The organism is Streptomyces sp. NPDC049970, assembly GCF_040660235.1.
In the GTDB taxonomy this organism is placed as follows: Bacteria; Actinomycetota; Actinomycetes; order Streptomycetales; family Streptomycetaceae; genus Streptomyces.
In genome coordinates this window covers 1-115,343 of record NZ_JBFALP010000017.1, presented here as the reverse complement: position 1 = coordinate 115,343, position 115,343 = coordinate 1, and the positions used below count along the sequence as shown (strand labels likewise).

The following is a 115,343-nucleotide window of genomic DNA, read 5'->3' as shown; positions in this document are numbered from 1 at the left end:
GAGGAGGCCGCGCTCCGCGAGCTGGCGGAGGAGACCGGGATCACCGACGTCGCACTCGGCCCGCTGCTGTGGACGCGGGTCTGCTCGTTCCCCTTCGACGGGAGGCGCTGGGAACAGGACGAGTGGTACTTCCTCGCCCGTACCTCGCAGACCTCGACGGACCAGAGCGGACTCACCGAACTGGAGCTGCGCAGCGTCGCCGGTCTGAGGTGGTGGACTTCCGCCGAACTTCTGGCCACGCGTGAGACGGTGTATCCGACCAGGCTCGCCGGGCTGCTGCGCACGCTGCTCGACGAGGGTCCCCCTGGTGTTCCGCTGGTTCTCGCCCCCGAAATCGTCTAATCGGCCAGGGGTGCGTGGGGCTGACGCACAATAGGGGGACGCACGGCTGAAGGGGAACATGCCATGAGTGCCGAGGACCTCGAGAAGTACGAGACCGAGATGGAGCTGAAGCTCTACCGGGAGTACCGCGATGTCGTCGGTCTGTTCAAATATGTGATCGAGACCGAGCGGCGCTTCTACCTCACCAACGACTACGAGATGCAGGTGCACTCGGTCCAGGGTGAGGTCTTCTTCGAGGTTTCGATGGCGGACGCGTGGGTCTGGGACATGTACAGGCCCGCCCGGTTCGTCAAGCAGGTTCGTGTCCTGACGTTCAAGGACGTGAATATCGAGGAGCTCAACAAGAGCGACCTGGAGCTTCCGGGCGGCTGATCGAACCCGCGCGCCCCCGGCGCCCGGTTCACTCTGAGGAGTGGCCGGGTTTTCCACAATCACCCGGTTATCCACCAAGATCCAATGGATCCGGCGGGGCGCGGCACAGTCGGTACCGGAGGTGGTGCCGATATGAACGCACGGGGGGCACTCGGGCGGTACGGCGAGGACCTGGCGGCGCGGCTGCTGGCCGACGCCGGGATGGCCGTTCTGGAGCGCAACTGGAGGTGTCGGGCCGGCGAGCTCGACATCGTGGCCAGGGACGGCGACGCGGTGGTTGTCTGCGAGGTGAAGACCCGCACGGCGGGCTGCTTCGAGCATCCGATGCAGGCCGTCACACCGGCCAAGGCCGACCGGCTGCGCAGGCTCGCCGAGATCTGGCTCGACCGGCACGGCGGGCCACCGCCCGGCGGGGCCCGGATCGATCTGGTCGGGGTGCTCGTGCCACGGCGCGGCGCTCCGGTCGTCGAGCATGTGCGGGGCGTGGCCTGATGGGGTTCGCACGCGCGTGCTCGGTGGCGCTGGTCGGCGTCGAGGGTGTGGTGGTGGAGGTCCAGGCGGACCTGGAGCCCGGAGTGGCGGCGTTCACGCTCGTCGGACTGCCGGACAAGAGCCTGGTGGAGAGCCGCGACCGGGTCAGGGCCGCAGTCGTCAATTCCGGGGCCGAGTGGCCGCAGAAGAAGCTCACGGTGGGGCTGTCCCCGGCCTCCGTGCCCAAGAGCGGTTCGGGTTTCGATCTCGCCGTCGCGTGCGCGGTGCTCGGTGCGGCGGAGCGGATCGATCCGGCGGCCATCGCCGACGTGGTGATGATCGGGGAGCTCGGCCTCGACGGCAGGGTGCGCCCGGTGCGCGGGGTCCTGCCCGCGGTGCTCGCGGCGGCGGAGGCGGGGTACCGCCAGGTGGTGGTGCCCGAGCAGACGGCGGGTGAGGCCGCTCTGGTGCCCGGGGTGTCCGTCCTCGGTGTGCGGAGTCTGCGCCAGTTGCTCGCCGTACTCGGGGACGAGCCCGTGCCTGACGAGCCGGCCGCGGAGCTCGGCCGCCCCGACACGATGCTCGCCGGGCTGATGGTGCCGGGAGCGGGGCTCGGCACGGGGCTGACCCCGCACTCGGCCGACGGCACGGGCCACAGGCCCGATCTGGCGGACGTCGCGGGTCAGGCGAGGGCGCGCACGGCCTTGGAGGTGGCCGCGGCCGGCGGACACCATCTGCTGCTCTCCGGGCCGCCCGGTGCGGGGAAGACCATGCTGGCCGAGCGGCTCTCCGCGATCCTGCCTCCGCTGAGCCGCCAGGAGTCCCTCGAGGTGACGGCGGTGCACTCGGTCGCGGGCATCCTTCCGCCCGGCGAGCCGCTGATCGGCAGAGCGCCGTACTGCGCACCGCATCATTCGGCGACGATGCAGTCGCTGGTGGGCGGGGGCAACGGCCTGCCGAGGCCCGGTGCGGTCTCCCTGGCGCACCGCGGTGTCCTGTTCCTCGACGAGGCCCCGGAGTTCTCGGGACGGGCCCTGGACGCTCTGCGCCAGCCCCTGGAATCTGGGCACGTGGTGGTGGCACGGGCGGCGGGAGTGGTGCGGCTGCCTGCCCGCTTCCTGATGATCCTCGCGGCGAACCCCTGCCCGTGCGGCAGGCACACCCTGGCCGGTGCGGGCTGCGAATGCCCGCCCTCCGCCGTCCGCCGCTACCAGGCGCGGCTGTCGGGTCCTCTGCTCGACCGGGTGGACCTGCGGGTCGAGGTCGAGCCGGTCAGCAGGGCGGACCTGATGGGCCGTTGCGGCCGGGGCGAGTCCTCGGCGGACGTGGCCGCCCGGGTACGGGAGGCGAGGGCGCGGGCCGCCGACCGCCTCGCGGGCACGCCATGGACGACCAACAGCGAAGTACCGGGCCATGAGCTGCGTACAAGACTCGTCGCGGCACCAGGGGCGCTGATGGCGGCCGAGCGGGACATGGAGCGGGGCGTCCTCACGGCCCGCGGCCTCGACCGGGTCCTGCGCGTGGCCTGGACCGTGGCGGACCTGAGGGCGGCCGACCGGCCCGATGCCTCGGACGTGGCGGTGGCGCTCGAGCTGCGGACGGGTATCCAGCGGGGGGTCCCGATGCGGGCGGGTGCCTCGTGAACGGCCCGCGCAGGGAGGGGGAGTGCCCGCCACCTGGCGCGGACCACCCGCTGCCCGAGGCGGTGGTGCAGCAGTCCGAGGCGAACGGCCCGCCTGCCGCCGGACACCGCGAGAGGCTGGCGCGGGCCGCCCTCACCCGGGTGTTCGAGCCCGGGGACGAGCGTGGTGGCCGTTGGATCCGAGAGGTCGGTCCCGTCGAGCTGATACGACGTCTCACCAGCGGTGACGGATCGGCGCAGCTGCTCAAGGGGATGACCGCCACGAAGCTCGGCGGCTGTCGTCTACGGGCGTCGGGCGCCGATCCCGGGCGGGACCTGGCGGACGTGGCCGCGATCGGCGGACGGTTCGTGTGCCCCGGTGACCCGGAGTGGCCGACCCAGCTCGACGACCTGGGCGACGCGCGGCCCGTCGGGCTGTGGGTGAGGGGCATCCCCGACCTCCGCCTGTGGGCGCTGCGCTCGGTCGCGGTGGTCGGCGCCCGCGCTTGTACGCCGTACGGAGCCCACATGGCGGCCGCCCTCGGTGCGGGACTGGCGGAACGCGGGTGGGTGGTGGTGTCGGGCGCCGCGTTCGGCGTGGACGCCGCGGCTCACCGCGGCGCGCTGGCCGCCGGCGGGGCGACCGTGGCGGTGCTGGCCTGCGGGGTGGACGTCGCCTACCCGAGGGGGCACACGGAGCTGATCGGGCGGATCGTGGAACAGGGGCTGGTGGTGGGCGAGTTGGCACCGTCGGAGCATCCGACCCGCAGCAGGTTCGTCATGAGGAACCGGGTCATCGCCGCGCTCACCCGTGGAACGGTGGTGGTGGAGGCCGAATACCGCAGCGGCTCGTTGGTCACGGCTCGGGGTGCTCAGCGGCTGGGGCGCCACACGATGGGTGTGCCGGGCCCCGCCACCAGTGGACTGTCATCAGGGGTCCATGAACTCCTGCGCGGTGAGGGCACCCTGGTCACCGACGCCTCGGAAGTGGCCGAACTGGTGGGGAGTATGGGGGACCTCGCTCCGGTCCGGCGTGGCCCGGTGCTCCCGAGGGACCGGCTGTCCGCTGTCACCGCGCGCGTCCTGGACGCGCTGCCCTACAAGGGGGGCATGAGCGTTCCCGATGTGGCGCGCGCCGCCGGGACGGGCGCGGACGAGACGCGCGGACGGTTGTACGAACTGCACTCACTGGGATTCGTGGAACGCGACGGTGCCGCGTGGAGGTTGGCAGTCCGTCCCGCGCCGCGAGCCGGGGACGGGCTCCCTTAGCCTCGCAAGCTCCGCAGGCCGAGGGTCTTCGCGTCGAGGGCCCTCGCATCGAGGGGACGTGCGTCCGGCGGAGGGTGCTGGTGTCGCGGAATCTCGGTCGGGGGGAACTTCTACGCGGTATATCCGCCCCCCTCGGGTCGCGGTCCGGGTCGCGGTCCCGGCCCCCACGTCACCGGTCCAGGCAGCGGGCCGGGTGGCGGGCCGGGGCCGGGGGCGGGCCGCAGGTGGGGCCGGTGCGGGCCGGTGCGGGCCGGGGGTTGGGGGCCGGGACCCGGTCGGGTCCGTGGCCCTCGGACTCCGCTCCTGGTCCCCGGACTCTGCTCGCGATCCCAGGGCCTGACGCCCTGTGGTGAGCTGTGAGGCCTTCCGAACCCCGCGGGGATGACAGGAGTGGCGTCCGGCCGCGGTCCGCTTAATTCCCAACGGCGATTCCACCGATCTCCTATCATGGGAATGTCAGTTCGATTTACTGTTCCGGGGGGATCACCATGCGTTTCACGCGCCGTCACGCCTTCGCCACGCTCGCAGCAGCCGCCGCCTTCACGGTCGCTTCCGTGGGACCCGCGAGTGCCGGTTCCAACTCCAGCCACTCCTACGGCATAGCGCGCGGGGGCTGCGCCCATGTCTCCGACGGCTGGTTCACCCATGACGGTGAGATCTTCCACCTCGACGACACCTGTGCGGATGGTTTCGCCGCAGTGATCAAGGTCGACATCGAGCCCTTCCAGAGCGGGGGAGGGTACGACTACGCCCTCTGGAGCCACCTGAGCGCCGATGGGGGAGTGGAGACATGGAACAAGAGCTATGCCGAGGGCACCGGGGTCTGCCTGCAGGCGGGATTCGGTCACGAGGGCGGCGAGTGGGCGGGCTGGGGCACCTGGAGGTGCGGCACGGCCTGAGCTCCGGCTCTTCGACTCCGACCGTGACGTGACCGGCCCGGAGCCATCGGCGGAGCGTGGGTCCGGGCGGCCGGGAGCTCCGGTCGCCCGCACCAGGTGAGGCCGGAGCGGTGCGATATCGCGGTACGCGCCGCGTATCAGGGCTGTCCCGTGATGCCTGGTGGGCACACGCGCTGATCCACCAGGCATCACGGGGCGGCCGGCCCTCAGCTGAACATGCGGGACGACGACAGGGAGATGTACAGGTGCGGATTTCACGACTGAGGCTCGCCGGGACGTTTGTCGCGGCTGCGAGCTTCGTGGCCATGGCCTCCGGCCCGGCCAGCGCCGGCTCCAACTCGGCGCACACCTACGGCATGGCCGCCAACGGATCGTGTACGCACGGTTCCGACGGTTGGTTCACCCACGACGGCGAGATCTTCCATCTCGACGACGTCTGCAAGGACGGCTGGTCGGCCGTGATGAAGGTCGACGTGGAGCCTTACCAGACCGGTGGAGGCTACGACTGGAGCATGAGGAACAACCTCGGCGCCGCGGGCGGGGTGCTGACCGTCAACAAGAGCTACCCCGAGGGCACCGGTGTGTGTATCCAGGCAGGCGCATCGCCGTCCGGAGACGCCGAGTGGGGTGGGTTCGGTACCTGGCGTTGCGGCACGGCCTGAGTTCCGGGCCGGCCGGACGGCCACACCCCCGGTGCGCTGCCTCCGGGTGAAGGCGTTCTCGGAGCGGCCGCAGAGCCCACGTGACGTCGGATGACGCGCGGCCGTCGCATCGGGCAGCAATGCCCGCCGCGACGGCCGCGCGGTGCGTCACGCACCCCTGCTGATCGTGTCGAAGAACCGTGAGGCGGCCCGCCCCGACCTCCGGAATGAGGGCCTCTCCCGTTCCCACTCGCCCTGGACTCCCTGCCGTCCCGAAGGCGTCCCAGGGCTCTCCCGTCCCGAGGGGGGCGTGCTCCGGTGGAGTGCCTCCGGGCTGAGTCGTGGGCGCCCTGAAGGCCGGACTGTTGGTACGCCCCTCAACGAGGTGAAGCCCCCGGGCGGTTGTACGAACCGCACTTACCGAGGTTCGTCGAACGCAAGCGCGAGCGCCGGTCGTTGACGCCGGTACGGATACGCGATGGGGACGCGCGGCGAGGCGGTAGTTGCCCCGGAGCATTCGGGTGAAAAGGTGTGCCGACGACCTCAGCGGCACCCGGGCCGGAACCCGGTGCGGGTGTGCGCGGTGGTGTACCTCGCTCGAAGGCCTGTCCGGCGTCGGGTGAAATGGCATGCAATCGCATCACAGGGACCCCTTGTCCTGCGCGCACCGCAACAGCTCAGTCACGCTACGCTCACAAGGAATCCGCCCCAGAGACACGTCCCCAGCACTCCACAGCAGAACGGCTCAAGGCACCACATGCCCCAGCACACCTCCGGGTCTGACCGCGCGGCAGTACCACCGGCTGCGCGTGGCACTGTGCGCCCCCCCGCCCCCTCCTCGCTCGACGAGTTGTGGCGTTCGTACAAGACCACCGGCGACGAGCGGCTGCGCGAGCAGCTGATCCTGCACTACTCGCCCCTGGTGAAGTACGTCGCCGGCCGGGTCAGTGTGGGGCTGCCGTCCAACGTGGAGCAGGCCGACTTCGTCTCGTCAGGCGTGTTCGGGCTGATCGACGCCATCGAGAAGTTCGACATCGAGCGCGCGATCAAGTTCGAGACGTACGCGATCACCAGGATCCGCGGCGCGATGATCGACGAACTGCGGGCACTGGACTGGATCCCCAGGTCGGTACGGCAGAAGGCGCGCAACGTCGAGCGCGCCTACGCCACGCTGGAGGCGCAGCTGCGGCGTACGCCGTCGGAGGCCGAGGTCGCCGCCGAGATGGGTATCGCCCTGGAGGAACTGCACGCCGTCTTCAGCCAGTTGTCGCTCGCCAACGTGGTGGCCCTGGAGGAGTTGCTGCACGTCGGGGGTGAGGGCGGTGGCCGGCTGAGCCTGATGGACACCCTCGAGGACACCGCCGCCGACAACCCGGTCGAGGTCGCCGAGGACCGCGAGCTCAGACGGTTGCTCGCCCGCGCCATCAACACGCTCCCCGAGCGGGAGAAGACCGTGGTCACCCTCTACTACTACGAGGGCCTCACCCTCGCCGAGATCGGAAACGTCCTCGGGGTCACCGAGAGCAGAGTCAGCCAGATCCACACGAAGTCCGTACTGCAGCTCCGAGCGAAGCTGGCCGACGCCGGACGTTGACCCAGGGTCGGCTTCGGCCACCAGGCCGGAGCGGCCGAGGCCATGGACGAGCCGGAGCGACCAAGGCCATGGGGCGAGCCGGAGCCACCAGGCCATGGGACGAGCCACCTCCCTTCGAGCGGATGCCGCCGTAGAGTGGACGCGTGCCCAGGATTCGAGCGGCCTCCGTGGCCGAGCACCGGACCATGCAGCGCGGCGCCCTCCTGGACGCCGCTCGCTCCCTGCTGTCCGAGGGCGGTACGGAGGCGCTGACCTTCCCCGCCCTCGCCGAGCGAACCGGCCTCGCCAGGTCCTCCGTCTACGAGTACTTCCGCTCCCGCGCCGCCGTCGTCGAGGAGCTCTGCGCCGTCGACTTCCCCGTCTGGGCCGCCGAGGTCGAGAACGCCATGGAGCGGGCGGGTACGCCGGAGGCCAAGATCGAGGCCTATGTGCGGCGGCAACTCGACCTCGTCGGGGATCGCCGGCACCGCGCGGTCGTCGCCATCTCCGCGAGCGAACTGGACGCCGGCGCCCGGGAGAAGATCCGTGCCGCGCACGGCGGTCTCATCGCCATGATCGTCGAAGCGTTGGCGGATCTGGGCCACACCGAGCCGAGACTCGCGGCCATGCTGCTCCAGGGCTCCGTCGACGCCGCCGTGCGCAGGATCGAACTGGGTGCGGCCGAGGAGCCTGGCGTCGTGGCCGACACGGCCGTGGCCATGATCCTGCGCGGAGTGCGGGGCTGACCGCGACGCGCTGAGCTGAGGTGCGGAGACCGCCCAGCGGCGAGCTGTGGAGCCGGCCACTCGGCGGCGAGCTGTGGTGCGGACCGTTCCGCGAAGAAGTGGACCGAAGCGACGGGCCGGTCCGCCTCCGGCATCGGTACGCCGAGCACCGGCAGCAGCCTTGATGGCCCGCGCCGCAGCATCGAGGCCGGCAGCAGGGTCAGTGGATCCAGGTACACCCCGCCCCGTCGCAGTCCCCAGTGGAGGCAACCGGTCGCGCAGTGGGACGGCTCAGGTCCGGCCACTCCGACCACCTGCCCGGCGGTCACCTCGTCGCCCTCCGCCACCCGCGCCCGCACCGGCTCGTAGGTGAACCGCAGCGGTGGCTCCCCCGTCCCGGTCACATCTACCGAGACCACCCCGCGCCCCGCCACCGGCCCCGCGAACGCGACCCGGCCCGGGGCCGCGGCCCGCACCGGGATGCCCGGCGGGGCGGCGAGATCGACACCGCGGTGGCCCGGCCCGTAGGGACCGGCGGGCGGTTCCCATCCCCGTACGACGAGGGGCCGGCCCGGGAGCGGCCATGCCCTGTCGCCTTCGGGCCCGGCCGCCGCCGCCCAGGCGGTGGACGGCGGCAGCAGGACCTCCGGCAGCACGCACAGGAACGCGCTCAGCAGGAGGAGAGCCGCCGGCAGGCACGAGCCCGTGGGGCCGGCGGCCGGTAGGCGGAATCGCGTGGTGACAGGCGTACGGCGCATGAGGGAACGATCTCCCGGTGGCCCGTTCCGCGGGGATCATGGACCGGATCTGTGGACGGCCGAGCCCTTGTGGACATCGCCGTCACCCGGCACCCGGCGGGTCCCGTACACTTCTTCTGGCGATCCGGGTCACCGGGTCGACTTCGCACGCCCCTCCACCTCCCTCTCTGCGGACGGTGGCCGCGCTTCTCGGTCCCTTGTGGCACGGCGCGTGGGGGCGTCAGGCGCGACCGCAATCCTGCGATCGCGACAACCGAGTACATCAAGGAGTACGGCCATGGCCGTCGTCACGATGCGGGAGCTGCTGGAAAGCGGCGTCCACTTCGGTCACCAGACCCGTCGCTGGAACCCGAAGATGAAGCGCTTCATCTTCACCGAGCGCAACGGCATCTACATCATCGACCTGCTCCAGTCGCTGTCGTACATCGACCGCGCCTACGAGTTCGTCAAGGAGACCGTCGCCCACGGCGGCTCCGTCATGTTCGTGGGTACGAAGAAGCAGGCGCAGGAGGCCATCGCCGAGCAGGCGACGCGCGTCGGCATGCCGTACGTCAACCAGCGTTGGCTCGGTGGCATGCTCACCAACTTCTCCACCGTCTACAAGCGCCTTCAGCGTCTGAAGGAGCTCGAGGTCATCGACTTCGACGACGTGGCGGCCTCCGGCCTCACCAAGAAGGAGCTTCTGGTCCTCTCCCGCGAGAAGGCCAAGCTGGAGAAGACCCTCGGTGGTATCCGCGAGATGCAGAAGGTGCCGAGCGCCGTCTGGATCGTCGACACCAAGAAGGAGCACATCGCCGTCGGTGAGGCGCGCAAGCTCCACATCCCGGTCGTCGCGATCCTCGACACCAACTGCGACCCCGACGAGGTCGACTACAAGATTCCGGGCAACGACGACGCGATCCGCTCCGTCACCCTGCTCACCCGTGTGATCGCCGACGCCGTCGCCGAGGGCCTCATCGCCCGTTCCGGTGCCGCGACCGGTGACTCGAAGCCGGGCGAGAAGGCCGCCGGCGAGCCCCTCGCCGAGTGGGAGCGCGACCTGCTCACGGGCGACAAGAAGGCTGACGCCGAGGGCACGGCCGAGGTCCAGTCCTCCGCCGAGACCGAGAAGGCCGCCGACGCCGAGCCGGCCGCTGCCGCTGCCGAAGAGGCCGAGACCGCCGCCGAGGCTCCCGCCGCGGACGCCGAGAAGGCCGAGAAGGCCGAGCCCGCCGAGGCCGCTGCCGAGGCTCCGGCCGCCGACGCCGAGCAGGCCTGACACCCGTCAGTCACGGCTGAATGACGGCGGGGGCCGGTGCGATCGCACCGCCCCCGCCGTTCACCCGTAGATCTTTCAGACTTCGAGAGAGAAACAGACTCATGGCGAACTACACCGCCGCTGACGTCAAGAAGCTCCGCGAGCTCACCGGCGCCGGCATGATGGACTGCAAGAAGGCGCTCGACGAGGCCGACGGCAACGTCGACGGCGCTGTCGAGGCGCTCCGTATCAAGGGTCAGAAGGGCGTCGCCAAGCGCGAGGGCCGTTCTGCCGAGAACGGCGCCGTCGTCTCCCTCATCTCCGAGGACAAGACGTCCGGCGTCCTGCTCGAGCTGAAGTGCGAGACGGACTTCGTCGCCAAGGGTGACAAGTTCCAGGCCGTCGCCAACGCGCTGGCCGCGCACGTCGCCGCCACCTCGCCGGCCGACATCCAGGCGCTCCTCGCCTCGGAGATCGAGCCCGGCAAGACCGTCCAGGCGTACGTGGACGAGGCCAACGCCAACCTCGGCGAGAAGATCGTCCTGGACCGCTTCGCGCAGTTCACCGGCGGTTACGTGGCCGCGTACATGCACCGCACCATGCCCGACCTCCCGCCGCAGGTCGGTGTCCTCGTCCAGCTGGACAAGGAGGACGCCGAGGTCGCCAAGGACGTCGCGCAGCACATCGCCGCCTTCGCCCCGAAGTACCTCAGCCGCGACGAGGTCCCGGCCGAGACGGTCGAGAACGAGCGCCGCGTCGCCGAGGCCACCTCGCGCGAGGAGGGCAAGCCCGAGGCCGCCCTCCCGAAGATCGTCGAGGGTCGCGTGAACGGCTTCTTCAAGGACGTCGTCGTCGTCGAGCAGGCCTTCGCCAAGGACAACAAGAAGTCGGTCCAGAAGGTCCTGGACGGCGCAGGTGTCAGCCTGACGCGCTTCGCGCGCATCAAGGTCGGCATCTGAGTCCGTCCGCGAACAACGGTGGACCCGATAGGGTCTGGTGCAGTCGTCGGCCGCACTCAGCCGTACGACCGCAGATCTGACGAGGAGGCCATTGCCGCTGAGGGACAACAGACCCACCGGCAATGGCCTCCTTCGTATGTGCACGAGGAGAATTCCCATGAACAAGGGCGCGGACGCCACACAGGGTGACCACAAGCGCGACGACGGCACGATTTCCGGGCGCTTCATGCTGAAGCTGTCCGGCGAGGCCTTCGCCGGCGGCGGAGGCCTCGGCGTCGACCCCGACGTCGTGCACACCATCGCCCGCGAGATCGCCGCGGTCGTACGGGACGGCGCGGAGATCGCGGTCGTCATCGGCGGCGGCAACTTCTTCCGTGGCGCCGAGCTCCAGCAGCGCGGCATGGACCGGGCGCGGTCCGACTACATGGGCATGCTCGGCACCGTCATGAACTGCCTGGCGCTGCAGGACTTCCTGGAGAAGGAAGGCATCGACTCACGCGTCCAGACGGCCATCACCATGGGCCAGGTCGCGGAGCCGTACATCCCGCTCCGTGCCGTGAGGCACCTGGAGAAGGGGCGCGTCGTGATCTTCGGCGCCGGCATGGGAATGCCGTACTTCTCCACCGACACGACCGCGGCCCAGCGTGCCCTGGAGATCGACGCCGAGGCGTTGCTGATGGGGAAGAACGGCGTGGACGGGGTCTACGACTCCGACCCGAAGGCCAACCCCGACGCGGTGAAGTTCGACGCTCTGGAGTACGGCGAGGTGATCGCCCGCGACCTGAAGGTCGCCGACGCCACCGCCATCACGCTGTGCCGTGACAATCAGCTTCCGATTCTCGTCTTCGAGCTGACCGCGGAGGGCAATATCGCCCGCGCGGTCAAGGGTGAGAAGATCGGCACGCTGGTGAGCGACCGGAGCACCCGGGCCTGACGGCCCGAACGATGGACAACGGCCTGCCGGTCGGACACCGTGCAGGTGAGGACGCGACGCAGCATCCGCAGGGCCCGGCCGTGCCGGGTCCGCTCAAGACACGCAGGAGCACGTGGTGATCGAAGAAATCCTCCTCGAGGCCGAGGAGAAGATGGAGAAGGCCGTCGTGGTCGCGAAAGAGGACTTCGCCGCGATTCGGACCGGCCGCGCGCACCCGGCGATGTTCAACAAGATCGTCGCCGACTACTACGGCGCGCTGACCCCGATCAACCAGCTCGCCTCGTTCTCGGTTCCCGAGCCGCGGATGGCCGTGGTGACCCCGTTCGACAAGACGGCACTGCGCAACATCGAGCAGGCGATCCGTGACTCGGACCTCGGCGTCAACCCGAGCAACGACGGCAACATCATCCGTGTGACGTTCCCCGAGCTCACGCAGGACCGTCGCAAGGAGTACATCAAGGTCGCCAAGACCAAGGCCGAGGACTCCAAGATCTCGATCCGCTCCATCCGCCGCAAGGCCAAGGAGTCGCTCGACAAGCTCGTCAAGGACAAGGAGTCCGGCGAGGACGAGGTCCGCCGCGCCGAGAAGGAGCTCGACGACACCACCGCGAAGTACGTCGCGCAGGTGGACGAGCTGCTCAAGCACAAGGAAGCCGAGCTGCTCGAAGTCTGATGAACGACTCTTCCTGGGGCGCCCCGCCGGGAGCCGGCCACTGGGGCACTCCCGAGATGGGGGCCGCCCCGGCGGGTCCTGCATACGATGTGCACGCCGCCCAGCAGACTCGGCCCATGCCCATCGTGCCGGACGTTCCCGACGCAGGTAGAGACGCTGACGACCGCGACGACCGGAGCGGGGACGCCGCGCGCGTCAGCGGCCCCCTGTTCCGTGACGAGAAGCCGCAGGAGCCCATGTCCACCCCGCTGCCTCCCCAGCCGCACAAGAAGCGTGCGGGGCGTGATCTGCGCGCCGCCATAGGCGTCGGTGTCGGTCTCGGTGCCCTCGTCGTCGGCTCGCTCTTCATCGTGAAGGCCGTCTTCGTCGGCGTCGTCGTGCTGGCCGTGGTGGTCGGACTGTGGGAGCTCACCTCCCGCCTCAAGGAGCGCAAGGGCATCAACGCGCCCCTGGTACCGCTCGCGGTGGGCGGCGCCGCGATGGTCGTCGCCGGCTACGTACGTGAGGCGGAGGGCGCCTGGGTCGCCATGGCGCTCACGGCGCTCGCGGTGCTCGTGTGGAGGATGACGGAGCCGCCCGAGGGCTACCTGAAGGACGTCACGGCGGGTGTGTTCGCCGTCTTCTACGTGCCGTTCCTGGCCACGTTCGTCGCGATGATGCTCACCGCGGACGACGGCGCGTGGCGGGTGCTCACCTTCCTCCTGCTGACCGTGGTCAGCGACACCGGTGCGTACGCCGTCGGCTGGCGCTTCGGCACGCACAAGCTGGCGCCGCGCATCAGCCCCGGGAAGACCCGGGAGGGTCTGTTCGGCGCGGTCGGCTTCGCCATGGTGGCCGGCGCCCTGTGCATGGAGTTCCTGATCGACGGCGGGAGCTGGTGGCAGGGCCTGCTGATGGGCCTTGCGGTCGCTGCCAGCGCCACGCTGGGGGACCTGGGCGAGTCCATGATCAAGCGGGACCTCGGAATCAAGGACATGGGCACGCTCCTGCCGGGCCACGGCGGCATCATGGACCGGCTCGACTCGCTGCTGCCGAGCGCCCCGGTCGTGTGGCTGCTGCTGGTGCTGTTCGTGGGATCCGGCTGAGTCCTGCCGCGTCCCGGTTCCGATGAGGGGGCCCGTCGTCCGGCCGGACGACGGGCCCCCTCATCGTGCGCCGGAGGTGTAACCGCCTCCACGGGGTGCGCGCGGAACGACAGCGCGTAATCAGTCGTTCTCAGGGGGACACCGACCATGCGCGAGTTCAAGGTCTGACTCGACCGCAGTCTCACCGCCCAAGCGCTGCTGGTCTTCGCACTCGCTGTGGGCGTCACCGCCTGCGGGGTCGCCGGCGTCGCCGTACGACGACGCAGAGCCGGCCACGCGGCGGGGACTGCCCACGCGGGATCGCGTTCACCGGCCTGTCGCACCCGTCGAGCGCCCGGTCGCCGTCGCCGCGCACGCCTCGTGCGATCGGTCACCGTACCCACCCGCACCAGGGCCGTCCGCGGGCCGTGGGATGCCCGCCGACCTGCGCCGGAGCCCGACGCGTGGCTTCCGCCCGTGCTGCCCGGTCCCTCGGCGGGCCGGGGCACCACGGCGTGTCTGCGACACTGGATGAACCATGCCTAAGCCCGGAGAACTCACTTTCGTCGCGCCCCGCGGAACCAAGCTGCCGCCGCGCCACCTCGCCGACCTCACACCCGACGAGCGCAAGGAAGCAGTCGCCGCGACCGGCGAGAAGCCCTTCCGAGCCAAGCAGCTGTCGCAGCACTACTTCGCGCGGTACGCGCACGACCCGGCGGAGTGGACCAACATCCCGGCCGCCTCGCGGGGCAAGCTCGCCGAGGCGATGTTCCCGGACCTGATGTCCGTCGTCCGCCACATCAGCTGCGACGACGACACCACCCGCAAGACGCTCTGGAAGATGCACGACGGGACGCTCGTCGAGTCCGTCCTCATGCGCTATCCGGACCGGGTGACCATGTGCATCTCGTCCCAGGCCGGCTGCGGCATGAACTGCCCGTTCTGCGCGACCGGCCAGGCGGGACTCGACCGCAACCTGTCGACCGCCGAGATCGTGCACCAGATCGTGGACGGCATGCGCGCCCTGCGCGACGGCGAGGTTCCGGGCGGTCCTGCGCGGCTGTCCAACATCGTCTTCATGGGCATGGGCGAACCCCTGGCCAACTACAAGCGTGTCGTGGGCGCGATCCGCCGGCTGACGGATCCGGAGCCGGACGGTCTCGGGCTCTCGCAGCGCGGGATCACCGTGTCCACGGTCGGTCTGGTCCCCGCCATGCTCCGCTTCGCCGACGAGGGCTTCAAGTGCCGCCTCGCGGTCTCGCTGCACGCCCCGGACGACGAGCTGCGCGACACGCTCGTGCCGGTGAACACCCGCTGGAAGGTCCGCGAGGTGCTGGACGCCGCATGGGAGTACGCCGAGAAGTCGGGCCGCCGCATCTCCATCGAGTACGCGCTGATCCGCGACATCAACGACCAGGCGTGGCGCGGCGACCGGCTCGGCCGGCTGCTCAAGGGCAAGCGGGTCCACGTCAACCTCATTCCGCTGAACCCGACACCGGGCTCCAAGTGGACCGCCTCGCGGCCCGAGGACGAGAAGGCTTTCGTGGAGGCCATCGCGGCCCACGGTGTGCCGGTCACCGTCCGGGACACCCGTGGCCAGGAGATCGACGGGGCCTGCGGGCAGCTGGCGGCCTCCGAGCGCTGAGAGGGGAGCCGGTCCGGCGGGGCCCACGTGGTCCGGCCGGTGTAGCCTGACCCCGAAATCAACTTCATATTCCGACAGGGGAGCGCCACAGCGCTGAGAGTGCGGCACCGATGACAGGTCGGCCGCAGACCCTCTGAACCTCGCCCGGGTCATTCCGGGTAGGAAGTTCGGACCTTACTCAAGCTGTTGCGCCCTGCCCGCTCGCCGAGCGGGCAGGGCCGCGTCTCTTCCTGGTCACCTCCAGGAGGAATCACATGGACACCACCAAGAAGTGCGCGGTGACGGTGCTCGCCGCCGCGCTCGGCATATCCGCGCTCGCGGGCTGCGGGGCCGCCGACGACAAGGACGGCGGCACGGGTGCCGGGGGCTCCAGGACCGTCACCCTGGTCAGCCATGACTCCTTCAACGCCTCGGACGCCGTCCTGAAGGCGTTCACGAAGGAGACCGGCTACAAGATCAAGGTACTCAAGAGCGGTGACGCCGGAGCCGCCCTCAACCAGGAGATCCTGACCAAGGGCTCCCCGCGCGGCGACGTGTTCTTCGGCGCCGACAACACGCTGCTCTCCCGCGCCCTGGACAACGGCCTGTTCACCCCGTACAAGGCCAAGGGCCTCGACCGCGTCGCGGCCGACACGCAGCTCGACGCCGACCAGCACCGGGTCACGCCCGTCGACACCGGCGACATCTGCGTCAACTACGACAAGAAGTACTTCGCCGACAAGAAGCTGGATCCGCCGAAGACCTTCGACGACCTGCTGAAGCCCGCGTACAAGAACCTCCTGGTCACCGAGAACGCCGCGACCTCCTCGCCCGGCCTCGGCTTCCTGCTCGGCACCGTCGCCGCCCACGGCGAGACGGGCTACCAGGACTACTGGAAGAAGCTGAAGAGCAACGGCGTGAAGGTCGTCGACGGCTGGGAGCAGGCGTACAACGAGGAGTTCTCCGGCTCCGCGGGCGGGAAGAAGACCAAGGCGGACCGGCCGCTCGTCGTCTCCTACGCCTCCAGCCCGCCGGTCGAGGTGCTGTACGCCGATCCGCAGCCCACCGAGGCCCCGACGGGAGTCGCCACCGGCACCTGCTTCCGCCAGATCGAGTTCGCCGGTCTGCTGGACGGTGCGAAGAACGAGGCGGGCGGCAAGGCCCTGCTGGACTTCCTGATCAGCAAGCGGTTCCAGGAGGACATGCCGCTCAACATGTTCGTGAACCCGGTGGCGAAGGACGCCGAACTCCCGGAGATCTTCACGAAGTTCGGCGCCACCGTCGACGAGCCGGCGACCGTGGCCCCGGAGAGGATCGCCAAGAACCGTGAGCAGTGGGTCCAGTCGTGGTCCTCGCTCGTCGTGAAGTAGCCACGCCTCCCGCGTGGCGGGGGAACGCGGTGCGGTTCGGGCTGATGGCCCTGCCCGCCGCGTTCTTCGCCCTGTTCTTCGCCTACCCGGTCGCCGCGATCGTCGGCCGGGGGCTGAAGGCCGACGGGGTCTGGCAGTTCGGCAGGATCGGCACGGTCCTGAGCCGGCCGGACATCCTGGACGTCCTCCGGTTCACCACCTGGCAGGCGCTCGCCTCGACCGTTCTCACCCTGCTCGTCGCGCTGCCCGGTGCCTACGTCTTCGCGCGCTTCGACTTCCCCGGCAAGCAACTGCTGCGCGCCGTGGTGACCGTGCCGTTCGTCCTGCCGACCGTCGTGGTGGGCACGGCGTTCCTGGCGCTGCTGGGACGCGGCGGGTTCCTCGACGAGCTCTGGGGCGTACGCCTCGACACCACCGTCTGGGCGATCCTGCTCGCCCACGTCTTCTTCAACTACGCGGTCGTCGTACGCACCGTGGGCGGGCTCTGGTCGCAGCTCGACCCCCGCCAGGAGGAGGCCGCCCGGGTGCTCGGGGCCGGACGCCTCGCCGCCTGGCGGCGGGTGACCCTGCCCGCGCTGGCGCCCGCGGTCGCGGCCGCGGCGCTCATGGTCTTCCTCTTCACGTTCACCTCCTTCGGCGTCGTCCAGATCCTCGGTGGTCCGGCCTACTCCACCCTGGAGGTGGAGATATACCGGCAGACCGCGCAACTGCTCGACCTGCCGACCGCCGCCGTGCTGACCCTGGTGCAGTTCGCCGCGGTCGCCGGGATCCTCGCCGTGCACGCCTGGACCGTACGGCGCAGGGAGACCGCGCTGAAGCTCGTCGACCCGGCACAGACCTCCCGGCCCCCACGCGGCGCGGGGCAGCGGGCGCTGCTCGGCGGCGTCCTGCTCAGCGTCCTGCTGCTCATCCTGCTGCCGCTCGGCGTGCTGGTGGAACGTTCGCTGGACACCTCCGGCGGCTACGGGTTCGCCTTCTACCGCGCGCTGCAGTCCGCCGACGCGAGCGGGTCCACCTTCCTGGTGCCGCCGCTCGACGCCATCGGCAACTCCCTGCGCTACGCCTTGGTGGCGACCCTCATCGCGCTGGTGATCGGCGGGCTCGCCGCCGCCGCGCTGACCAGGCGACGTGCGGGACGGCTTGTGCGGGGCTTCGACGCCCTGCTGATGCTGCCGCTCGGGGTGTCGGCGGTCACCGTCGGCTTCGGCTTCCTGATCACCCTCGACGAGCCACCGCTGGACCTGCGCACGACCTGGATCCTCGTCCCGCTCGCGCAGGCACTGGTGGGCGTCCCCTTCGTCGTACGGACCATGCTGCCCGTCCTGCGCGCGGTGGACGACCGGCTGCGTGAGGCCGCCGCGGTGCTCGGCGCCTCGCCGCTGCGGGCCTGGCGCGAGGTCGACCTGCCGCTGGTGCGCCGGGCCGTACTGGTGGCCGCGGGCTTCGCGTTCGCCGTCTCGCTCGGCGAGTTCGGCGCGACCGTGTTCATCGCGCGCCCGGACAACCCCACGCTGCCCGTCGCGGTGGCCAGGCTGCTCGGGCGTTCCGGGGAGCTCAACTACGGCCAGGCGATGGCCCTCAGCACGATTCTGATGCTCGTCTGCGCGGTGTCGCTGCTCGTGCTCGAACGTATCCGCACCGACCGATCCGGGGAGTTCTAGAGATGCTGGCAGTGGAGTCGGCCACGGTCCGGTTCGGGAGGCGGACCGCGCTGGACGCGGTGGACCTGGAGGTCGCGGACCACGAGATCGTCTGCGTGCTGGGGCCGAGCGGCAGCGGGAAGTCGACGCTGCTGCGGGCCGTGGCCGGGCTGCGGCCCCTGGACGGCGGGCGCGTGCTGCTGGACGGCACCGACCAGGCGCCGCTGCCCGTGCACCGGCGCGGCCTCGGCCTGATGTTCCAGGACCACCAGCTGTTCCCGCACCGGGACGTCGGCGCGAACGTCGCCTTCGGGCTGCGGATGCACGGCGTCCCCCGCGCCGAGCGCGAGCGCAGGGCCGAGGAGCTCCTGGACCTGGTCGGCCTGCCCGGTGCGGGCCGGCGGGCCGTCGCCGCCCTGTCCGGCGGTGAGCAGCAGCGGGTCGCGCTCGCCCGGGCGCTGGCCCCCCGCCCCAGGCTGCTGATGCTGGACGAACCGCTGGGCCAGCTGGACCGCAGCCTGCGCGAACGCCTCGTCGTCGAACTGCGCACCCTCTTCGGCCGGCTGGGCACCACGGTGCTCGCCGTCACCCACGACCAGGGCGAGGCCTTCGCGCTGGCCGACCGGGTGGTGGTCATGCGCGACGGCCGCATCGCCCAGGCGGGCACCCCGCTGGAGGTCTGGCAGCAGCCCGCGTCCGCCTTCGTCGCCCGCTTCCTCGGGTTCGACAACCTGGTGGACGCCACGGTCACGGGCACGGCCGCCGACACCGTCTGGGGCAAGGTGCCGGTGCCCGAGGGCTCACCGCAGGGCCGGTGCGAACTGCTCGTCCGGCCGGGCGGGGTCAGGATCGGTACCGCGCGGGACGGCCTGCGCTGCACGGCGGGCGTACGCACCTTCCGGGGCCACCACGTCACCGTCGTCCTGCACCCCGGGGACGGACCGGCCATGGAGGCGGAGTGCGGCCTGCGGGACACCCCGGAGGAAGGGGCCGTGGTGGGGGTGACGTTCGACCCCGGGGAGACGGTCGTCCTCCCCTCCGCCGGGCACGCCCCGCGGCCGATGGGCTGACGAGACGTCAGCCGGTCAGCTCGGCGAGTGCCCCGGCCGCCTCCTCCACCGTGTCGACGAGCGCGATACGGGACTCCATGGCCCGGTCCGCCGCCAGGGCGCGCAGCAGCGGCCAGGCGGGCAGCTTCTCCGTCCAGTGCGCGCGGTTCACCAGCACCATCGGTGTGGGCGCGGAACGCGACTCGTAGTAGTTCGGCGTCGTGTTGTCGAAGATCTCCTGCACCGTCCCGGCGGCGCCGGGCAGGAAGATCACGCCGGCGGTCGAGCGGGCCAGCAGCCCGTCCTCGCGAAGGGCGTTGGCGAAGTACTTGGCGATGTGGTCGGCGAAGGCGTTCGGCGGCTCGTGGCCGTAGAACCACGTGGGGACCGCGATGGACGAGCCGCCGTCCGGCCAGCGCTCGCGCACGGCGAAGGCCGCCATCGCCCAGTCGGTGAGCGAGGGGCTGAACGACGGTGTCCCGGCGAGGATTTCGCATGCCTTCAGCAGCATCGCGTCGGAGTGCGGGGCGGCGTACGCTCCGAGGTTGGCCGCCTCCATGGCGCCCGGGCCGCCGCCGGTCGCGACTGTCAGACCGCTGCGCGCCAGCTCCCTGCCGAGGGCGGCGGCGCCGAGGTACTCCTCGGATCCGCGCGCCATCGCGTGGCCGCCCATGACGCCCACCACCCGCGCCCCGACGAGGTGTTCGTCCAGCGCGTCGGAGACCGCGTCGTCGTGGAGCGCCCGCAGCATCGACGCGAAGACGTCGCCGTTCGACTTGGTCAGCTGGAACCAGGCGTAGGCCCGTGCGTCGGGCGTCGATTCGTAACCGCCCTCGGCGAGACCCTCGTAGAGCGCGTCCGGGGTGTAGAGCAGCCCGCGGTACGGGTCGAAGGGCAGCCCTGGTACCGGAGGGAAGACGAAGGCGCCGTCCGCCCGTATCTTCGCCTCCGCTCGGGGCTCCATGCGGCAGCCGAGGAAGACCGCGCCGCGTGTACCGGTGGTGAGGAGCGCGTCGCCCCGGTCCGTCAGGTCGACGGACTGGACACGGTGACCGGCCAGGGTTCCGGCCGCGACCGCCTGGTCGAATGCGGTGAGCGTCTCGATCTCGACGCCGGGTTCGTATGTACTCTCGTCCGATTTCTCCACGCCGCCATGCTACGGACCGCCCATGCCGCGGATGTCACCCCGTCAGAGGCAGTGCGGCCAGCTCGGCGATCGCCCAGGTCAGCGGAGCGAAGACGGCCAGCAGTACCGCGGCCCGCAGGATGGCGGCGCTGCGGAGGGCGGAGGCCGGGGCCCCCATCCGCAGCAGCGTCCCGGCCGTGCGGGCGCGTGCCTGCTTGGCCTCCAGCGCGGAGGTCAGCAGCGTCGCCGTGGTGCAGCCGAGCACGAGGACGGCACCGAGCGCGGTGAGCGGGCCGAAGGGACTCGGCCCGCCGGTGTACAGCACGGAGGCCGCGATCACCCCGGACACCACCGCGCAGAGGATCCCCAGCGGCCGGCCGATCCGGGTCGCCTCGTCCATCAGGACCCGTCCCGCCAGCAGTCGTACGGCCCCGGGGCGCACGGCCTGGAGCAGCCGCCCGCACAGATGGGTGAGGCCGGGCCCCGCCATGGCCAGACCGATCGCGGTGAGGACCCAGCCGGCCAGTACGGCGGCCGGGGTGGAGTCCAGCCGACCCGGCAGCGGGAAGGGGTTGCCCGCCGAGCCGCGGCTCGCGTAGGCCTCGACCGCGAGACCGGCGGCCGTCAGCGCCACGCCCCAGGGCAGGCCCGTCGGTGACGCCGCGGGGGCGAGTTCGTCCTCGGCCTCCTGGGCCTCGGACGGCGCGACCGGCCTGGCGCGCACCGCGAGCCCGCCGGCCGCGGACGAGGCCAGCGGCACCAGGGCCAGCAGCATGACGGCCGCGGCGAGCGGCAGCGGGGTGCCCGCGCCCAGGAACTCGGCGGCGCCGCCGTCGAACGGCAGTCCCGTCAGGTCGCCGCGCAGGTGAAGGAAGAAGAGCAGGGCCACCGCCGACCCCAGCGTGGTGGACACCGCGGTGGAGACAGCCGCCAGCGCTGCCAGCCGGACCGGTCCGAGGCCGGCGGCGAAGAGTCCGGGTCGCGGGCGGGTGCTCGGGTCGGTGCGCGCCACCGCGACGGCGTACTGCACGGTCGCGGCGAGCGGTACGGCGCACCACAGCAGCCGCAGGACGGAACCCGAGGTGTGTGCCGGGTGCCCGGAGGCGTACCCCAGGGTGCACAGGAGCAGGAAGCCGACTCCCGCGGACGCGGCGGCCAGCAGCAGACGCCGCATCAGGACCAGGGGATGCGAACCACGGGTCAGACGGAGAGCGAGCACGCCGAGCGGCCCTCCGTATCGGACGCGGCGGGGAGGGAGACGGTGGTGACGCGGCGTCCGTCGAGCAGGCTGACCACGCGGTCGGCGAGTGCGGCCACCTCGGTGTCGTGGGTGGCGAGTACGACGGTGATCCCGTGGGAGCGGGCCGCGGTGGCGAGGGTGCGCAGCAGCTGTGCGCGCTCGTCGCGGTGCAGCGTCGCGGTCGGCTCGTCCGCGAAGATCACGGACGGCGAGGCGGCCAACGCGCGGGCCACCGAGATGCGCTGGCGCTGCGACTGGAGCAGGGTGTGCGGGCGCTTCCTGGCGAGCGTGCCGATGTCCAGCCGCTCCAGCCACTCGACCGCGGCCTTCTTCGCCGCGCGGTGCGAGACGCCCCGCAGCAGGAGCGGGAGGGCCGCGTTCTCCCAGGTGGTCAGCTCCGGGACGAGCTGCGGTTCGGCGCCGATCCAGCCGAAGCGTTCGCGGCGCAGCCGCTCGCGTAGCCGAGGGCTCATGGTGTGCACGGGGGCGCTGTTGAACCAGACTTCGCCCTGCTCGGGCACCGACTGGCCGGACAGGCAGTGCAGCAGGGTGGTCTTCCCGCTCCCGCGCGGGCCGGTGACAGCGAGGATCTCCCCGTCACGGACGCCCAGGGACACACCCGCGAGCGCCGGTGACCCGTTGTGGGAGTGGTGCAGGGAACGTGCCCAGACCACGTCGTTGTCGGGCGGGACCACCATGGCGTACACCTCGGTTCGGATCAGATTTCCCATTCCCCCGTACGGGGGAACGAAGGCAAGGCCGATCGGTCACTCGGCACGCTAGGCAGCCGGACCGGGGTGTCGGGACAGCACACGGCCCGGATGCGCCCCTTCTCACTCGAACGGGTGCATCCGGGCCGTGTGGACCGTATGAGATGACTACCGAGGCGGTGTTCCCACGGTGGCCGTGGTGCCGGTCAGAGCTTCGTCCAGGCCTCCGTCAGGACGTGCCGCATGATGCCCTCGATCTCGTCGAAGGTCGACTGGTCGGAGATCAGCGGCGGGGCGAGCTGGACGACCGGGTCGCCCCGGTCGTCGGCCCGGCAGTAGAGGCCGTTCTCGTACAGCGCCTTCGAGAGGAAGCCGTACAGGACGCGCTCGGTCTCCTCGTCGGTGAACGTCTCCTTGGTGGCCTTGTCCTTCACCAGCTCGATGCCGTAGAAGAAGCCGTTGCCGCGGACGTCACCGACGATCGGCAGGTCGTGCAGCTTCTGAAGCGTCGTCAGGAACGCGTTCTCGTTGTCCAGGACGTGCTGGTTGAGGCCCTCGCGCTCGAAGATGTCGAGGTTGGCGAGGCCGACCGCGGCGGAGACGGGGTGGCCGCCGAAGGTGTAGCCGTGCAGGAAGGTGTTGTCACCCTCGTAGAACGGCTCGGCCAGGCGGTCGGAGATGATGCAGGCGCCGATGGGGGAGTAGCCCGAGGTCATGCCCTTGGCACAGGTGATCATGTCCGGGACGTAGTCGAACTTGTCGCAGGCGAACATCGTGCCCAGGCGGCCGAAGGCGCAGATGACCTCGTCCGACACGAGCAGCACGTCGTGCCGGTCGCAGATCTCCCGTACCCGCTGGAAGTAGCCGGGCGGCGGTGGGAAGCAGCCGCCGGCGTTCTGCACGGGCTCCAGGAAGACCGCGGCGACGGTGTCGGGGCCCTCGAAGAGGATCTCCTGCTCGATCTGGTCGGCGGCCCAGCGGCCGAAGGCCTCCGGGTCGTCGCCGAAGAGCGGCGCGCGGTAGATGTTGGTGTTCGGCACCTTGTGCGCACCGGGCACCAGCGGCTCGAACGGTGCCTTGAGCGCGGGCAGTCCGGTGATCGACAGGGCTCCCTGCGGGGTGCCGTGATAGGCGACGGCGCGTGAGATGACCTTGTACTTGGTCGGCTTGCCCTTGAGCTTGAAGTACTGCTTGGCCAGCTTCCAGGCGGTCTCGACCGCCTCGCCGCCGCCGGTGGTGAAGAAGACCTTGTTGAGGTCGCCCGGGGCGTGGTGGGCGAGCCGCTCGGCCAGCTCGACGGCCTTGGGGTGGGCGTAGGACCACACCGGGAAGAAGGCCAGCTCCTGGCCCTGCTTGTACGCCGCCTCGGCGAGTTCGTGGCGGCCGTGTCCGGCGTTGACCACGAAGAGGCCCGAGAGACCGTCGAGGTAGCGCTTGCCCTTGTCGTCGAAGATATGGGTGCCCTCGCCACGCACGATGGTGGGAACGGGCGCGTTCTCGTAGTCCGACATGCGGGTGAAGTGCATCCACAGGTGGTCGTACGCGGTTCGGCTGAGGTCCTTGCTCACGGCTATCGGGTTCCCCACATGTAGGTCTGCTTCTTTAGCTTGAGGTAGACGAAGCTCTCGGTGGAGCGCACCCCGGGTATGGCCCGGATGCGTTTGTTGATCGTCTCCAGCAGGTGGTCGTCGTCCTCGCAGACGATCTCCACCATCAGGTCGAAGGAGCCCGCGGTCATCACCACGTACTCGCACTCGGCCATGGCCGACAGGGCCTCGGCCACCGGGTCGAGGTCGCCCGCGACGTTGATGCCCACCATCGCCTGGCGCCGCAGCCCCACGGTGAGCGGGTCCGTGACGGCGACGATCTGCATCACGCCCTGGTCCAGCAGCTTCTGGACGCGCTGGCGCACGGCGGCCTCCGAGAGGCCCACCGCCTTGCCGATCGCGGCGTAGGGACGGCGGCCGTCCTCCTGGAGCTGCTCGATGATTGCGAGGGACACGGCATCGACCGCTGGTGACGATCCGCTCCCGGTCCTGGAGTCTGCGCTGCGACTTGCCACGCCTCCACTCTGCACCGCTACTCGTCTGTCTGGCAAGCCCGAATCGATGAAATTCGTTGTCTGAGACCTTCAATCTCACCGAATCCGAAGTTCACGGCGGTTGGGTATGTCGAAAGCGACACCGAACGGTTTAGGGTGGAAGTCTCACCCATCGGACAGCCGAACAGGAGGGGTGGTTGTGACCACCGAGGTGCGCCGTCTGCGCAACTACATCAACGGAGAGTTCCGGGACGCCGCGGACGGGCGGACCATCGACGTGGTCAACCCGGTGACGGAAGAGGTCTACGCGACCTCCCCCCTCTCGGGACAGGCCGACGTCGATGCCGCCATGGACGCGGCCGCGGCCGCGTTCCCCGCGTGGCGCGACATCACGCCCGCCGAGCGCCAGAAGGCACTGCTGAAGATCGCGGACGCCTTCGAGGAACGCGCGGAGGACCTCGTCGCGGCCGAGTCGGAGAACACCGGCAAGCCGCTGGGGCTCACCCGTACCGAAGAGGTCCCGCCGATGGTGGACCAGATCCGCTTCTTCGCGGGTGCCGCCCGGCTGCTCGAAGGCCGTTCGGCCGGCGAGTACATGGAGGGCCTCACCTCCATCGTCCGCCGCGAACCCGTGGGCGTGTGCGCCCAGGTCGCCCCGTGGAACTACCCGATGATGATGGCCGTCTGGAAGTTCGCCCCGGCCCTCGCCGCGGGCAACACCGTCGTGATCAAGCCGTCCGACACGACTCCGGCCTCCACCGTGCTGATCGCCGAGATCATCGGGCAGATCCTGCCCAAGGGTGTCTTCAACGTCCTCTGCGGCGACCGTGACACCGGTCGTGCGATGGTCGAGCACCGGACCCCGGCGATGGCCTCCATCACCGGCTCGGTGCGGGCCGGCATGCAGGTCGCGGAGTCCGCGGCCAAGGACGTCAAGCGGGTCCACCTGGAGCTCGGCGGCAAGGCCCCGGTCGTCGTCTTCGAGGACGCCGACATCGCCAAGGCCGTCGAGGGCATCTCCGTCGCGGGCTACTTCAACGCCGGCCAGGACTGTACGGCCGCGACCCGCGTCCTGGTCCACGAGTCGGTCCACGACGAGTTCGTCACCGCCCTCGCCAAGGCGGCGGCCGACACGAAGACCGGCATGCCGGACGACGAGGACGTGCTGTACGGACCGCTCAACAACGCCAACCAGCTCGCGCAGGTCAGCGGCTTCATCGAGCGGCTCCCGGCGCACGCCAAGGTCGAGGCCGGCGGTCACCGGGTGGGCGACAAGGGCTACTTCTACGCCCCGACCGTCGTGTCCGGGCTCCAGCAGGACGACGAGATCATCCAGCACGAGGTCTTCGGCCCCGTCATCACCGTGCAGTCCTTCACCGACGAGAAGCAGGCGGTCGAGCACGCCAACGGCGTCGAGTACGCACTGGCCTCCTCGGTGTGGACCAAGGACCACTCCCGCGCCATGCGGATGTCCAAGCAGCTCGACTTCGGCTGCGTGTGGATCAACACCCACATCCCGCTCGTGGCCGAGATGCCGCACGGCGGATTCAAGAAGTCCGGCTACGGCAAGGACCTCTCCGCGTACGGCTTCGAGGACTACACCCGGATCAAGCACGTCATGACGTCGCTCGACGGCTGACCGGCGGCGCGAACCCGATGGCCCCGGGCTCCGGCCCGGGGCCTTTCGCGTTCCCGGGGCTGTCGGGCCGCCGGGGGCGTCCAGGGCGCCGCCCCGTACCGTCCCGGTCGGAGCGGGCCCGTGATCCCGGGCCGCGGGACGAGCGCCCGTGGTCCGCGCGCCGGCCGCGGGCCTTCAGTGCAACGTCAGCAAGCCGTTCTGCTCGACCACGTCCAGGGAGAGCGTGCGGTAGCCGGCCGTCTCGAACAGCACGGTCAGCCGACGGCCGTCCTGGCTCATCACCGAGCCGTCCCCCCACTGACCGTGCCGGACCCGGGCGCCGAGCTGGAAGGGGTGCGGGGCGTCGTCGGCGCGGCTCGCCTTCTGCGGGGCCACCGGTCCGCCGGTGCCGGCCAGCACCCCCGCGACCGCCTTCGGGCCGTCCGGGGAGAGTGCGGCGGCCTCGCAGCGGTCGCAGGAGCCGCAGGACCCCCCGGCTTCCGGTTCCTGCCCGAAGTAGCCGAGCAGGAACCGCCGCCGGCAGCCCGTGTTCTCCGCGTAGCCCCGCATCATGTCGACCCGCGATCGCTCCAGCTGCTGGTGCGCGTCACCGAGTTCCACGGCCTTGCGGGCGGCCTCCGCCGGATCGGTGGCGCCGGTGGTCTCCAGGTCTCCCGATTCGGTGGTGCGTACCGCTTCGACCTGTTCCAGCAGATTGACGACGGCCGTCAGCCGACTGGCAGTCAGGCCCGTCTCGCTGCGCAGGTCGCTCGGCCGGACCGGGCCGGCGTGTTCCTCCAGTGCGCCGGCTACCTGGGAGACGGTGTCCGGGTCGGGGCGTCCGGCGGCGAAGAACCGCTGCATGCCGAGGTCCTGCGACCGGTAGGCGAGGATCGCCCGGGCCGGCTTCCCGTCCCGTCCGGCGCGGCCTATCTCCTGGTAGTAGGCGTCCAGGGACCCGGGCACCGAGGCGTGCAGCACGAACCGGACGTCCGGCTTGTCGATGCCCATCCCGAAGGCGGAGGTGGCCACCACCACGTCGAGCTCCCCCGCGAGGAATCGGTCGTGCACCGCGCCGCGTTCCTTGGCGGGCAGGCCGGCGTGGTACGCCGCCACGCCCAGCCCCAGGTCGCCCAGCTCGCGGGCGTACTCCTCGGACTCCTTGCGGGTCGCCGCGTAGACCAGCCCGGGCTTGGGTTCGGCGGCGGCGCGTTCGACCACCGCCCGGCGCTTGTCGGCTGCGCTCCGGAAGGGGATGACCTCCAGGTGGATGTTGGGCCGGTCGAAGCCGGTGACGACCTCCCGCACGTCGCGCATGCCGAGCCGCTGGACGATGTCCGCCCGCACCGGGGCGGCGGCGCTCGCCGTGAGGGCGAGCACCGGCGGGCGGCCGATCCGGTCGATCACCTGGCCCAGTCGCAGGTACTCGGGCCGGAAGTCGTGCCCCCAGGTCGACACGCACTGTGCCTCGTCCACGACGAACAGCGCGGGCCGTGCCGCCGCGAGCTGCTCGACCACCTCGTCCTTGGCCAGCTGCTCCGGGGCGAGGAAGACGAAGTCGACGTCTCCTTCGCTGATCCGGTCCCACACCGCGTCGTTCTCGCCGCGGCTCTGGGTGGAGTTCACGGCCGCGGCGTCCGCACCGGCCCGTCCCAGCAGGCCGCTCACCTGGTCCCGTTGCAGGGCGATCAGAGGGGAGACGACGACGGTGGGGCCGGGCAGAAGTACCCCGGGCACCTGGTAGACGGCGGACTTCCCCGCACCGGTCGGCATCACCACGAGAGTGTCGCGCTGCTCCATGACCGACTTCATCGCCCGCAACTGCTCCGGGCGCAGCCGCTCCCATCCGAACACCTTGCGCGCACTGCGCTGCAGTCGCCGGGACAACGCGCTGAAGGTGAACATGGTGCTCCTCGGGGGCTGTGGGATCGGGCCGGGCGGCAAAAGCGCCGTCCGGGTGATCTCCGACTACCCCGCGTCCGCCACCTCAGGGCACCGGATGCGGCCGATCCGGGCCGAGCCGCCGCCCGGACGCGGTCGCAGCCGCTCTCGCCCCGGGACACGGGCCCGGCATGATCCGAACGAGAGGCCGTAGGTCATGGACAGGGTGTGCGTAACAGGGTCCACCCGCTGGACGGTTGGTCCATTGCCCGGTACGGCGGCGGGCCGCCATGCTGCGCGGGTGCGCTCGATTCCGGACCACCCCATGTCCCGCCGTTCCCTGCTGCGTGCCCTCGGCGCCGGAGCTGCCGGTGCCGCCCTGGCCGGCTGCGGTGTGCCCGCCGCCTACGTGGAGCCGGGTGACCGCTCCGGCCACGACAGGTCGGACAGCGACCGCTCGCTGCACTTCGCCAACTGGCCCCTCTACATCGACACCGACGACGACGACGAGTCGAAGCGCCCCACGCTCCAATCGTTCTCGCGTCGGACGGGGATCTCCGTCACCTACACCGAGGAGATCAACGACAACGACGAGTTCTTCGGGAAGATCAGTCCCGCGCTGATGAACCACCAGCCGACGGGCCGCGACCTCATCGTCGTCAGCGACTGGATGGCCGCCCGGTTCGTGCGGCTCGGATGGGTGCAGGAGATGGACCGGTCGCGGCAGCCCAACGTCGCCGAGTACCTGGACCCGCAGCTTCGTTCGCCCGCGTTCGACCGCGGACGGCTGCACAGCGTGCCCTGGCAGTCCGGGATCACCGGCATCGCGTACAACCGGGCGAAGCTCGGCCGGGAGATCCGGCACACCGGTGAGCTCTGGGCGGACGACCTGCGCGGCCGGGTGACCCTGCTGTCCGGCCTCGACGAGGCGTTCGCGCTGCTGATGCAGGGGAACGGGGCCGACGTCACCCGCTGGACCGCCGACGACTTCCACGAGATGTGCGAGCAGGTCGAGCGGCGTGTGAGGTCCCGTCACATCCGGCGGTTCACCGGCAACGACTACATCAAGGACCTGGCCAACGGCGACGTGCTCGCCTGCCAGGCCTACTCCGGGGACGTCGTCCAGCTCCAGGCCGACAACCCGGACATCGAGTTCGTGGTGCCCGAGGAGGGTGCCGAACTCTGGTCGGAGTCCCTCATGATCCCGGACCTCGCGGGCCACAAGCGGAACGCGGAGGAGCTCGTCGACCACTACTACGACCCGGAGGTGGCCGCGGAGCTGGCCGGCTGGGTCAACTACGTCTGCCCGGTGCCGGCCGCCCGCGAGATCCTGGCGTCGTCCAAGGACGAGGAGACCGCCGCGCTCGCCGAGGACCCGCTGATCTTCCCCGACGGCGCGATGCGTGAACGCCTCGCCATCGCCCGGGACATCACCTCCGAGGAGCGCACCGGGTTCGCCAAGAGGTGGAACTCGATCGTCGGCCTCTGAGCGGACCGGGCGGGACGGACCCCCACTTTTGAACGTGTTCATGATGGGCGTACGCTGCGGAGCATGAGCGAGCGGGCCCTCTTGCGGCGCATACGCGTGTGGTTGGTCGTCTTCGTCGTCTGCCTGGTGCTTAGCGGGCTGACCGCCTTCCCACTGGTGCACGAACTCCGTTGGGCCGAGGGCCTCCTGACGTCCTCGGCCTCTCCCTTCCCCGAGCACCTCCCGGCTCTCACCGAGTGGATCACCAGGGTCCGCGCCGGCCTCGACGAGGCAGATGCGAAATACCCCTTCGTCCTCTACGGCACCGACTGGCTGGCCTTCGCCCACCTGGTCATCGCCGTCGCCTTCCTCGGTCCCTACCGCGACCCGGTCCGCAACATCTGGGTCATCGAGTTCGGCATGATCGCCTGCGCCGGGATCGTGCCGCTGGCCCTGATCTGCGGGCCCGTCCGGGACATCCCCTTCTGGTGGACGGTCATCGACATGTCCTTCGGGATCATCGGCGTCATCCCGCTGCTCGTCGTCCGGCGGATGATCAAGCGGCTGGAGGCGACGGGCGCCGCGCCCGTCGCCGCGCCCGCCTGAGCGGCCGGCACCGCTTCACGGCTCACGTGCCGATGTCTACGGTTTGCGGCCCACCGCGCCGAACTGCGCCACCTCCGGGTTCCGCGCGGCGGAGCCGGACCGCCACCTGGAACAGGACACGATGCCCGGCTCCAGGACGTCCAGGCCCGCCAGGAAGGACGCGAACTCGGTGCGGCCGCGGGCGGTGATCGGCGGGGTCGCGTTCTCGTTCCAGAAGCGCATCGCGGCCTCGTTGCCCCCGCCGCCCAGCTCCAGCGTCGGGTGCGTGAGCACCAGATGGCTCCCGGAGGGCAGACCCTCCATGAGGGTGGCCACGATGCCCCGCGCCTCGTCCGTGTCCAGGACGAAGTTGAGGATGCCCAGCATCATCACCGCGACCGGGCGGTCCAGATCCAGGGTCCGTCCGGCGAGGCGCAGGACCAGCTCCGGATCGCGGGCGTCCGCCTCGATGTACTCGGTGGCGCCCTCGGGCGAGCTGGTGAGCAGGGACCGCGCGTGCGCCAGGACGATCGGATCGTTGTCGAGGTAGACGACGCGCGCGTCGGGCGCCGTGTGCTGGGCGACCTCGTGGGTGTTGTCCGCGGTGGGCAGGCCGGTGCCGATGTCCAGGAACTGGCCGACGCCCGCGTCCCCCGCCAGATGACGTACCACCCGGCCCAGGAACGCCCGGTCCGCGCGGGCCACTTCGCCGATGCTCGGGTACATGCCGGTGACCCGGTCGCCGATCGCGCGGTCCACGGCGAAGTTGTCCGTGCCTCCCAGCCAGTGGTTCCACACACGGGCGTTGTGGGCGACGTCGGAACGGACACGGGCTGGGGCCGTGCGGGGGCTGGACTCGGTCACGGCTGCTCCTGGGATCACGGACGGTGCGACACGGCCCATGATGCCGGACCGATCAAGAGGCCTCGCGCGAGGGAGAGTTGGACAGTTCCGCCCGCAGAGCGTCGATCCGGTTGGTCGTGATCGAGTCGACGCCGTAGCCGATCAGCCGGCGCATGGTGCGCCTGGTGTCCGCCGTCCAGGCGGACACCAGCAACCCGTCGGAGTGGACACGGTCGGCGATCTCGCGGCTCAGCAGGCCGAACCGGTAGTTCAGCCACCGCGGTCGCACCGCGTCCAGCAGTACGGCGCGCGGAGGGGCGAGAGTCGTCCAGGTCAGCGCGATCTCGGCGGACGGATCGGCCGCCCGTACCCGGAGCATCGCGTGTGTGTCCGCGCAGTAGTACACGCGGTCCCCCGCCCCGGACTCCCGCACCACACCGACGATCTCCCGCACGGACGCGTCGGTCGAGCCGGGCAGGTCGATCATGATCCGGCGGTGGCCGGCGGCGGACAGTGCCTCACGGAGGGTCGGCACCCCGCCGCCGGTCCTCTCCAGCAGCTCCCGGTGATCCAGTCGGTCGAGACGGACGTCGTGGCCCCACAGACGTTCCGGCGTGGCGTCGTGCAGCAGCACGGGCACCCTGTCCCGGGTGACGCGGACGTCGATCTCGACCGCGTCCGCCCCCCGTTCCACGGCGGACCGGATCGAGGGGAGGGTGTTCTCGCGGGCACGGTAGGGATCGCCGCGGTGAGCCACGGCGGTGACGGTGGTGGTCATGGGGCCATTGTGACCGCGGGGCTCACCGGCCGGGAGCCTCCAGCCAGTTCGTCGTGTACGTGTCGATCTCGGCGGCCAGCGCCCGCTTGCCCGCGGGGTCGAGGTACGAGGCCTGTACCGCGTTCTTCGCCAGCTCGGCCAGTCCGCGCTCGTCCAGGCCGAGTAGCCGGGCCGCCACCCCGTACTCGTTGTTGAGGTCGGTGCCGAACATGGGCGGGTCGTCGCTGTTGACCGTCACGAGGACCCCCGCCTCGACCATCTCCCTGATCGGGTGCTGATCGAGGTCGGCCACCGCGCGGGTGGCGATGTTGGACGTCGGGCAGACCTCCAGGGCGATACGGTGCTCGGCGAGATGGGCCAGCAGCTTCGGGTCCTGGGTGGAACTGGTGCCGTGGCCGATGCGCTCGGCGCGCAGCGCGGTCAGCGCGTCCCAGACGGTCTGCGGCCCCGTGGTCTCCCCGGCGTGCGGCACGGAGTGCAGACCCGAGGCGATCGCCCGGTCGAAGTACGGCTTGAACTGCGGGCGTTCCACGCCCACCTCGGGTCCGCCCAGACCGAAGGAGACGAGTCCCTCGGGGCGCAGGTCCAGGGCCAGCCGGGTCGTCTCCTCGGCGGCCTCCAGGCCGGCCTCACCGGGAATGTCGAAGCACCAGCGCAGCACGACGCCCAGCTCCGCCTCGGCGGATTTGCGCGCGTCCTCGATGGCCTCCATGAAGCCCTGCTCCGGGATGCCCCGGCGGGTAGAGCTGAACGGGGTGACGGTCAGCTCCGCGTACCGGATGTTCTGCCGGGCCATGTCGCGGGCGACCTCGAAGGTCAGCAGCCGGACGTCCTCCGGGGTGCGGATCAGGTCCACCACCGAGAGGTACACGTCGATGAAGTGCCCGAAGTCGGTGAAGGTGAAGAAGTCCGACAGCGCCTCCGGGTCCGTGGGCACCTTGGAATCGGGGTGGTGGGCCGCCAGTTCGGCCACGATGCGGGGCGAGGCCGACCCGACGTGGTGGACGTGCAGCTCGGCCTTGGGCAGCCCTGCGACGAAGGGACGCAGATCGTTCATCGGAATCTCCCGGGTCTCGGATTTCTGCCGGGCGCGCCGGCTGCACCGATCATCGTAGGCGGGGCCGTGGGGCGCGGTGCCGGGTCGTAGCATGGGGCGGGATCACGATGGGGGAGGCCCATGTCAGACAACACACAGCAGCCCGGTGGCGGGGGTGCGCCGCGCGATCCGTGGGCTCCGCCGGACAGCAGGGTCGATCTGGGGAAGCCCGCCGACGCCCGGCCGCCGACCGTGCACGACCAGCCCACGGTCACATCCATGCCGAACGCCGACTCGGGAACCGGGCCGATACCCGGACCCCCTGCCGGAGCCTTCGGCCCGCACCAGCCCGGCGTGCCCGCGCCGCCGATCGCGCCCACCGGACCGGGGCAGCCCGCGCAGTACGGCTACCCGGCCGCGCCCGCCGCGCCCTCGGCGGCGTACGGCTACCCCGCCGCGCCCGCCCCGCCCCCGGCGGCGTACGGATACCCGGGATACCCCGGCTACACGGCCCAGCAGTCCTGGGGCCCCGCGCCCGCGAACGGGCTGGGTACCGCCGCGATGGTGCTCGGCATCATCGCCGTGGTCGGCTTCTGTATGTGGGGACTCGGAATCATCCTGGGCATCCTCGCCCTGATCTTCGGCATCATCGGCCGGGGCCGCGCCAGGCGGGGAGAGGCGACCAACGGGGGGATGGCGCTCGCCGGGATCATCCTCGGATCGATCTCGATCGTCGTCAGCGCGATCTTCCTCGGCTTCCTCATCTGGACCGTCGCCAACGAGGGAAACGGCAGCGACTACGAGTACGACGACCCGTACTCCACGTCGCTGGTCGTCGGCGCCCTGCGCTGACCCCGCGCGAAGGATCCGTCGCGGCCCGGCCGGGGAGGCCTTCTCCCGGCCGGGCCGCTCCGCGTCACCCCGCGCGCAGCCGGGTCCGCGCCTCCATGAGCGCGAAGCCCAGCAGGTTCAGGCCCCGCCAGGACGCCGGCTCCGGCGTGCGCGGATCGTCCACGGCGAGTCCGATGCCCCATATCCGGTCCAGCGGGCTCGCCTCGACGAGCACACGGTCCCCGGTGCCGAGCAAGTACGCCCGCAGCGCGGGGTCCTGGCCGAACTTGTGGACGCTGCCCTCCACCACCAGGGCGAACCGCTCCCGGGTCCACACCTCGTCGTCGAAGCCCTCGACCAGCCGGCCCGCCTTCTTCGCCGCCGCGGGGCTGCCGGCCGCCACGGCGCTCCGCTCCGCCGCCGCGTCCCCGAACAGCCGCGCCTTGCCGGCCATCATCCAGTGCTCCGCCGACGCATAGGTCACGGAACCGACGGTGAACGGCGAGGGCCACCACTGGCTGAGGCAGCTCTTCCCGAGCCTGCCGTCCGCACGGGGCCGGTGCCCCCAGAAGGGCAGGTACTTCACGTGTTCACCGCGTGCCGTCCGCTCCAGGAGGCCGTCCATGTGTTCCTGTCCCATGGCAGCCGAGTCTGACATCCGCCACTGACAGTCGGTATGGGGATTTCCGTGTCCACGCGACACATCGTCGACAGATTCCGTCGCGTAACCAAAAGGAAACAACGGAATCACTTGTTGGTAGAGGTCTCCTCTGTCAGGATCGGCACTCAATTCGAGAAATAGCTACGCCGCCCCTGGTCAGGTGGGTGGCGGAGGAGAGCGTCATGGGCAACGGTTTCCAGGTGCAGGACCGCTTCGCCGAGGGTGCGCAGTACATCGGCGGACGGCTGCGGGCCGGGACGTCGGGGCGCCACCAGGAGGTGGTGAACCCCGCGACGGGCGAGGCGGTGTACCGCTACGAACTGGCGGGCACGGACGACGTCGACGCCGCGGTCGCCGCCGCCCGCGCGGCCTTCCCCGGCTGGTCGGGCGCCACCCCCGCCGAGCGCTCGGACGCCCTGCACCGGTTCGCCGCCGTACTCGCGGCGCGGGCCGACGACTTCGCGTACGCCGAGACCCTGCAGTGCGGCAAGCCGGTCAAGCTCTCCACCGAGTTCGACGTCCCCGGCACCGTCGACAACGCCTCGTTCTTCGCGGGCGCCGCCCGCCACCTGGAGGGGAGGTCGGCCGCCGAGTACAGCGGCGACCACACCTCCTACGTGCGCCGGGAGGCCATCGGGGTCGTCGGCTCGATCGCGCCGTGGAACTACCCGCTCCAGATGGCCGCCTGGAAGGTCCTCCCCGCCGTCGCCGCAGGCAACACGATCGTGCTCAAGCCCGCCGAGATCACTCCGCTGACCTCGCTGATGTTCGCCCAGGCGGCCACGGAGGCGGGCATTCCAGACGGCGTGATCAACATCGTGTCCGGCGCGGGCCGGGACGCCGGCGAGCACCTCGTCGGCCACCCCGACGTCGTCATGACCTCCTTCACCGGATCCACCGCGGTCGGCAAGCGGGTCGCCGAGATCGCCACCTCCACCGTCAAGCGCCTCCACCTGGAGCTCGGCGGCAAGGCCCCCTTCCTCGTGTTCGACGACGCCGACCTGGAGGCCGCGGTGAACGGAGCGGTCGCCGCCTCCCTGATCAACACCGGCCAGGACTGCACGGCCGCCACCCGCGCCTACGTCCAGCGCCCGCTGTACGACGCGTTCGTGGCAGGCGTCGCCGCCCTGATGGAGAGCGTGCGGCTCGGCGACCCCTTCGACCCCTCGACCGACCTCGGCCCGCTGATCAGCCACCAGCAGCGCGACCGGGTAGCCGGTTTCGTCGAGCGTGCCCGTGCCTACGCCACCGTCGTCACCGGCGGCGAGGCCCCCGGCGGCGAACTCGCCGACGGCGCCTACTACCGGCCCACCCTGATCACGGACGCGGCCCAGGACAGCGAGGTCGTGGGTTCCGAGATCTTCGGACCGGTCCTGGTGGTGCTGCCCTTCGACACCGACGACGAGGGAATCCGCCTCGCCAACGACACCCCGTACGGCCTCGCAGCCTCCGCCTGGAGCCGCGACCTGTACCGGGCGAACCGCGCGACCCGCGAGATCGCGGCGGGCTGCGTGTGGATCAACGACCACATCCCGATCATCAGCGAGATGCCGCACGGCGGATACAAGGCCAGCGGCTTCGGCAAGGACATGTCGTCGTACTCCTTCGAGGAGTACACACAGGTCAAGCACGTCATGTACGACAACACCGCGGTGGCCCGGAAGGACTGGCACCGCACCGTCTTCGGGGACCGATAGCAGCGGCCGCCACCCGGCGGCCCGACCCACCCGGAAGGGCAACGCGTATGGAGCAGTACGAGCCCGAGCGCCTCTCCGCGCCCCAGCTTGCCGCCATGAGGCGCAGCCTCAGAGACGGCAGGGGCGCCCTCACCCGCCGTTCGCTTCTCCGGGCATCCGGTACGGGCGCCCTCGCACTCGGCGGCCTCGGCACGCTGAGCGCGTGCGGCATCCCGCCCGCCAGGAGGGAGGGGGACGCGGCAGCGGCGTCCGACGACCACTCCGCGGCGGAGAAGCAGGTCAACTTCTCCAACTGGACCGAGTACATGGACGTCAGCGAGGACGAGAAGAGCCGTCCGACCCTCGACGCCTTCACGAAACGTACCGGGATCAAGGTCAAGTACACCGAGGACATCAACGACAACGTCGAGTTCTTCGGGAAGATCAAACCGCAGCTCGCCGCGGGCCAGGACACCGGACGCGACCTCGTCATCGTGACGGACTGGCTCGCCGCCCGCATCATCAGGCTCGGCTGGGCGCAGAAGCTCGACCCGTCCAACCTGCCCCACGCTTTCGCGAACCTCTCGCCCCAGTTCCGTACACCCGACTGGGACCCGGGACGCGCCTACTCCTACCCCTGGACCGGCATCCCGACCGTCATCGCCTACAACCGGAAGGCGACCGGCGGACGCAGGGTCGACTCCATCAGCCAACTGCTCGACGACCCCGGGCTCAAGGGGAAGGTCTCCTTCCTCTCGGAGATGCGCGACTCGGTCGGCATGACGCTCCTCGACATGGGCAAGGACCCGGAGTCCTTCACCGACGCCGACTACGACGCCGCCATCGGCCGGATGCAGAAGGGCGTCGACAGGAAGCAGATACGCCGCTTCACCGGCAACGACTACACCGCGGACCTCAGCAAGGGCGACATCGCGGCCTGCGTGGCCTGGGCGGGCGACATCATCCAGCTCCAGGCCGACAACCCGGACATCGAGTTCGCGATACCGGCCGCCGGTTACATCACCTCCAGCGACAACATGCTGGTACCGGCCAGGGCGCGGCACAAGACCAACGCCGAGAAGCTCATGGACTACTACTACGAGCCCCCGGTGGCCGCCCAGCTCGCCGCGTACATCAACTACGTCTGCCCGGTGGACGGGGTCGCGACGGAGCTGGCGAAGATCGACAAGGCGATGGCGTCCAACACGCTGATCCTGCCCGACAAGGCGATGGCCGCGAAGTCGCGGTCCTTCCGCTCCCTCAGCTCCGACGAAGAGACGGCGTACGAGGAGAAGTTCGCCAAGCTCATCGGCGCCTGACCGGCCCGTCCCCTTCCGATCTCCCCCGACACCACTGGGACCGCGACCCATGACACAGCAGCAGACGGCGGGCGGCGACGTCCGTCTCACCGGGATCAGCAAGACGTACGGCTCCTTCACCGCCGTGCACCCCCTCGACCTCACCGTCCCGCAGGGCTCCTTCTTCGCGCTGCTCGGCGCGTCCGGCTGCGGCAAGACCACCACCCTGCGGATGATCGCGGGGCTGGAGGAGGCCACCACCGGCACCGTGTCGCTGGGCGGGCGCGACATCACGGACCTGCCCCCGTACAAACGGCCGGTCAACACCGTCTTCCAGAGCTACGCGCTCTTCCCGCACCTCGACGTCACCGAGAACGTGGCCTTCGGCCTGCGCCGGCGCGGCATCAGGTCCGTGAAGAAGCAGGTCGGCGAGATGCTGGACCTCGTCGAGCTGGGCGACTTCGCCCACCGCCGCCCGCACCAGCTCTCCGGCGGCCAGCAACAGCGCGTCGCCGTGGCCCGCGCCCTCATCAACCACCCCCAGGTACTCCTCCTCGACGAGCCGCTCGGCGCCCTCGACCTCAAACTGCGCCGCCAGATGCAGCTCGAACTCAAGCGCATCCAGACCGAGGTGGGCATCACCTTCATCCACGTCACCCACGACCAGGAGGAGGCCATGACCATGGCCGACACCGTCGCGGTGATGAACGGCGGCCGGGTCGAGCAGCTCGGTGCCCCCGCCGACCTGTACGAGAACCCGAGTACCACGTTCGTCGCGAACTTCCTCGGGACCTCCAACCTGATCGAGGGCGAGATCGTCTCCACCGGCACGGAGATAGTGGTCTCCGCGGGCGGCGGCAAGCTCCGGCTGCCCGGTACGCGATGTCAGGCCCCGGCCGCGAGCGGCGGCAGGCTGCTCCTCGGCATCCGCCCCGAGAAGATCTCCCTCGCCCTCCCCGGCGACGACGGAGCCGTGGCCGACGGCCGCAACCGCGTCGCCGGACGCATAGTCGACTCCAGCTTCATCGGCGTCAGCACCCAGTACGTCGTCGAGAGCCCGGTCGGCGAGGCGCTGCACGTGTACGAGCAGAACGTCGAGCACCGCGCGGGGTTCACCCCCGGCGCCGAGGTCGTCCTGCACTGGAACCCGGACCACACCTTCGGACTGGACGCCGCCCAGGACATAGCCGCCGGTGTGGAAGGCGTGGAGGACGCGGCGTGAGCGTCACCGAAGCGCCACCGGCGCCGGCCACCGAACCGAAGATCCGCAAGCCGTCCGCCCGCAGGCGGCTCGTCCCCTACTGGCTGCTGCTCCCCGGCATCCTGTGGCTGCTCGTCTTCTTCGCCCTGCCGATGGTCTACCAGGCGTCGACCTCGGTGCAGACCGGGTCCCTGGAGAAGGGCTTCCAGGTCACCTGGCACTTCCAGACGTACTGGGACGCCTTCACCGACTACTACCCCCAGTTCATCAGGTCCCTGCTGTACGCCGGCACGGCCACGCTCCTGTGCCTGCTGCTCGGGTACCCGCTCGCGTATCTGATCGCCTTCAAGGCCGGCCGCTGGCGCAACCTGGTGCTCGTCCTGGTCATCGCGCCGTTCTTCACCAGCTTCCTGATCCGGACGCTCGCCTGGAAGACGATCCTGGCCGACGGCGGCGCCGTCGTGGACGTCCTCGGCACGCTGCACGTCCTCGACGTCACCAGCTGGCTCGGCTGGACGGAGAACAACCGCGTCCTGGCCACCCCCATGGCCGTCGTCTGCGGACTGACGTACAACTTCCTGCCGTTCATGATCCTTCCGCTGTACACCTCGCTGGACCGGATCGACGGACGGCTGCACGAGGCCGCGGGCGACCTCTACGCCACGCCCGCCACCACCTTCCGCAAGGTGACGCTCCCGCTGTCGATGCCCGGGGTCGTCTCGGGCACGCTGCTGACGTTCATCCCGGCCAGCGGCGACTACGTCAACGCGGAACTGCTCGGCTCCACCGACACCAAGATGGTCGGCAGCGTCATCCAGACCCAGTTCCTGCGGGTGCTGGACTATCCGACGGCGGCCGCCCTCTCCTTCATCCTCATGGCGGTCGTGCTCCTCGTGGTCACCGTCTACATCCGCCGCTCCGGTACGGAGGACCTGGTTTGATGCCCGTACTCCGATGGATCCGCCGGAACCTGGTCGTGCTCGCCGGTCTGCTGACCCTCGCGTACATGATCCTGCCGAACATCGTCGTCATGGTGTTCTCCTTCAACAAGCCGAACGGGCGCTTCAACTACGCCTGGCAGCGGTTCTCCCTGGACGCCTGGAAGGATCCCTGCGGCGTCGCCGACCTCTGCGGTTCGCTGTCGCTCTCCCTGCGGATCGCTTTCTGGGCGACGATCGGCGCGACCGCGCTCGGCACGATGATCGCCTTCGCGCTGGTCCGCTACCGCTTCCGCGCCCGCGGCGCCGTCAACTCGCTGATCTTCCTGCCGATGGCCATGCCCGAAGTCGTCATGGCTGCCTCGCTGCTCACGCTGTTCCTCAACATGGGCGCCCAGCTCGGGTTCTGGACCGTGCTGATCGCGCACATCATGTTCTGCCTCAGCTTCGTGGTGACGGCGGTCAAGGCGCGCGTGATGTCGATGGACCCCCGGCTGGAGGAGGCCGCCCGCGACCTCTACGCCGGTCCCGTCCAGACGTTCGTCCGGGTGACCCTTCCCATCGCCGCCCCCGGGATCGCCGCAGGAGCGCTGCTGGCCTTCGCGCTCTCCTTCGACGACTTCATCATCACCAATTTCAACGCGGGTTCCACGGTGACCTTCCCCATGTTCGTCTGGGGATCGGCCCAGCGTGGAACACCTGTGCAGATCAACGTCATCGGAACGGCCATGTTCGTCATCGCCGTGACGGTGGTTCTCGCCGGACAGCTCATATCGAACCGGCGGAAGAGCAATGCGGGAAGATAGAAGAATCCGAAGGAGTTGGAAACCATGGCCCCGGATGCCATGCGTACTGCCGCGCACTCACTCTCCGACGCGCGCCCCCTGTCCTACTGGCTCGACGACCCGGGCAGGCCGGAGGCAGTCCCCGCCCTCGCCGGGGACGAGCACTGCGACCTCCTCGTGGTCGGCGGCGGCTACAGCGGACTGTGGACCGCCCTGCTCGCCAAGGAGCGGGACCCCGGACGCGACGTCGTCCTCATCGAGGGCCACGAGGTGGGCTGGGCCGCTTCGGGCCGCAACGGGGGGTTCTGCGCGGCGTCCCTGACCCACGGCCTCGCCAACGGACTGGAGCGCTGGCCGGACGAGATCGGGAAGCTGGAGGAGCTGGGCGGACAGAACCTGGACGCCATCGAGGCCGCGGTCGCCCGCTACTCCATCGACTGCGACTTCGAACGCACCGGTGAGATCGATGTCGCCACCCAGCCCCACCAGCTCGAAGAGCTGCGCGAATGGCACGGCAGGACACGGGAGCTCGGCTTCACAGGCCTGGAGTTCCTCGACCGGGACCAGGTGCGCGCCGAAGTCGACTCGCCGACGTTCCTGGGCGGGCTCCTGGACCGGCGCGGCGTCGCGATGCTCCATCCGGCGAAGCTCGCCTGGGGCCTCAAGGAGGCCTGCCTCGGACTCGGCGTACGGATCCACGAGCACACCCGGGGCCTGGAACTCGCCGAGTCGGGCGCCGGCATGGCGGTACGCACCCCGTACGGCCGGGTGTTCGCCCGCCAGGTCGCACTGGGCACGAACATCTTCCCGTCGCTGGTCAGAAGGGTGCGCGCGTACACCGTGCCGGTGTACGACTACGCGCTGATGACGGAGCCGCTCGACGCCCGGCAACTCGCCTCGGTCGGCTGGGGAAACCGGCAGGGCCTCGGCGACAGCGCCAATCAGTTCCACTATTTCCGGCTGTCCGCGGACAACCGGATCCTGTGGGGCGGATACGACGCCGTCTATCCGTACGGCGGCCGGCTCGATTCCGCGCTCGATCAGCGTCCGGAGACCTTCCTGAAGCTCGCCGGCCAGTTCTTCGAGTGTTTTCCGCAGCTTTCCGGAGTGCGTTTCACCCATGCCTGGGGCGGCGCGATCGACACCTGCTCGCGCTTCTCCGCGTTCTTCGGCACGGCCCGCCGCGGACGGGTCGCCTATGCCGGCGGATACACCGGCCTGGGCGTCGGAGCGACCCGTTTCGGTGCCGACGTGATGCTCGATCTGCTTTCCGGTGAGCAGACGGAGCGAACCGCGCTGGAGATGGTGCGGTCCAAACCGATGCCCTTCCCGCCCGAGCCCTTCGCCTGGGCCGGCATCGAGCTCACCAAGAGGTCCCTCGCCCGGGCCGACAGCCACGGCGGCCACCGCAACCTGTGGCTGCGGACCATGGACCGGCTGGGTCTCGGTTTCGACAGCTGAGTCCGCGGGGTGATCCAGGTCACCGGCTATCGGTGGCCGAACCCGCGTCATGATCCGGTCCGGACCCTCTCTCTCCTGTGAACGCACCGGCGGAACACCGCCGGTGAACCGCGGGAGAGGGAGGCAGTCCATGACCGGCACGGGGGCGAAAGCCGCGATCACATGGCTCGCATCGGTGGCGCCGGACCCGGAGGCCTGCCGGCGTGAGTGGGTGCGCGATCCGCGGGGGATCGCGCTCCTTCCCGCCGGGAAACGCTGGGACGTGCTGATCGTCCCCGCCGAGCTGGGCTATCCGACGCTCGACGTGCTCACCCGTCTCATCGACCGGCCGGGGCCTGTGCTGGCGGACTTCGGCGATTCCCGGATGGGCTTCTTCGTGCCTCCGGGGACGGCCTCCCGATGGCTCGGGACGGGTATCCGCGGGGTCGGCCGCGGGGCCTGGATCGTCGTGCCGCGGCCGGGCATCACGGTCGGCGGTGTGCGGTGGCTCATCCCGCCCGACGGCTCGGGGGTGCTCACCGACGCCACCCTGCTGGAACTCGCCCTGCACGAGGCCGCCGCCGCGCGCGGGGCGCGTGACGGGGGGTGACGCGCCACCAGAGGTCTTGACAACCTGATTGGTCTGGACCATGTTGTGCGCCAACCGTTCGATCCCCTCTTGCACGGAGGCTGTTGTGGAACGCACCGGATCCCGTACCGGGCCACCCGTCCGACCTTCCGGACTCCTGGCCGTACTCTCGGCGGCGCTGCTCGCCGCCGGAGCCCTGGTCGCGACCGCACCGGCCGCCGGCGCCGCCGACGCCGACCTGGCGCGCAACGGGGGCTTCGAGGCGGGCCTGGACGGCTGGACGTGCTCGGGCGGCAGCGGAGCCGCCGTCAGCACGCCTGTGCACGGCGGGAGTTCGGCGCTGAAGGCCACCCCGGCCGGCAGCGACAACGCGCGGTGTTCCCAGACGGTGACGGTGAAGCCCGACTCCGCCTACACGCTCGGCGCCTGGGTGCAGGGCAGCTACGTCTACCTCGGGGCGTCCGGCACCGGCACCACCGACGTCTCCACCTGGACCCAGTCCGCCGGCGCGTACAAGCAGCTCACCACCACCTTCAGGACCGGCCCCGCGACCACGTCGGTGACCGTCTACACACACGGCTGGTACGGCACCCCCGCCTACTACGCCGACGACCTCACCCTGACCGGCCCCGGCGGCGGCCCCGTCGCCGTCCCGGCGGCCCCCACCGGGCTGAAGGCCGGTACGGCCACCGCGTCCTCCGTGCCGCTGTCCTGGACCGCCTCCGCCGGAGCCACCGGTTACCGCGTCTACCGCGGCGGCACCAAGGTCCTCGACACCACCGGGACCTCGGCCACCGTGACCGGGCTGGCCGCGTCGTCGGCGTACAGCTTCCAGGTCAGCGCGGTCAACGCCGCCGGTGAGTCCGCGAAGTCGGCGGCCGTGAACGCCACCACGGGCACCGGCGGCACGGGGGGCACCGGCGCCGGCCTCCCGGCCCACGCGCTCGTCGGCTACCTCCACTCCAGCTTCGCCAACGGCTCCGGCTACACACGCATGGCCGACGTGCCGGACTCGTGGGACGTCATCAACCTCGCCTTCGGCGAGCCGACGTCCGTCACCTCGGGCGACATCCGCTTCTCGCTCTGCCCCGCCACGGAGTGCCCGAACGTCGAGAGCGAGGCGGAGTTCAAGGCAGCCGTCAAGGCCAAGCAGGCGGCCGGCAAGAAGGTGCTGATCTCGATCGGCGGCCAGAACGGCCAGGTGCAGCTCGCCTCGACCGCGGCCCGCGACACCTTCGTCTCCTCCGTCAGCAAGATCATCGACACCTATGGACTCGACGGTCTGGACATCGACTTCGAGGGCCACTCGCTGTCCCTCGCGACCGGTGACACCGACTTCCGCAGCCCGACGACCCCCGTCATCGTGAACCTGATCTCCGCGGTGAAGACCCTCAAGGCGAAGTACGGCGCCGGCTTCGTCCTCACCATGGCCCCCGAGACCTTCTTCGTGCAGCTCGGCTACCAGTACTACGGTTCCGGCCCCTGGGGAGGCCAGGACCCGCGCGCCGGCGCCTACCTGCCGGTCATCCACGCCCTGCGCGACGACCTCACCCTGCTGCACGTCCAGGACTACAACTCGGGCTCGATCATGGGCCTGGACGACCAGTACCACTCGATGGGCGGGGCCGACTTCCACATCGCCATGACCGACATGCTGCTCACCGGCTTCCCCGTCGCTGGCGACCGGACCAGGGTGTTCCCCGCGCTGCGCCCCGAGCAGGTCGCCTTCGGCCTCCCGGCGTCCACCCAGGCGGGCAACGGACACACCTCGCCCGCCGAGGTCACCAAGGCGCTGAACTGCCTGACGAAGAAGGTCGACTGCGGCTCGTACCAGACGCACGGAACCTGGTCCGGCCTGCGGGGGCTGATGACCTGGTCCATCAACTGGGACCGGTTCAACAACTGGGAGTTCTCCAAGAACTTCGACGCCTACTTCGGCGGCTGACCGCTCCTCGTGCACGCCCGCAGGGCGAGCAGTAGCACCGCGCTCAGGCACCAGCCGGCCACCACGTCCAGTGGCCAGTGGTAGCCGCGCAGCACCAGACCGACGCTCGTCGCCGCCGTCAGCAGGACGGTGGCGACGAGCGTCACCCATGACCGCCTGAGGTACGGGGCGAGCAGCAGGGCCGCCGCTCCGTACGCCACCATCGCCGTGGTCGTGTGCCCCGACGGGTAGTAGCCCGTGGCCTCCGTCAGGGGGCCCTGGCGGTCCGTCCACAGCTTCAGCGGGACGACCAGGGCGGGCACGGCGGCCATGGCCAGCACGGCGCACAGCGCCGCGCGCCGGGCCCGGCGGAACCAGGCCACCAGGACCGCGCCCGCCAGTACCGGTACGGCGACCTGCATGTTGCCGAGATCGGCGAAGAGGTCCCAGAGGGGGGCCGGGCCGCGTCCCGCCAGCTCCAGGCCGAGCCGTTCGTCCGGGCCGAGCAGCGGACCGCCGGCCAGCACCTGCCAGGTGATCAGGGCGAAGAGCGTCGCCGACACCGCGGCCGTGGAAACGAGAAGAACCGGCCACCGGGGAACAGGGGGGATTGTTCCGGGGTGGCCGGTCGGATCGGGTTGCCGCGCGCCCCGGGGGGTGTGGGGCGAGCGGCCATCCGATCGGTGAGGAGTTCCGGAGCCCGAAGCCCCGGTGGTGTGCGCGATGGCACGGCCGGTACGGCGCTGGGGGAGCCCCGGACCCGCGTCGCCCGCAGTCCCCTGCGGGCGGGGTGTTTCTCTCATCTGGGAAAACCGTACGTCAGAGGGAGGAGGCACCGGAAGCGGCAACGGTATCCCGCCATCGCCCCCGCACACCTTCTTCACACGCCCTCACCCGGAACCGGGTCGCGGTCGCCGGAACGGCGTACGGCGACCCGGGTGACTCGCACGGATCAGAGCCGGCCGAACGCCTGCTCGATGATGTCCAGGCCCTCGTCGAGCAGGTCCTCGCCGATGACGAGCGGGGGCAGGAAGCGCAGCACGTTGCCGTAGGTGCCGCAGGTCAGCACCAGCAGCCCCTCGGCGTGGCAGGACTTGGCCAGCGCCGCCGCGGCCGCCGCGTCGGGGTCCTTCGTGCCGGACTTCACCAGCTCGATCGCGATCATGGCGCCCCGGCCGCGGATGTCACCGATGATGTCGCCGTTCGGCAGCTTGGCCCGCATCTCGGCGAGGCGGCCCTTCATGACCTCCTCGATGCGCCTGGCCTTGCCGTTCAGGTCCAGCTCGCGCATCGTCTCGATGGCGCCGAGCGCCCCGGCGCAGGCCACCGGGTTGCCGCCGTACGTGCCGCCCAGGCCGCCGGCGTGGGCGGCGTCCATGATCTCGGCGCGGCCGGTCACCGCGGAGAGCGGGAGGCCGCCCGCGATCCCCTTGGCCGTGGTGATGAGGTCGGGCACGATGCCCTCGTCCTCGCAGGCGAACCACTGGCCGGTGCGGCAGAAGCCGGACTGGATCTCGTCCGCGACGAAGACGATCCCGTTGTCCTTGGCGAACTGCGCGATCGCGGGGAGGAAGCCCTTGGCCGGCTCGATGAAGCCGCCTTCGCCCAGCACCGGCTCGATGATGATCGCGGCGACGTTGTCCGCGCCGATCTGCTTGGTGATCTCGTCGATGGCCTGGGCGGACGCCTCGGCACCGGCGTTCTCGGCACCGGTCGGCCAGCGGTAGCCGTACGCCACCGGCACGCGGTAGACCTCGGGCGCGAACGGGCCGAAGCCCTGCTTGTACGGCATGTTCTTCGCGGTCAGGGCCATCGTGAGGTTGGTCCGGCCGTGGTAGCCGTGGTCGAAGACGACGACGGCGGTGCGCTTGGTGTGGGCACGGGCGATCTTCACCGCGTTCTCGACCGCCTCGGCGCCCGAGTTGAACAGCGCGGACTTCTTGGCGTGGTCGCCCGGCGTCAGCTCGGCGAGCTGCTCGCAGACCTCGACGTACCCCTCGTACGGCGTGACCATGAAACAGGTGTGGGTGAAGTCGGCGAGCTGGGCCGACGCCCGGCGTACGACCGCCTCGGCGGAGGCGCCCACCGACGTCACGGCGATGCCGGAACCGAAGTCGATCAGCCGGTTGCCGTCCACGTCCTCGATGATTCCGCCGCCCGCCCGAGCGGTGAAGACCGGCAGCGTGGAACCCACACCCGCGGCGACCGCCGCGAGACGGCGGGCCTGCAGCTCGGCCGACTTCGGGCCGGGGATGGCGGTGACGACGCGGCGCTCCTGCGGGATGTCGGACATGCGGGGCTCCTGGGGGTGTTTCGGACGCTTCTGTTTCTGCAGGCTAGGGGTGGGCGCGGGCAGCGGTCATGCTCCGATCGGGAGTGGTCGGTTGCGTGTCCTTGTCCGCCGCGGACAGAAGGCCCGGTGGCGCCCCCGCGCGACGCCCCCGCCACTCATCCGGCCGCATGGCTGAACTCCCGGTGCCCGGGCACTAGATTGGCCGGGCAGAAGGCGGGACCTGGCTGGTCAGGGGGCAGCGGTTCATGGACACCGAAGGCACGTACGACGCACGCGGCACGGGCGCGGACCGGGTGCCGCGCCCGGCGGGGCCACCGCCCGCCGCGCCACCGCCTCCCACGCACGCCCCGCACCAGGGGAACCCGCAGGCCGGGAGCGGCGGCCTCGGCGCATGGCTGCGCACCCCGCGCCCCGTGCGCGAACCGGGTGTCTGGCGCTTCGGGCACACCCAGCGCCCCCCGGAGAGGCCCGAGGGCGTCTCCGACCGCTCGCTGGTGGTCGGGGTGCTGATCTCCGCGCTGTGCGGGCTGCTCCTGTGGTCCCTGTGGCGCAACGGCTACATCCCCTACCGCCTGGTCCCGCTGAAGCTGTTCACCCCGGGTGACTGGTGGTACGCCGGTACGTTCGGCGGGCCCAGGACGATCCAGGGCGCCGACGCCCTCACCGTCTACGAGGCCCTGCTCTTCGGCCTCCTGGTCTACGCCTGCGGCCGGCTCGGCAACTGGTCCGAGATCTTCCGGCGCCACGTCGCCGGCCGCGGACAGCCCTTCCTCGCGTCGGCCACCGCAGCCGGAGCCGCCCTCGCCGAACTCCTCGTGTGGAAGGACGCGGTCCCGCTCGTCCGGCCCGTGCTCATCCTGGTCGCCGCCGTCGCGGGCGGTGAGATCTACCAGAGCCAGGCCGTCGTCAACGTGCTCTACACCGTGATCGCCCTCGGTGTGCTCCTGCCGTTCGCCCGCCTCGGGCGCTGGCGCGAGCTGCTCGCCGCCCGCACCGCGAAGAGCGAAGCCGGGACACCCCCCGCCCCGTCCGCGCCACCGGACGCCCCCACCCCCGAGCAGTGGCCGGAGCTGCGTGCCGCGGGACTGACGGACGCAGCCGAGGCACTCACCGCCGAGGTGCGCACCGGCCGGATGAACGACGTGGACGTCGCCCGGCTGCGCCACGCCTGGACCGTCGGCCGGGCGCACCCCGAGCGCCTGGCCGCGCTCGACGACGCCGTCCTGCGCACCGGGGGCGCCGCCGCGCTGCACCCCTCGGGCGCCCGCGACCTGCCGCGCCGCGTGGCCCGGCACGACCTCCTCACCGGGCAGGTCCGCATCGGCACCTTCGCCGACGACCCGCACAACCCCTACGCCCGCCGCGGTTCGGGCACCGCCCTGGAACCCGCGCTGCTGGGCACGTCCCTGCTCGCCGTCGGCCCGCCGGGGGCCGGCAAGTCTGCCCGACTCGTGCGTCCCGTCGTGGAGTCGCTCGCCCTCCAGGCACTCGCCGGCCGGGCGGCCGTGCTGGCCGTGGGCGGCGCCGGGGGAGAGCTCGGCCCTGACGAGATGTTCGACGTCGTGGTGCGGATCGGCGACCCCTCCTCCGTACACGACTTCGACCTCTACGGCGGTACGACGGACCCGGACGAGGCCGCGGGGGTGCTCGCGGAGGGGCTGGTCGGCGACGTGCCCCAGCTGGACAGCAGGCGCGCCGCCACCGTCCTCGCCCAGCTGCTCGGCCCCTACCGCGCGGTCCACGGGCACTTTCCCGGGGTGCCGGCCCTCCGGGAACTCCTGGACGGCGACCACGGCGCGGCCGACGCGCTGCGCGAGGCACTGGCGGCGGGCGGGCACCAGGCCATGCTGCGCGAGCTGGAGGCACGCACCCGGCAGAAGGGCGCGGCCGGAGACCCCGGGCCGGTGCTCGCCGACCGGATCGCCCTGCTGGACCGGCCCGCGTTCGCCCCCTTCTTCGCCACCGGCGCGGACGCCCGGCCCTTCGCGCTGCGCTCCCTCGAACACCTGCCGCTCCGGGTCAGGATCGACCTCCCGGAGCGGGCGCACGCGGAGGCGTCACGCCTGCTGGCCCGGCTCGTGCTCGCCCAGTTCACGGCCGTCACCGCCGCACGTGCCGACCGGTCGCTCTTCGTCTGCCTGGTCCTGGACGACGCCACGCACACCGTCACCGCCGAGACCGTCCGCGGCATCCGGCGGCTCCGCTCGGTCAACGCGGGAGCCGTCCTGACACTGCGTACCGTCGACGACGTGCCCGAGCAGCTGCACACCGCGCTGCTCGGCGCGGTCGGCTGCTGCATGGCCTTCAGCGGGGTCACGACCTGGGACGGCAAGAGGTTCGCCGAGGTCTGGGGCAAGGAGTGGGTGGAGACGCGGGAGGTCGCCCAGCACGCGGTCTTCGCCGACCAGCCGTTCACCCGCGCCCTGCACGCCCTGCGCAAGCTCGTCACGGGCAAGGCCGTGACCAGGGACGCCGTCACCGTGCGCCGGGTCGAACGGGAGCGCTGGTCGGCCTCGGAGCTGGCGTACTCGCTGCCCGCCGGACACGCGGTCATGTCCCTGACGACGGTGGAGGGCGAGCACGCGCCGCCGCTCCTGGTCGAGCTGAGTGGCTGAGCGCACGGTGACGCGGACCCTGCCGCCCTGGCAGAATTGACGGCGACCGTCTGTACGAGGCGGCGTGGTCGAGCCGTCCGCGCAGGCGGTGCAACCGGGTCGCCCGCATCGGACGGCCCGACCCCACTCCCAGAGGTCCGGCGGTCCCATGCCTCCCACTCTCGCCTCGCTCGTCCAGCACTCGAAGCTCAAGCTCGGCGTGCGGGCGGGGGCCGACCGGCTCGGCACACCGGTGCGCTGGGTGCACGCCAGCGAGCTCGCCGACCCCGTGCCGTACATGGAGGGCGGCGAGCTGCTCCTCGTCACGGCGACCAACCTCGACGCCCGGGACCCCGGGACGATGCGCCGTTACGTACAGCGGCTGGCCGGTGCGGGCGTCGCCGGGATCGGCTTCGGGGTGGGCGTCACCTACGACGACATCCCGCCGGCGCTCGTGGACGCCGCCGAGGAGGCCGGGCTGCCGCTCCTGGAGGTGCCCAGACGCACCCCGTTCCTCGCCATCAGCAAGGCGGTGTCGGCGGCCATCGCGGCCGACCAGTACCGGTCGGTCACCGCGGGCTTCGAGGCCCAGCGCGAACTGACCCGTGCCGCCGTCGCCGGGGACGGCCCGGCCGCCCTCCTCACCCGCCTCGCGGCCCACGTCGACGGCTGGGCCGCCCTCTACGACTCCTCGGGGGCCGTCCTCGCCGCCGCGCCCGACTGGGCGGCCCGCCGGGCCGCCCGGCTCACGCCCGAGGTGGAGCGGCTGCGCGACCGGCCCGCCCCGGCCAGCGCCGTCGTGGGCGACAGCGAGGGCGACGACCGGGTCGAGCTCCAGTCCCTGGGCACCGGCCGCCGCGCCCGCGGCGCGCTGGCCGTCGGCACGGGGGCGGCACTCGGCACCGCCGAGCGCTACGCCGTCAACTCCGCGGTCGCGTTGCTGACCCTGACCACGGCACGCTCCCGCGCGCTCCAGGGCGCGGAGCAGCGCCTCGGCGCGGCGGTCCTGAAGATGCTGCTGGCGGGCGAGTCCGGCCACGCCCGTGCCGTCGCCGGTGATCTGTACGGCGGGCTCCTCGACGCCCCCTTCCGGCTCCTGATCGCCGAGGCGCCCGCACCCTCCGGGACCGCCCTGCTCGCCGAGGCGCTGGACGCCGCGGCGTCCAGGTCCGGCGAGACCCTCCTGATGGTCCCCGAGGGCGAACGCCTCGTCGTCCTGGCCGTGGACGGCGGCGCGGTCGTCGCGGCCTGCGCCGCCCACGCGCGGGCCGAGGAGGACCGCCCGGCGCGCGAATCCGGGTCCGGGGCCGACGAGGCCGCGGTCGTCGTGGGTCTGTCCGCGCCCTCGGGGCCGGTCGCCGTCTCCGCCGCGTACAAGCAGGCCGAACAGGCACTCTCGGTCGCCCGACGGCGGGGCAGGGCGCTGGTCGAGCACGAGGAGGTCGCCGCGGGCTCCGTCCTGCCGCTCCTCGCCGACGACGCCGTACGGGCCTTCGCCGACGGGATGCTGCGGCCCCTGCGGGAACACGACTCCAAGGGGCGCGGGGACCTCGTCGCCTCCCTGCGGGCCTGGCTCTCCCGGCACGGGCAGTGGGACGCGGCCGCCGCCGACCTCGGCGTCCACCGCCACACCCTGCGCTACCGGATGCGCCGGGTCGAGGAGATCCTCGGCCGCTCGCTGGACGACCCGGACGTCCGGATGGAGCTGTGGCTCGCCCTCAAGACGACGGCGGCCTCGTCCGGGACGCAGTAGCGCCGCCCGGAGCCGGGGGCCGGGCGCCGGGGCGCCTACGACAAAGCGGCGCACGCGTCATATGCTCCACTCCACCGTGGACAAGCCTCATCCGTGGCGGACCGCCCTACGGTGGGGCCCAGGGCGCCCCCGGGGCGCCCGGCGATCGTCGTTCACCACCCCTGAAGGGCCGGAACCGCCATGACTTCCACCCACGCCTTCTGGCTGGCCGGCCGCCGGGCCACCGGCGAGGACAGCTTCGACGTCACCAACTCCTGGGACGGGCGTCTCGTCGGCACGGTCTCCGTGCCCACCGACGCGCAGGTCGAGGAGGCCGTCGCCGCCGCCTGGGCCGTCCGCGAGGAGTTCGCGGCCACCCCCGCGCACGTGCGGGCCGCCGCACTCGACCACGTCGTACGCCGCCTCACCGAGCGCACCGAGGAGATCGCCCAGCTGATCTCCGCCGAGAACGGCAAGCCGATCAAGTGGGCCCGCGGCGAGGTCGGCCGGGCCGTCTCCGTCTTCCGGTTCGCCGCCGAGGAGGCCCGCCGCTTCAACGGCGGCGACGCCCAGCGGCTGGACACGGACGCCGGCGGGACCGGCCGCCTCGCCCTGACCCGGCGCTTCCCGCGCGGCCCCGTGCTCGGTATCGCGCCCTTCAACTTCCCGCTCAACCTGAGCGCCCACAAGGTCGCCCCGGCCATCGCCGTCGGTGCGCCGATCATCCTCAAGCCGGCGCCGGCCACCCCGATCTCGTCGCTGATCCTGGGCGAGCTGCTGGCCGAGACCGACCTGCCGGCCGGGTCCTGGTCCGTGCTGACCGTGCCCAACGACAAGATGCCCGCCCTGGTCCAGGACGAGCGGCTGCCCGTGATCACCTTCACCGGCTCAGGTCCGGTCGGCTACGCGATCATGGAATCGGTGCCGCGCAAGCACTGCACCCTCGAACTCGGCGGCAACGGCGCCGCGGTCGTGCTCGGCGACTGGGCCTCCGACGAGGACCTGGACCTCGCCGCGACCCGCATCGCGACCTTCTCCAACTACCAGGGCGGCCAGTCCTGCATCTCGGTGCAGCGGGTCATCGCCGACGCCACCGTGTACGACCGGCTCGTCCCGAGGATCGTCGCGGCCGTCGAGGCCCTGGTGACCGGCGACCCCTCCGACGCGGCCACCGACGTCGGCCCGCTGGTCAGCGAGGACGCCGCCCGACGCGTCGAGTCGTGGGTCGACGATGCCGTCGCCGCCGGCGCCACCCTGCTCACCGGTGGCGGGCGCGACGGCGCCACCTATGCCCCGACCGTCCTCGCGGACCTCCCGGACACCACGACGATCGCCCGCGAGGAGGTCTTCGGCCCGGTGCTGTACGTGCGCAGGACCCACGGCGAGGAAGAGGCCTTCGCCGCGGTCAACGACTCCCAGTACGGCCTCCAGGTGGGCGTCTTCACCCACGACCTGCAGACCGCCTTCCGCGCCCACCGCGCTCTGGAGGTGGGCGGCGTGGTCATCGGCGACGTGCCCTCCTACCGCGCCGACCAGATGCCGTACGGCGGTGCCAAGCAGTCCGGAGTGGGCCGCGAGGGCGTGCGCTACGCCATGGACGACTACACCTACGAGAGGGTCCTCGTCCTCACTGGCCTGGCCCTGTAGCCGGAAGCACGGGACGACACGGCCGGAGCCCGCTGTGCGGGGGCTCCGGCCGTTTCCGTACGCCGCCGGGAGGGCGGCGCAGGGGTGGTGGGTGCGGCGCGGATCGGGTAGATACGGACAGGTGGTACCGATCGGCACGCGTACGTCCCGACCCATATCCCGACTCGCGGCGAGGTGAGCTCCTCATGTCCGCCCCATCCGACATCCCCCAGGCCCCCAAGGTCACCGAGCGTGAAGCACGGCAGGTGGCCGAGGCCGCCCGCGAACAGGACTGGCGCAAGCCCAGCTTCGCCAAGGAACTCTTCCTCGGACGCTTCCGGCTGGACCTGATCCACCCCCACCCCCAGCCGGCCCCGGACGACGTCCGTCGTGGCGAGGCCTTCCTCGCCCGGATGCGCGACTTCTGCGAGAGCCGGGTCGACGGCGCCCTCATCGAGCGCGAGGCCAGGATCCCCGACGAGGTGATCAACGGGCTCAGGGAGCTCGGCGCCCTCGGTATGAAGATCGAGACGAAGTACGGCGGCCTGGGGCTGACCCAGGTCTACTACAACAAGGCTCTCGCGCTGGCCGGTTCGGCGAGCCCCGCGATCGGGGCGCTCCTCTCCGCGCACCAGTCCATCGGCGTACCGCAGCCGCTGAAGATGTTCGGCACCCAGGAGCAGAAGGACGCCTTCCTGCCCCGCCTCGCGCGCACCGACATCTCCGCCTTCCTCCTCACGGAACCCGACGTCGGCTCCGACCCGGCACGGCTGGCGACCACCGCGGTGCCCGAGGGCGACGAGTACGTCCTGGACGGCGTGAAGCTCTGGACGACCAACGGCGTCGTCGCCGACCTGCTCGTGGTGATGGCCCGGGTCCCGGAGTCCGAAGGCCACAAGGGCGGCATCACCGCATTCGTCGTCGAGGCGGACTCCCCGGGCATCACCGTGGAGCACCGCAACGCCTTCATGGGCCTGCGCGGCATCGAGAACGGCCTCACCCGCTTCCACGGCGTACGCGTCCCGGCGGCCAACCGGATCGGTCCCGAGGGCGCGGGCCTCAAGATCGCCCTCACCACCCTCAACACCGGCCGCCTCTCGCTGCCCGCCATGTGCGTGGGCGTCGGGAAGTGGTCCCTGAAGATCGCCCGCGAATGGTCGGCGGTGCGTGAGCAGTGGGGCAGGCCGGTCGCCCGGCACGAGGCGGTCGGCGCGAAGATCTCCTTCATCGCGGCCACCACCTTCGCCCTCGAAGCGGTCGTGGACCTCTCCTCGCAGATGGCCGACGAGAGCCGCAACGACATCCGCATCGAGGCCGCGCTCGCCAAGCTGTACGGCTCCGAGATGGGCTGGCTCATCTCCGACGAGCTCGTCCAGATCCGCGGCGGACGCGGCTTCGAGACCGCCGACTCGCTCGCCGCACGCGGTGAACGCGCCGTCCCCGCCGAGCAGATGCTCCGGGACATGCGGATCAACCGGATCTTCGAGGGCTCCACGGAGATCATGCACCTGCTGATCGCCCGCGAGGCCGTCGACGCGCACCTCAAGGTCGCCGGCGACATCATCGACCCCGACAAGCCGCTCGCCGACAAGGCGAGGGCGGGCGCGAACGCCGCGCAGTTCTACGCGCGCTGGCTCCCCAAACTGGTCAGCGGTCCCGGCCGTCTCCCCAACGCCTACGGGGAGTTCCGGATCCCCGGCCACCCCGACCTCTCCACCCACCTGCGCCACGTCGAGCGCTCCGCCCGCAAACTGGCCCGCTCGACCTTCTACGCGATGTCCCGCTGGCAGGGCCGCATGGAGACCAAGCAGGGCTTCCTCGGCCGGATCGTCGACATCGGAGCAGAGCTCTTCGCGATGAGCGCGGCCTGCGTCCGGGCCGAACACCTGCGCGTCAACGGCGACCACGGCCGCGAGGCCTACCAACTCGCCGACGTCTTCTGCCGGCAGTCCCGCCTCCGGGTGGAGGAGCTCTTCGGCCGGCTGTGGGCCAACACCGACGACATCGACCGCCGCGTGGTCGACGGAGTCCTCTCCGGGACCTACACCTGGCTGGAGGAGGGCATCATCGACCCCAGCGGCGAGGGCCCCTGGATCGCCGACGCCACCCCGGGGCCGGCCACCGGGGACGACCACCACCGGCCCATCCGCTGAACCCGCACCCGTGGGGCGCGTCCACTGCCTGGACGCGCCCCACGGGCACGTACGGCGCCGGGCGAAACGGACGCCCGTGACCGTCATCGACATCCCCGGCTCCAAGTCCGTCACCGCCCGCGCCCTGTTCCTGGCCGCCGCGGCGAACGGCACCTCCAGGCGTGCGCAGGACGTTCCCCGGTCCGAACTGACCTCCCGCGGACACGAGCCGGGGCGGCAGGCGCTGTCCCACCAGGGCTGCCGACCCGCCGAGCGCGACGCGGCGGCCGGGGAGGGGTTCCGCGACGAAACGCACCGCTGAACCTCCGGATGCCGCACAATCGAGCCTCTGCCGCGACCGCACACCGGTCGTGGCTCGTCAACGGGAGACAGGGGCAGGGATGTTCGGGGAGTACGGGGCGGGCGGCGGACGGCGCGCCGCGGCTGCGGGATGCGCGGTGGCGGCCCTCCTGGGTCTCACCGGCTGCGGTGGCGGCGGTGACGACAGCGGCAAGGGCGAGGCCGTCAGGAGCGCCACCCCCTCCCGCCCGGCCGCCACGGCGGCTCCCGCCGAAGGACTCACCGAGGCGGAGCTCACCGCCCTCGCCTTCGCCGACGGGGAGAAGGCCGGCAGCCTCACCGCGTCCGAGTACCCATCGGGCGGGCCGCTCGGCGACGCCTACACCGCCTCGCCCGCCGTCTGCCAGCCGCTGGTCAGCCTCGCCGGTGACGTCGGCGGGTACGCCCCCACCGCGCAGGTCCGGCGCAGGGCCGACGAGCCCGGGGAGATGCTCGGCGTCACCGTCGACGTGACCCTGCGGTCGTACGCCGGCGGGCAGGCGGCGAAGGTCATGCGATCGCTCGACCGGGCGGGCCGGGAGTGCGCCGGGGGCCTCACCGAGGAGCGGGCCGTCGCCCGGGCCACGTACGAGAGGACCGAACCCGCCGCGCCGCCCTCCTTCGCCGGCGAGGCCGACGGGGCGAAGGCCTACCGCCTCACCGTCCTCGACGTGAAGGGGAAGCTGAAGCTGTACGAGTACCTCACCGTCCTGCGGGCCGGATCCACCACCCTCGCCTTCCGGGCGGAGACCCTCGGCACCGAGGACGTCGGCGGCGTCCCCGAGGACGTCATGGCCGCCCAGTGGAGGAAATTCCGTGCCGGACAGGCCTGAGGCGCGCGCCGGCGGGGGCGCACTGTCGGAGCGCACAGCGGATGCGGCAACAATGGGGGTCATGAGCGACAGCCCCGCACCCCTCGCCGACCCGCATCTCGTCTTCGACGCGACGGAAGGCCGCCGGGATCTGGTGATCCTTGGCTCCACCGGGTCCATCGGCACCCAGGCCATCGACCTGGTGCGCCGCAACCCCGGCCGTTTCCGCGTCACAGCGCTCTCCGCCGCGGGCGGCAGGGTCCAGCTCCTCGCCGAGCAGGCGAAGCTGCTGCGGGTGCGCACGGTCGCGGTCGCCGACGCGGACAAGGCGCCGGCGCTGCGGGAGGCCCTTCGCGAGGCCTACGGGGCGGGGGAGCCGCTGCCCGCGATCCTGGCCGGACCCGACGCCGCCACGGAGCTCGCCGCGAGCGAGTGCCACACCGTGCTGAACGGGATCACCGGGTCGATCGGCCTCGCTCCCACGCTCGCCGCGCTGACGGCCGGCCGCACCCTCGCCCTGGCCAACAAGGAGTCGCTCATCGTCGGCGGCCCCCTGGTGAAGGCCCTGGCCGCGCCCGGCCAGATCATCCCGGTCGACTCCGAGCACGCCGCGCTCTTCCAGACGATCGCCGCCGGCAAGCGCGCCGACGTAAGGAAACTCGTCGTGACCGCGTCCGGCGGGCCGTTCCGCGGGCGTACGCGGGACGAGCTGGCCGACGTGACCCGCGAGCAGGCCCTGGCGCACCCGACCTGGGCCATGGGCCCGGTCATCACCGTCAACTCCGCGACCCTCGTCAACAAGGGCCTGGAAGTCATCGAGGCGCACCTCCTCTACGACATTCCGTTCGACCGGATCGAGGTCGTGGTCCACCCCCAGTCGTATGTTCACTCGATGGTGGAGTTCACCGACGGCTCCACCCTCGCCCAGGCCACCCCGCCCGACATGGGAGGCCCCATCGCCATCGGACTCGGCTGGCCCGAGCGGGTCCCGGACGCGGCCCCCGCGTTCGACTGGACGAAGGCCTCCAGCTGGGAGTTCTTCCCGCTCGACACCGAGGCGTTCCCCTCCGTCGGGCTCGCCCGCCACGTCGGCGCGCTGGGCGGCACGGCCCCCGCGGTGTTCAACGCGGCCAACGAGGAGTGCGTGGACGCCTTCCTGGCGGGACGGCTGCCCTTCAACGGAATCATGGATACGGTCACGGCGGTGGTGGCCGAACACGGCACCCCCGCCACGGGAACTTCACTGACGGTCGCGGACGTCCTCGAAGCGGAGACCTGGGCCCGTTCCAGGGCCCGTGAACTCTCGGCGGAAGCGACAGCGGAGGCGCACGTATGAGTACGACGACGATCCTGATGACGGTCCTGGGGATCGCCATCTTCGCCGTGGGTCTGCTGTTCTCGATCGCCTGGCACGAACTGGGCCACCTGTCCACGGCCAAGCTCTTCGGGATCCGGGTGCCGCAGTACATGGTCGGCTTCGGCCCGACGATCTGGTCCCGCAGGAAGGGCGACACCGAGTACGGCATCAAGGCCATCCCCGCGGGCGGCTACATCCGGATGATCGGCATGTTCCCCCCAGGCCCCGACGGCCGGCTCGAGGCGCGTTCGACCTCCCCCTGGCGCGGGATGATCGAGGACGCCAGGTCAGCCGCCTTCGAGGAGCTCCAGCCGGGCGACGAGTCGCGCCTCTTCTACACGCGCAAGCCGTGGAAGCGCGTGATCGTGATGTTCGCCGGTCCCTTCATGAACCTGGTCCTGGCCGTCGCGATCTTCATGGGCGTCGCCATGACCTTCGGCTTCCAGACGCAGACCACGGAGGTCGCGGGCGTCCAGCAGTGCGTGATCTCGCAGAGCGAGAAGCGCGACACCTGCGAGGCGTCCGACCCCGTCTCGCCGGCGAAGGCCGCGGGCCTGAAGGAGGGCGACAAGATCGTCGCCTTCGACGGGCAGAGGATCGACGACTGGGCCACCCTCTCGGACAGGATCCGGCAGACCACCGGCCCCGCCACCATCACCGTGGAGCGTGACGGCCGGGAACAGACCCTGAACGCCGTGCTGAAGAAGAACGCCGTGGCGAAGAAGGACGCGGACGGCGAGGTCGTCCCCGGCCAGTACGTCACCGCCGGTTACCTCGGCTTCGCCGCGAACACCGAGATCCTGCCGCTGTCCTTCGGCGACTCGGTCGTCCGCATGGGCGACATGATCGAGAACGGCGTCGACTCGATCATCGCCCTGCCCACCAAGATCCCGGACCTGTGGAACGCGGCGTTCAGCGACGGCGAGCGCGCCGACGACTCACCGGTCGGCGTGGTAGGCGCGGCCCGGATCGGCGGCGAGGTGATGAACCTCGACGTCCCCGCGCAGAACCAGGTCGCGATGATGCTGTTCCTGCTGGCGGGCTTCAACCTCTCGCTGTTCCTGTTCAACATGCTGCCCCTGCTGCCGCTCGACGGCGGGCACATCGCGGGCGCCCTCTGGGAGTCCCTGCGCCGCAACGTGGCCAAGGTCTTCAAGCGCCCCGACCCCGGCCCGTTCGACGTGGCGAAGCTCATGCCGGTCGCCTACGTCGTCGCGGGCATCTTCATCTGCTTCACACTGCTGGTGCTGGTCGCCGACATCGTGAACCCGGTGAAGATCACCTGACGCCCCACACGTCCCACTGACGGCGGCCGGACACACAGGCGGTATCCGGCCGCACGCCGTCGGCAGGCCGTACCGGCGGGATGCGTGCCGTTTCCCTCCGGTGCCGTAACCTCGAAGCCTGGAGCCCGCAGTTCTCGGGACCTCGATCCACACCGATCCACACCTTGGGGATGCTCAGCGCATGACTGCGATTTCTCTCGGAATGCCGGCCGTTCCGACCAAGCTCGCCGACCGACGGGTCAGCCGTCAGATCCAGGTCGGATCCGTGGCGGTCGGCGGGGACGCACCAGTGTCGGTGCAGTCGATGACCACGACGCGGACCTCGGACATCGGTGCCACCCTGCAGCAGATCGCGGAGCTGACGGCGTCCGGCTGCCAGATCGTGCGGGTCGCGTGCCCGACGCAGGACGACGCGGACGCGCTGGCGACGATCGCGAGGAAGTCGCAGATCCCGGTGATCGCCGACATCCACTTCCAGCCCAAGTACGTGTTCGCGGCGATCGACGCCGGGTGCGCGGCGGTGCGGGTGAACCCCGGCAACATCAAGCAGTTCGACGACAAGGTCCGGGAGATCGCGAAGGCGGCGGGGGACGCGGGGACGCCGATCCGTATCGGTGTGAACGCGGGCTCGCTCGACGCGCGGCTGCTGAAGAAGTACGGGAAGGCGACACCGGAGGCGTTGGTGGAGTCGGCCCTGTGGGAGGCGTCGCTCTTCGAGGAGCACGGCTTCCGCGACATCAAGATCTCGGTGAAGCACAACGACCCGGTCGTGATGGTGAACGCCTACCGCCAGCTCGCGGCGCAGAGCGACTACCCGCTGCACCTGGGTGTGACCGAGGCCGGCCCGGCGTTCCAGGGGACGATCAAGTCCGCCGTGGCGTTCGGCGCGCTGCTCTCGGAGGGCATCGGCGACACGATCCGGGTCTCCCTGTCGGCTCCTCCGGCGGAGGAGGTCAAGGTCGGCCTGCAGATCCTGGAGGCGCTGAACCTCAAGCAGCGCCGCCTGGAGATCGTCTCCTGCCCGTCGTGCGGACGGGCCCAGGTGGACGTGTACAAGCTCGCCGACCAGGTCAGCGCGGGGCTGGAGGGCATGGAGGTCCCGCTGCGGGTCGCGGTGATGGGCTGTGTCGTCAACGGCCCCGGTGAGGCGCGCGAGGCCGACCTGGGTGTGGCCTCGGGCAACGGCAAGGGCCAGATCTTCGTGAAGGGCGAGGTCATCAAGACCGTCCCGGAGTCGAAGATCGTGGAGACCCTCATCGAGGAGGCCATGAAGATCGCCGAGCAGATGGAGAAGGACGGCGTCGCCTCGGGCGAGCCCCAGGTCGCCATCGCCGGCTGACCCCTCGGGCGAGTCCCACCGTGCCCCGCAGGCCGTGCCCTGCGGGGCACCGCCGCGTCCCCGTCCCGCGGGCGTCCCTGACGGGCTCCGCACCTGCGGGGGCACCGCACAGCCTTCTTGGGTACAGTGCGAAAACCAGCAGACCGTTCGGTGAGGCCCCAGTGTTGACGCAGACCACCACCCGGGTACTCGACCCCGGCGAACTCCCCGCCGCCCTCGCCATCCTCGAGAGCGAGCCCGTGGACAACGCCTTCGTGGCCGCCCGCGTCCAGATCGCGGGCCTCGACCCCTGGCGGCTCGGCGGCGAGATGTGGGGCTGGTACGCCGACGGGCGCCTGCGCTCCCTCTGCTACTCCGGCGCCAACCTCGTACCCGTCTGCGCCACCCCCGAGGCCGTCAGGGCCTTCGCCGACCGCGCCCGGCGGGCCGGCCGCCGCTGCTCCTCGATCGTCGGCCCGGCCGGCCCCACCACCCAGCTGTGGCGTCTGCTCGAACCCAGCTGGGGTCCGGCCCGCGAGGTCCGGCCCAACCAGCCGCTCATGGTCACCGAGACCCCCTCCGCCGAGGTCGTGGCCGACCCTCTCGTACGCCGGGTCCGCAAGGACGAGATGGACATACTCATGCCGGCCTGCGTGTCCATGTTCACCGAGGAGGTCGGCGTCTCCCCGCTGGCGGGCGACGGCGGACTCCTCTACCAGGCACGCGTCGCGGAACTGGTCACCGCCGGCCGCTCCTTCGCCCGCATAGAGGACGGCAGGGTCGTGTTCAAGGCGGAGATCGGCGCCGCGACCTCCCGGGCCTGCCAGATCCAGGGCGTCTGGGTCGCCCCCGAGGCACGAGGCCGGGGGCTCTCCGAGACCGGCATGGCCGCCGTCCTGCGCTACGCGCTCAGCGACGTGGCACCGGTCGTCAGTCTGTACGTGAACGACTACAACACCCCCGCGCGCAGGGCCTACAGCCGCGTCGGCTTCCGCGAGACGGGCGCGTTCATGAGCGTGCTGTTCTGACCCGGCGGCCCGGCCAGTAGGGTTCCCGCATGGCAGCAGCAACCCCCGCGTCCCACCGGGGCTCCGGGACCCCCGACATCACGGTCGGACCGCTCGACCTCGCCGCCCGCGTCGACGAGGCACTGGCCGTGCAGGCGCTCGCCTTCGGCCTCGGGCAGGACGAGATCGACGTACGCCGCCACATCGTGCTCCGGCACCTGGAACACCCGGGGGCCCGCGCCCTCGGCGCCACCGCGGCGGACGGGCGGCTCGTCGGGTTCGTCTACGGGCTGCCGAACGAGCGGACCCACTGGTGGTCCACCGTCGTCGAGCCCTACCTGCGCGCCACCGGAACCGAGGACTGGCTCGACCGGTCGTTCGTGATCACCGAGCTCCACGTCCACCCGGAGTTCCAGCAGCGCGGTATCGGCCGCAGCCTGATCACCACCGTCACGGACGCCGTCGGCCTGCCACGGTCCATCCTCTCCGCGATCGACACCGAGAGCCCCGCCCGCGGCCTCTACCGCGCACTCGGCTACCAGGACCTGGCCCGGCAGGTGCTCTTCCCGAGCGCACCCAAGCCGTACGCGGTGATGGGCGCCCCCCTGCCGCTGCGCCGGGGCTGAGACCGGCGCGGCCCTTGCACCGCAGGTGGCCGACGAATCGATTTCCGCCCGCGCGGGCCCCCCGGCTAACCTCGGGCCCACCACCCTTGCGAGCAGGAGTTCACCATGGCCCAGGTCCAGCGCATGTCCCGATTGATGATCAAGACACTGCGCGACGACCCGGCGGACGCGGAGACGCTCAACCACAAGCTCCTCGTCCGCGCCGGCTACGTGCGCCGCACCGCGGCCGGCATCTGGTCGTGGCTGCCGCTCGGCAAGAAGGTGCTGGAGAACGTCACCCGCGTCGTCCGCGAGGAGATGGACGCCATCGGCGGCCAGGAGGTGCTGCTCCCCGCGCTGCTCCCCAAGGAGGCGTACGAGGCGAGCGGCCGGTACGACGAGTACGGCGACCTGCTGTTCAGGCTCCAGGACCGCAAGGGCGCCGACTACCTCCTGGGCCCCACCCACGAGGAGGTCTTCACCCAGGTCGTCAAGGACATGTGCTCGTCCTACAAGGACCTGCCCGTGATCCTCTACCAGATCCAGACCAAGTACCGCGACGAGGCCCGCCCCCGCGCCGGTGTGCTGCGCGGCCGTGAGTTCCAGATGAAGGACTCGTACTCCTTCGACACCACCGACGAGGGTCTCGCCGAGGCGTACCAGCTGCACCGCGCCGCCTACATCCGCATCTTCGAGCGCCTCGGCCTCGACCACCGCGTCGTCTCCGCCGTCTCCGGTGCCATGGGCGGCTCGGCGTCCGAGGAGTTCCTGGCGCCCGCGCCGGCCGGCGAGGACACCTTCGTCGACTGCCCCAACTGCGACTACGCCGCGAACACCGAGGCCGTGACCTTCAAGGCCACCCCCGCCGACGCCGCGGCCACCGGCCCCGTCGAGGAGCTGGACACCCCCGACACCCCGACCATCGAGACCCTCGCGGCCCACCTCGGGGTACCCGCCTCCGCCACCCTGAAGAACCTGCTGGTCAAGGTCGACGGCGAGATCGTGGCCGTGGGCGTGCCCGGCGACCGCGAGGTCGACCTCGGCAAGCTCGGCGAGCACCTCGCCCCCGCCGTCGTCGAGCTCGTCACCGCCGAGGACTTCGTGGGCCGCCCCGACCTGGTGCGCGGCTACGTAGGCCCGCAGGGCCTGGAGAAGGTCCGCTACATCGCCGACCCGCGCATCGCCCCCGGCACCGCCTGGATCACCGGCGCGAACAAGGAGGGCAGGCACGCGAGGAACGTCGTCGCGGGCCGCGACTTCGAGGTCGACGACCACCTCGACGTCGTCGTCGTGCAGCCGGGCGACCCCTGCCCCAACTGCGGCACCGGCCTCCAGGTGGACCGCGCCATCGAGATCGGCCACATCTTCCAGCTCGGCCGGAAGTACGCCGACATCTTCTCCCTCGACGTCCTCGGCCAGCAGGGAAAGCCGGTCCGCGTCACGATGGGCTCGTACGGCATCGGCGTCTCCCGCGCGGTGGCCGCGCTCGCCGAGCAGACCGCCGACGACAAGGGCCTGTGCTGGCCGCGAGAGATCGCCCCCGCCGACGTGCATGTCGTCGCCGCGGGCAAGGCGCTCCAGACCGAGCTGGCCCTCGACGTCTCCGAGAAGCTGAACGCCGCGGGCCTGCGCGTGCTGGTCGACGACCGCGCGGGCGTCTCGCCCGGCGTGAAGTTCACCGACTCCGAGCTCATCGGCGTCCCGAAGATCCTCGTCGCCGGCCGCCGTTCCGCCGAGGGCGTCCTGGAGCTCAAGGACCGACGCACCGGCGAGCGTGAGGAGCTCACCGTCGACGAGGCCGTCGCCCGCCTGACCGAACAGGGCTGATCCCGCTACCACCACAGGGCCCCCGCGCGAGTGCGCGGGGGCCCTGTGCGCTCGTACGCGGCCGTGTGCCGGGACTACAGCCAGTCCGCGAACTCCAGGGCCAGCTCGCCGTCCTGGCGGCGTCCCACCGCCAGCGACCGAGTGCCGGACTCCACGGCCCGGAACAGCGTCCAGCCGCGCAGCCGCGCATGGTCCACCTCCAGCGACTCGGCGAGCCTCTTGACCCGGCGGCGGGCCGTCACGGCGCCGCCGGGCGACGCGATCAGGTCCTCGACCCGGTCACGCACCAGCCGCGCCAGGTCGTAGGCGCGCTCCCCGGTCAACGGCTCGGGGCCCACGGCCAGCCACGGGGCGCGCTCGCCGGAAAGGACCTTGCTCTGACGGAAGTTGCCGTGCAGCAGGAAGAGTTCGGGGGGGTCCGGGACCAGTTCGTCGCGGGCGGCCAGAGCCGCCGAGACCAGGGGTTCCAGCGCCGGGTCCCGCACGGCGGCGGCCCGCATCGGCTCCGCCTGGCGCGCGGTGCGCTCGGCGACCGTCTCGAAGGCATGACCGGCCGGCGGCTCCACCCACAGCCTGCGCACCGTGCCCGCCGCCTCCAGCAGGGCCTTCGCCTCCGGAAGCGAGCGCAGGGACACCTCGTGGTGCAGCCGCTCCAGCAGCAGGGCGTGCTCGGGCACCTCGGAGTCGGCGCCGGTCAGGAGCTCGACGGTGCCCCAGCCGTTCCAGTGCGCGAGGGCGGCCCGTTCGAGCGCGGGCGCGGCGCCCGGGGGTGCGATCTTCAGGACGGCTGGCGTGCCGTCCGCCCGTTGCACCAGGAGGACGAGACTGCTGCGCCCGCCCGGCGCGACGACCCGCTCGAGGGTGGCCCGGTGACCCGCTGCGGACAGCGCGTCCTCGGTGAGTGCGGGGAGCCGGCCGATCCATTCGGCGGCCGCGTCCCCGTACGTCTCACCCAGCGCCCGCACCAGACGCTGCGGCGGTTCACAACCCATACGTGCCTTGTTCCCTTTCAGAGCCTTCTCAGCGCGTGGCGACCGTGGAGCCGGCCTCCGCCGTGGTGTCCGCGGAGTCGGCCTTCTCGGCGAGCCCAGGAAAGGCTACGCCGGAGCCGCGCCAGCGCACCGCACGCACCGCGGCCTCCCGGAGCGCACCCGCGGCGTCCTGCCGCAGCGGCCCCCGGGCGGCCCGTACGAGATCGGAGTACACGCCCGCGACCCGTTCCTCCAGCACGGCGGCGAGCCGTATGGCGGTCGCCGGATCCCGGACGGCGAAGGGCAGAGCGTACGCCGCGTCCGCGACCACCGGCGTACCGCCCAGGTCGCGCACGGTCCTGGTGAGGGTGTCGCGCCGGGCGCGGTGGGCGTCGCAGGCCGCCGTGGCGTCGCGGCGGCGGGGGCCTTCCAGCCGGCCGCCCAGCGCGCCGTACCCGTAGACCGCGGCGTGTTCGGCGGCGAGTGCCGCCTGTGCGGCCCGCAGCGACTCCGCCGTGACGTCCGTGCCCGCCTCCGTTGTCATGCCGGGGTCTCCTTGGCCAGTTCGGACAGCAGGTACGCGTGGGCCGCGCCGGCCGCGGCGACCGAGGCCAGCAGCCTGGCGAGTTCGGGATCGGCCTTCAGCAGGGCAGCGGCACGGTCGTCGGCGACCCGCCGCTCCTCGGCCGCCAGCTCCCTGAGAGCGGCCTTGGCGTCGGTGGCGGAGGCCGACGGGGCCGGGGCCGCGGGCGAGGGGTCCTCGGGGGGCCCGCCGAGGGCGGCCAGGTGCGCCCGGACGGCGGCCCTCAGCGGTGCGAGCCCTGCCCCGGTCAGGGGATGGGCCGCGGCCACCCGGTCGTAGCGGGCCAGAAGCGCGGCACCGGAGCGGGCGGCCGCTGTCCTCAGCGCGGTCCCGGCACGGAGAGCGGTGGCCTCGGCATCCGCGGCGCCGGAGTCCCGCCCGTTCCCCGGTCCGTCCCCGCAGCCCGTCAGTACCGCGCCCAGGGCGAATGCTCCCGTAGCGGTGAGCGCACTCCTGCGCGTCGTCCCCGTCCGGCGCACTTGTCTCCTTCAGCCTGGTTTCTGACAGTTTCTGACCTGAAGTGATCACCGGGGGTGAGCGTACCCGCGGCGGGGCGGGAGGCGGACGGCAACACCCCTGCGGACCGGATACCCTTTGATCCGACACGCGACGATCCACACAACAGCACACGCGGCCGAGGAGTCACCCGGATGAGCACCACCCAGAGCGACAGGCTGCGCGAACTGCTGGAGCCGCTTGTCAGCGCCAGACAGCTCGACCTGGAGGAGATCGAGGTCTCCCGGGCGGGCCGCCGCCAGGTGCTGCGGGTGATCGTGGACTCCGAGGACGGCGTGGAGCTCGACACCTGCGCCGAGCTCAGCCGCACCATCTCCGTGACGCTGGACGAGACCGACGCGATGGGTGAGGGCGAATACGTCCTCGAGGTGAGCTCTCCGGGCGCCGAGCGCCCGTTGACCGAGCACCGCCACTACGTACGCGCCGTCGGCCGGCTGGCGGGACTCACCCTGAGCGACGGCTCCGAGCTGGTGGCCCGGATCCTCGGGGTGGACGACGAGGGGCTCGATCTCGAAGTGCCGGGCGTCAAGGGCCGCAAGCCCACCGCGCGCCGTGTCGCCTTCGACGAGATCGCCAAGGCGCGCGTCGAGATCGAATTCAACCGCAAGGACAAGAAGGAAGAGGAGGCGTAGCCGTGGACATCGATGTGAAGCTTCTGAAGGGCTTGGCGCAGGACAAGGAGATCCCCTTCGACGTGCTCGTCGGGGCGATCGAGTCGGCCCTCCTCATCGCGTACCACCGCACCGACGGCAGTCACCGCCGTGCGCGCGTCGAGCTCGACGCCAACGGTCATGTGACGGTGTGGGCGAAGGACGACCCGGCCGAGCTCGAAGAGGGCCAGGAGGCCAAGGAGTTCGACGACACCCCGTCCGGCTTCGGCCGTATCGCCGCGACCACCGCCAAGCAGGTCATCCTGCAGCGGCTGCGCGACGCGGAGGACGACCGGACGTTCGGCGAGTACGCCGGACACGAGGGCGACGTCGTCACCGGCCTGGTCCAGCAGGGCAAGGACCCGAAGAACGTCCTGGTCGACATCGGCAAGATGGAGGCCATCCTGCCGGTGCAGGAGCAGGTGCCCGGCGAGGAGTACACCCACGGCCTGCGGCTGCGCACCTACGTCGTCCGGGTGGCCAAGGGTGTGCGCGGTCCCTCCGTGACGCTCTCGCGCACCCACCCGAACCTCGTGAAGAAGCTCTTCGCGCTGGAGGTTCCGGAGATCGCGGACGGCTCGGTCGTCATCGAGGCCATCGCACGCGAGGCGGGCCACCGCACGAAGATCGCCGTTCGTTCGACCCGGTCCGGCCTCAACCCCAAGGGCGCCTGCATCGGTCCGATGGGCAGCCGGGTGCGCAACGTCATGGCGGAGCTGCACGGCGAGAAGATCGACATCGTGGACTGGTCGGACGACCCGGCCGAGATGGTCGCCAACGCGCTGTCACCCGCGCGGGTGAGCGAGGTCGAGGTCGTGGACCTCGGCACGCGCTCCGCCCGGGTCACGGTCCCGGACTACCAGCTGTCGCTGGCGATCGGCAAGGAGGGCCAGAACGCCCGCCTGGCCGCCCGGCTCACCGGCTGGCGCATCGACATCCGCCCGGACACCGAGACGGACGCCGAGCGGGACGTCGCCGACCGTGAGCGCGCCGAGCGCGCCCGGGAGCGGTCCGAGCGCGGCTGACCGCGGGTTTCCCTCCTGGGCCGCCCAGGCGGTCCGGGAGGGGTCCGAAGGAAGAGATCGAGGCGGCGCGCCGCTGAGATCGCGACAACATCCGTTCGATTCTTGCCCCAAAGGGATGAGGTCGTTGCGGGGAGGTAGACTTAGCCGTGTCTGGCCGGACGCAAGCCCGCGCTTGCCCCGAGCGAACCTGTGTGGGATGCCGGGAGCGAGCGGCCAAGAGCGAGCTGCTGCGCATCGTGGTGGACGAGGGAGATGTCGTCCCTGATCCACGCGGTACGCTGCCCGGCCGGGGTGCGTACGTACACCCCGCATCTGTCTGTCTCGACCTGGCGGTCCGCCGCCGGGCGTTCCCCCGGGCCTTCAAGGCCAAGGGGCCGTTCGACCCCGCGGCACTGCAGCGGTTCGTCGAGCGGTTGACACCGTAGGAAAGTGAACGGCACGGGTCCCCGTGCGGTCAGGTACCTCGCGAGTTGGAAGTAGGTCGAGATTGCGATGAGCACTCGATGAGTACGCGATGAGTACGCCCATGAAGTAGCGACGGTCCGGCGGTAACCCGGACCTAAAAGGAGCGAAGTGGCTAAGGTCCGGGTATACGAACTCGCCAAGGAGTTCGGCGTCGAGAGCAAGGTCGTCATGGCCAAGCTCCAAGAACTCGGTGAATTCGTCCGTTCGGCGTCCTCGACGATCGAGGCGCCGGTTGTACGCAAACTGACTGACGCACTGCAGGGTCCCGGCGGCAACGCCGGCAAGTCCGCTGCCAAGCCTGGCGCGCCTCGTAAGGCCGCCCCCTCGAAGCCCGCGGCGCCGTCTCCGGCCGCCGCGGCACGTCCTGCCGCCCCGAAGCCCGGCGCACCGGCCCCCAAGCCGGCCGCTGCCGAGGCTCCGGCGAGCAGCACCCCCGCGGCGCCCTCCGCGCCGTCGGCAGGTCCTCGTCCGGGCCCCAGGCCCGCGCCGAAGGCCGCTCCGGTCACCCCGGTGCCCGCAGCCGAGTTCTCGGCTCCGGCCCCGGCGCAGCCGAGCGCACCCCAGCAGCAGGCCCCGCGTCCCGCGGGTGCCACCCCCGGACCGCGTCCCGCCCGCCCGGCTCCGGCCGGCGGTCAGCGTGACGGCGGCCGTGGTGGCGAGCGTGACGGCGGCCGTGGTGGCGAGCGCGGCGGAGACCGCCCCGCACGCCCCGCAGGCCAGGGCGCACCCCGCCCCGGCGGCTCCCGTCCGGCCGGACCCCGTCCGGGCAACAACCCCTTCACCTCCGGCGGTTCCACCGGCATGGCGCGCCCCCAGGCGCCCCGTCCCGGCGGTGCCCCGCGCCCCGGCGGCGGTCAGGAGCGCCCCGGCGCCCCGCGCCCGCAGGGTGGTCCCGGCGGCGCCCCGCGCCCGCAGGGCCAGGGTCAGGGCGGCGCACGTCCGTCCCCGGGCGGCATGCCCCGTCCGCAGTCTCCCCGTCCGGGCGGTGCCCCCTCGGGCAACCGTCCGAACCCGGGCATGATGCCGCAGCGTCCCGCCGCGGGTCCGCGTCCCGGCGGTGGCCCCGGCGGTGGCCGTGGTCCCGGTGCCGGTGGCGGCGGTCGCCCCGGTGGCGGCGGCGGTCGTCCCGGTGGCGGCGGCTTCGCGGGCCGTCCGGCAGGTCCCGGTGGCGGCGGTGGCGGCTTCGCGGGCCGTCCCGGTGGTCCCGGTGGCGGTGGCGGCGCAGGCCGTCCCGGTGGTGGCGGCGGCTTCGGCGGTCGTCCCGGCTTCGGTGGACGTCCCGGCGGCCCGGGTGCCCGTGGTGGCACACAGGGTGCGTTCGGCCGTCCCGGTGGTCCCGCGCGTCGTGGCCGCAAGTCGAAGAGGCAGAGGCGCCAGGAGTACGAGGCCATGCAGGCCCCGTCGGTGGGCGGCGTCATGCTGCCCCGCGGCAACGGGCAGGCCGTCCGGCTGTCGCGCGGTGCGTCCCTGACCGACTTCGCGGAGAAGATCAACGCCAACCCGGCGTCGCTCGTCGCCGTGATGATGAACCTCGGCGAGATGGTCACCGCCACGCAGTCGGTCTCCGACGAGACGCTCAGGCTCCTCGCCGAGGAGATGAACTACGTCCTGGAGATCGTCAGCCCGGAGGAGGAGGACCGCGAGCTCCTCGAGTCCTTCGACATCGAGTTCGGCGAGGACGAGGGCGGCGAAGAGGCCCTGGTCTCCCGTCCGCCGGTCGTGACCGTCATGGGTCACGTCGACCACGGTAAGACCCGACTGCTGGACGCGATCCGCAAGACGAACGTCGTCGCGGGCGAGGCCGGCGGCATCACGCAGCACATCGGTGCCTACCAGGTCTCCTCCGAGGTCAACGGCGAGGACCGGAAGATCACCTTCATCGACACCCCGGGTCACGAGGCGTTCACCGCCATGCGTGCACGTGGTGCGAAGTCCACCGACATCGCGATCCTCGTGGTGGCGGCGAACGACGGTGTGATGCCCCAGACGATCGAGGCGCTGAACCACGCCAAGGCGGCCGAGGTGCCGATCGTGGTCGCGGTCAACAAGATCGACGTCGAGGGTGCCGACCCGACCAAGGTGCGCGGTCAGCTCACCGAGTTCGGTCTGGTGGCCGAGGAGTACGGCGGCGACACGATGTTCGTCGACATCTCCGCCAAGCAGGGCCTCAACATCGAGTCCCTCCTGGAGGCCGTCGTCCTCACCGCCGACGCCTCGCTCGACCTGCGGGCCAACCCGGAGCAGGACGCGCAGGGTATTGCGATCGAGTCCCACCTCGACCGCGGCCGCGGTGCCGTCTCGACCGTCCTGGTCCAGCGCGGAACGCTGCGCATCGGTGACACGGTGGTCGTGGGCGACGCGTACGGCCGTGTCCGGGCGATGCTCGACGACAGTGGTCAGAACGTCCAGGAAGCGGGTCCCTCGACCCCCGTCCTGGTACTCGGTCTCACCAACGTCCCGGGCGCCGGCGACAACCTCCTGGTGGTCGACGAGGACCGTACGGCCCGTCAGATCGCCGAGAAGCGTGCCGCCCGTGAGCGCAACGCCAACTTCGCCCGCAAGGGTGTCCGGTTCTCCCTGGAGAACCTGGACGAGGCGCTCAAGGCCGGTCTGGTCCAGGAACTCAACCTCATCATCAAGGGCGACGCGTCCGGTTCGGTGGAGGCTCTCGAGTCCTCGCTGCTCCAGCTCGACGTCGGTGAAGAGGTCGACATCCGGATCCTGCACCGCGGTGTGGGTGCGGTCACCGAGTCGGACATCAACCTGGCGACCGGCTCCGACGCCATCGTGATCGGCTTCAACGTGCGCGCCGCAGGGCGTGCCGAGCAGATGGCCGAGCGCGAGGGCGTGGACGTCCGGTACTACTCGGTCATCTACCAGGCGATCGAAGAGATCGAAGCGGCCCTCAAGGGCCTGCTCAAGCCGGAGTACGAAGAGGTCGAGCTCGGCACGGCGGAGATCCGCGAGATCTTCCGCTCGTCCAAGCTGGGCAACATCGCCGGTGTGCTGGTCCGGTCCGGCGAGGTCAAGCGCAACACCAAGGCGCGCCTGCTGCGCGATGGCAAGGTCATCGCGGAGAGCCTCAACATCTCCGGTCTGCGCCGCTTCAAGGACGACGTCACCGAGATCCGCGAAGGCTACGAGGGCGGTATCAACCTCGGAAACTTCAACGACATCAAGATCGACGACGTCATCGCGACGTACGAGATGCGCGAGAAGCCGCGAGGCTGATCAACGGGGATTCCCGGGGAAAGACCCCCGGGCTCCCTTCCACGGCCGGGGCCGGTCGACGGGTCGTATTTCCGTCGATCGGCCCCTGCCGTTCCGTGTACGGTTCTGGTGTACCTGCCAAGTGATGGCGGGGCACTACCCCGAACCGGCGGGACATCCGGGCACACATGTATGTGGGGACTCTGTCCTTCGATCTGCTCCTCGGCGACGTACGGTCGTTGAAGGAGAAGCGCTCGGTCGTCCGCCCGATCGTCGCCGAGCTCCACCGCAGGTTCGCGGTGAGTGTCGCGGAGACGGGCGACCAGGACCTCTACCGCAGGGCCGAGATCGGCCTCGCCGTGGTCTCCGGTGACACCGGACACCTCACAGACGTACTCGACCGGTGCGAACGCATGATCGCGGGCCGGCCGGAAGTGGAGCTGCTGTCCGTACGGCGGCGGCTGCACAGCGACGAAGACGATTGAGCACGTTGAAGAAGGAGACGGACCAGTGGCCGACAACGCGCGGGCGAAGAAGCTGGCGGACCTCATCCAGGTGGTGGTCGCCGAGAAACTGCAGCGCGGTATCAAGGACCCGCGTCTGGGCACGCACGTGACCATCACGGACACCCGTGTCACCGGCGACCTGCGGGAGGCCACGGTCTTCTACACGGTCTACGGGGACGACGAGGAGCGGGCCAGCGCGGCCGCGGGTCTGGAGAGCGCCAAGGGCATTCTCCGGTCTGCGGTCGGCGCCGCGGCGGGGACGAAGTTCACCCCGACCCTGGCCTTCGTGGCGGACGCCCTGCCGGACAACGCCAAGGCGATCGAGGACCTGCTCGACCGGGCACGCGCCTCGGACGCCAAGGTGCGCGATGTGTCCTCGGGTGCCGCGTACGCCGGTGACGCCGACCCGTACCGCAAGCCGGAGGACGAGTCCGACGAGAACGACGGGGACTCGCCTTCCGCATGACGCAGAACAAGCAGGAGAAGACGCCGGACGGGCTTGTCATCGTGGACAAGCCGTCCGGCTTCACTTCGCACGACGTCGTGGCCAAGATGCGCGGCATCGCCCGCACCCGGCGGGTCGGCCACGCCGGCACGCTGGACCCCATGGCGACCGGTGTCCTCGTGCTCGGTGTCGAGCGGGCGACCAAGCTCCTCGGCCATCTCGCGCTCACGGAGAAGGAGTACCTGGGGACGATCCGGCTCGGCCAGGACACCGTCACCGACGACGCGGAGGGCGAGATCATCTCGGCCACCGACGCCTCGGGAGTGACCCGGGAGGGCATCGACGCCGGGGTAGCCGCTCTGAGCGGCCCGATCATGCAGGTGCCGTCCAAGGTCAGCGCCATCAAGATCGACGGGAAGCGGTCCTACGCACGGGTCCGCGGGGGTGAGGAGTTCGAGATCCCGGCCCGCCCGGTGACCATCTCCTCCTTCCGCGTCCACGACGTCCGCGAGGAGGTCGCCGAGGACGGGACGCCGGTCGTCGACCTGGTCGTCTCGGTGGTCTGCTCCTCGGGCACGTACATCCGGGCCCTGGCCCGGGACCTGGGTGCCGGGCTCGGTGTCGGCGGTCATCTGACCGCGCTGCGCCGCACCCGCGTCGGCCCGTACGGCCTCGACGCGGCGCGGACGCTCGACCAGCATCAGGAGAAGCTGACCGTGATGCCGGTGGCCGAGGCGGCCGCCTCGGCCTTCCGGCGCTGGGACGTGGACGAGAAGCGTGCCCGGCTGCTGCTCAACGGCGTACGGCTGGACATGCCGGCGTACCCGCCGGGGCCGGTCGGGGTCTTCGGGCCCGACGGGACCTTCCTGGTGCTCGTCGAGGAGGAGAAGGGCAAGGCCAAGAGCCTCGCCGTCTTCGCCTGAAGCGCTTGGGGCCCGGGAGTGCCTCCGGGCCCCGCCGTGGAGCGGGCGGGCCCCCCGGGTGCCGCCCGCTCCACGGTCCCCCCTCTCCGGACCATCCCTGTCCACAGAAACCCGCTGATTCACCCCAATGGGCGGGCGCTCGGAGTGGGAGAGGGGTGCGAGGGGGGCGCTTTCGCCACCTGGGTTTCCTGTGCGGATCACTCCGGATCTACCGTCTGACCCATGGGCAGCGGGGACCGGTCGAAACTTGTGAAGATCTGCGATCAGGCCGGCCGGCCGCGGGGGACGGGGTTCGTCGCGGACGACCTTGGCACCGTCGTCACCAGCCACCAGGCCGTCGCGCTCCCCGTCCCGCTGACGCTTCACGCCTCCGACGGCCGCACCTGCGTGGTCGGTCCCGGCGACGTCACCGCCCTGCCCGGACTGGGTCTGGCCCTGTTGCGGACCGGCGGACCGGAGGCGCTGGGGGTGGATCCGCTCCCCATCGCCGTACGCGAGCGGATCGGGACGGGCGCCTACGTACGGATCGCCGCCCACGGCTGGCGCGAGGCACGGGTGCTCGGGACGATTCCGGCGACGTACTCGGAGGGCGGACGTGAGCATCCGGTGGACGAGGCACTGGAGCTCGCTCTCGGCACGGACGGGCGGGACGCCCTGCGGTCCGGCGGCGCCGCCGTCGGCGGACCCGTCACCGACCCCGGCACCGGAGCGGTCCTGGGGGTCCTCTCGACCGCCCTGAGCGCGGGACGGGAGACGGCCGGGCTGGCGGTGCCGCTGGCCGGACCGGGGGCGCCGGGCCCGCTGGCCGAGGTGCTCCGGCGCAACGCGAGCTGTGTCCCGGGATACGGCCGCGACCTCAACCTGGCGGGAGCGCTCCAGCTGACCGCCACCTCGCTCGGCCACGCCGACGGCCGCCCCGGCGGCGTGGAGATCGTCGAACGCCCCAGGGTGAGCGCCGAGTTCACCGCCTTCGAGACCGGTACGGGACCCGTGCTCGGGCTCGTCGGCGCATCGGGTACCGGCCGCAGCACCGAGCTGGCCGCGCTGGCGGGACGCAGGGCCCGCGGTACCGTCCCCGCCCTCACGCTCTGGCTGCGCGGAGCCGACCTGCTGGCCGACGACACCTCGGTCGCCGACGCGATGGCACGGGCGCTGCAACGCTCCGGGAGGATCATCACCGCGGCCGGGGCCCGTGGCGACATGGCGGCGGCCACTCCGGAGCTGGTGGCCCGCCTCGCGGCCGGGTCGGGGAACCCGCTGCTCGTCGTCGTGGACGGCCCCGAGGAGATGCCGCCCCTGCTGGCCCACCGGCTCGCCGCGTGGACCACGGCCACGGCCGAGTGGCTCCGCTCGCACGGCGTGCGGATGGTCGTCGGGTGCCGCCCCGAACACTGGGAGACCGCGGGCGCCCTCTACCCGCCGGGAGCCCTGCACCGGCCGGAGCGGCCCGCCGGAGGGCTGCCGGCCGCGGTCCGGCTCGGGGACCTCACGGCCGACCAGGCCGAACGTGCCCGGGAGCGCTACGGCATCCCGCCCGGCACGATCGCGCCGGGCCACGACCGCCACCCCCTCACCCTGCGCCTGCTCGCCGAGGTCCGTAAGGCGCTGCCCCCCGACGTGCCCGGCAGACCCGGCACGGAGGAGGTCTTCGCGGCCCACCTGGACCTGGCCTGCGTCCGGATCGCCGTCCGGATCGGCGCCCAGTCCGAACCCAGGCTCCGGGGCACACAGGTCCGCAGACTGGCCGCGAAGGCCGCCGGACAGGTCCACGAGGCGGCAAGGCGCTGCCTCGGCCCCGGCCAGGGCGAACTGGACCGGGCGGCGTTCGAGGAGATCTTCCCCTGGCGCACCGGGTGGGCCTCGGCGGTTCTCACCGAGGGGCTCCTGGTCCCCGCCGGTGCGGGGTACCGCTTCGCCCACGAGGAGTTCGGCGACTGGGTACAGGGTGCCCATCTGGACCTGGACGCCGCGCTCGGCGCCCTCGTCCACCGCTGGCACGCGGAGGTGCCCGACGGGGCCGCCGCACCGGCCACCGAGGGGCGGCCGCCGGCCGCGTCCGAACCGCCCGTCCCGGCGCCCGCGTCCGGCCAGGAGGAACCACGCAACCTCCCCGTGCCGCGCCACCGCACCGGCCCGGTGATCCAGGCGATGCTCCTGCTGGAGCGGCGGCACGGCTCCGCGGCGCTGGCGCACCGGATGGCGGACCTGATCGAGGCGGCCGACCGTCTGGGCACGGAGCCCCGGAACCCCGACGCCGCCTGGTGGGCCGCCCACCTGCTCCGGGAGAGCCTGCTCAGGGTGCCCGACGCCCGCCCCTACCTCGGAGTGCTGCGCGTCCTCACCGGGCGGATCACCCGGCGCTCCGTGTCCGGAGGCGGGCCCGCCGCGCTCGGACCCTACGCCGGGTTCGGACCGTGGTTCTGGTGCCGGACCAGGCTGCCCGAGGCCGACCGGATCGACCTCCTGCGCCGGCTCCTGCCCGCCGACGGCGTACGGCGCGTGGAGGGCGGCGGGCGGTACCTGGACGCCGTGGCCCGGCGCCTGGCCGCCGACCCCGGAACCGTGCAGCCGCTGCTCTGCCGCTGGTTCACCGACGAGAGCCCGCTGCCCGCCGAGGAGGGCGTGCCGATGCGGATCACGGTGGCCGCCGCGGCCCAGGCCCTCCTCTACGCCCGCCGGGACCTCGCCGTCGACGACCTGACCGAGGCGCTCGTCGACACCTCCCACCCCCGCGCCGCCGAACTGCTCTCCGCGCTCGCCGAGGACGAGCCGTCCGCGCTGTGCAGGGCCGTCGACCGCTGGGCGCGGGACGAGGAGCGGCCCGGGCGCCGGGCCGCGGCCGCCGTCCACGCCACGCGCACCGCCGCACGCACGCTCACCGGCGCCGACCGTGCCCTGCTGCGGGGCGCCGCGCTCACCCTGCTGGGCCGCCCGGACGACAGGGCCCTGCACGCCAGGGCACTCACCGTCCTCGTACGCGATCCGGGGACCGGTGGCCGCTACCTGCCGCAGGCCCTGCGGATCTTCGCCGCCGGGGACCCGAGGCTGCCGCTGGGCCTGCTGACAGAGGTGTTCCCGAGGCACCCGGAGCCGGTGCTCGCCGCGCTGCGTGCCCGGCTCGCGCTGCCCGGGGAGGCCGCCGACGCCGTGCTGCGGGAGCTCGCCGGCCTGGACACCCCGGCCCTCGCGCTGCACGCCCCGGGCCTCGTACGCCAGTACATCGACAGCCGCACCGGGGGCGACGGAGGGGCGCAGACCGCCGCGTACGTCGAGCTCAGGCTGGAGCACAGCCCCGCCGCCCGCGCCCTGCTGCTGCCCCTGGTGACCGGCCTGCTCCGGGACCGCCCCGCACCACCGTCCGTACGCGCCGCGCTGGCCCGGGTCCTCGCCGCTCCCGGGAGCGGGGCATCGAGGCCCCTGCGGGCCGAGCTGCTGGAGGTCCTGCTGGAGTTCGAGCAGAGCACCGGGAGGGACCCGGAGGTGCTGGAGGCGCTGCTGCGGGCCGCCGCCGCCGATTCCGGGCACCGCCCCGAGGCCCGTACGCGGGCGCTGGTGCACCGCACGGGGATGCTCCTCGTCCGGACGCCCGAGGGAGCGGCCCGCTTCGACCGCGGTCTCGTCGAACTCGCCCGGGAGGTTCCGGGATTCGCCGCCCTCGTCACGGGGTGGCTGGCCGACGCCCCTCAGGAATGGGCCGCCGTGGTGGGGCCCTGCGCCGGACGGACCATGGAGACGCTGGACGGCACCCGGTCGGGGATCCCGATGCCGATGCGGGCCGCAGGACGTGAGCATGGCAGTCTTAGACCTGCGTAATCACATACACACGTACAAGGGTTCGAATGAGGAGCGGTCACAGTGCAGTGCTGGCGTGGCTTGGATGACATCCCCGAGGGCTGGGGACGCAGCGTCGTCACCATCGGCTCCTACGACGGGGTGCACCGTGGGCACCAGCTGATCATCGGCCGTGCCGTGGAGCGGGCGCGGGAGCTAGGCGTGCCCTCCGTCGTCGTCACCTTCGACCCGCACCCCAGCGAGGTCGTCCGCCCCGGGACGCACCCGCCGCTGCTCGCCCCGCACACCCGTCGCGCCGAGCTGATGACGGACCTCGGCGTGGACGCGGTGCTGATCCTGCCGTTCACCGCCGAGTTCTCCAAGCTCGCGCCCACCGACTTCATCGTGAAGGTGCTCGTCGACAAGCTGCACGCGCGGCTCGTCATCGAGGGCCCGAACTTCCGCTTCGGACACCGGGCCGCGGGCAACGTCGCACTCCTGGCGGAGCTCGGTCCCACGTACGACTACAGCGTCGAGGTCATCGACCTCTTCGTGAGCGGCGAGGCGGGCGGCGGTGAGCCGTTCTCGTCCACGCTGACCCGCCGTCTCGTCGCCGAGGGCGACGTGGAGGGCGCCTCGGAGATCCTCGGCCGCCCGCACCGGGTGGAGGGCGTCGTCGTGCGCGGCGCGCAGCGCGGCCGTGAGCTGGGCTTCCCCACGGCGAACGTGGAGACCCTGCCGCACACCGCGATCCCCGCCGACGGTGTGTACGCCGGCTGGCTCACGGTGGACGGCGAGGCGATGCCCGCCGCGATCTCCGTCGGCACGAACCCGCAGTTCGACGGCACCGAGCGGACCGTCGAGGCGTACGCGATCGACCGCGTCGGCCTCGACCTGTACGGGCTGCACGTGTCGGTGGACTTCCTCGCCTACGTGCGCGGCATGCTGAAGTTCGAGTCGATCGACGACCTGCTCGTCGCCATGGCCGCCGACGTGAAGCGGTGCAGCGAACTGATCGCGGCGTACGAGCGCTCCTGACGCCGTGCTGTGGTGCCCACGCCGGGACCCGTCCGACGCCGTCCTGTGGTGAGCACGCCGGGACCGGGGCATCGTCGGGAGGACGAGCCGCCGAACCGGGAGGAGTCCGCACGTGCGTGAACTGCTGTCGGAACTGCGTGACTGGCACGCCGCCGGTACCCCCTTCGCCCTGGCCACCGTCGTCGCCGTGCGGGGCAGTGCCCCCAGGGCCCCCGGCGCCGTGATGGCCGTGACCGCCGCCGGGCAGGTGGTGGGAAGCGTCTCCGGGGGCTGCGTGGAGAGCGACGTGTACGAGGTCGCCACCGAGGCCCTCAGTACCGGCCGCGCCCAGCTGCGGACGTACGGCATCAGCGACGACGAGGCCTTCGGCGCGGGCCTGACCTGCGGCGGAACGATCGACGTCCTGGTGCGGCCGTTCACCGAGGAGGCCGACCGGGACAGTCTCCGGGGGCTGGTCGACCTCATCTCCGCCGGGGAGCCCGTCGCGGTGGCCACGGTGGTGTCCGGCGCGGCGCCGCAGGGAGCACGACGTACCGTCCTCGCCGATCGCGCCGCCGGGACACTCGGGGACGCGGGGCTCGACGCCGCCGTCACCGACGACGCGCGCGGACTGCTCGCCCAGGGCCTGACCGGCAGCGGCCGCTACGGGGCGCACGGCGAGCGCCGGATGCAGGACGTCACCGTCTTCGTCGACGTCCACGCACCGCCGCCCCGCATGCTCGTCTTCGGAGCCATCGACCACGCGGCGGCGACCGCACGGATCGGGTCCTTCCTCGGCTACCGGGTGACGGTCTGCGACGCCCGCCCCGCCTTCGCGACCCGGGAACGCTTTCCCACGGCCGACGAGGTCGTCTGCGCCTGGCCGCACACCTATCTGGAATCGACCCCGGTGGACGGGCGCACGGTCGTCTGCGTCCTGACGCACGACCCGAAGTTCGACGTTCCGCTGCTGGCCGCCGCACTGCGGACCCCGGCCGCGTACATCGGTGTGATGGGCAGCCGCCGCACCCACGCGGACCGTCTGGAGCGGCTGCGGGAGACCGGGGTGGGCGAGGCGGCACTGGCCCGCCTCGCCTCACCCGTCGGTCTCGACCTCGGGGCCCGCACACCGGAGGAGACGGCCGTGTCCATCGCGGCGGAGATCATCCAGCACCACTGGGGCGGTACGGGCCGGCCCCTCGCCGAACTGTCCGGTGCGATCCACCACACCCGGCGCCGCCCCGGCCCGGTGGCCTAGAGGACCTCGGCCGCCTCGACCGCGGCCCAGTGACAGGCGACCCCCGTCCGGCCGTCGCCCGCCAGCACCGGCAGATCACGCGTACGGCACGCGTCGGCGACTCCGGCGCGATCGGCCTCACCCGACGCGAGGATGTGGCAGCGGGCGTGGAAGCGGCAGCCGGGCGGCACCTTGGAGGGGTCCGGGGGCTCACCCGTCAGGATCACCGGCTCGCCGTCGGCCTCCGGCAGCACGGACAGCAGCGCCTGGGTGTACGGATGGCGAGGAGCCGTGAGGATCTGCTCCACGTCGCCCGTCTCCACGATCCGGCCGAGATACATCACGGCCACCCGGTCCGCGATGTTCCAGGCCAGCCCCAGATCGTGCGTCACCACCAGCGCCGACAGGCCCAGTTCGTCGCGCAGCCGGAGCAGCAGCGCCAGGATCTCGCCGCGCACGGAGGCGTCCAGCGAGGCGACCGGCTCGTCCGCGACGATGAGCTCCGGCTCCAGTACCAGCGCGCCCGCGATCACGACGCGCTGACGCTGACCGCCGGACAGCTCGTGCGGGAAGCGCAGGAAGAAGCGCTCCGGGGGCCGCAGACCCGCCCGCGCCAGTGCCCCGGACACGGCCGCCCGTTCGTCGCCCGCGTAGCCGTGGATGCGCAGGCCCTCCGCCACCGCGTCGTACACCGTGTGGCGCGGGTTGAGCGAGCCGCTCGGGTCCTGGAGCACCAACTGCACCCGCTTGCGGTACGCCTTGAGCGCCCGGCCCGCGTAGTCCAGAGGCTCACCGCCGAAGGTGACCCGGCCCGACGTGGGCGGCACCAGGCCGAGCAGCGACCTGGCCAGCGTCGTCTTCCCGCAGCCCGACTCGCCGACCAGGGCGACGATCTCGCCGGGCCGGATGTCGAGGTCGACCCCGTCGACCGCACGCGCGGTCGCCGCCCCGCGCCGGCCGGGGAAGGCGACCTTCAGCGACTCGGCGCTGAGCAGGGGAACCGGGGGAGTGGTGGTCATGAGGTGCTCCTTGCTTCCTCGGTGCCGCCGTGCGGGGAGGGCGCCGCGATGACGTCCGTCCCCACCAGCACGCAGGCCGCCCGCCGCGAGGGGCCGGCGTCCCGCAGTTCCTGGTCCTCGGTGGCGCAGGAGTCCAGTGCCGCCGTGCAGCGCGGATGGAACGTGCAGCCGGAGGGCAGCGCGGACGGGTCCGGCGGGTCGCCCGGCAGACCGCGTGGCGCGTGCCGGGACGCGAGGTCGCCGATGCGCGGGAACGCGGCGGACAGGGCGCTGCCGTAGGGGTGCCTGGCGCTCTCGTAGACCTGCTTGGCCGGGCCCTCCTCGACGACCCGGCCCGCGTACATCACCGAGAGCCGGTCGCAGGTGTCGGAGAGGACCGCCAGGTCATGGCTGATCATGATCAGCCCGAGGTCCTGGTCGCTGACGAGCTGTTCGATCAGCCGCAGGATCTGGGCCTGGATCATCACGTCGAGTGCCGTGGTCGGCTCGTCGGCGATGATCAGCCGCGGGTCGCAGGCCAGCGCCATCGCGATCATCACGCGCTGGCGCTGACCGCCCGACAGCTCGTGCGGATAGGCGTCCGCGCGGGCCGCCGGCAGCCCCACCTGTTCCAGCAGTTCGCCGGCGCGCGTCCGCGCGGCGGCGGGGGTCGCCCTGCGGTGCAGCAGGATCGGTTCGGCGATCTGGTCACCGATGCGGTGCACGGCGTTCAGCGAGTGCATCGCGCCCTGGAAGACGATCGACGCCCCCGCCCAGCGCACGGCCCGCAGGCGGCCCCACTTCATGGTGAGGATGTCCTCGCCGTCCAGCAGGATCTCGCCGCTCAGGGTCGCGGACGCGGGCAGCAGCCGCAGCAGCGCGAGCGCCAGCGTCGACTTCCCGCAGCCGGACTCCCCGGCGATGCCGAGCTTCTGGCCGGCCTCGACCCGCAGGTCGACACCGCGTACGGCGGGGACGGCGGATGCCCCCGAGCCGTAGGTGACATGCAGGTTCCGGACTTCGAGCAACGGCTGCCCGGTCTCCGGCCTCTCGACGCTCTCGGTCTTCACAGCGGTCAACGGGACACCCCCAGCTTGGGGTTGAGCACGGACTCGATGGTGCGGCCGCACAGCGTGAACGCGAGGGCGACGACCGCGATGGCGAGTCCGGGCGGAGCGAGGTACCACCAGTCACCGGAGCTGACCGCTCCGGCCTCACGGGCGTCCTGGAGCAGCCCGCCCCAGGAGACGATCGTGGGATCGCCGAGCCCGAGGAAGGCGAGGGTCGCCTCGGTGAGGATGGCGGTGGAGATCACCAGCGTGGTCTGCGCGAGCACCAGCGGCATCACGTTCGGCAGCACGTGGCGCGACATGATGTGGCGGTGCCCGCCGCCGAGCGCCTTGGAACGCTCGATGTACGGGCGTGACTCCACGGAAAGGGTCTGCGCGCGCACCAGCCGCGCGGTCGTCGGCCAGGTCGTCACGCCGATGGCGAGGATCGTCGTCCACAGGGACCGGGAGAGCACGGTGGCCAGCGCGATGGCGAGCACCAGCGTGGGCATCACCAGGAACCAGTCGGTGATCCGCATGACGACGTTGCCGTACCAGCCCTTGAAGTGACCGGCGGTGATCCCCACCAGCGTCCCGATGGCCACCGACAGGAAGGCGGCCAGCAGGCCGACCGTCAGCGACACCCGTGTACCCCACACCAGCAGGGCGAGCAGACTGCGGCCGAACTGGTCGGTGCCGAGGGGGAACTCGGCGCTCGGCGATTCGAGCGGCCCGCCGGGCGCGCCCGTGACGCTCTGCGAGTCCGCCCCCACCAGCAGCGGGGCGGCCAGCGCGACGAGGGCGATCAGGGCGAGCACGGCGAGGCCCGCCATGCCTGCCCGGTGGCCGCGGTACTGCTGCCAGAAGCGGGCGGCGGCCTGCCGCCTGCGGGTCCAGGCGAGCGCGCGGGGGCCGACGGGCGGCGCGGCGTCGGTCGTGGTCGTCGTCATCGGCCCACCCGGGGATCGAGGAGCGGATAGATCACATCGGCGAGCGTGTTCATCAGGATCACCGCGGCGGCGAAGACGAAGAACAGCGCCTGCACGAGCGGCAGGTCGGGCACGCTGAGTGCCTGGTAGAAGAGACCGCCCAGGCCCGGCCAGGAGAACACCGTCTCCACCAGGATGGCGCCCGCCACCGTGTTGCCGAGGTTGACGAACAGCAGTGTCACCGTCGGCAGCATCGCGTTCGGCACGGCGTGGCGGCGGCGCACGAGGTCGTCGCGCAGGCCCTTCGCCCGAGCTGTGGTCAGGTAGTCGCTCCCCATCTCGTCGAGCAGCGAGGACCGCATCACGAGGAGGGTGCGCGCGTACTCCACCGCGACGAGGGTGACGACCGGCAGCACCAGGTGGTGGGCCACGTCCAGGACGTAGCCGAGACCGCTCTCGCTGCCGGACTCCATGCCCCCGGTCGGGAACATGCCGGGGACGGGCCCGATGCCCACCGACAGGGTGATGATCAGCAGCAGGCCGAGCCAGAACGAGGGCACCGAGTACAGGGTCAGCGCGAAGGCGGTGTGGAAGCGGTCACCGGCCGAACCGTTGCGCCAGGCGGACCTGGCACCCAGCCAGATGCCGATCACGGTGTAGATCACGAACGCGGTGCCGGTGAGCAGCAGCGTCGCGGGCAGTGCCTCGCTGATCTTGTCCATGACGGGGGCGCGGAACTGGTACGACGTACCGAAGTCCCCGGTCAGGGCCTTGCCGCAGTACTCGGTGAACTGCTGCCAGAGCGGCAGGTCCAGGCCGAACTCCTTCCGCATCGCTGCGATCTGCTCGCTCGACACCTGCCGGCCGCCGGTCATCTGCTTGACCGGGTCACCTGGGATCAGGCGGAACAGGAAGAAGCTGGTGACGAGCACGGCGAACAGCGAGACGGCCGCACCGGCCAGCTTGCCCGCCGTGTACCGGAGGTACGCGGTGGTGCCGCGTGCGCGTGGGCTGCGGGCCGACGGCCCGGCCGGAGCCGGACCGTCGGTCTGCACAGCGTCCACGCCCGCCGCGCCCTTCAGGAGCGCGGGAGTGCTTTCTGTGCTCATGGACTATTCACGGTCTTCCGCGGTGGAACGACGACGCATGGCGAACAGCAGCCCGCCACCGGCGAGGACGACTACGGCGACACCGACACCGATGAGGACTCCGGTGGAGCTGCCGCTGTCGCCGGACGAGTCGCCCGACGCACCGGCGGCCGGGACCGCCGACCACCAGCTCCAGTAGCCGTCCTGCCCGAAGATGTTGCCCGCGTCCGAGGGCATGGTCGTGATCGACTTGATCTGGTCGGTCCGGTAGGCCTCGACGGCATTGGGGTACGCCATGACATTCATGTACCCCGTGTCGTACAGCCGCGACTCCATCTGCTTGACGAGGTCGGCCCGTTTGGCGGGGTCGTATTCGGCCAACTGCTTCGCGTAGAGGTCGTCGTACTGCTTGTCGCAGATGAAGTTGTCGGTCGCCGCGGACTCCTTCGGCTTGGCCGGAAGCGCCGCGCAGGTGTGGATCGACATGACGAAGTCGGGGTCCGGGTTCACGGACCAGCCGTCGAACGCGAGGTCGTACTCGCCCGCGTACCAGGGGTCCGAGACGTTGTCACGGCAGTCGACGTCCAGGCCGATGCCCAGGTCGCCCCACCATTCCTGGAGGTACTTGCCGATCGCCTTGTCGTTCGGGTCCGTGGCGTGGCACAGGATCCGGAAGTCGAGCGGCTTGCCGTCCTTGCCCGCCCGCTTGCCGTCGCTGTTCTTCCTGTAGCCGGCCTCGTCCAGGAGGGCGCCTGCCTTCGCCGGGTCGTAGGCGTGCTTCTGCCCGGCCGCGGGCTTCCAGAAGTACGAGCCGTAGCGGGGCGGGATGTAGCCCTCGCCCTCCACGGCGTGGCCCTGGAAGACCTTGTCGATGATGGTGGTGCGGTCCACGGCGGTGAAGAGCGCCTGACGCACCTTCTGGTCCAGCAGGGCCGCGTGCCCGTCGCCGAACTTCTTGCCGTCCTTGGTCCGCGCACCCGGATTCGTGGCCAGGGCGTAGAAGCGCCGGCCGGGGGCGTCGTTCACCTTGATGTTCTCGGCCGTCTTCAGGGAGGCGGCCTGAGCGGGGGTCAGGCTCGGGCTGCCGGCGACGAAGGAGACCTCACCCTTGCGGAGGGCGGCGACGGCGGCGTCCTGGTCCTTGTAGTACCGGAAGACGAGCTCGTCGAACTTCGGGGCGCCCCGCCAGAAGTCCTTGTTGGCCTTGAGCTTCACATAGCTGTCGACCTTGTAGTCCGTAAGGATGAACGGACCGTTCCCGACGATCGGGAACTTCGTGTCGTTGTTGAACTTGGAGAAGTCGCCGACCTTCTCCCAGACGTGCTCGGGCACGATGGGCACGTCCAGCGCCGTCATCGTCGCCTGAGGCTGCTTCAGCTCGATGACCAGCTTGTCGGGGCTCGGCGCGGTCACCTTCCTGAAGTTGGAGACGAAGCTGCCGTTCGACGTCGCCGCGCCCTCGTCGGTCATCATCTTGTTGAAGGTCCAGGCCGCGTCCTGCGCGGTCGCCTTCTCACCGTCCGACCACTTGGAGTCGGACCGGATCGTGTATGTCCACGTCAGTTTGTCCGCCGAGGGCTCCCACTTGGTGGCGAGACCCGGGACCGTGTGGTTGTCCTTGGCGTCGTAGTTCGTCAGGAAGTCGTACATCAGCCGGTGGACGCTCGTGGAGAGCAGACGCTGGGCCAGGAACGGGCTCAGGGAGTCCACGCTCTGCGCGACCGCGACCGTGAGCGTCGACTTCCCGTCGGCTGCGTGTGCCTCCGGCGGGGTGGGGCCGAACGGATTTCCGGGAACGACGGATCCGGCGGCCAGGGCCAGAGCGGCTGCCCCGGAGGCGAGAAGGATGCGCAGGCGGCCGCGTGGGCGGGACGAGCGTGGTGGGACTCTTGTGACCATAGGACGTGGACCTCGCGTCATGACTCGCACGGTGAAGGCGGGCAGATCTCTGGTTCGCCAGTCGGTGAAGCGAAGGTTTATCAGCGGTGGTCGAGTCGCGTCAACGGTCGTCCAAACCGCGTGTGGTCTGCGGGAATGCGATGAGGGCCCGCACCGTGTGAACGGTGCGAGCCCTCATTGGTTTAGACCTCTACTGCCTTACTGCTGAGGCGCCGACGGCGGCTGTGGAGGGTGCTGGTGCCGGCCCCCCGGCGGAACGGGACCATGCAGTTCGGGCTGCCCGGACTGATGTGCCTGGCCATCGTGCTGCGGCGGTGCCGGCGGCGGCCCGGCCCGGCCCGCACCCGACTGCCCCTGCGGGGGCTGCTGCTGCTGCCGGCCACCCTGCTGGACGCCCTGTCCGGGGTACGGCGACTGCGGCTGCCGGGGTGCGGCGGGCTGCTGCGGGGGCTGCTGGCCGTACTGGGGCTGCGCACCGTACTGCGGCTGTCCTCCGTACGGCTGCCCTCCGTAAGGCTGACCGGCGTACGGCTGCTGCGGCGGATACGGCTGTCCGGGCTGCGGCTGCCCGTACTGCGGCTGTCCGGGCTGAGGCTGAGGCGGGTACGGCTGCTGACCGGACATTTGCTGACCGGGCGTCTGCTGACCGGGCGTCTGCTGCTGTCCCGGCATCGGCGGGGCGAACTGCGGCGGCGGGTTGCTGCCGTCCGAGGTCCACAGGCCCTGCTGCTGCTGGGCCCGCTGGAAGTCCTCGGCCACCAGTGCGGAGAGGTTGAAGTAGGCCTCCCGGGTCTTCGGGCGCATCATGTCGAGATCGACCTCGGCGCCCGCCGACAGATGCTCGTCGAACGGTACGACCACCACGCCGCGGCAGCGGGTCTCGAAGTGCTGCACGATGTCGTCGACCTTGATCATCTTTCCGGTCTCGCGCACACCGGAGATGACCGTGAGGGAGCGCTGGACCAGATCCGCGTAACCGTGCGCCGACAGCCAGTCCAGCGTCGTGGACGCGCTGGAGGCGCCGTCGACGGACGGCGTCGAGATGATGATCAGCTGGTCCGCGAGGTCCAGCACGCCGCGCATCGCGCTGTAGAGCAGGCCGGTGCCCGAGTCGGTGAGGATGATCGGGTACTGCTTCCCCAGGACGTCGATGGCCCTGCGGTAGTCCTCGTCGTTGAAGGCGGTGGAGACCGCCGGGTCCACGTCGTTGGCGATGATCTCCAGACCGGAGGGCGCCTGCGAGGTGAAGCGGCGGATGTCCATGTACGAGTTCAGGTAAGGGATCGCCTGCACCAGGTCCCGGATGGTGGCCCCGGTCTCACGCCGAACGCGCCGGCCGAGTGTGCCCGCGTCCGGGTTGGCGTCGATGGCGAGGATCTTGTCCTGCCGCTCGGTGGCCAGGGTGGAGCCGAGCGCGGTGGTCGTGGTCGTCTTGCCGACACCGCCCTTGAGGCTGATGACCGCGATCCGGTAGCAGGACAGGACCGGCGTACGGATCAGCTCCAGCTTGCGCTGCCGCTCGATCTCCTCCTTCTTGCCGCCCAGTTTGAAGCGGGAGGCACCGGAGGGGTTGCGGCTGCTCTTGGCCTTCTGCTTGCCGCGTACCAGCCGGTCCGAGGAGAGCTCCACCGCCGCCGTGTAACCGAGCGGAGCGCCCGGCACGGAGCGCTCGCGCTGGTCGTGCGTCACCGCCGTCGGCCAGGCGGAGCCGGTGCGCGGGTCGACGGGGGCCTGGGGGCCGGGCGGCTGGGGCTGATACGCCTCGGGCTGCTGCTGCTGCTGCGGTGCCGGCAGGTTCGGCGCCCCCTGGGCCGGCTGCTGGGGGATCTGCGGAGGGAAGGGTGCGTTCCGCTGCCCCGGTGCCGGGAACTGCGGTGCCTGGGACGCCTGTTGCGGAGCGGGGAAGCCGTAACCGCCCTGCGGCGGTGCGGCGGGGGGCAGTTGGGGCGCGTTCTGCGCGGGGAAGGGCTGCGGAGGTGCCTGCGGGAAGCCGTAACCGGCCTGCGGCGCCTGCGCGTCGTGGTGCACGGGCTGCGGCGGGGGTCCCTGCGGGAACCCGTAGCCGGCCCGCGGCGGCGCCGCGTCGGTGGGAACCGGCTGCTGGGATCCCTGCGGGAAGCCGTAACCGCCCTGCGGCGCTGGAGCGCCGGGGTGCATCGGCTGCTGCGGCACCGGCGGGACTGCCACTGCCGGGGGCCGCGGGAATCCGTACCCTCCCGGTGTCTCGCCGGACGGTGCGGGCTCCGGCCGCTGGGCCGGCCACCGCTCCGCCGACTGCGGTGCGTTCGGCTGCGGTGCGGCGGGCTGGAACGCGGGCGGCAGCGGCGGGAGGCCGCCCTGCGCGGGCGGTGCGGGGGACCACGGGGCCGGCGCGTCCGACGGGACGGCGTCCTGCGGTGCGTGGGCGGCGGACGGTGCGTCGGCCTGAGGTGCGCCGACGGGCGACGGGGACGTGGGGGGCACTTCGGCCCGCGGTGCGTCCGCCGGCCCCGCCACCGGTCCGTCGGCCGCGCGGGCGTCGTCGGCCTGCGCGTCGTCGGCCCCCGCCGTCGAGTCGGCGGTCTCCGTGGACTCCGGGGCGTCGGAGGTCCCGGTTGCCTCGCGGTTCTCCGGGCCCTGCTCGTCCGGCCGCGCGACAGGGGCCTCGGACCCGGCCGCGTCCTCGGGCGAGGCGGGTTCCGGTGCGGAGCGTCCCTGCTGCTCGGTTTCCGGTGAGACGGGCACGGCAGCGGGCGCGGTGGCCGCAGGTGCCGGCTCGGCCGTACGGTCACCGTCGCCGGGCGCCCCGGTCTCGGCAGCCGCCTCGCGCTCCGCGATGTCCCGCTTCAGCGCGGCCGGCGAGAACCGCATGGTGGCGCCGCTCTCCACGTCGCCCCCGCCGAACGCCCCGGACGTGCCGTTCCCGGATGCCGGCTCCCCGGGCGCCCCTGCCTCGGCGGAGGGCGAAGGGTGTGCCGGGGGTGCGGGCCGGGCGGAGTGTGCCGCCGGCGCGCCTTCCGGCGGAGCCGCCGGAGCCGGACGGCCGCCCGGCTCGAAACCGCCGGAGGCCGGCAGCCCCGGTACGGCCATGGGCGCGCCCTGCGGCGGCGGAGGCGGTGCCAGGTGTGATCCGGCCCCGCCCGAAGAGTCCCCCGACGCGTTCTGCGTGTACCAGGCGGGCGGGGTGTAGTCGATGGTGAACTCACCCGTCATCTCCACGGGCTCCGCGTCGGACGACTCGTCGACGGGCACGTGCCATCCCCCGTTGATCTCGTCCCGATCGCCGTTCACTTTGCCTCCTGGTGTGGTCGAGCACCCTTGTGCCGTGGTGGGTGGGGGCGACCGTTCCCGATGTCCGGTCCGCCCGGCTCTCCCCCTTGCGACGCGCAGTGCCTGCCCGCAGGTTCCTCTGCCGCGCCCCACCCACCCTAATCGCCATGGGGTGCACCGGGGCAGGCCGTATCGCAAGGGAAGAACTGTCCATTAGGTCACGTCACGTCACAAGTGAACCAAGTGTGAAGGAGCGACCGCGATGAAGTGGTCCAAAAGTGCATCTGGTCGTGATACGCGAGCCGTTCCGCGCACCGGCAGCGGCACGGCAACAGAAACGGCACGGCAACAGCCGCCGCACAGTTGAGGCCGCGGCGGTGGCGAAGCGACAGGCAGCAGCGCCGTCAGCGATCCGCACCGCGACCGTCGCCGCGCGGCGTGCCGCGCCTCAGTCCATCCGCCGCGCGCCACCCAGCAGCCCGGACTCGGCGTCGGTGGCCTGGGTCATCACGAACTGCCGGTCCCGGCCGGTGCACCAGAGGGTGACGCCGTCGGCCAGCGTGGACAGCGCCTGGGTCTCGGCGGCCGGCAGGTTCATGATCCGGCCGATCTGCGTGGCCTCGTCCGGGGAGACGCGCTGCACGCCGACCAGGGCGGACTTCCCCATCAGCCGGGGCGCCACCGGGCTCAGATACGGCAGCAGGGTCACCACGGACTGCCAGGGCCCGGCAACCACCCGCCCGCGCGGCGGGCGCATGCCGCAGTCGCGCACCACGACCACGGGGGATCCGGCCGACGCACCCTGCGGTGGCACCCGTCCGACGTCGTGCAGCGATATGCACGGCTGCCCACCGCCCGCCGCCTGTGCGAGGCCCGTCCAGGCCTGGGCGCGGCCGGTCTCCACCGCGATCCGGGCACCCGTCGCCGCCGAGCGCAGGGCTAGCACCTGCGCGGTCCACAGCCCGCCGATCAGCGTCACCTCGTACGGGGTGGGGCGGTTGATGCCCAGCACGGCGGGCCGGCCCTGCGCGTCCACGCCGATCACCGTGCCGTCGTCCCCGACGGGCAGTGCGAGCGAGGCCAGTTCGTCGAAGGACACCGTGTGCCGGCCGCGGCGCGGGCCGATCAGGCCGAATCCCAGCCGGGACCTGGCGCTCGAGGTGGCGGACATCAGCGGGTACCCCCGAGCGGCAGTGTGGCTAGCACACCGGGCAGTTGTTCGCGGTCCAGCCTGACCAGCGAGGCCTTGACGCCGCGTGCGGTGCGCTCGAGTTCGTGACGGGCCGTGACGAGTTCCTCGTCGCTGCGCCCGGTGATGCGGAGATGCCCCGTGACCGAGACCGCGGAGCGGTCGGCGTTCCCCAGCGTCAGGCTGAACGTCGTGGCCAGGGCGGGAATGGAGGTGAGCAGCGCGACCAGCTGTGGCATGGACGCACCACCGCCCCCCAGGGCCGGCCAACGGCCGACCCAGTAGCTGGTGTGCCACCGGTCGTCGCAGCGCCAGGTGCGCGAGGTCTCCTCCGTCCGGCGGCCCGGCGTCCCGGTTCGGCCGGCCTGCGCCGTCGCCAGCGGGCTGGCGCACGCGGAGGTCGCGATCGCCGAAGTCAGCTCCTGCTCCGTCAGCACGGTCGCCCGGAAGCCGGCGCCGGTCAGTCGGCTGGCCAGCTGGTCCGCCGCGCGCACCGCGCACTTCTGCGCGCCGACGATCCCTCCGCCGCGCGCCTCCACGGCCTCCGGGCAGAGCTCGGGGTCCAGCTTGAGCGCGATCCAGGTGATCCGCAGTGCGGGCGATCCCGTCTGCGCCTGCAGCGGCGCGTAGTTGCGCGCCGCCACCGACTGCTGCGGCAGGTGGGGGGCGGGAGCGGGCTGGGTGTGCTGCACGATCTGCGCGGACTCCAGCCGGATCCCGTCGACCTCCAGTACCTCCCGTACGAGGCCCAGGGGCAGCGGCCGCGCCGAGCGGTCGGGCCGCAGGGCGGTGGCGTCCGACTCGACCTGGACCACGGCGGAGAGGTACGTGCCGTCGCCGATCATCCCGACCGGGCGCCGGTCACGGTCGCTGAAGGAGTAGGTGCGCAGGGCCGGTTCGCACTCCACCGCGGGCGCCAGCCCCGGTTCCGTACCCGCCGGCACGGCCAGCGAGGCGGACCGCCGGACGCGGGCGCGCAGCGCGAGGACGGTGCCCAGCCACTCCGGCAGCGAGCGGCGGTGCCGGCGGACCACGGCGAGCAGGATCAGAACCGCTGCGAGGGCGCCGGCCGGTACGAGCAGCAGCGGCTCGGTCACCCAGGCCGCCACCAGCAGCGCCGCCGCGATTTCGAGCAGTACGAGCTGTTGCAATCGGAACGAACCGATCTGTCCGGCACGTCCGTTCAGTCGAGGGGCCGCTGCCCCGGCGGGGCCCTGGGTGCCGCTCGGAGAGGTGTGCGGACCGCGGCGGGAGGAGCCCCGGCGGCCCGTCCCGGGTCCTCCGGACGGCTGTGTGTTCCCGGCCGGACGTGTCCGCGTCGCGGAAGCCATCATTCCGGCATTCCCCCGTTCATAAGGCCCCAACTCGACCCGATCGCCCCGCTCCCGCCGGGCCTTCGGCGGCTGGATCACCCTACCCGCCCCGTCGGCGCACACGGTCAGCAGGCATAGTAGGGGGCCGGTCCGGCGACAGGGTCCGGCATCCGGGTCCGGCACAGGGGACGGGGACGCGCACGCTCCTGGGCCGCACGGGGAGACACGGGAGACAGACGCACTCATGGCATCACGGCGGGACGAGCTCAACGCGTACACCTTTGCGAAGAAGCGCACGGTGGCCGCATTCCTCCAACCCTCGCCCACGGGTACCGAGGAGGGCGCTCCGCGGCCCCTGCGCGCCGTCGTCCCGAGCCTGATCGTGGGAGCCCTCGTGCTGGCCGGCTTCGGTGCCTGGGGGATGTTCAAGCCCACCGCGCCGAAGGACTGGGACAAGCCCGGCACCAAGGTGATCGTCGGCAAGAAGTCCACCACGCGCTACGTCGTGCTGGAGACGCGCGACGGCAAGCGGAAGAAGACCCTCCTCCACCCGGTGCTGAACCTCGCGTCCGCCCGTCTCCTCCTCACGCCCCAGCAGTTCGACGTCGTCCAGGTCGGCGACGACATCCTCGACGCGGGCAGGCCCCCGCGCGGTCCGATCCTCGGCATCCCGTACGCCCCCGACCGCCTGCCGGAGGCCTCGGACGCGGGCAGCGCCAAGCGGTGGGCGGTCTGTGAACAGCCCGGCGGCAAGGGCAACAGCGTGCAGAAGGCGGCCTTCGTCTTCGCCGAACGTGACAACAAGCTGACCGATGACTCGAACCGGCTCGACGGCGGCCAGGCGCTCTACGTCCAGGGCCAGGACAAGGCCCGGTACCTCGTCGACGCGAGCGGCACCAAGTACCGCATCGACGAGAGCACCGCGGACCAGGGCCACCTGACCAACGCCCTCGTCGGCAGCAGGCGGCCGCAGGCCGTCACCGACGACTGGCTCGCCACCCTGCACGAGGGCGACCCACTCGTCTTCCCGCGCATTCCGGGCACCGTCGGCGCGTCCGCCCACATCCAGGGCCAGCTCTCCACGGAGGAGAACAAGGTCGGCACGGTCCTGCGGACCAGGACCGGCGAGGGCATGACGTACCACGTCGTCCTGGACGGCAAGGTCCAGCCCGTCTCCGAGTTCACCGCCTGGCTGCTGGTCAACTCGCCCCAGACGGCGCAGCTGAACCTCGAGGGCGAGGCCCGCGCCGTCGGCCTCCAGGACTTCGTGCCGGACGCCGGCACGTTCGCGGGCCAGCCGTCCGACTGGCCCGCCCACAGAACCAGGCAGGTCAACTCGACCGACGGCGGCGGCAGTCGCGACACGGTGTGCAGTGTCCTGCGCAAGGTCGACGACAAGGGGCGTACGACCCTGAGCACCTGGGCCGGCGACGCCTACCCCGCCTCCATCAACGCCGGAGGAACCAGTACCTACGTCACCCCGGGCAGCGGGCTGCTCTACACCCAGGTCCGGGGCGAGCAGACCAAGCCGGACGGGTCGCTCTTCCTGGTGACCGACACCGGACTGCGGTACGCGGTCCAGGCGAACGGCGACAGCGACGCCGAGCGCTCCGACATCGGCAGCGGCACCGCCGACCAGCAGGCCCAGGACGGCAGGCCCGAGGCGAGTCAGGCGCAGAGCCGGCTCGGATACGAGAAGGTGACCCCCTCGCTCGTGCCGATCGCCTGGTCGGAGTTCCTGGCCAAGGGGCCCAGGCTCGACACCAACAGCGCACGTCAGCCCCAGGGCTCGTAGCCGCAGCCGGCGCACGGACACGGGGGAGAGGAACAGATGTTGTACCGGAAGACGGCAGTGCTGACGGCGGCCATCGCCGCGCTGGCGGCGCCGCACGCCGCGTACGCCACCGAGGGGCCGCGGGACCATGCCCGGCCGGTCCTGGACGGCAGCGGCGAATGCACCTTCCCGATGAAGGAGCAGTTCGAGGGCCGTCCCTGGCCCCTGCAGCGCGTCCTGCTGGACGAGCTGTGGCAGGACACCAAGGGCAAGGGCGTCAGGGTCGCCGTCATCGACACCGGCGTGGACAACGCCAACCCGCAGCTGAAGGACGCAGTCGACGCCTCGGCCGGACGCAACCTGCTCAAGGGTGGCAGCGCAGACGGCACCACGGACGAGGTCGGCCACGGCACCAAGGTCGCCGGAATCATCGCCGCCCGCCCCCGCGAGGGAACCGGGTTCGTCGGCCTGGCCCCCGAGGCCACCATCATCCCGATCCGGCAGAACGACGAGAACAACAGCGGCAAGGACACCACGATGGCCACCGCGATCGACCACGCGATCGCCAAGGGTGCCGAGGTCATCAACATCTCCCAGGACACCACCAAGCCGCTCGCCGAGGACTCCGCACTGGGCAGGGCCGTCGCCAGGGCGCTCGCCCGGAACATCGTCGTCGTCGCCTCCGCGGGCAACGACGGCATGGACGGCAGGCTGAAGGAGACCTACCCGGCGGCCTTCCCCGGCGTCCTCGCGGTCGCCTCCTCCGACCGCAACAACGAGCGCGCCGCGTTCTCGCAGGCCGGCGACTTCGTCGGCGTGGCCGCGCCGGGCGTGGACATCGTCTCCACGGTCCCCGGCAACGGCCAGTGCACGGACAACGGCACGAGCTTCTCCGCGCCCTACGTCGCGGGAGTCGCGGCGCTCCTCGTCGCCAAGTACCCCGCGTGGTCCCCCGCCGAGATCGTCGCCCGGATCGAGCAGACCGCAGAACGTTCGGTCAACGGTCACGACGCCTACGTCGGATGGGGCGTCATCGACCCCGTGGAGGCACTCGCCGGGGGCAGGGACGACGTCCCGTCGGCCTCGGCGCACCCCGACCCGGCGCCGCCCAAGGCCCCGGCCCCCGAACCGGCGCACCTGGCGATGTCCGAGACCTCGCAGGAACGCGGGGAGCGCTACGCGACCTACGCCCTGGTGCTCGCGGCCGTCCTGGTGTGCGTCGTGGCCGGTACCGCCACGGTCGTCCGTGATGTCCGGCTGCGGCGGGGACCGCGCCGGGAGAGCCCTCAGTGAAGTAGATCTCTCGCCGGAAAGTGCGGTTGGGCGGAGATGGCGAAGTGGCTAGGGTGGTAGCAGACTTCACGTGTGTGACGGGGGAACGAGAAGTGGACGAGTCCGATTCCGGTGTGCGCCCGCGCCGCCGGGAACTTCCGGTACCCCGTGCTGCATCAAGCCTGTCCGCGACCCCGCGGACGGGCCCGGGAACTGAGAGATAGGACCTCCGGATGAGCACTCCCACCGGTTCTGGGTTCGGACTTGCCGACGATCCGATCGTCCAGGCCAAGAACAAGATCATCGAAACCGCCCAGGCGGTGTCCAAGCAGTCCCGCGAGCTGGCCGACATCCTCGCGACCGTCAGCGCGGGATGGACCGGTGTCGGCGCCGGAGGATTCACGACCGCACAGATCGTGATCAACGAGGACCACGACGACATCCGCCGGCTCCTGGACGTGCTCCTCAACGGTGTGAGCCAGACGAAGAACCTCTCCAACGCGAACGACGACGAGGTCCGCGCGGCCTTCAACGCCGTGAAGGAGCCCGCCTCCTCGTCGAACACCTCCGGACTCAACAACCTCTGAGCCCGGCCGCAGCACCCATCCGTACACGTTGTGACCCGAGGAGCAGACAGATGGCCGGAGCAGACCCGAACACCAAGGTCAGGTACGAGAGCGTCCAGGAGATGGCGACCCGCATCCGCACGGTGTCGCGCAACATCGTCAAGGACCTCGAGGAGATGGACGCCGCCCTCAAGGTCGTCACCGACACCTGGGACGGTGAGGCCCACGGCGGATACGTCAGCCTGCAGAAGCAGTACAAGGGCAAGGCCGACCACATGAAGAACCGGCTCGAACAGGTCGCCAAGATCATCGAGAACGGCAAGGACAGCTACCGTTCGACGGACCTCAAGGCCTCGCGCCAGTTCACCGAGGGCTACTGACCCCACCACGGGCCGCATCGACCCGGTCACGTACGGAAGAGGGGCACGCCCGCCGGGCCGTGCCCCTCTTCCGTGGGCCCACGGCCCGCGTACGCCTACTTCAGGTCGAACTCGCCGTCCCGCGCGCCCAGCACGAAGGCGCGCCACTCGGCCTCCGTGTAGCGCAGCACCGTCTCCGGGTCCAGGGACGACCGCATCGCCACGGCGCCGCCCGGCAGATGCGCGATCTCGACCCGCTCCTCGACCTCCTCCGTCCCGGGGGCGCTCAACCACTCCACCCCTGAGATGTCGAGTGCGTACAGCTCGTCCTTCTCCTGCTGGGTGCCCATCAGACGCCTTTCTGTCCGGCGGAGAAGCGCCCACCACCGGGTATTCGTGCTTACGGCCTGGCTACCGATTATTCCCGCTCCACTCCCCGGGAGTCACCGGAATCGGATGATCGCGAACTCGCGCCCGTGCGCTGCCCGTCGAATCAGCTGCGGAGATCGTCGAGCGCTCGCCGGGGGGCGGTCCGGTCACTGTTACGGCAGCGCTGTACGGATCGTGCCCGGCTCACGGTGTCGTGGTGGAGCAGCCATAGTTCTTGCCGACGGAGGTGACGAAGTCGGCGAAGACGGTCTTGGCCGGGGGGGTGTCGGGGGATTCCAGGGCGGATGCATAGGTGGGGCCGAGCTCCATCGAGAAGTACGTCGGTGTGCCCGAGCAGTCGGCCACCACATGCCGTTGGTCGAAGCCCGAGACGCGCAGGCCCGCGAGTCCCGGCTGTTCCTCGAATCCGGGGGAGGAGGCGATGGCGTCGAGGACGCGCGCTTCCTGCGTCACGACGAAGGTGGCGTGCCCGCTCACTTCGCAGGCCCAGACGGGGCCGTTCCGCCCCTGGACCGTCTGCTGTGCCGCTTCCCTGTCCGCCACCTGCCAGGGGAGGGCCAGGCCCCTGATGCCGCACATCGCGTCGTCCGGGATCATCTGGCGGGCCGGGGCGGCCGGGAGGGTGCCGGGCACGGTGAGAGGCCGGTCAGGTGCGCACCCGGCCTGTTCCGCCGCCCTGTTCGCCACGTCGGTCAGCAGTCGGGCCAGTGCTGTGGGGTCGGAGCCCGGGGGAGCGTAGCCCTCGATGATGGCCGGGGCCGTCTTCGCGCAGCCGGCCGGCAGCAGTACCCAGCCGTGGTCCTTGCCCACTCCGCCGGTCGCCGGTCCGGAGAAGAACGACACCGTGGCGGGACTGGGCCAGCGGCCGTCGGTGAACGCGAAATCGCCCCGTTCGTGGGTCCCCGAGATCCTGAGATGTCCCGCTCCGGCCCCGGACGGGAACGACGGTGCCTCGACGGTGCAGGAGAACTCCACCTCGTCGCCCGGCCGGGAATCCAGGCCGTCCCCGTCGGAGATACGGCCGCCCCCGGACAGTACGGCGTCGGCCCGCGCGGTGGACACGAGGCCTCCGCACACCTCGTCCCCGGCGACGAGGTTGGTGTTCAGCCACACATGGACGGCCGCGAGCACGACGCCGAGCGCCAGTGCCGGAGCGATCCACTTCCACCGGGGTGCCCGGTTGCCCTTGCCTTGCGTCATGTCCTACTTCCTCGTGCGCAGCGCCGAGTACGCGTCCTCGCGCCCCGTGATGTAACTCTGCTTGGCTTCTCCCTTGGCGTGGTCGTGTGCCTCCGAGCCGGCGACGCCCCGCTCGTTTCCCCACGCGTCGAGGAGGTTGTTCGTGCCCGCGATCCCCGCCGAGGTGTTGGTGCTCTCCTCAGCGCGGGCCGCGTCCTCCGCCTCAGCGGCGACGTCCTTCGAGTACTCGTAGGTGGCCGCGTCGACCATGCGCTGTATCGGATCGCCCACGACCGGGATCTGTGTGAAGAGGCCGCCGACGCCGTGGTACGTGTACCGCATCTCGTCGTTGAGGTTACCGATCTTGGTGTCGCGGTCGTCGAGGGTCATGTCGGATCCGATGGCGTTCATCGCTCCATACACCTCGCCCACGTGGCGTGCCTTGTTGTCCCAGTCGCCGACGACGTTGCCAACCTGCTCCGGCGGAGCGTCCTGCGCGGTGAGGAGGTATTCGGCCGCGTACCGCTTCTCGTTCTCGTACAGCAGGTCGTAGACGAGTACGGGCTCGCCATCCGCCGTCTCCCCGTACGGGGCATCCGAAACGCCGCGCATCACCCGCAGAAGACTGTGCTTGGAACTGGTGATCTCTGACTCGCCGCCGCGGCCGCTGATTTCATCGAGGCCGGTGGGGCTTCCCGGGGCGGTGCCACTGAGAATCGCATGGGTGTCGACCGTGTAGTCCGACAGGGCACGGCCGAGGGGCACCTTCAGGTTCTGCGGGATCGTGTCGCCCTTCGAACCCTGGTCCAGGACGCCGATGGTCTCCTGCATGACCCGGGCCTGGGCCTCCGAGTGGTGGCCGAACGAAGCACCCCCTGCGTTGGGTTCGCGGCCGGTGGTCGCCGCCTCAAGAGCAAGACCGAGGCCGATCTGCGAAGTCGGGTCGTCCATTTTCGTAACGCCATAACCTGTCAACTGCAGCTTCGGCCAGTCCCGGGCGTCCTCGTCATGGCCCGCCAGGTACGCCAGGTGGTTGTTGTCCACGTGGTCGGCACCGGAACCGTTGCCGTCCGGGTCGAAGAAGGCGGTCGCGGCGTCGGGGTTCCTGCTCATGACACCGAGCAGGCCGTCCAGGGGGTCCGTCTCGATGCCGTCCCGAAAGGCTCCCCACTGGGTGAAGTAGTTGGGCGACTTCTTGTCCAGGGCTATGAGGTCGTCACCCATGTCGTAGAGGAACTGGTCGTCGTACGGCTGGTCCGCGTGCTGCATGAGACTGACGAACGACTGGTAACCGTAGAGAGGTTGGCTCCCGCTTCCGAGATTCTCGGTACCCGCCTCCCCGAGCTTGTCCGTCCACTCCCGGTAGAACGTTCCCTCGTTGCCTTCGACCCACTTCTTGAACGCCGGCGATCCGGGCGGGGCTTCCTTCACACTGCCGGGGACCTTCGTGGCGGTGGCGATCGTGTTGGCCAGCCCCCGCTGGATGTCCAGGTACTGGCTCTTGTTCTTCGTGTCCGAGTCGAAGGCCCGGTCGTTGAGAGTGGTATTGACCTTCATGAGGCCTTCGGGGCCGAGCCCGTTCAGCAGTGTCTGCGAGAACGCCTTGTCGTGGGAGTTGTCTCTGACCGAGCGCTGGAACTCCGCCATGTCGGCGGCGGAGACCTTGTCGCCGTTGTTGATCCGGGTCGCTATCTCCTGGGTGTTCTGCGCCTCGTACTTCTCGATGTCGCCCTGGGCCCGCCCGTTGAAGCCGACGCCGAGCGTCTCGTCGTTCTTGCCGCCGACGCCGTCCACCGTGACGGCGTCCAGGGCTATCTTCACGCCCTGGTCGGCATCGTCGACAGCCTTGACACAGTCGTCGATTGCGTCGGACCAGGAGCTCACAGCCTTGCGGACGCTCTCGGCGTAGTCCGGGTCGTGACGCATCGCGCTGCGTTCACCCTCGGTGAGACTACTGGTGTCGAACGTGACGGCCCCGGCCGCGGACACCCGCATCCCGGCCTTGACGGCCTCGGCGACCTTGTTCTCGAGGTTCCTCTTCAGACGGACGAAGTCGGCGTGCGCGTCCCGCAGCAACGAGGCTATGGCCTTGGCCTGGGTCTGCGCCGCGGAGTACTCGTAGCGGGTCGCGGCGAAGTTGGTGTGGGCGGTGAAGGCGCTCTGACCTGACCAGGACGGTCCGAGGGTGATGCTCTGGACGCTTTCCCCGTACCGGCCCTCCACCTTCTTCATCTCCGCGGCCATACCGTCCCACTTGCCCGCCGCGGTGGTCAGCTGGGACAGATCGGTGGTCATGACCTCGTGGTACGTGAGCATGCGTTCCCCGTTGGTTCGTCGGTGTCTACGTCGGCTGCCGGGTGCTCCGGCCCTCCCGCTAGCTGATCTGTCGGTACAGGGCCCGGCTCAGAGCCTTCAACTGCTCCTCGTCGAAGCGGTCCGTGCTCGCGTCGCCCAGCGTCAGCAGCAGGGCGGCGTGGCCCTTGCCGTCGGGCTTGACCCGCACCGTGGCGTAGTCGCCCGTCGTGCCCAGCACCGGGTGGCCCGGTTCGCCCTTCCCCGTCCTACGCAGATAAGGATTGATCGCCTCGACGTCCTGCCCGCTCACCTCCACCAGCAAGGGCGCCAGCAGGTACTCCGGCTGCGGCTTCTCCGCCGCGATGAGGTGGACCTCCACCGCTTGCCCGCCGACGTGGAACCAGCAGCTGACCAGGGCGCCGGGGTTTTCGGCGAACGGCGCGTCCTCGTCGGCCTCGTAGCCGTTCTCCGCCGTGGCCGTGGACTCGTCGGTCCCGCCGGGCGCGGGACCCGGGCCGGCCTTACCCGCGATCTTCGCGGCGGACACGGCCTTCGCGAAGTCGTACGGGAGCGGGCAGGTATCCACGCCGTGTGGACCGACCTTGTCCGCCATCTCGGCGAGGCCCTTGACGCTCACGGGTACGCCGCCACCGTTCGAGCTCCCCTGACAGCCGGTCAGAAGCGCCGCTGCCAGGACCGCCGTGCATCGCAGCGCGTACGGGGATCCGAGCACGGGCGTACCCGTCCGTCGTCGTTCCACTCCGGGACGCATGCGTCTCTACAGCCCGTCGAGACCGGAGGTGTACGGCTGCCGCTGGGGCCTGAGGAGGGGAGTGAACTGGGAATTGATCTCCAGTTCGTTGCCCCTGAACAGGGTGGAAGCCCCGCGCAGCGAGTTCTTCTCGGCCGAGAGCCGGCCCATGAGCACCTTGACCTGCTTGTCCCAGGTCTCGGTCACCTTCTTCAGGCCCGCCCCGGTGTCCCAGCCTTCGAACTCCTTGGCGGCCGTGGCGGAGGCCTCGTCCGCCCAGTCGGTGGCCTTCCTGGTGTCCGGCTCCAACTCAGTCTCTATGGTGTTCGCCGCGGCCTTCTTCTCAGCCGGTGTGGAGGCCAGGTCGGCCTGCCCCCCCAAGCCCGGTAGCGGGCCGTCGTCCACGCCGTTCAGGCGCATGGGCGCCCCCTGCTGTTCGGTGCCCCGTGCGCGCAGCAGGCCCCACTCTTCGTCGAAACCCATCAAATCCCCCGTAGCGTCGTCGTCCGGTCCGTGCGGACCGGACCTCGCGCTCCGGACAGGACACTCCGACAAACGCTAGTACACGGACCTCCCGGCGTGGCGCCCTGGGGTCTGTCCCCACCGCGATCCGCCCGGGTCTCCACGGTTTCAGTGCTGTTCCGGCAGTCGCCCCGTCTGCACCAGCGGCGTCCCGCGGCGCCGCGACGCGAAGTACCCGCGTCCCGTCGGCATCGTGTGACCGCGCACCGAACCGATGAGATCGCCCTCCGACGGATCACCGGACAGCACCACACCCTGCGCGCCCAGCTCCTTGATGCGCTGCATGAAGCCCTCGTACATCGCCCGCGAGGCACCCGCGGAGTTCCGCGCGATGATGAACCTGACCCCGGTGTCCCGCGCGAACGGCAGGAACTCCGCGAGCGGCGCGAGCGGATTGCCCGCGTTCGTCGCGACCAGGTCGTAGTCGTCGACGATGATGAAGATCTGCGGCCCCGACCACCAGCTGCGGTCCCGCAGCTGCTGCGGGGTCACGTCGGTCGGCGGCTGACGGCGGGAGAACACCCCGGCGAGCGCCTCCATGTGCATCTGCATGGCGCTCGCCATCGGCGCGTACTCCAGCAGATGGGACTCCGGCAGCGCACCGAGCAGCGCGCGCCGGTAGTCGCCGACGACGATCTTCGCCTCGTCGGGGGAGTAGCGCTCCCCGATCTGCTTCGCGATCAGCCGCAGCAGATTGGTCTTGCCGGACTCGCTCTCACCGAAGACGAGGAAGAACGGGTCGGTCTCGAAGTCGACGAACACCGGCTCCAGCGACGTCTCGTCGATCCCGATGGCGATGCCCCGCTCGGGGAACTCGAAGCCCTTGGGCAGCTGGTCCGCAGGGAGCTTGCGCGGCAGCAGCCGCACGGCCGGAGCCACCGGACCGGCCCAGTTCGACCTCACCGCCGCGACGAAGGCCGCGGTCCCCTCCGACAGGTCCGCGCCGCTGCTCACGGAGTCGATGCGCGGCAGCGCAGCCATGAAGTGGAGCTTCTGCGGGACCTGACCGCGCCCCGGAACACCGGCCGGGACGTTCGCCGCTACCTTGCGGTCGAACTCGGAGTCCATGACGTCGCCGAGCCGCAGTTCGAGGCGCCCGAGGATCTGGTCCTTCAGCGCGGCCCGCACCTCCATGTAGCGGGCCGCCGTGATCACCACGTGGATCCCGTAGCCCAGACCGCGCGCGGCGATCTCGGTGACGACCTGCTCCAGGCCCTCGTACTCGTTCCGGAAGCCGCCCCAGCCGTCGATCACCAGGAACACGTCGCCCCACGGCTCACCGGGCAGCTCGCCCTGGGCGCGCTTGCGCCGGTAGGTGGCGATGGAGTCGATGGAGTGCGCGCGGAAGAACTCCTCGCGCCGGTTGAGCACACCCCCGACCTCCGCGACCGTCCGGCGCACCCGCTCCGGATCCAGCCGCGACGCCATCCCGCCCACGTGCGGCAGGTCCGCCAGCGAGACGAGACCGCCACCGCCGAAGTCCAGCCCGTAGAACTGCACCTCGTGCGGGGTGTGCGTGAGGGCGAACGACGAGATCAGGGACCGGATCAGCGTCGACTTGCCGGACTGCGGTCCACCCACGACCAGCATGTGCCCGGCCGCACCCGAGAAGTCGCGGTACAGCACCTCGCGGCGCTGTTCGAACGGCTTGTCGATCAGTCCGAGCGGCACCGTCAGCCCGCCGGGCCGCGTGTACTCGGTCGAGGTGAACCCGCGGTCCGCGGTCGGCGCCAGCCCCGGAAGCAGCTGGTCCAGCGTCGGAGCCTGCTCCAGCGGCGGCAGCCACACCTGGTGGGCCGGTACACCCTGCCCCTCCAGCCTGCGCACGATCACGTCGAGCACCGTGTCGGCGAGCGCGTCGTCGTCCGCGGCCGCCCGTGCGGCCAGTACGGCGGGGTCGGGAGCCGCGTACACCACCGGCACCTGAGCCGCGCTGAACACCACGGGGCGCCGCTCGATCGGCAGCTGCCCGACCGACAGATCGGGACCGCCCGTACGGTACGTCCCCGACACGTAGGCCGCCTTGAAGCGGGTCATCTCGTCGGTACCGAACTTGAGGTACCCCGACCCCGGCACCGACGGCAGGTGGTACGCGTCGGGCACACCCAGCGCCGTACGCGACTCGGCCGCCGAGAACGTCCGCAGACCCACCCGGTACGAGAGGTACGTGTCCAGGCCGCGCAGCTTGCCCTCCTCCAGGCGCTGCGACGCCAGCAGCAGGTGCACACCGAGCGAGCGGCCGATGCGGCCGATCTGGATGAACATCTCGATGAAGTCCGGCTTCGCGCTGAGCAGTTCGGAGAACTCGTCGATCACCAGCACCAGCGAGGCCAGCGGCTCCAGCGCGGCACCCGCCGCACGCGCCTTCTCGTAGTCGTGGATGTTCGCGTAGTTGCCCGCCGAACGCAGCAGCTCCTGCCTGCGCTGCAGTTCACCGCGGATCGCGTCGCCCATGCGGTCGACCAGCGTGAGGTCGTCCGCGAGGTTGGTGATGACCGCCGCGACGTGCGGCATCTGCGACATCCCGGCGAACGTCGCACCGCCCTTGAAGTCGGCGAGCACGAAGTTCAGCGTCTCGGAGGAGTGCGTCACCGCGAGCCCCAGGACCAGCGTCCGCAGCAGTTCCGACTTGCCCGAACCCGTCGCGCCGACACACAGCCCGTGGGGGCCCATGCCCTCCTGCGCGGCCTCCTTGAGGTCCAGCATCACCGGCCGCCCGTCCTCGCCGACACCGATCGGAACCCGAAGCCGCTCCGACACCGACCGCGGCCGCCAGGTACGGGCCACGTCGACGGAGGCCGCGTCACCGAGGTTCAGCAGGTCCGTGAAGTCCAGGTTGGAGAGCAGCGGTTCGTCGTCGTCGGCTCCGCCCATGCACAGCGGTGCGAGCTGCCGGGCCAGCGCCTCGGCGGCCTCCGGCGACATGGTGTCCGGCACACCCTCGTACGCCAGCCCGCCACCCGACTCCAGTCGCAGCAGACCCGGCCCGACCACCACGGACAGGCCGCCGCGCGGCTCGTCGAGCTCGCCCGGCACCACCTCGACGATCGTCACGCCCTGCAGCCCCTCGGCCGCGGCGAACAGCGAGTCCGGCGGCACCATCCCACCGTCCAGGACCACCACGATGTGGGGCTGGTCCAGCACCGGCCGGCTCTCCCGGCCGAACCGCGGCCGACCGTCCAGCCTGCTCGCCAGCAGCGTCTCCAGCTCACCCAGGTCGTCCCCGAACAGCCGCTTCGTCCCCGCGCCGTCGACCTGACCGGGCACCTGGGTGTGCGGCAGCCACTTCGTCCAGTCCCAGCGCCCCACCGCACTCGGCGCCGCCACGACCGCGACCACCAGGTCCTCGGGGGAGTGCAGCGTCACCAGCTGAGCCACGAGGGACCGCGCGGTCGACTGCGCCGACTCGGGGCGGCCCGACACCGTCACGTGGTAGAAGGCCCGCATCGAGACCGCCATCGGCAGCCCGTCCAACGAGCCGTGCACCGCCAGGAACTGCTGCATCGCGCCCGCGCACATCGGCTCCAGCTCGTCCACCGGAGCGGTGTCCGGGGCGATCAGCGGAGTCGACAACTGCTGTGCCCCGAGGCCGACCCGCACCTGTGCGAAGTCCTTGTCCCCGACGCGCCGTTCCCAGACACGGCTGCCCTCCGCCACCACCGACCACAACTGCTCCGGCGCCGGGTGCAGATAGAGCTGCACGTCACGCTGCGCACGGGCCGTGCGGCGCACCGTACGCCGCGTCTGGGCGAGGTACTTCAGGTAGTCACGACGGACATCGCCCATTTGCCCTTGCGTACCGCGGCGGTGCCGGACGATCTGCGCGACCACCATTCCGACGGTCGAGACGAGCATCAGGACACCCATGATCCGCATGAACGGAGGTGCCTGCGGGGAGAAGAAGAAGACCACCGACGAACCCATGCCGAGCACCGGCAGGATCTGCATCAGCATGCCCTCCTGCTGCCCGCGGGGCAGTTCGGGAGGAGACTCCAAAGTCAACTCGTCAGCGGGCACTTCCGGCGGCAGAGACCGCGGAGGTCGTTTCACGACGATCTGGCTCACCGGAACATCAATCCCTCAATACGGACGGGCGGAAGGCCGGCCGGTCCGCACCGACGCCCCCGTGGCTGCGTTTGCTGCGGACTCGGATCCGCGCGACGGTGATCCTACTTGCAGATCACCTTCCCCCCTCCCGGTAGGGTGACGCGCGCACCGTGCGCAACCGCGAATCAGGGGGACCAGACACGTGAGTACGACCGCAGCGACGGGTTTCTGCCGCGTCACCGTCGTGGCGCCCGACAGCCGGATCGACGTCGCCCTTCCCGAGGACATCGCCGTCGCCGACGTCTACCCCGAGATACTGCGCCTCACGGGCCAGACCCAGGCGGCCGGAGCGCCCACCGGCTACCACCTGGTGCGCCGCGACGGCACCGTCCTCGACGGTGCCCGCACGCTCTCGGCCCAGCAGGTGCTCGACGGCGAACTCCTCAGCCTGCGCCCCTTCGCCCAGTCGCTGCCTCCCGCCGTCTTCGACGACGTCTCCGACGCGGTCGCCTCAGCGGTCACCCGCGACCGGCATCTGTGGAGCGACGAACTCCTGCGCGGCGCGGGCCTGGTGGGCGGTGTCCTGCTGCTCGTCCTGATGGGCTTCGTGCTCTGGTTCGCCGATCCCGTACGCCACGACATGCACAGCCTGCCCGGCGTCATCGCCGGATCCGCTGGCCTGCTGCTGACCGCCTTCGCCGGGGTGCGCGCCCGCGTCTACGCGGACCGGGCCACGGCCGTCGCCCTCGGGCTCGGCGCACTGCCCCTCGTCCTCATCGCGGGCTCCGGCGTCATCGGCCCCGACGCGGGCCAGGGCCCCGGCAGGCTGCAGTTCCTGCTCGGCTGCGTCGCCGTGCTCCTCGCCTCGGTCGTCCTGGTGGCCCTCACCCCGAGCGGCGACGCACCGTTCGTGGCGGCGACCTTCCTCGCCGCCGTCGGCACCCTCGCCACCTTCGTCGCGATCCTCACCGAGGCCACCGCCACCGAGACCGCCGCCGTCTGCGCCCCCGCGGCGCTCGGCCTGGTCGCCTTCCTGCCCGGCCTCTCCGCCCGCTTCGCCCGGCTGCCCATCGGCTACGCCTCCCCGCGCACCGCCCCCGCCGGCTACGACGACTCCTTCGCCGAACCGGGCGGCGCACCCGACACCCGGGGCGAGCCCGTCGACGCCGACCGCATCGCGGCCCAGGCGCGCCGAGGCCACGAGATGCTGCTCGGCCTGGTCGGCGGCTGCTCAGCCGTCGTCGTGGGGTCCGCCGCGGTCCTGGGCTTCTCGGACAGCATCTGGGGCCAGGTCCTCGCCCTCGCCGCCGGACTCGCGATGCTGCTGCGCGCCCGCCTCTTCCGCTACACCTCCCAGGTCGCCTGCGCCCTGGTGGCGGGCATCGGGGCCGTCGCGCTGCTGGTCCTCGGCCTCTCGCTCAACCCGCCGGCCGACCTGCTGTACGACCTGGTGCGCTACGGCGACCGTGGCTCCCTGGACATCCGTACGATCTGGCTCTCGGCGGCCGTCGCCGGAGGCGCCGCCCTGCTCACCGCGATCGGCCTGGTCATCCCGCGCAAGGGACTCTCACCCTTCTGGGGCCGGCTCCTCGACCTCGCGGAGAGCGCCCTGCTCCTCTCCCTGGTCCCGCTCTGCCTCGCCGTGCTCGACATCTTCACCCGCGCCAGGGCCATGACCAGCTGACGCACGTCGAAGGTGCTCCGGGCTGCTGGTACTCTGACTGGTGGCCGTTTGTGTACGCGCCTCCGGGGTCGACCTGGGGGCTGCGCTCATCGGACCTTCGCCTCCGAGTCACGGAAGCTCTCCTGAGATCAAGACCAGGGGCACTCGTGGGCGCATCGAACACCAAGAGGAGTACGCGTGCCGCTCGACGCCGCTACGAAGAAGCAGATCATGTCCGAGTTCGCCCAGAAGGAGGGTGACACCGGATCCCCCGAGGTCCAGGTCGCCATGCTCTCCCGCCGGATCTCGGACCTGACGGAGCACCTCAAGACGCACAAGCACGACCACCACTCCCGTCGTGGTCTGCTGATCCTGGTCGGCCAGCGTCGCCGCCTCCTTCAGTACCTGGCCAAGAAGGACATCCAGCGCTTCCGTGCGCTCGTCGACCGCCTCGGCATCCGCCGTGGTGCGGCCGGCGGCGCCAAGTAAGGACGCTGTGAGAGGGAGCGGCACCCCGGTTCCAGGGGGCCGCTCCCTTTGCTGTACGTGCGGGACCGGGGTCAGGCTAAGTAACCTGGACGCACGACACCAGAACGAGGGGAAGCGCCCCACGGCCGCCGCCGGTCCTCGGTAGTGGCCCCCGGGGCAACCGCCCGGGAGCTTCGATCGAAGACCGGCCCGCACAGGGGTGCGCTTCTCCGCACCGTCCTCCGCCACACGGGCGGCAGGACGAAAGACGACGAGTATGGAGAAAACACTAGTGGAGAACGAGACCCACTACGCCGAGGCCGTTATCGACAACGGAACCTTCGGCACCCGCACCATCCGCTTCGAGACGGGCCGCCTGGCCAAGCAGGCCGCCGGCTCCGCCGTCGCGTACCTGGACGACGACACCATGGTGCTGTCGGCCACCACCGCTTCCAAGCGGCCCAAGGACCAGCTCGACTTCTTCCCCCTCACGGTGGACGTCGAGGAGCGGCAGTACGCGGCCGGCAAGATCCCCGGCTCCTTCTTCCGCCGTGAGGGCCGGCCCTCCGAGGACGCGATCCTCACCTGCCGCCTGATCGACCGCCCGCTGCGCCCCTCCTTCAAGAAGGGCCTGCGCAACGAGATCCAGATCGTCGAGACGATCATGGCGCTCAACCCCGACCACCTGTACGACGTGGTCGCGATCAACGCCGCCTCCGCCTCCACGATCCTGGCGGGCCTGCCCTTCTCCGGCCCCATCGGCGCCACCCGCGTCGCCCTGATCAAGGGCCAGTGGGTCGCCTTCCCGACGCACACCGAGCTCGAGGACGCCGTCTTCGACATGGTCGTCGCCGGCCGCGTCCTGGAGGACGGCGACGTCGCGATCATGATGGTCGAGGCCGAGGCCACCGAGAAGACCATCCAGCTCGTCAAGGACGGCGCCGAGGCACCGACCGAAGAGGTCGTCGCCGCAGGTCTGGAAGCCGCCAAGCCCTTCATCAAGGCGCTCTGCAAGGCCCAGTCCGACCTCGCCGCCAAGGCCGCCAAGCCCACCGGCGAGTTCCCGGTCTTCCTCGACTACCAGGACGACGTCCTGGAGGCCCTCTCCAAGGCCGTCAGCACCGAGCTCGCCAAGGCGCTCACCATCGCCGGCAAGCAGGAGCGCGAGGCCGAGCTGGACCGCATCAAGGAGATCGCGGGCGAGAAGCTCCTCCCGGCCTTCGAGGGCCGCGAGAAGGAGATCTCCGGCGCGTACCGCGCGCTGACCAAGAAGCTGGTCCGCGAGCGCGTCATCAAGGACAAGGTCCGCATCGACGGCCGCGGCGTCACGGACATCCGTACGCTCGCCGCCGAGGTCGAGGCCATCCCGCGCGTGCACGGCTCGGCGCTGTTCGAGCGTGGCGAGACCCAGATCCTGGGCGTCACCACCCTCAACATGCTCCGCATGGAGCAGCAGCTGGACACCCTCTCCCCGGTGACCCGCAAGCGCTACATGCACAACTACAACTTCCCGCCGTACTCCGTCGGCGAGACCGGCCGCGTGGGCTCGCCCAAGCGCCGCGAGATCGGCCACGGCGCGCTCGCCGAGCGCGCCATCGTGCCGGTGCTGCCGTCGCGCGAGGACTTCCCCTACGCGATCCGCCAGGTCTCCGAGGCGCTGGGCTCCAACGGCTCGACGTCCATGGGCTCGGTCTGCGCCTCCACCATGTCCCTGCTGAACGCCGGTGTGCCCCTCAAGGCCGCCGTCGCCGGCATCGCCATGGGCCTGATCTCGCAGGAGATCGACGGCAAGACCCACTACGTCGCCCTCACCGACATCCTCGGTGCGGAGGACGCCTTCGGCGACATGGACTTCAAGGTCGCCGGCACGAAGCAGTTCGTGACCGCGCTCCAGCTCGACACCAAGCTCGACGGCATCCCCGCCTCGGTCCTGGCCGCCGCGCTGAAGCAGGCCCGTGACGCACGCCTCCACATCCTCGACGTGATGAACGAGGCCATCGACGTCCCGGACGAGATGTCCCCGAACGCCCCGCGGATCATCACCGTCAAGATCCCGGTGGACAAGATCGGTGAGGTCATCGGCCCCAAGGGCAAGATGATCAACCAGATCCAGGAGGACACCGGCGCCGACATCACGATCGAGGACGACGGCACCATCTACATCGGTGCCCAGCAGGGCTCGCAGGCCGAGGCCGCGCGCGCCACGATCAACGCGATCGCCAACCCGACCATGCCGGAGGTCGGCGAGCGCTACCTGGGTACGGTCGTCAAGACCACCACCTTCGGTGCGTTCGTCTCCCTGATGCCCGGCAAGGACGGCCTTCTGCACATCTCGCAGATCCGCAAGCTCGCCGGTGGCAAGCGCGTGGAGAACGTCGAGGACGTGCTCGGCGTCGGCTCCAAGGTCCAGGTCGAGATCGCGGAGATCGACTCCCGCGGCAAGCTCTCCCTGATCCCCGTGATCGAGGGCGAAGAGAGCGACGAGAAGAAGGACGACACCGACAAGTGACGTCCCGTAGTTCCGTGACGACGGCCCGCCCCTCTTCGGAGGGGCGGGCCGTCGCCCGTACCCAAACTCTCCTCAAGGGCACCAACGGCATCGGCACCGTCCGCCGGACCGTCCTCCCCGGCGGCCTCCGGGTCGTCACGGAGACCCTGCCCTCCGTCCGCTCCGCCACCTTCGGGATCTGGGCCAACGTCGGCTCGCGCGACGAGACACCCGCCCTGAACGGCGCGACGCACTACCTGGAGCACCTCCTCTTCAAGGGCACCGCCAAGCGCAGCGCCCTCGACATCTCCTCCGCGATCGACGCGGTCGGCGGTGAGATGAACGCCTTCACGGCGAAGGAGTACACCTGCTACTACGCGCGGGTCCTGGACACCGACCTGCCGCTGGCCATCGACGTCGTCTGCGACATGCTGACCGGCTCGCTGATCGCCTCCGAGGACGTCGACGCCGAGCGCGGTGTCATCCTCGAGGAGATCGCGATGACGGAGGACGACCCGGGCGACTGTGTGCACGACCTGTTCGCGCACACCATGCTCGGTGACACCCCGCTGGGCCGTCCGGTCCTCGGCACCGTCGACACGGTCAACGCGCTGGACCGCGGCCGGATCGCCCGCTTCTACAAGAAGCACTACGACCCCACGCACCTGGTGGTCGCGGCCGCCGGCAACGTGGACCACGCCACCGTCGTACGTCAGGTCCGCCGGGCCTTCGAGCGCGCGGGCGCCCTGACCCGCACCGACGCCGTCCCCACGGCGCCGCGCGAGGGCTCCCGCACCCTGCGAGCGGCGGGCAGGGTCGAGCTGCTCAACCGAAAGACCGAGCAGGCCCACGTCGTACTCGGCATGCCCGGCCTGGCCAGGACCGACGAGCGCCGCTGGGCGCTCGGCGTCCTGAACACCGCGCTCGGCGGCGGCATGAGCTCGCGCCTCTTCCAGGAGGTACGGGAGAAGCGCGGCCTGGCCTACAGCGTGTACTCGTACACCTCCGGCTTCGCCGACTGCGGCCTCTTCGGTGTGTACGCGGGCTGCCGGCCCAGCCAGGTGCACGACGTCCTGAAGATCTGCCGCGACGAGCTCGACCGCGTCGCGACGGACGGCCTCGCCGACGAGGAGATCGGCCGTGCGGTCGGCCAGCTCGCCGGCTCCACCGTCCTCGGCCTGGAGGACACCGGCGCACTCATGAACCGCATCGGCAAGAGCGAGCTCTGCTGGGGCGAACAGATGTCCGTCGATGACATGCTGGCCAAGATCGCGGCGGTCACCCCCGACGAGGTCCGGGCCGTGGCGGCCGACGTCCTCGGACAGCGGCCCTCCCTCTCGGTCATCGGCCCGCTGAAGGACAAGCAGGCCGACCGCCTCCAGGAAGCGGTCTCCTAACCACCCGTAAGGAAAAGAGCACATGAGCAAGCTGCGCGTGGCCGTTCTCGGAGCCAGGGGACGGATCGGTTCCGAGGCGGTACGAGCCGTCGAGGCCGCCGAGGACATGGAGCTGGTGGCCGCACTCGGCCGGGGCGACGATCTGGAGACCCTCACGGAGACCGGCGCCCAGGCGGTCGTCGAGCTCACCACACCCGCGTCGGTGATGGAGAACCTCGACTTCTGCGTCCGGCACGGCATCCACGCGGTCGTCGGCACCACGGGCTGGACCGACGAACGGCTCGCGCAGCTGAACACCTGGCTCTCCGGATCCCCGGAGACCGGTGTGCTCATCGCGCCGAACTTCTCCATCGGCGCCGTCCTCACGATGAGGTTCGCGGAGCAGGCCGCCCGCTACTTCGAGTCCGTCGAGGTGATCGAACTCCACCACCCGAACAAGGCGGACGCCCCGTCGGGCACCGCCACCCGTACCGCCCAGCTCATCGCCGCGGCCCGCGAGAAGGCGGGCGCGGCGCCTCAGCCGGACGCCACGGCCACGGCCCTGGACGGAGCGCGGGGCGCCGACGTCGACGGAGTCCCGGTCCACTCGGTCCGCCTCCGAGGCCTCCTCGCCCACCAGGAGGTCCTGCTGGGCGGTGAGGGCGAGACGCTCACCCTGCGCCACGACTCGCTCCACCACAGCAGCTTCATGCCGGGCATCCTGCTCGGCACCCGCCGCGTGGTGACCACTCCCGGCCTCACGTTCGGCCTGGAAAACTTCCTCGACCTGAACTGACTGGGCCCGACCCCATGCGCGCAAAGCTCACCTACCTCGTCACGGCAGCCGTCCTGGTCTTCTACTTCGTCCTGGCCGGCAGCCGCGGCGTCCTGCTCATCCGGCACGGCACGCTGCTGACGGTCACCTTCGGCGTCGCGGTGCTGGTCCTGCCGGTGATCGGTGTCTGGTTCCTCTGGAAGAACACCCAGTTCGTCCGCCGGGCCAACGCCCTGGCCGCCGAACTGGACGCGGAGGGCGGTCTCCCCGTGGACGAGCTGGTGCGCACCCCCTCGGGGAGGATCGACCGAGACTCCGCCGACGCCGTGTTCACCAGGCGCCGCGAGGAGACCGAGGACAGCCCGGACGACTGGCGCTGCTGGTTCAGGCTGGCCGTGGCGTACCAGGACGCCAGGGACACCCCACGAGCCCGCAAGGCGATGCAGCGCGCCATCTCCCTGCACGCGAACAAGCCGGTACGCGCCTGATCGGCGCCGTACCGGCTCGGTGTGTGACGGGAGCGTCCGGCCTCAGCCGGTGCGGTACTCGTCGCCCCAGGCCTCGATCGAGTCGGTGGCGCGCTCGAAGGCCTCGGCGCGGGCCAGGAAGTCCGCGTTGTGGTCGGTGACCAGCGGGGCCAAGGGCTCGCCGCCCTTGCGCACGACGATCAGCGCCTGGCCCTGGACGGTGCGCGGCAGGCCGAGCCACTTCACGGGCTGCTGGACCGTGCGGACCGCCGCCGCGTCGCTCCACCGCACCGTGGTCGTGCGGAGGAAGCCCACCCGGCGCACGCCGTGCCGACTCACCCAGGCACCCACCCGCAGCAGCCGCAGCGCGCCGACGATGACCACACCGGCGAGCGCGAAACACGCGGCGGCGCCGGAAAGGGACCCGGCCACCGAGATGATCACCGCGGCGAGGAGTACGAACGACGCGAGCAGCAGCACGGTGGCCGCCGCCGCGACACGCCAAGGGCCGGGGCGATAGGGCCGCCGCCAGCTGTCGTGGTCGTCGAACGGCAGCGCGATGTCCTCCGCGTCCGCGTCGAATGCGCGGTCGGCCGTCAGGAAGGGCAGGGGCACGACTGATCCTCACTCACAAGCACGCTCGATTGCTGTGCCCGGTGAGGCTACCGAGAGGCCCCCCGGCCTACCACCCCAGGGGGCCCGTACGGGTCAGCGGTGCTGGGACGCCTCGGACGTCTGACCGTGCGACGCGGCGCGGTCGGTGTCCAGCGCGGGCAGGCCGAAGAGCAGCGAGCCTGCGAAGCCGGCGATCAGGGTCAGCCCGACGAGCGAGCGCCCGGCCAGCTGCGTCGTGCTGGCACGACGGCGCGGGGGAGGAGTGACATTACTGCGGAATCGGTCGGCCTCGGCAACGAACGAGAACGGGACGGATTCACGCCGGCGGAACATGAGGAAGATCTCCTTGAACTCTTTTGCGGGTGGTGCTTATCAGTCAGACGTACGGGAGACCCGATCGGTGCCCCGAATCGCCGAACACGTCCGGGGAATTTCCTCCGACGGGAGCCCGGTCCGCGCCCCGTAGAGTGGACGCCGCCCGAGCGACGCCATTGGAAGGACCCCCGTCGGTGACCGACACCCCCGAGCCCACAAAGGCCCACTTCCGCAGCGATGTCACCGTTGACCTGGTGAAATCCGCCGCAAGCGACTCCGACGTGCTGTTCGCGGCCCGGGTGTCGACGGCCGGTGAGCAGTCCCTGGAAGAGGTCACGAAGGACCCCGAGCGCTCCAAGGGGCTCATCAACTATCTGATGCGCGACCGGCACGGAAGCCCGTTCGAGCACAACTCGATGACCTTCTTCATCAGCGCCCCGATCTTCGTGTTCCGTGAGTTCATGCGGCACCGCGTGGGCTGGTCGTACAACGAGGAATCGGGCCGCTACAGGGAGCTCGAGCCGGTCTTCTACGTCCCGGGCGAGTCCCGCAAGCTCATTCAGCAGGGCCGCCCCGGCAAGTACGAGTTCGTCGAGGGCACCCCGCAGCAGCACGAGCTCACCGGCCGCGTCATGGAGGACTCGTACCGGCAGGCCTACGACGCCTACCAGGAGATGCTCGCGGCCGGGGTCGCCCGCGAGGTGGCCCGCGCGGTGCTGCCCGTGGGCCTGTTCTCCACGATGTACGCCACGTGCAACGCCCGCTCGCTGATGCACTTCCTCGGACTGCGTACGCAGCACGAACTGGCCAAGGTCCCGTCCTTCCCGCAGCGGGAGATCGAGATGGTCGGCGAACAGATGGAACAGCACTGGCAGACGCTTATGCCGCTCACTCATGCCGCCTTCAACAAAAACGGACGGGTAGCTCCGTAGGCGGTGTCCGTATTGCGACGTTTCGTGAAGTTCATCTAGGCTGATCAAACGGACCCGGCACTGCTTGAACCCCCGAGCAGGCAGTGCCGGGTTCCTCTCCCCGTCCCCCCGAGGGGGCGCGGCGCTCCGAGCAACGAGTAGCGTGTTACCCATGGCTCCGATCTCCACTCCGCAGACCCCCTTCGGGCGGGTCCTCACCGCTATGGTCACGCCCTTCACGGCGGACGGCGCACTCGACATCGACGGCGCCCAGCGGCTCGCCGCCCACCTGGTGGACGCAGGCAATGACGGCCTGATCATCAACGGCACCACGGGCGAGTCCCCGACCACCAGCAACGTGGAGAAAGACCAGCTCGTACGGGCCGTACTCGAAGCCGTCGGAGACCGCGCGCACGTCGTCGCCGGGGTCGGCACCAACGACACCCGGCACAGCATCGAGCTGGCCCGGGCCGCCGAGCAGGCGGGCGCCCACGGCCTCCTCGCGGTGACGCCGTACTACAACAAGCCGCCGCAGGAAGGCCTCCTGCGCCACTTCAACGCCATCGCGGACTCCACCGGACTCCCGGTGATGCTCTACGACATTCCCGGCCGCAGCGGTGTGCCGATCGACACAGAGACACTCGTCCGGCTCGCCGAGCACCCCCGGATCGTCGCGAACAAGGACGCCAAGGGGGACCTGGGCCGCTCCAGCTGGGCCATCGCCCAGTCCGGCCTCGCCTGGTACTCCGGCGACGACATGCTCAACCTGCCGCTGCTCTCGGTCGGAGCCTGCGGCTTCGTCTCGGTCGTCGGCCACGTCGTCACCCCGGAACTGCGCGCGCTTATCGAGGCACACCTCGGCGGAGATGTGCAGAAGGCCACCGAGATCCACCAGAAGCTGCTGCCGGTCTTCACCGGGATGTTCCGCACCCAGGGCGTGATCACCACCAAGGCCGCGCTCACCCTGCAGGGCCTGCCGGCCGGCCCGCTGCGTCTCCCGCTCGTGGAGCTCTCCGCCCAGGAGACCGCCCAGCTCAAGATCGATCTCGCGGCCGGCGGAGTGCAGCTCTGACCACGGACTTCACAACTGAATACGCGAGGACACTCGCGACGGAAACACCACCTGACAACAGCAAGTGCACGAATGACATGCGCGCCACGTGCCCTCAGCGGTACGTGGCGTGCGTGGTAAGGAGAGTCTTTTGAGTCATCCGCATCCCGAACTCGGTACGCCGCCGAAGCTTCCGAAGGGCGCCTTGCGGGTCACCCCGCTGGGTGGCCTGGGCGAAATCGGCCGCAACATGACGGTCTTCGAATACGGCGGCCGCCTGCTCATCGTCGACTGCGGCGTGCTCTTCCCGGAGGAGGAGCAGCCCGGCATCGACCTGATCCTTCCGGACTTCACGACGATCCGGGACCGTCTGGACGACATCGAGGGCATCGTCCTCACGCACGGCCACGAGGACCACATCGGTGGCGTCCCGTACCTGCTCCGTCTGAAGCCGGACATCCCGCTGATCGGCTCCAAGCTGACCCTCGCCCTCATCGAGGCCAAGCTCCAGGAGCACCGCATCCGTCCGTACACCCTGGAGGTGGCGGAGGGGCAGCGCGAGCGCATCGGCCTGTTCGACTGCGAGTTCATCGCCGTCAACCACTCCATCCCGGACGCCCTGGCCGTCGCCATCCGCACCCCGGCCGGCATGGCCGTCGCGACCGGTGACTTCAAGATGGACCAGCTTCCGCTGGACGGCCGTCTCACCGACCTGCACGCCTTCGCCAGGCTGAGCGAGGAGGGCATCGACCTTCTTCTCTCCGACTCGACGAACGCCGAGGTCCCCGGCTTCGTTCCGCCGGAGCGGGACATCTCCAACGTCCTGCGCACGGTGTTCGCGAACGCCCAGAAGCGCATCATCGTGGCCAGCTTCGCCAGCCACGTGCACCGCATCCAGCAGATCCTGGACGCCGCCCACGAGTACGGCCGCAGGGTCGCGTTCGTCGGACGTTCCATGGTCCGCAACATGGGCATCGCCCGTGACCTGGGCTATCTGAAGGTCCCCGCGGGTCTGGTCGTCGACGTCAAGACCCTCGACGACCTGCCCGACGACGAGGTCGTCCTGGTCTGCACGGGTTCCCAGGGCGAGCCGATGGCCGCGCTCTCCCGCATGGCCAACCGGGACCACCAGATCCGGATCGTCCCGGGCGACACGGTGATCCTGGCCTCGTCCCTGATCCCCGGCAACGAGAACGCGGTCTACCGCGTGATCAACGGCCTGACCCGCTGGGGCGCGCACGTCGTCCACAAGGGCAACGCCAAGGTCCACGTCTCGGGCCACGCGTCGGCCGGCGAGCTGCTGTACTTCTACAACATCTGCAAGCCGAAGAACCTGATGCCGGTGCACGGCGAATGGCGCCACCTCAGGGCCAACGCTGAGCTCGGCGCGCTGACCGGTGTGCCGAAGGACCACATCGTCATCGCCGAGGACGGTGTCGTCGTCGACCTCATCGACGGCAAGGCGAAGATCGTCGGCAAGGTCCAGGCGGGCTACGTGTACGTCGACGGCCTCTCGGTCGGCGATGTGACGGAGACGTCCCTCAAGGACCGCCGCATCCTCGGCGACGAGGGGATCATCTCGGTCTTCATCGTGGTCGACAGCTCCTCGGGCAAGATCGTGGGCGGTCCGCACATCCAGGCCCGTGGCTCCGGCATCGACGACTCCGCGTTCGGTGCCGTGGTGCCGAAGGTGCAGGAGGCGCTCAACAAGTCGGCCCAGGACGGGGTGATGGAGCCGCACCAGCTCCAGCAGCTGGTCCGTCGCACCGTGGGCAAGTGGGTGTCGGACACCTACCGCCGGCGTCCGATGATCCTTCCGGTCGTCGTCGAGGTGTGACCGCGGGCGGCCGGCAACGGCCGCCTCCGGCCGCCGACCCGGAGCGGGGCACCCCGATTTGCATCGGGGCACCCCGCTCCAGTACGGTTACGGCTCCGCCTGAACGGGAAGCGCCTCGCGCAGAAGTGTGCCGAGGATTCCTTGAGGGAGGCGGGAAATCCGAATCAGAAGTTCTGATAATGTCGGAGACGCCGAAAGGCAAAGACCATTCCATGGGTCGCCGGAATCAAATTCGGACCGGAAACGGAACGAAAAAGAGTCTGGTAAAGTTGGAACCGCCGGAAAGGGAAACGCGAAAGCGAAGAACTGGAAAGCGGAACAAGTATTACCCGCTTCGGCCGGGAATCGGACGCGAAAGAGTCTGATAGAGT

The 115,343-nt window shown here is 71.1% G+C and carries 96 protein-coding genes, 1 pseudogene and 1 riboswitch (1 of these 98 running past the window's edge); of the genes and pseudogenes, 65 read left to right on the top strand and 32 right to left on the bottom strand.

Annotated features, from left to right (window positions below; genetic code table 11):
- The 9 genes from AB0I83_RS25460 to AB0I83_RS25420 all read left to right on the top strand — a co-directional run.
- On the top strand, positions 1-342 hold the 3' portion of the coding sequence (locus tag AB0I83_RS25460; protein ID WP_363306266.1) for an NUDIX hydrolase. 147 nt of this gene lie to the left of the window's left edge; the window shows 342 of its 489 coding nt (coding positions 148-489); its start codon lies off the left edge, out of view; its stop codon occupies positions 340-342.
- A 63-nt stretch (positions 343-405) separates the two neighbouring features.
- Positions 406-714, top strand: coding sequence for a DUF2469 domain-containing protein (locus tag AB0I83_RS25455; RefSeq protein WP_003965949.1), 309 nt, complete (start codon positions 406-408; stop codon positions 712-714).
- A 132-nt stretch (positions 715-846) separates the two neighbouring features.
- A complete protein-coding gene (locus tag AB0I83_RS25450; protein WP_356531201.1) occupies positions 847-1,206 on the top strand; it encodes a YraN family protein in 360 nt (119 codons plus the stop codon).
- Entirely contained in the window at positions 1,206-2,828 is a 1,623-nt protein-coding gene (locus AB0I83_RS25445; RefSeq protein WP_363306265.1) for a YifB family Mg chelatase-like AAA ATPase, read from the top strand. The genes AB0I83_RS25450 and AB0I83_RS25445 overlap by 1 nt, the downstream gene beginning before the upstream one ends.
- A 62-nt stretch (positions 2,829-2,890) precedes the next feature.
- The gene (gene dprA / locus AB0I83_RS25440; RefSeq protein ID WP_363306279.1) at positions 2,891-4,075 is read left to right on the top strand and encodes a DNA-processing protein DprA; all 1,185 of its coding nucleotides are present in this window, start codon (positions 2,891-2,893) and stop codon (positions 4,073-4,075) included.
- Positions 4,076-4,563: 488 nt separating this feature from the next.
- Positions 4,564-4,974 carry a hypothetical protein gene (locus AB0I83_RS25435; RefSeq protein WP_356531204.1) on the top strand — a complete coding sequence of 137 codons (411 nt, stop codon included), beginning with the start codon at positions 4,564-4,566 and terminating at the stop codon, positions 4,972-4,974.
- 245 nt (positions 4,975-5,219) lie between these two features.
- Positions 5,220-5,636 (top strand): hypothetical protein, encoded by a 417-nt coding sequence (locus AB0I83_RS25430; protein WP_356531206.1) that lies wholly within the window; start codon positions 5,220-5,222, stop codon positions 5,634-5,636.
- 736 nt (positions 5,637-6,372) lie between these two features.
- Positions 6,373-7,209 carry an RNA polymerase sigma factor WhiG gene (whiG, locus tag AB0I83_RS25425; protein ID WP_356531207.1) on the top strand — a complete coding sequence of 279 codons (837 nt, stop codon included), beginning with the start codon at positions 6,373-6,375 and terminating at the stop codon, positions 7,207-7,209.
- Between the two features lie 167 nt (positions 7,210-7,376).
- Positions 7,377-7,934, top strand: coding sequence for a helix-turn-helix domain-containing protein (locus tag AB0I83_RS25420; RefSeq protein WP_356531239.1), 558 nt, complete (start codon positions 7,377-7,379; stop codon positions 7,932-7,934).
- Positions 7,935-8,056: 122 nt separating this feature from the next.
- Here the strand turns inward: AB0I83_RS25420 and AB0I83_RS25415 are convergent.
- Positions 8,057-8,554: pseudogene (locus AB0I83_RS25415) on the bottom strand (M23 family metallopeptidase); the annotation flags it as partial.
- 394 nt (positions 8,555-8,948) lie between these two features.
- Here AB0I83_RS25415 and rpsB point away from each other — a divergent pair.
- The 9 genes from rpsB (at position 8,949) to AB0I83_RS25370 (ending at position 19,242) form a co-directional block, all read left to right on the top strand.
- On the top strand, positions 8,949-9,929 hold the full coding sequence (rpsB, locus tag AB0I83_RS25410) for a 30S ribosomal protein S2 (protein WP_356839761.1): 981 nt from the start codon (positions 8,949-8,951) through the stop codon (positions 9,927-9,929).
- Positions 9,930-10,030: 101 nt separating this feature from the next.
- Complete coding sequence (tsf, locus tag AB0I83_RS25405) at positions 10,031-10,867, top strand: translation elongation factor Ts (protein ID WP_356531210.1); 837 nt, start codon at positions 10,031-10,033, stop codon at positions 10,865-10,867.
- Between the two features lie 157 nt (positions 10,868-11,024).
- Positions 11,025-11,801 carry a UMP kinase gene (pyrH, locus tag AB0I83_RS25400; RefSeq protein WP_327114023.1) on the top strand — a complete coding sequence of 259 codons (777 nt, stop codon included), beginning with the start codon at positions 11,025-11,027 and terminating at the stop codon, positions 11,799-11,801.
- A 115-nt stretch (positions 11,802-11,916) separates the two neighbouring features.
- On the top strand, positions 11,917-12,474 hold the full coding sequence (frr, locus tag AB0I83_RS25395) for a ribosome recycling factor (protein WP_031100531.1): 558 nt from the start codon (positions 11,917-11,919) through the stop codon (positions 12,472-12,474).
- On the top strand, positions 12,474-13,559 hold the full coding sequence (locus AB0I83_RS25390) for a phosphatidate cytidylyltransferase (RefSeq protein WP_356839763.1): 1,086 nt from the start codon (positions 12,474-12,476) through the stop codon (positions 13,557-13,559). Before frr ends, AB0I83_RS25390 begins: the two co-directional genes overlap by 1 nt.
- 517 nt (positions 13,560-14,076) lie before the next feature.
- On the top strand, positions 14,077-15,183 hold the full coding sequence (rlmN, locus tag AB0I83_RS25385) for a 23S rRNA (adenine(2503)-C(2))-methyltransferase RlmN (protein ID WP_356535556.1): 1,107 nt from the start codon (positions 14,077-14,079) through the stop codon (positions 15,181-15,183).
- Between the two features lie 66 nt (positions 15,184-15,249).
- A riboswitch (TPP riboswitch) is annotated at positions 15,250-15,366 on the top strand.
- A 71-nt stretch (positions 15,367-15,437) separates the two neighbouring features.
- Positions 15,438-16,532, top strand: coding sequence for a thiamine ABC transporter substrate-binding protein (locus tag AB0I83_RS25380; protein ID WP_363306264.1), 1,095 nt, complete (start codon positions 15,438-15,440; stop codon positions 16,530-16,532).
- A gap of 44 nt (positions 16,533-16,576) precedes the next feature.
- Positions 16,577-18,193, top strand: a complete 1,617-nt coding sequence (locus AB0I83_RS25375) for an iron ABC transporter permease (protein WP_356842735.1) — start codon at positions 16,577-16,579, stop codon at positions 18,191-18,193.
- Positions 18,194-18,195: 2 nt separating this feature from the next.
- Entirely contained in the window at positions 18,196-19,242 is a 1,047-nt protein-coding gene (locus AB0I83_RS25370; RefSeq protein WP_363306263.1) for an ABC transporter ATP-binding protein, read from the top strand.
- 7 nt (positions 19,243-19,249) lie between these two features.
- Here the strand turns inward: AB0I83_RS25370 and AB0I83_RS25365 are convergent, their stop codons facing one another.
- The 5 genes from AB0I83_RS25365 to AB0I83_RS25345 all read right to left on the bottom strand — a co-directional run bounded on the left by AB0I83_RS25365 (position 19,250) and on the right by AB0I83_RS25345 (position 24,359).
- On the bottom strand, positions 19,250-20,368 hold the full coding sequence (locus tag AB0I83_RS25365) for a Rossmann fold nucleotide-binding protein (protein WP_356535553.1): 1,119 nt from the start codon (positions 20,366-20,368) through the stop codon (positions 19,250-19,252).
- A 34-nt stretch (positions 20,369-20,402) separates the two neighbouring features.
- Positions 20,403-21,566 (bottom strand): hypothetical protein, encoded by a 1,164-nt coding sequence (locus AB0I83_RS25360; RefSeq protein WP_363306262.1) that lies wholly within the window; start codon positions 21,564-21,566, stop codon positions 20,403-20,405.
- Positions 21,548-22,285: an ATP-binding cassette domain-containing protein gene (locus tag AB0I83_RS25355; RefSeq protein WP_363306261.1), complete on the bottom strand. Its 738-nt coding sequence runs from the start codon at positions 22,283-22,285 to the stop codon at positions 21,548-21,550. The genes AB0I83_RS25360 and AB0I83_RS25355 overlap by 19 nt, the downstream gene beginning before the upstream one ends.
- Before the next feature lie 218 nt (positions 22,286-22,503).
- On the bottom strand, positions 22,504-23,883 hold the full coding sequence (locus tag AB0I83_RS25350; RefSeq protein ID WP_363306260.1) for an aspartate aminotransferase family protein: 1,380 nt from the start codon (positions 23,881-23,883) through the stop codon (positions 22,504-22,506).
- Positions 23,868-24,359: an Lrp/AsnC family transcriptional regulator gene (locus AB0I83_RS25345; protein WP_356535549.1), complete on the bottom strand. Its 492-nt coding sequence runs from the start codon at positions 24,357-24,359 to the stop codon at positions 23,868-23,870. Before AB0I83_RS25345 ends, AB0I83_RS25350 begins: the two co-directional genes overlap by 16 nt.
- 178 nt (positions 24,360-24,537) lie before the next feature.
- Between AB0I83_RS25345 and AB0I83_RS25340 the strand changes: the two genes are divergently transcribed.
- Positions 24,538-25,977, top strand: a complete 1,440-nt coding sequence (locus tag AB0I83_RS25340; protein ID WP_356842667.1) for a gamma-aminobutyraldehyde dehydrogenase — start codon at positions 24,538-24,540, stop codon at positions 25,975-25,977.
- A gap of 174 nt (positions 25,978-26,151) precedes the next feature.
- Here the strand turns inward: AB0I83_RS25340 and AB0I83_RS25335 are convergent, their stop codons facing one another.
- Positions 26,152-27,861, bottom strand: coding sequence for a RecQ family ATP-dependent DNA helicase (locus AB0I83_RS25335; protein WP_363306259.1), 1,710 nt, complete (start codon positions 27,859-27,861; stop codon positions 26,152-26,154).
- 301 nt (positions 27,862-28,162) lie between these two features.
- Here AB0I83_RS25335 and AB0I83_RS25330 point away from each other — a divergent pair, with 301 nt between their 5' ends.
- Entirely contained in the window at positions 28,163-29,326 is a 1,164-nt protein-coding gene (locus AB0I83_RS25330; RefSeq protein ID WP_363306258.1) for a spermidine/putrescine ABC transporter substrate-binding protein, read from the top strand.
- Between the two features lie 63 nt (positions 29,327-29,389).
- On the top strand, positions 29,390-29,911 hold the full coding sequence (locus tag AB0I83_RS25325) for a hypothetical protein (RefSeq protein ID WP_363306257.1): 522 nt from the start codon (positions 29,390-29,392) through the stop codon (positions 29,909-29,911).
- 36 nt (positions 29,912-29,947) lie between these two features.
- On the opposite strand, the gene AB0I83_RS25320 is transcribed toward AB0I83_RS25325, so the two are convergent.
- Genes AB0I83_RS25320 through AB0I83_RS25310 form a run of 3 tightly spaced genes read right to left on the bottom strand, consistent with a single transcriptional unit; the run spans position 29,948 to position 32,568 of the window.
- Positions 29,948-30,754, bottom strand: coding sequence for an SAM-dependent methyltransferase (locus AB0I83_RS25320; protein WP_363306256.1), 807 nt, complete (start codon positions 30,752-30,754; stop codon positions 29,948-29,950).
- A 52-nt stretch (positions 30,755-30,806) separates the two neighbouring features.
- Positions 30,807-31,511, bottom strand: a complete 705-nt coding sequence (locus AB0I83_RS25315) for a glycerophosphodiester phosphodiesterase (protein ID WP_363306255.1) — start codon at positions 31,509-31,511, stop codon at positions 30,807-30,809.
- Positions 31,512-31,533: 22 nt separating this feature from the next.
- Positions 31,534-32,568, bottom strand: a complete 1,035-nt coding sequence (locus tag AB0I83_RS25310) for an adenosine deaminase (protein ID WP_363306254.1) — start codon at positions 32,566-32,568, stop codon at positions 31,534-31,536.
- 120 nt (positions 32,569-32,688) lie between these two features.
- On the opposite strand from AB0I83_RS25310, the gene AB0I83_RS25305 reads away from it, so the two are divergent.
- A complete protein-coding gene (locus tag AB0I83_RS25305) occupies positions 32,689-33,399 on the top strand; it encodes a DUF4190 domain-containing protein (RefSeq protein ID WP_363306253.1) in 711 nt (236 codons plus the stop codon).
- A gap of 64 nt (positions 33,400-33,463) precedes the next feature.
- On the opposite strand, the gene AB0I83_RS25300 is transcribed toward AB0I83_RS25305, so the two are convergent.
- On the bottom strand, positions 33,464-34,018 hold the full coding sequence (locus AB0I83_RS25300; RefSeq protein ID WP_363306252.1) for an NADAR family protein: 555 nt from the start codon (positions 34,016-34,018) through the stop codon (positions 33,464-33,466).
- 203 nt (positions 34,019-34,221) lie between these two features.
- Here AB0I83_RS25300 and AB0I83_RS25295 point away from each other — a divergent pair, with 203 nt between their 5' ends.
- The 8 genes from AB0I83_RS25295 to AB0I83_RS25260 all read left to right on the top strand — a co-directional run bounded on the left by AB0I83_RS25295 (position 34,222) and on the right by AB0I83_RS25260 (position 43,911).
- On the top strand, positions 34,222-35,736 hold the full coding sequence (locus AB0I83_RS25295; protein ID WP_363306251.1) for a gamma-aminobutyraldehyde dehydrogenase: 1,515 nt from the start codon (positions 34,222-34,224) through the stop codon (positions 35,734-35,736).
- Positions 35,737-35,783: 47 nt separating this feature from the next.
- On the top strand, positions 35,784-37,034 hold the full coding sequence (locus AB0I83_RS25290; protein ID WP_363306249.1) for a spermidine/putrescine ABC transporter substrate-binding protein: 1,251 nt from the start codon (positions 35,784-35,786) through the stop codon (positions 37,032-37,034).
- A 49-nt stretch (positions 37,035-37,083) separates the two neighbouring features.
- A complete protein-coding gene (locus tag AB0I83_RS25285; RefSeq protein ID WP_363306248.1) occupies positions 37,084-38,235 on the top strand; it encodes an ABC transporter ATP-binding protein in 1,152 nt (383 codons plus the stop codon).
- Positions 38,232-39,155, top strand: a complete 924-nt coding sequence (locus AB0I83_RS25280) for an ABC transporter permease (RefSeq protein ID WP_356535536.1) — start codon at positions 38,232-38,234, stop codon at positions 39,153-39,155. Before AB0I83_RS25285 ends, AB0I83_RS25280 begins: the two co-directional genes overlap by 4 nt.
- Positions 39,155-39,958, top strand: a complete 804-nt coding sequence (locus AB0I83_RS25275; protein ID WP_356535535.1) for an ABC transporter permease — start codon at positions 39,155-39,157, stop codon at positions 39,956-39,958. The genes AB0I83_RS25280 and AB0I83_RS25275 overlap by 1 nt, the downstream gene beginning before the upstream one ends.
- A gap of 24 nt (positions 39,959-39,982) precedes the next feature.
- The gene (locus AB0I83_RS25270) at positions 39,983-41,398 is read left to right on the top strand and encodes an FAD-dependent oxidoreductase (RefSeq protein ID WP_363306247.1); all 1,416 of its coding nucleotides are present in this window, start codon (positions 39,983-39,985) and stop codon (positions 41,396-41,398) included.
- A gap of 130 nt (positions 41,399-41,528) precedes the next feature.
- Entirely contained in the window at positions 41,529-41,987 is a 459-nt protein-coding gene (locus tag AB0I83_RS25265; protein WP_356535533.1) for a hypothetical protein, read from the top strand.
- Positions 41,988-42,072: 85 nt separating this feature from the next.
- Positions 42,073-43,911, top strand: coding sequence for a glycoside hydrolase family 18 protein (locus tag AB0I83_RS25260; RefSeq protein ID WP_363306246.1), 1,839 nt, complete (start codon positions 42,073-42,075; stop codon positions 43,909-43,911).
- Here AB0I83_RS25260 and AB0I83_RS25255 read toward each other — a convergent pair.
- Positions 43,896-44,453 (bottom strand): phosphatase PAP2 family protein, encoded by a 558-nt coding sequence (locus tag AB0I83_RS25255; protein ID WP_363306245.1) that lies wholly within the window; start codon positions 44,451-44,453, stop codon positions 43,896-43,898. The two genes, AB0I83_RS25260 and AB0I83_RS25255, sit on opposite strands and share 16 nt — an antisense overlap.
- Before the next feature lie 389 nt (positions 44,454-44,842).
- Positions 44,843-46,183 (bottom strand): 4-aminobutyrate--2-oxoglutarate transaminase, encoded by a 1,341-nt coding sequence (gabT, locus tag AB0I83_RS25250; RefSeq protein WP_363306244.1) that lies wholly within the window; start codon positions 46,181-46,183, stop codon positions 44,843-44,845.
- A gap of 245 nt (positions 46,184-46,428) precedes the next feature.
- Between gabT and AB0I83_RS25245 the strand changes: the two genes are divergently transcribed.
- From AB0I83_RS25245 to AB0I83_RS25190, 12 genes are all read left to right on the top strand, one after another.
- Positions 46,429-48,798, top strand: a complete 2,370-nt coding sequence (locus AB0I83_RS25245; RefSeq protein WP_363306243.1) for an ATP/GTP-binding protein — start codon at positions 46,429-46,431, stop codon at positions 48,796-48,798.
- Between the two features lie 148 nt (positions 48,799-48,946).
- Positions 48,947-50,530 carry a PucR family transcriptional regulator gene (locus AB0I83_RS25240; protein ID WP_363306242.1) on the top strand — a complete coding sequence of 528 codons (1,584 nt, stop codon included), beginning with the start codon at positions 48,947-48,949 and terminating at the stop codon, positions 50,528-50,530.
- A 180-nt stretch (positions 50,531-50,710) separates the two neighbouring features.
- Complete coding sequence (locus AB0I83_RS25235) at positions 50,711-52,156, top strand: aldehyde dehydrogenase family protein (RefSeq protein ID WP_356535527.1); 1,446 nt, start codon at positions 50,711-50,713, stop codon at positions 52,154-52,156.
- Positions 52,157-52,341: 185 nt separating this feature from the next.
- Positions 52,342-54,288: an acyl-CoA dehydrogenase family protein gene (locus AB0I83_RS25230; RefSeq protein WP_363306241.1), complete on the top strand. Its 1,947-nt coding sequence runs from the start codon at positions 52,342-52,344 to the stop codon at positions 54,286-54,288.
- A gap of 76 nt (positions 54,289-54,364) precedes the next feature.
- A complete protein-coding gene (locus tag AB0I83_RS25225) occupies positions 54,365-54,589 on the top strand; it encodes a hypothetical protein (protein ID WP_363306240.1) in 225 nt (74 codons plus the stop codon).
- A 79-nt stretch (positions 54,590-54,668) separates the two neighbouring features.
- Complete coding sequence (locus AB0I83_RS25220; RefSeq protein ID WP_363306239.1) at positions 54,669-55,439, top strand: hypothetical protein; 771 nt, start codon at positions 54,669-54,671, stop codon at positions 55,437-55,439.
- Between the two features lie 52 nt (positions 55,440-55,491).
- A complete protein-coding gene (dxr, locus tag AB0I83_RS25215) occupies positions 55,492-56,754 on the top strand; it encodes a 1-deoxy-D-xylulose-5-phosphate reductoisomerase (RefSeq protein ID WP_363306278.1) in 1,263 nt (420 codons plus the stop codon).
- The gene (locus tag AB0I83_RS25210; protein ID WP_356535524.1) at positions 56,751-58,061 is read left to right on the top strand and encodes a site-2 protease family protein; all 1,311 of its coding nucleotides are present in this window, start codon (positions 56,751-56,753) and stop codon (positions 58,059-58,061) included. Before dxr ends, AB0I83_RS25210 begins: the two co-directional genes overlap by 4 nt.
- A gap of 181 nt (positions 58,062-58,242) precedes the next feature.
- A complete protein-coding gene (gene ispG / locus AB0I83_RS25205) occupies positions 58,243-59,400 on the top strand; it encodes a flavodoxin-dependent (E)-4-hydroxy-3-methylbut-2-enyl-diphosphate synthase (RefSeq protein WP_356535523.1) in 1,158 nt (385 codons plus the stop codon).
- A 161-nt stretch (positions 59,401-59,561) separates the two neighbouring features.
- On the top strand, positions 59,562-60,407 hold the full coding sequence (locus AB0I83_RS25200; protein WP_356535522.1) for a GNAT family N-acetyltransferase: 846 nt from the start codon (positions 59,562-59,564) through the stop codon (positions 60,405-60,407).
- A 29-nt stretch (positions 60,408-60,436) separates the two neighbouring features.
- Complete coding sequence (locus AB0I83_RS25195) at positions 60,437-61,012, top strand: GNAT family N-acetyltransferase (protein WP_356535521.1); 576 nt, start codon at positions 60,437-60,439, stop codon at positions 61,010-61,012.
- A 105-nt stretch (positions 61,013-61,117) separates the two neighbouring features.
- Positions 61,118-62,818 (top strand): proline--tRNA ligase, encoded by a 1,701-nt coding sequence (locus tag AB0I83_RS25190; RefSeq protein WP_356535520.1) that lies wholly within the window; start codon positions 61,118-61,120, stop codon positions 62,816-62,818.
- Positions 62,819-62,892: 74 nt separating this feature from the next.
- Here AB0I83_RS25190 and AB0I83_RS25185 read toward each other — a convergent pair whose 3' ends face one another.
- The 3 genes from AB0I83_RS25185 to AB0I83_RS25175 are packed head-to-tail and all read right to left on the bottom strand — an operon-like array spanning position 62,893 to position 64,851.
- Entirely contained in the window at positions 62,893-63,810 is a 918-nt protein-coding gene (locus tag AB0I83_RS25185; protein ID WP_363306238.1) for an aminoglycoside phosphotransferase family protein, read from the bottom strand.
- A gap of 28 nt (positions 63,811-63,838) precedes the next feature.
- A complete protein-coding gene (locus AB0I83_RS25180; RefSeq protein WP_363306237.1) occupies positions 63,839-64,333 on the bottom strand; it encodes a ferritin-like domain-containing protein in 495 nt (164 codons plus the stop codon).
- Positions 64,330-64,851 carry a hypothetical protein gene (locus AB0I83_RS25175; RefSeq protein ID WP_363306236.1) on the bottom strand — a complete coding sequence of 174 codons (522 nt, stop codon included), beginning with the start codon at positions 64,849-64,851 and terminating at the stop codon, positions 64,330-64,332. Before AB0I83_RS25175 ends, AB0I83_RS25180 begins: the two co-directional genes overlap by 4 nt.
- A gap of 171 nt (positions 64,852-65,022) precedes the next feature.
- Here AB0I83_RS25175 and rimP point away from each other — a divergent pair, with 171 nt between their 5' ends.
- From rimP to AB0I83_RS25125, 10 genes are all read left to right on the top strand, one after another.
- Positions 65,023-65,520 carry a ribosome maturation factor RimP gene (gene rimP, locus AB0I83_RS25170; RefSeq protein WP_363306235.1) on the top strand — a complete coding sequence of 166 codons (498 nt, stop codon included), beginning with the start codon at positions 65,023-65,025 and terminating at the stop codon, positions 65,518-65,520.
- A gap of 2 nt (positions 65,521-65,522) precedes the next feature.
- On the top strand, positions 65,523-66,563 hold the full coding sequence (gene nusA / locus AB0I83_RS25165) for a transcription termination factor NusA (protein ID WP_356535515.1): 1,041 nt from the start codon (positions 65,523-65,525) through the stop codon (positions 66,561-66,563).
- Positions 66,564-66,709: 146 nt separating this feature from the next.
- On the top strand, positions 66,710-66,988 hold the full coding sequence (locus AB0I83_RS25160) for a YlxR family protein (protein ID WP_356535514.1): 279 nt from the start codon (positions 66,710-66,712) through the stop codon (positions 66,986-66,988).
- A 148-nt stretch (positions 66,989-67,136) separates the two neighbouring features.
- Positions 67,137-70,259, top strand: a complete 3,123-nt coding sequence (gene infB, locus AB0I83_RS25155) for a translation initiation factor IF-2 (RefSeq protein ID WP_363306234.1) — start codon at positions 67,137-67,139, stop codon at positions 70,257-70,259.
- 167 nt (positions 70,260-70,426) lie between these two features.
- Positions 70,427-70,723, top strand: coding sequence for a DUF503 domain-containing protein (locus AB0I83_RS25150; protein WP_053929043.1), 297 nt, complete (start codon positions 70,427-70,429; stop codon positions 70,721-70,723).
- A 25-nt stretch (positions 70,724-70,748) separates the two neighbouring features.
- Positions 70,749-71,210, top strand: coding sequence for a 30S ribosome-binding factor RbfA (gene rbfA, locus AB0I83_RS25145; protein ID WP_363306233.1), 462 nt, complete (start codon positions 70,749-70,751; stop codon positions 71,208-71,210).
- Positions 71,207-72,112, top strand: a complete 906-nt coding sequence (gene truB / locus AB0I83_RS25140; RefSeq protein WP_356535511.1) for a tRNA pseudouridine(55) synthase TruB — start codon at positions 71,207-71,209, stop codon at positions 72,110-72,112. The genes rbfA and truB overlap by 4 nt, the downstream gene beginning before the upstream one ends.
- Before the next feature lie 222 nt (positions 72,113-72,334).
- Positions 72,335-75,925, top strand: a complete 3,591-nt coding sequence (locus AB0I83_RS25135) for a serine protease (RefSeq protein WP_363306232.1) — start codon at positions 72,335-72,337, stop codon at positions 75,923-75,925.
- Between the two features lie 42 nt (positions 75,926-75,967).
- Positions 75,968-76,921 (top strand): bifunctional riboflavin kinase/FAD synthetase, encoded by a 954-nt coding sequence (locus AB0I83_RS25130; protein WP_356535509.1) that lies wholly within the window; start codon positions 75,968-75,970, stop codon positions 76,919-76,921.
- 112 nt (positions 76,922-77,033) lie between these two features.
- Positions 77,034-78,158, top strand: a complete 1,125-nt coding sequence (locus AB0I83_RS25125) for an XdhC family protein (RefSeq protein ID WP_363306231.1) — start codon at positions 77,034-77,036, stop codon at positions 78,156-78,158.
- On the opposite strand, the gene AB0I83_RS25120 is transcribed toward AB0I83_RS25125, so the two are convergent.
- The 8 genes from AB0I83_RS25120 to eccE form a co-directional block, all read right to left on the bottom strand.
- The gene (locus AB0I83_RS25120; protein WP_363306230.1) at positions 78,155-79,156 is read right to left on the bottom strand and encodes an ABC transporter ATP-binding protein; all 1,002 of its coding nucleotides are present in this window, start codon (positions 79,154-79,156) and stop codon (positions 78,155-78,157) included. The genes AB0I83_RS25125 and AB0I83_RS25120 overlap by 4 nt on opposite strands.
- Entirely contained in the window at positions 79,153-80,214 is a 1,062-nt protein-coding gene (locus tag AB0I83_RS25115) for an ABC transporter ATP-binding protein (protein ID WP_363306229.1), read from the bottom strand. The genes AB0I83_RS25120 and AB0I83_RS25115 overlap by 4 nt, the downstream gene beginning before the upstream one ends.
- A complete protein-coding gene (locus AB0I83_RS25110; protein WP_363306228.1) occupies positions 80,211-81,134 on the bottom strand; it encodes an ABC transporter permease in 924 nt (307 codons plus the stop codon). Before AB0I83_RS25110 ends, AB0I83_RS25115 begins: the two co-directional genes overlap by 4 nt.
- Complete coding sequence (locus AB0I83_RS25105; RefSeq protein ID WP_356535504.1) at positions 81,131-82,222, bottom strand: ABC transporter permease; 1,092 nt, start codon at positions 82,220-82,222, stop codon at positions 81,131-81,133. Before AB0I83_RS25105 ends, AB0I83_RS25110 begins: the two co-directional genes overlap by 4 nt.
- 3 nt (positions 82,223-82,225) lie before the next feature.
- Positions 82,226-84,100 (bottom strand): ABC transporter substrate-binding protein, encoded by a 1,875-nt coding sequence (locus AB0I83_RS25100; protein ID WP_363306227.1) that lies wholly within the window; start codon positions 84,098-84,100, stop codon positions 82,226-82,228.
- A gap of 198 nt (positions 84,101-84,298) precedes the next feature.
- Positions 84,299-87,370 (bottom strand): SCO5717 family growth-regulating ATPase, encoded by a 3,072-nt coding sequence (locus AB0I83_RS25095; protein ID WP_363306226.1) that lies wholly within the window; start codon positions 87,368-87,370, stop codon positions 84,299-84,301.
- Positions 87,371-87,797: 427 nt separating this feature from the next.
- Positions 87,798-88,520 carry a hypothetical protein gene (locus tag AB0I83_RS25090; RefSeq protein WP_356535501.1) on the bottom strand — a complete coding sequence of 241 codons (723 nt, stop codon included), beginning with the start codon at positions 88,518-88,520 and terminating at the stop codon, positions 87,798-87,800.
- Positions 88,520-89,872, bottom strand: a complete 1,353-nt coding sequence (eccE, locus tag AB0I83_RS25085) for a type VII secretion protein EccE (protein WP_363306225.1) — start codon at positions 89,870-89,872, stop codon at positions 88,520-88,522. Before eccE ends, AB0I83_RS25090 begins: the two co-directional genes overlap by 1 nt.
- Before the next feature lie 223 nt (positions 89,873-90,095).
- On the opposite strand from eccE, the gene eccB reads away from it, so the two are divergent.
- The 4 genes from eccB (at position 90,096) to AB0I83_RS25065 (ending at position 93,843) form a co-directional block, all read left to right on the top strand.
- Positions 90,096-91,646 (top strand): type VII secretion protein EccB, encoded by a 1,551-nt coding sequence (gene eccB, locus AB0I83_RS25080; protein WP_363306224.1) that lies wholly within the window; start codon positions 90,096-90,098, stop codon positions 91,644-91,646.
- Between the two features lie 36 nt (positions 91,647-91,682).
- Complete coding sequence (gene mycP, locus AB0I83_RS25075) at positions 91,683-92,918, top strand: type VII secretion-associated serine protease mycosin (protein ID WP_363306223.1); 1,236 nt, start codon at positions 91,683-91,685, stop codon at positions 92,916-92,918.
- Between the two features lie 212 nt (positions 92,919-93,130).
- Entirely contained in the window at positions 93,131-93,484 is a 354-nt protein-coding gene (locus AB0I83_RS25070) for a hypothetical protein (RefSeq protein ID WP_356535497.1), read from the top strand.
- A 50-nt stretch (positions 93,485-93,534) separates the two neighbouring features.
- On the top strand, positions 93,535-93,843 hold the full coding sequence (locus AB0I83_RS25065) for a WXG100 family type VII secretion target (protein ID WP_356535496.1): 309 nt from the start codon (positions 93,535-93,537) through the stop codon (positions 93,841-93,843).
- A gap of 95 nt (positions 93,844-93,938) precedes the next feature.
- Here the strand turns inward: AB0I83_RS25065 and AB0I83_RS25060 are convergent, their stop codons facing one another.
- The 6 genes from AB0I83_RS25060 to eccCa all read right to left on the bottom strand — a co-directional run bounded on the left by AB0I83_RS25060 (position 93,939) and on the right by eccCa (position 103,024).
- Positions 93,939-94,172: a DUF397 domain-containing protein gene (locus AB0I83_RS25060; RefSeq protein WP_356842713.1), complete on the bottom strand. Its 234-nt coding sequence runs from the start codon at positions 94,170-94,172 to the stop codon at positions 93,939-93,941.
- Positions 94,173-94,395: 223 nt separating this feature from the next.
- Positions 94,396-95,412 carry a hypothetical protein gene (locus AB0I83_RS25055; protein ID WP_363306221.1) on the bottom strand — a complete coding sequence of 339 codons (1,017 nt, stop codon included), beginning with the start codon at positions 95,410-95,412 and terminating at the stop codon, positions 94,396-94,398.
- A gap of 3 nt (positions 95,413-95,415) precedes the next feature.
- Positions 95,416-97,707 (bottom strand): hypothetical protein, encoded by a 2,292-nt coding sequence (locus tag AB0I83_RS25050; protein WP_363306220.1) that lies wholly within the window; start codon positions 97,705-97,707, stop codon positions 95,416-95,418.
- A 58-nt stretch (positions 97,708-97,765) separates the two neighbouring features.
- A complete protein-coding gene (locus AB0I83_RS25045) occupies positions 97,766-98,323 on the bottom strand; it encodes a hypothetical protein (RefSeq protein ID WP_363306219.1) in 558 nt (185 codons plus the stop codon).
- Between the two features lie 141 nt (positions 98,324-98,464).
- On the bottom strand, positions 98,465-98,920 hold the full coding sequence (locus AB0I83_RS25040) for a hypothetical protein (RefSeq protein ID WP_363306218.1): 456 nt from the start codon (positions 98,918-98,920) through the stop codon (positions 98,465-98,467).
- A 147-nt stretch (positions 98,921-99,067) separates the two neighbouring features.
- The gene (gene eccCa / locus AB0I83_RS25035; protein WP_363306217.1) at positions 99,068-103,024 is read right to left on the bottom strand and encodes a type VII secretion protein EccCa; all 3,957 of its coding nucleotides are present in this window, start codon (positions 103,022-103,024) and stop codon (positions 99,068-99,070) included.
- Positions 103,025-103,208: 184 nt separating this feature from the next.
- On the opposite strand from eccCa, the gene eccD reads away from it, so the two are divergent.
- From eccD to AB0I83_RS25005, 6 genes are all read left to right on the top strand, one after another.
- The gene (gene eccD, locus AB0I83_RS25030) at positions 103,209-104,690 is read left to right on the top strand and encodes a type VII secretion integral membrane protein EccD (RefSeq protein ID WP_363306216.1); all 1,482 of its coding nucleotides are present in this window, start codon (positions 103,209-103,211) and stop codon (positions 104,688-104,690) included.
- 177 nt (positions 104,691-104,867) lie between these two features.
- Positions 104,868-105,158 carry a 30S ribosomal protein S15 gene (rpsO, locus tag AB0I83_RS25025; protein WP_003965855.1) on the top strand — a complete coding sequence of 97 codons (291 nt, stop codon included), beginning with the start codon at positions 104,868-104,870 and terminating at the stop codon, positions 105,156-105,158.
- Between the two features lie 271 nt (positions 105,159-105,429).
- A complete protein-coding gene (locus AB0I83_RS25020) occupies positions 105,430-107,646 on the top strand; it encodes a polyribonucleotide nucleotidyltransferase (protein WP_356535557.1) in 2,217 nt (738 codons plus the stop codon).
- Positions 107,643-109,022 (top strand): pitrilysin family protein, encoded by a 1,380-nt coding sequence (locus AB0I83_RS25015; RefSeq protein WP_356842727.1) that lies wholly within the window; start codon positions 107,643-107,645, stop codon positions 109,020-109,022. The genes AB0I83_RS25020 and AB0I83_RS25015 overlap by 4 nt, the downstream gene beginning before the upstream one ends.
- A gap of 22 nt (positions 109,023-109,044) precedes the next feature.
- Positions 109,045-109,797, top strand: coding sequence for a 4-hydroxy-tetrahydrodipicolinate reductase (dapB, locus tag AB0I83_RS25010; protein WP_356535487.1), 753 nt, complete (start codon positions 109,045-109,047; stop codon positions 109,795-109,797).
- A 14-nt stretch (positions 109,798-109,811) separates the two neighbouring features.
- A complete protein-coding gene (locus AB0I83_RS25005; protein ID WP_363306215.1) occupies positions 109,812-110,264 on the top strand; it encodes a hypothetical protein in 453 nt (150 codons plus the stop codon).
- A gap of 42 nt (positions 110,265-110,306) precedes the next feature.
- Here the strand turns inward: AB0I83_RS25005 and AB0I83_RS25000 are convergent, their stop codons facing one another.
- Positions 110,307-110,858, bottom strand: coding sequence for a hypothetical protein (locus AB0I83_RS25000; protein ID WP_363306214.1), 552 nt, complete (start codon positions 110,856-110,858; stop codon positions 110,307-110,309).
- A gap of 93 nt (positions 110,859-110,951) precedes the next feature.
- Positions 110,952-111,191, bottom strand: a complete 240-nt coding sequence (locus tag AB0I83_RS24995; protein ID WP_356535484.1) for a hypothetical protein — start codon at positions 111,189-111,191, stop codon at positions 110,952-110,954.
- 176 nt (positions 111,192-111,367) lie between these two features.
- On the opposite strand from AB0I83_RS24995, the gene thyX reads away from it, so the two are divergent.
- From thyX to AB0I83_RS24980, 3 genes are all read left to right on the top strand, one after another.
- The gene (gene thyX / locus AB0I83_RS24990; protein WP_356535483.1) at positions 111,368-112,105 is read left to right on the top strand and encodes an FAD-dependent thymidylate synthase; all 738 of its coding nucleotides are present in this window, start codon (positions 111,368-111,370) and stop codon (positions 112,103-112,105) included.
- Positions 112,106-112,256: 151 nt separating this feature from the next.
- The gene (gene dapA, locus AB0I83_RS24985) at positions 112,257-113,156 is read left to right on the top strand and encodes a 4-hydroxy-tetrahydrodipicolinate synthase (protein WP_356535482.1); all 900 of its coding nucleotides are present in this window, start codon (positions 112,257-112,259) and stop codon (positions 113,154-113,156) included.
- Between the two features lie 130 nt (positions 113,157-113,286).
- Positions 113,287-114,972: a ribonuclease J gene (locus AB0I83_RS24980; RefSeq protein WP_356842733.1), complete on the top strand. Its 1,686-nt coding sequence runs from the start codon at positions 113,287-113,289 to the stop codon at positions 114,970-114,972.
- Positions 114,973-115,343 lie beyond the last annotated feature (371 nt).

Excerpts from the sequence above, each read along its gene's own strand:
- AB0I83_RS25455 (WP_003965949.1), top strand. The coding sequence starts at position 406 with ATGAGTGCCGAGGACCTCGAGAAGTACGAGACCGAGATGGAGCTGAAG.
- AB0I83_RS25450 (WP_356531201.1), top strand. The coding sequence starts at position 847 with ATGAACGCACGGGGGGCACTCGGGCGGTACGGCGAGGACCTGGCGGCG.
- AB0I83_RS25445 (WP_363306265.1), top strand. The coding sequence starts at position 1,206 with ATGGGGTTCGCACGCGCGTGCTCGGTGGCGCTGGTCGGCGTCGAGGGT.
- AB0I83_RS25435 (WP_356531204.1), top strand. The coding sequence starts at position 4,564 with ATGCGTTTCACGCGCCGTCACGCCTTCGCCACGCTCGCAGCAGCCGCC.
- whiG (WP_356531207.1), top strand. The coding sequence starts at position 6,373 with ATGCCCCAGCACACCTCCGGGTCTGACCGCGCGGCAGTACCACCGGCT.
- rpsB (WP_356839761.1), top strand. The coding sequence starts at position 8,949 with ATGGCCGTCGTCACGATGCGGGAGCTGCTGGAAAGCGGCGTCCACTTC.
- tsf (WP_356531210.1), top strand. The coding sequence starts at position 10,031 with ATGGCGAACTACACCGCCGCTGACGTCAAGAAGCTCCGCGAGCTCACC.
- pyrH (WP_327114023.1), top strand. The coding sequence starts at position 11,025 with ATGAACAAGGGCGCGGACGCCACACAGGGTGACCACAAGCGCGACGAC.
- AB0I83_RS25390 (WP_356839763.1), top strand. The coding sequence starts at position 12,474 with ATGAACGACTCTTCCTGGGGCGCCCCGCCGGGAGCCGGCCACTGGGGC.
- rlmN (WP_356535556.1), top strand. The coding sequence starts at position 14,077 with ATGCCTAAGCCCGGAGAACTCACTTTCGTCGCGCCCCGCGGAACCAAG.
- AB0I83_RS25380 (WP_363306264.1), top strand. The coding sequence starts at position 15,438 with ATGGACACCACCAAGAAGTGCGCGGTGACGGTGCTCGCCGCCGCGCTC.
- AB0I83_RS25375 (WP_356842735.1), top strand. The coding sequence starts at position 16,577 with ATGGCCCTGCCCGCCGCGTTCTTCGCCCTGTTCTTCGCCTACCCGGTC.
- AB0I83_RS25370 (WP_363306263.1), top strand. The coding sequence starts at position 18,196 with ATGCTGGCAGTGGAGTCGGCCACGGTCCGGTTCGGGAGGCGGACCGCG.
- AB0I83_RS25355 (WP_363306261.1), bottom strand. The coding sequence starts at position 22,285 with ATGGTGGTCCCGCCCGACAACGACGTGGTCTGGGCACGTTCCCTGCAC.
- AB0I83_RS25335 (WP_363306259.1), bottom strand. The coding sequence starts at position 27,861 with ATGTTCACCTTCAGCGCGTTGTCCCGGCGACTGCAGCGCAGTGCGCGC.
- AB0I83_RS25330 (WP_363306258.1), top strand. The coding sequence starts at position 28,163 with ATGTCCCGCCGTTCCCTGCTGCGTGCCCTCGGCGCCGGAGCTGCCGGT.
- AB0I83_RS25325 (WP_363306257.1), top strand. The coding sequence starts at position 29,390 with ATGAGCGAGCGGGCCCTCTTGCGGCGCATACGCGTGTGGTTGGTCGTC.
- AB0I83_RS25315 (WP_363306255.1), bottom strand. The coding sequence starts at position 31,511 with ATGACCACCACCGTCACCGCCGTGGCTCACCGCGGCGATCCCTACCGT.
- AB0I83_RS25310 (WP_363306254.1), bottom strand. The coding sequence starts at position 32,568 with ATGAACGATCTGCGTCCCTTCGTCGCAGGGCTGCCCAAGGCCGAGCTG.
- AB0I83_RS25305 (WP_363306253.1), top strand. The coding sequence starts at position 32,689 with ATGTCAGACAACACACAGCAGCCCGGTGGCGGGGGTGCGCCGCGCGAT.
- AB0I83_RS25300 (WP_363306252.1), bottom strand. The coding sequence starts at position 34,018 with ATGGGACAGGAACACATGGACGGCCTCCTGGAGCGGACGGCACGCGGT.
- AB0I83_RS25295 (WP_363306251.1), top strand. The coding sequence starts at position 34,222 with ATGGGCAACGGTTTCCAGGTGCAGGACCGCTTCGCCGAGGGTGCGCAG.
- AB0I83_RS25290 (WP_363306249.1), top strand. The coding sequence starts at position 35,784 with ATGGAGCAGTACGAGCCCGAGCGCCTCTCCGCGCCCCAGCTTGCCGCC.
- AB0I83_RS25285 (WP_363306248.1), top strand. The coding sequence starts at position 37,084 with ATGACACAGCAGCAGACGGCGGGCGGCGACGTCCGTCTCACCGGGATC.
- AB0I83_RS25275 (WP_356535535.1), top strand. The coding sequence starts at position 39,155 with ATGCCCGTACTCCGATGGATCCGCCGGAACCTGGTCGTGCTCGCCGGT.
- AB0I83_RS25270 (WP_363306247.1), top strand. The coding sequence starts at position 39,983 with ATGGCCCCGGATGCCATGCGTACTGCCGCGCACTCACTCTCCGACGCG.
- AB0I83_RS25265 (WP_356535533.1), top strand. The coding sequence starts at position 41,529 with ATGACCGGCACGGGGGCGAAAGCCGCGATCACATGGCTCGCATCGGTG.
- gabT (WP_363306244.1), bottom strand. The coding sequence starts at position 46,183 with ATGTCCGACATCCCGCAGGAGCGCCGCGTCGTCACCGCCATCCCCGGC.
- AB0I83_RS25245 (WP_363306243.1), top strand. The coding sequence starts at position 46,429 with ATGGACACCGAAGGCACGTACGACGCACGCGGCACGGGCGCGGACCGG.
- AB0I83_RS25240 (WP_363306242.1), top strand. The coding sequence starts at position 48,947 with ATGCCTCCCACTCTCGCCTCGCTCGTCCAGCACTCGAAGCTCAAGCTC.
- AB0I83_RS25235 (WP_356535527.1), top strand. The coding sequence starts at position 50,711 with ATGACTTCCACCCACGCCTTCTGGCTGGCCGGCCGCCGGGCCACCGGC.
- AB0I83_RS25230 (WP_363306241.1), top strand. The coding sequence starts at position 52,342 with ATGTCCGCCCCATCCGACATCCCCCAGGCCCCCAAGGTCACCGAGCGT.
- AB0I83_RS25220 (WP_363306239.1), top strand. The coding sequence starts at position 54,669 with ATGTTCGGGGAGTACGGGGCGGGCGGCGGACGGCGCGCCGCGGCTGCG.
- dxr (WP_363306278.1), top strand. The coding sequence starts at position 55,492 with ATGGGGGTCATGAGCGACAGCCCCGCACCCCTCGCCGACCCGCATCTC.
- AB0I83_RS25210 (WP_356535524.1), top strand. The coding sequence starts at position 56,751 with ATGAGTACGACGACGATCCTGATGACGGTCCTGGGGATCGCCATCTTC.
- ispG (WP_356535523.1), top strand. The coding sequence starts at position 58,243 with ATGACTGCGATTTCTCTCGGAATGCCGGCCGTTCCGACCAAGCTCGCC.
- AB0I83_RS25195 (WP_356535521.1), top strand. The coding sequence starts at position 60,437 with ATGGCAGCAGCAACCCCCGCGTCCCACCGGGGCTCCGGGACCCCCGAC.
- AB0I83_RS25190 (WP_356535520.1), top strand. The coding sequence starts at position 61,118 with ATGGCCCAGGTCCAGCGCATGTCCCGATTGATGATCAAGACACTGCGC.
- AB0I83_RS25185 (WP_363306238.1), bottom strand. The coding sequence starts at position 63,810 with ATGGGTTGTGAACCGCCGCAGCGTCTGGTGCGGGCGCTGGGTGAGACG.
- AB0I83_RS25180 (WP_363306237.1), bottom strand. The coding sequence starts at position 64,333 with ATGACAACGGAGGCGGGCACGGACGTCACGGCGGAGTCGCTGCGGGCC.
- rimP (WP_363306235.1), top strand. The coding sequence starts at position 65,023 with ATGAGCACCACCCAGAGCGACAGGCTGCGCGAACTGCTGGAGCCGCTT.
- AB0I83_RS25150 (WP_053929043.1), top strand. The coding sequence starts at position 70,427 with ATGTATGTGGGGACTCTGTCCTTCGATCTGCTCCTCGGCGACGTACGG.
- truB (WP_356535511.1), top strand. The coding sequence starts at position 71,207 with ATGACGCAGAACAAGCAGGAGAAGACGCCGGACGGGCTTGTCATCGTG.
- AB0I83_RS25135 (WP_363306232.1), top strand. The coding sequence starts at position 72,335 with ATGGGCAGCGGGGACCGGTCGAAACTTGTGAAGATCTGCGATCAGGCC.
- AB0I83_RS25120 (WP_363306230.1), bottom strand. The coding sequence starts at position 79,156 with ATGACCACCACTCCCCCGGTTCCCCTGCTCAGCGCCGAGTCGCTGAAG.
- AB0I83_RS25110 (WP_363306228.1), bottom strand. The coding sequence starts at position 81,134 with ATGACGACGACCACGACCGACGCCGCGCCGCCCGTCGGCCCCCGCGCG.
- AB0I83_RS25105 (WP_356535504.1), bottom strand. The coding sequence starts at position 82,222 with ATGAGCACAGAAAGCACTCCCGCGCTCCTGAAGGGCGCGGCGGGCGTG.
- AB0I83_RS25100 (WP_363306227.1), bottom strand. The coding sequence starts at position 84,100 with ATGGTCACAAGAGTCCCACCACGCTCGTCCCGCCCACGCGGCCGCCTG.
- AB0I83_RS25090 (WP_356535501.1), bottom strand. The coding sequence starts at position 88,520 with ATGTCCGCCACCTCGAGCGCCAGGTCCCGGCTGGGATTCGGCCTGATC.
- eccE (WP_363306225.1), bottom strand. The coding sequence starts at position 89,872 with ATGATGGCTTCCGCGACGCGGACACGTCCGGCCGGGAACACACAGCCG.
- eccB (WP_363306224.1), top strand. The coding sequence starts at position 90,096 with ATGGCATCACGGCGGGACGAGCTCAACGCGTACACCTTTGCGAAGAAG.
- mycP (WP_363306223.1), top strand. The coding sequence starts at position 91,683 with ATGTTGTACCGGAAGACGGCAGTGCTGACGGCGGCCATCGCCGCGCTG.
- AB0I83_RS25070 (WP_356535497.1), top strand. The coding sequence starts at position 93,131 with ATGAGCACTCCCACCGGTTCTGGGTTCGGACTTGCCGACGATCCGATC.
- AB0I83_RS25065 (WP_356535496.1), top strand. The coding sequence starts at position 93,535 with ATGGCCGGAGCAGACCCGAACACCAAGGTCAGGTACGAGAGCGTCCAG.
- AB0I83_RS25060 (WP_356842713.1), bottom strand. The coding sequence starts at position 94,172 with ATGGGCACCCAGCAGGAGAAGGACGAGCTGTACGCACTCGACATCTCA.
- AB0I83_RS25055 (WP_363306221.1), bottom strand. The coding sequence starts at position 95,412 with ATGACGCAAGGCAAGGGCAACCGGGCACCCCGGTGGAAGTGGATCGCT.
- AB0I83_RS25050 (WP_363306220.1), bottom strand. The coding sequence starts at position 97,707 with ATGCTCACGTACCACGAGGTCATGACCACCGATCTGTCCCAGCTGACC.
- AB0I83_RS25040 (WP_363306218.1), bottom strand. The coding sequence starts at position 98,920 with ATGGGTTTCGACGAAGAGTGGGGCCTGCTGCGCGCACGGGGCACCGAA.
- dapB (WP_356535487.1), top strand. The coding sequence starts at position 109,045 with ATGAGCAAGCTGCGCGTGGCCGTTCTCGGAGCCAGGGGACGGATCGGT.
- AB0I83_RS25005 (WP_363306215.1), top strand. The coding sequence starts at position 109,812 with ATGCGCGCAAAGCTCACCTACCTCGTCACGGCAGCCGTCCTGGTCTTC.
- AB0I83_RS24995 (WP_356535484.1), bottom strand. The coding sequence starts at position 111,191 with ATGTTCCGCCGGCGTGAATCCGTCCCGTTCTCGTTCGTTGCCGAGGCC.
- dapA (WP_356535482.1), top strand. The coding sequence starts at position 112,257 with ATGGCTCCGATCTCCACTCCGCAGACCCCCTTCGGGCGGGTCCTCACC.